Below are 115,343 nucleotides of genomic sequence, written 5' to 3' on the forward strand. Positions count from 1 at the left end.
CACGTCGTTACCTGGGTCCGCGCCTGCGAAAGTCGTTGCGGCAGTTGCTGTCACCACGGTACTGGCGATGGCGTTGGTGCCGACCGACGCGATCGGGATCGGCATCGCACTGACCGGCATCGTTGTGCTGGCAGCCGTCTTCGCCGCGTCGCCCGAGCGGCCCACCGTGCCCGAGCTGATCACCACCACCGGCATCGTTGCACTACTACTCGTCTCGGGATGGCGCAGCGCCGGATGGCTGGCCGCAGTCTGCACGGCCATCGCGATCCTGGCCACGGGGACGCTGGTTGTCGGCGCCCGGACCATTCGCGAGATGGCCGCCGCCGTCGTCGCGCCGATCGTCGCCTTCCTCCCGACCGCCGCATGGTTGGGGCGCGGGATCGCCGACGGCGCACGGGACCGTCCGGTGAAGAACCTGGGAGCCATCCTCCAGGTTGCAGTGGTGACAGTGGTGCTCCTGGTGGTGTTCGGCGCCCTGTTCGCCGGCGCCGACGCGACGTTCGAGTCGTTGCTGAGCACTGTGTTGCCGGACGTCGGCGACACCGAGGTGGGCCCCGGCGTTGTCCTCGGTCTTGTCATCGGAGGAGCCGCCGCGATCGGGATCTACCTGCGTCACGCCCGACCACGTCTGGCGGACCGGTCGCCGCGCACGTCGGCCGAACCGTGGATGTGGGCAGTTCCCACCGGCACCGTGCTCGTGTTGTACATCGCCTTCCTGATCACCCAGCACGGGCCATGTTCGGCGGTGACGACTACGTGCAGGAGACGGCGGGACTGACCTACGCGGACTACGCGCGCACCGGATTCTGGCAGCTCTTCGCCGTCACGGCCTTGACCATCCTGGTGGTGTCGATCGCCTGGCAACGCGCGGACCGCAGCACGCCTGCCGGGCGGGTACTGACGCGGACGATCCTCGGTGGACTCTGCGTCGCGGCGCTTGCCGTCGTGGCTTCGGCGTTGCACCGGATGGACCTCTACATGGACACCTTCGGAGCCACCCGGCTGCGCGTCGGTGTGATGGCGACAGAGCTGTGGCTCGGAGCCGTCCTCGTCGCCCTGATCATTGCCGGCGTCGGCCTCGGCACCCGCCAATTGCCAAGGGCTCTAGGGTTTCTCACCATGGTGGCCGCATTGTCGTTCGCGGCCTACAACCCGGACGAACGAATCGCCCAGGCGAACGTCGACCGCTTCGAACGAACCGGCAAGGTCGATCTGGTCTATCTGGCGAACCTGTCCCCCGATGCCACCGAAGCGCTGCTGGGGCTGCCCGTCGACCTTCAAGAGTGCGTCCTGCGTGGCATCGGGCGCGACCTTGCGGACGAACACGGACCCACGGCATTCAATGTGGGACGACACGAGGCGCGCGAAGCACTCGACGGCCGCGAGCCAGGTTCTGCCGCTGCCCCGGTCAGCTGCGCGCCGCGCTAACTTACTCGCCGGTAAGATGCCGTCATGACTTCTTCCGTCCAGCCCCCTCGAAGCAGCCCCACTCACCGTTTCCGTCAGAAGCTCCCCGCAGGCCGGCTGGGCTCGGTGCTGTTCTCGATCGGGATGTGTGTGCGGGTCCCCTACTTCGCGACCATCCTCCCGTTCGTGAAGACGATGGAACCCGGCAGATGCGAGGTCGTCGCGCCGAAGTGGTTCGGCGTTCACAACCACCTCGGCACGTTCCACGCCATCGCGGCGTGCAATCTCGCCGAGGTCGCGATGGGAATGCTGATGGAGGCCACCGTGCCCAGCACGCACCGCTGGATCCCGAAGGGGATGGAGAGTCGCTACCTCGCCAAGGCCACCACCGGTCTGCACGCGGTCGCGACGCTGTCCGAACCGGTCGACTTCGCGGCCTTGACCGAGGGATGCGAAGTGCCGGTGGACATCACGATCACCGACCGCGACGGCGTCGAAGTGGTCCACTGCACCATCACCACCTGGGTGACGCCGTCATGAACCTCGGGTGACCACTTCTGGCGTTCCGTCGCCGTGCCGACTGCCGAATTTGGTCTTAGGCTTCTCAAATGAACGGTCAGCCGAGAAATATCGGGGTGGAAGAGGAGTTCCACCTCGTTGATCTCCGCACCCGCCGGTTGACTCCACGGGCGCCTGAACTGCTCGAGGCCCTGCCGCATACGGGCGGCTACGTGGAGGAATTGCAACGCTGTGTCATCGAGGTGAACAGTGCTGTGTTCAGCAGGCTCTCGTCGTTGCGTGATGATCTCCGTGAGCATCGTGCGGTCTTGGCGGACACGGCCCGCGAACTCGGGATCGGGGTGGTTGCCGCGGGCGCCATGCCACTCGCGGTCCCCACCGAACTACAGGTGACCGAGACCCCGCGCTACCGCCAGATGCTGGCCGACTACCAACTCCTGGCCCGGGAACAGCTCATCTGCGGAACCCAGGTGCACGTCGATGTCGCTGATCGCGACCAGGCGGTTCAGGTTGCGTGGCGACTGTCGCCACACGTGCCGACCTTGCTGGCGCTGTCCGCGAGTTCACCGTTCTGGGCCGACGGCACCGACACCGGCTATGCCAGCTCTCGCACACTCGTATGGCAACGGTGGCCCACCACCGGCCCATTTCTCCGTCTCGATTCCGCCGCTCACTACGACGCAGAGATCCAACGCCTGATCGACACCGGGGTCATCACCGACCCGGGAATGGTCTATTACGACGTGCGGCCCTCGGCGAGGCAGCCGACACTGGAACTCCGGGTCTGCGACAGCTGTCCCTCCGTCGACACCGTCGCGCTCGTCGCCGGCCTGTTCCGGGCATTGGTGCAGCACGAGATCACGGCCATGGCCCACGGCGAACCCGGCGTCGAGGTGTCACCCACGATCTATCGGGCGGCGTTGTGGCAGGCTGCGCGGTCGGGCTTGGAGGCAGACCTCGTCGACATGGTCGCCGCCAAACCGCGCCCGGCGGAGGACATGGTGCGCGAACTGGCGTCGATGCTGCGGCCGGAACTGGAGTCCTGCGGCGACTGGGAGACCGTCACCGAGCTCATCGACCAGGCGATCGGTGTCGGCAGTTCGTCGGCCAGGCAACGACGTGCGCTGCGGCGGCGTGGACATCTGTCGGACGTGGTGGACAGTCTGCTCACCGAGACCGCCGGCGCTGCCCCACCCCCGCCTACCGTCGCCGACCCCGCCAACCCGATGCTCCACAGCTACAACACACGCCACGACAACCCACAACCCGACCTCTACGACGAGGTGTTCGACGCCGACGGCCGGGTACGGGGCGCCTACCGCGGTGTCATCGAGACGCTGACAACCCTGGGCCCGGTGACCCTGCGCAATCGGCAACATCACATGGAGAGCGAGCAGAGCGCGGGCGGGATGACCTTCCGGGTCAGCGGCCAAGACCGGGCACAGATCTTCTCACTCGACGCGGTGCCCCGGATCATCGAGGCCGACACCTGGAAGCGGGTGTCGAAGGGTCTGCGCCAGCGCGCCCTCGCCCTCAACGCGTTCCTCCTGGACGTCTACGGCGACCAGGAGATCATCTCCGAGGGCGTCATCCCGCCTGAGATCCTGGACCGGGCCCCTGGGTACCGAAGCGCAGGCAATGCCCCACGGTGGCAACGGGTTCGGACGCACATCTGCGGGACCGATCTGGTGTCGACCGGACCGGGCGAGTTCTGTGTCCTGGAGGACAACCTGCGGGTGCCCTCGGGCGTCGCCTACGCGATCTCCAACCGCGCTTTGATGATGCGGTTCCTCGGCGAGATCAGGTGTCACGACGAGATCCTGCCGGTCGACACCATGCCGCAGATGATCGCCGAGACGCTGGGCGCCGCGCGTCCACCACGCGGCGATCCCAACGGCGCGATCGTGGTCCTGAGCGCCGGGTGGGAGGACTCGGCGTGGTTCGAGCACACGATGATCGCCGAACGCGCCGGGCTGGCCGTGGTGGACACCGGCGACCTTCGTGGTGACGGTAACCGGATCGTGGCGCGGATCCACGGCAAGGACGTGCCCCTCAGCGTCATCTACGCCCGCATGGACGAGGACATGCTGCTCTCGTCGACAGGATCCGATGGTGCCCCCCTGCGGCACCCGTTCCTCCGGGCGCTCGGAGCCGGAACGCTCGCGATCGCCAACGCGCTCGGCAACGGGATCGCCGACGACAAGGCCGTGTACGCATTCGTCCCGGCGATGATCCGGTACTACCTGGGTGAGGAGCCGGCCATCGACCAGATCCCCACCTGGCTGTGTGCCGAGCGCGATCAGCGCGACCACGTGCTCTCCCGCCTGGACGAGATGGTCGTGAAACCGATCGACGGCCTCGGCGGCTCAGGGGTGATGATCGGGCCCGAGGCCACCGAACAGGAGCTGGCCGAGCGGCGCAAAGACCTGATCGGACACCCGGAAAGGTTTGTCGCACAAGACGTTGTCCGGTTGTCCACCCACCCGACATTCGACGGTCAGGGGCTCTACCCGCACCACGTGGACCTACGTGCGTTCGTTCATCTACGGGCCGACGGGGACGGCAACGTCTCGGCCCACATGGCGCCCGCGGCCCTCACCAGGGTCGCCCCCTCGGGCAGCATGATCGTCAACTCTTCCCGTGGCGGAGGCGGCAAAGACACGTGGATCCTCAGCGGATCGTCGCGGGACCATGCCTGCCCGCAGACCCCAACCGAAAGGCGGTAGCGCATGTGCGGCATCAGCGGGGAGATCACCTGGGGCGGCGAACGGCCCGATCTCGCGGCCGTCGCAGCCATGACCGAGACGATGACCGCCCGCGGACCCGACGGCGAGGGCGCCTACCTCCACCGCAACGTGGCCCTCGGACACCGGCGACTGGAGATCATCGACCTGTCCGGCCGAGGTGCACAACCCATGGTCGACACCGCTCTGGGTTTGTCGCTGGTGTTCAACGGCTGCATCTACAACTATCGCGAGCTGCGCGATGAACTCGCGGGCCACGGCTATTCCTTCTTCTCGACCGCCGACAGTGAGGTGATCCTCAAGGCGTTCCACCGCTGGGGCGCCGACTGCGTCCAGCATTTCAAGGGCATGTTCGCGTTCGCGATCGTCAACACCGACACAGGTGAGCTGACGCTGGCCCGCGACCGCCTCGGCATAAAACCCCTGTACATCAGCGAGACGACGTCGCGGCTGCGCTTCGCATCGTCCATCCCGGCACTGCTGCGCGCCGGTGGCGTCGACACCTCGATCGACCGCGTCGCGTTGCACCACTACTTCACGTTCCATTCGGTGGTGCCCGCGCCGCACACCATGTATGCCGGTGTCCGCAAGTTGCCGCCCGCCACGGTCCGCACCATCAGGGCCGACGGCACCTCCACCGAGAAGCGTTACTGGGAGCCGGTTTTCGAGCCTCATCCCGATCGCCTGAATTGGGATGAGGCGCAATGGGGCGAAGCCCTGCTCGACTCCCTGCGGGTCGCGGTACGCCGACGGATGGTCGCCGACGTCCCGGTCGGCGTGCTGCTCTCGGGCGGTATCGACTCGTCCCTGGTCGTCGCGCTGCTCGCCGAGCAGGGTCAGCGCGACCTCGCGACGTTCAGCATCGGATTCGACTCGGCCGGTGGAGAATCCGGTGACGAATACGAGTACTCCGACCTCATCGCGAGCACGTTCAAAACCGACCATCACAAGATCCACATCGGCACCGACCGTCTGCTCCCCGCCATTGCGGGCACCGTCGCGGCGATGAGCGAGCCGATGGTCAGCCACGACTGCGTGGCGTTCTACCTGTTGTCCCAGGAGGTCAGCAAGTCGATCAAGGTGGTGCAGTCGGGACAGGGCGCCGACGAGATACTCGGCGGCTACGACTGGTATCCACCCCTGGAGAACACTCCGCGCGAAGATGTCACTAAGGCATACGCCTCGGTGTTCTTCGACCGTTCGCACCACGAGCTGAACACGTTGTTGCGCAGCGACTATCGTCTGGACCACGACCCCAGCTGGCAGTTCGCCGCCGAGCACCAGAACGCGCCGGGTGCCGCCACTGCCGTCGACGCGGCCCTGCGTCTCGACACCACCGTGATGTTGGTGGACGACCCTGTCAAACGCGTCGACTCGATGACCATGGCGTGGGGTCTGGAAGGTCGCGTCCCCTTCCTCGATCACGAGTTCGTCGAACTCGCGGCCACGTGCCCACCGGGGCTCAAACTCGCGCACGGCGGCAAAGGGGTACTCAAGGAGGCCAGCCGCGCCCTGCTGCCTGCTGAGGTCATCGACCGCACGAAGGGGTATTTCCCCGTCCCCGGCATCCGCCACCTGGACGGCGGAGTCCTCGACCTGGTCAACGACACCTTGCACGCCGAGTCGGCGCGTCGCCGCGCGTTGTACGAAGACGATGCCATCGCCGCACTGCTGGCCGCCCCGAATCGGACTCGCACCACCCTGGGCTCGAACGCGCTGTGGCAGGTCGCCATGCTGGAGATGTGGCTACAAAGCATGGAGTCGATGACAGGCGCGCCGGGGTCGAGGTGACGCCGGCGGTCACAGGCAGCTCTGCGCAGCGCACGTCGGCCGCGACGACCTCGGACAGCACCCGTCAGCGCCACAGCTATGGTGCGTCGGTGTCGCCGGGAGGAAAGGCGCTCGCCTACATCCTGGACGACGGCACCGGGTACCCGCGGGCTGTGCAGCGATCTCTCAGCAGGGCGGGCGCCGGACCGCTGCGGATGGTCGATCTGCCGTGCACCGGGCCGGTACGCAAACTGATCCACTCCGCGGACGGGCACTGGCTGGCGTGCGAGGTCGCGCCCGGAGGCGGCGAACACCATCAGGTGTGGGTGGTGACCACCGATCCCCACGACACCGCCGCCCACCGGGTGGCTGCCGCCGACGACTACGCGACGGTCGAGCTGATCGGTTGGGACGTGAACCGGGTGCAGCTCACCGCAACCGAGGCCGACGGAACCGCCCACGCTCTCATCGCCGATCCCCTGTCGCAGTACGTCATCGACCTCGACGCCCGGGTGGGTGGGCACTTGGTCGATTCGTGGAAGGACGCCGCCCTGCTGCGGGTCGGACCACGCGGTTATCGCGACATGTTGCTGCTGCGCCGAGACAACCGGCGTTCGGCGCAGTCCGATCCGCACGCCACGACCATCACCCCTCTGCTCCCCAACGACACCGGGGCGACGTCCGACCAGGGGGTGATCCTCGACCAGGGCTACCAGCACTCGTCCCTGCTCTTCCCCGGCCTCGGCCTGCCGAAGCTTCACAAGGACCTCGACAGCGTGCAGGCCCTGGTGCGCAGCGACTTCGACGCCAAGTTCCCCCGACTACTCGGTATCGAGTCCGCGCGGGAGGGTATCCGGTTCGCGGTCATCGCCGAGCGGCCGGACTGCGGCTTGGACGAGTTCGCACTCAGCTACGACCAGAGCACCCTGGCAATCCTGTGGAACAACAAGGGGCGCAGCGAGTTACAGGTGATGACACTGCCCGACCGCACGCTGCACCCACCGATCGAGTTGCCCGGTGCGGTTGTCAGTGAATTGTCGATCAGTACAACGGGTTCCCTGATCGCGATGACCGTGCAGGGACCCGACCTCCCTCCCGAGGTGGGTCTGGTGAACTGGCGTGAGGCGCATTGGACTCCCCTTGACCACCCCGATGCCACCAACCACAGCACCACAGATCGCCGCGGCACAAACCAGCCCGAACACGTCGAGTTCTTCGCCCGCGACGGGATGCCGTTGTCGGGTTGGCTCTATCACCCGGACGAATCGGCGTCCAGGGCCGCTCGTGCGCGGCGGGCGGGCCAGGGCGGGGGCTCCGGCGCCCAACCGGCACTCATCTACTTCCACGGCGGACCCGAAGCCCAGGCCCGGCCCGACTACAGCTTCCTGTTCCCAGCCCTGCTCGAGGCAGGCATCACCGTCCTCGCGGCGAACGTGCGCGGCTCGGGAGGATCCGGCCGGCTGTTCGCCCACGCCGACGACCGGTACGGCAGATATGCCGGGATCAACGATGCCGCGGACTGCGCGGCGTTCCTCGTCCGCGAAGGATATGCCGATCCCGGCCGGATCGCCTGTGCGGGAAGGTCGTACGGCGGATACCTGACGTTGGCATGCCTGACCTTCCACGCCGAGACGTTCGCGGCTGGCGTGGCGATCTGCGGGATGAGCGACCTTCAGTCGTTCTACGAGAACACCGAACCGTGGATCGCGGTGGCCGCCTACACGAAATACGGACATCCTGACGCCGACCGGGAACTGTTGCGCGACCTGTCGCCCATCCATCGCATCTCCGAGCTACGTGCGCCGCTGCTGGTGATCCACGGCCGACACGACACCAACGTCCCGGTCAGTGAATCCGAGCAGGTCGTCGAGTCCGCTCGCGCACACGGGCAGAAGGCCGATCTGATCCTCTTCCCCGACGAGGGGCACGAGATCGTGAAACGGGACAATCAGCGTGTGCTCACCGAGGCCCTGAGAGACTGGGTGCTCGACGCATTCGCCACACCCGGCTCATCCGGCATCGGTAGCCGCTAGCCACCCGTCACAGAGGAAACCGTGTCCACACACCAGTCGCAGCCACCGTTGGTCTCGTACCTGAGCGGCGAGCGCTCGGGGTCCGCGCAGGCGAGTGTGCTGGGCGATCTGCGGCGGGTGATCCTCGACGGCAGCGCGGCGCCCGGTACCGCCATCCCGGTCGGTGAGGTGGCAGATCTCTTCGGTATCAGCGCGATCCCGGTGCGTGAGGCCCTCAAGACCTTGATCGGCGAAGGCCTGGTGGGCCATCAGACCGGCGGGGGTTACTTCGTCGCGCAGCTCACCCTCACCGAGTTGAAAGAGATCTACTTCGTCCGGGGTGTCCTCGAGCAGGCCGCCTTGAGCCGAGCATGCGAGCTGGCCACCGACGACGACCTGGACCGCGCGCGCAGACAACACGAGGCACTGCAGGAAGCGACCATCGCCGGCGACAGGCGCGCGTACCACGTGCATTCGCGTCTGTTCCATCGCGCACTAGCGGCGCCGTGCGGCATGCTTCGCCTGCTCAACATGTTCGACTCCACATGGGACATCACCGAACCGTTCCAGGTCATGCAGCGGGCGACCGGGCCCACCCAGCTGCAACTGCACAGCGACCACGAGAAGATGATCGACGCCATGGCCAGGCGTGACGCCGGCGACTTGATCTCGATCGCACAGGCCCACCATCGCCGGCTCGAATCGGTGATCATCGAGACCGCCGCCGAGCTGAACGTGGCTCGCGAGGATCAGCCACCGGTTCGCTGATTCGCCCGCAATTCGCGCTCTACCAGAGCGTTTCTGGCCGGTGCTCGCAGAATATATCGCATTCCCTGGCGTTGTCCCGGCCGATTTGTCACGTACGTAATCAGGGTGCAACACAACGAACTTAGGTTTTTCTCAGCCGCACAGGAACTCCGAAACGGTTCGAAACGACTCGAGGATGCCGCCCATGACAAACGTCAAGACTCCAGGTTCTGAACCCGAGATACCGACCAATCACAACAATGCAGCGGGCGAGAGCGTCATCAAGCTCGGTTACGACCAGCGCCTCACCAATGAGGACCTCGCGCCACTGCGCCACCAGACGTGGACCTGGTACAACATCTTCGCGTTCTGGATGTCCGATGTGCACAGCGTCGGCGGATATGTCTTCGCGGGCAGCCTCTTTGCGCTGGGCATCGCCGCCTGGCAGGTCTTGGTCGCCTTGGTGATCGGCATCGTGATCGTCAACCTGCTCTGCAACCTCGTTGCCAAACCATCCCAGCAGGCGGGTGTGCCCTACCCGGTGACGACCCGCGTCGCCTTCGGTGTCCGCGGCGCCAACATCCCGGCCATCATCCGCGGTCTGATCGCAGTGGCCTGGTACGGGATCCAGACCTATCTCGCCTCGGTGGCGTTCGGCCTCCTCGCTCTCAAGTTCTGGCCGTCACTCGAGAAGTACAGCGAGAGCGGCGACATGGCCTTCCTCGGTCTGTCACCGCTCGGCTGGGCCGGCTTCATGCTCATGTGGGTCCTGCAGGCGATCGTCTTCTGGAACGGCATGGAGACCATCCGTAAGTTCATCGACTTCTGCGGACCCGCGGTCTACGTGGTCATGGTCATCCTCGCCGGTTACCTCATCTGGAAGGCAGGCTGGGACAACGTCAGTTTCGATCTGTCGGTCGGCCCCAGCAAAACCGGGTGGGCATCCATCACCGCTCTGATCAGTGCCATCGCCCTTGTGGTGTCGTACTTCTCGGGACCGATGCTCAACTTCGGCGACTTCTCCCGCTACGGCAAGTCCTACAGCGAGGTCAAGAAGGGCAACTTCTGGGGACTGCCGGTCAACTTCTTGTTCTTCTCGATCCTGGTGGTGTGCACGGTGTCCGCGGGCGCCACGGTGATCGGTACGGACGAGGCGGGCAATATCATCACCGATCCGGTGCACATCGTCGACAAGATCGACAACACCACTGCTGCCGTCCTGGGTGTCCTGACATTCGCCATCGCGACCATCGGGATCAACATCGTTGCCAACTTCGTCTCCCCCGCATTCGACTTCTCGAATGTGGCACCTACCAAGATCACGTGGCGCGCCGGCGGAATGATCGCGGCGGTCGGTTCCATCCTCATCACCCCGTGGAACCTGTACAACAATCCCGACGCCATCCACTACACACTCGACACGCTGGGTGCGGTCATCGGGCCACTGTTCGGAATCCTGATCGCCGATTTCTACCTCATCAAGAAACAGAAGATCGAGGTCGACGACCTGTTCACGATGAACGAGAACTCGATGTACTACTTCCGCGGCGGCGTGAACCCGGTTGCGGTGGTGGCGACCATCGTCGCGGCGCTGGTTCCCATCGGCGTGGTCATCTGGGGCACCAGCTACCAGGCCAGCTTCACCTGGTTCATCGGTGCGGCAATCGGATTCGTCATCTACATGCTGGGTATGAAGTTGCTTCCCACCGAGCTGATCTATGGCACCCGGACCCGGACCGCCGAGCCGTCCGAGGCGCCGGTCATCTGACCGGATCAACCCGATCCATATCTTCGATCGCGGGTGGCCGGCTGCGTCTGCGGCCGGTCACCCGGGCGGTGCTCGTGCCGGGACAGGAATACTGGTTGTCGTGCGTATCAGCGTCATAAATCCCAATACGACCGTGTCGATGACCGAGCAGATCGCGGCCGCGGCGCGGTCGGTGGCGGCGCCGGGAACCGAGATCGTCGGCGTCACCTCCTCGATGGGGCCCGCCTCGATCGAGTCTCACTACGACGAGGCCTTGTCCGTTCCCGGCGTGATCGAAGCAATTGTCCGCAGCGAGCGCAGCGAGCATCCCGCCGACGCCTACGTGCTGGCCTGCTTCGGAGACCCCGGGCTCGATGCAGCCCGCGAAGTGGCCTCGGTTCCTGTGGTCGGTATCGCCGAAGCCGCGATGCACGCCGCGTCCTTGCTCGGTCGCACCTTCTCGGTGGTCACCACGCTGGGCAGAACGATGGGTCGCGCCGAAGAGCTCGCCGAACGGTATGGACTGGCGGGCCGCTGCCGCGGCATCCACGCGTGCGAGATCCCGGTGCTCGAACTAGAGACCAATCCCGACACCGCAGGCATCCTGGTGGACGCGTGCCGTTCAGCCGCCGAAGCGGACGGCAGCGACGCGATCGTCCTGGGTTGTGCCGGCATGGCCGATCTCGCACAGGTCATCAGCGCCAAGATCGGCATTCCTGTGGTCGACGGAGTCGCCGCGGGCACCTTGCTGGTCCAGTCGTTGGTCACCATGGGTCTGCGACCCCGGAACACGGGCGAACTCGCACCGCCGATCCCGAAGGTCTACAACGGCCTGCTCGAGCCTTTCGGGCGAGGTGCGATCAGTTGACCGACCGCGTGAGGTCCGAGTCGACGATGCGCGAGAGCAATGCGGTGACCACACCCGCCATCTCATAGGGATCGCCGATCACGCCGAGGTCGGGAAGCGTGTGCATCACGGCCGCGTACACCGCTGCGTTGTCGTCGAGACCGAGCTCAGCGGTCAGTACGCGATATTCCTCTATGACCATCTGGAGGCGCCCGTAGGTGACACGGCTTCCACCGTATTGCGCGGCCACTCGATCCGGCACACTTGCCGCGGTCTTCGTGATGACGGAGAGTGCGGGAGCACCCGCTTCCGCCGGACGTTCGGACGCCGAAATCGTATCGCTCACGAGGATCTCCGCTTTCGCTCTTCTCTCGCCGGTGGCGAGGTGGATTAAGGGTGCCATACGTACAGAAATGTAGGTCGGGCCCTTGATGGGGAAGGCACCCTGTCTATTTATGACGTTGATCACTGCAGGTGACAGAGCTGCCACAGAAACTCACGACGATCGAAATAAGTGAGCGTCACGGTCAATTTCGTGCTTTGCTTTTTGTTTGCATTCGCGAATGAACAGGCGCCGCTGCCGGTTTGACATGTAATACTCCTGATTCATGACCTCCCCCACCTTGTCGCTGGTCATTCCTGCGTACAACGAAGCCGATTCGATCGGTTGGTTACTCGAGTCCCTGATGACCGAGTTGGATCAGCTCGACGAGATCATCGTCGTCGACAACAACTCCACAGATGAGACGCCGCAGATCGTCGCCGGGTTCACCGACCGCATCACCCAATTGCGTGTCATCACCGAGAAGCGGCCAGGCGTCATCGCCGCGCGCAACGCAGGTTTCGACACCGCGACCGGCGACATCATCGGAAGGATCGACGCCGACGCCAGAGCGAAGCCCGGTTGGGCCCGTGCGGTCCGCGAGTTCTTCGCAACTGCCGACCAGACAATCGGTGCGGGCACCGGCTTCTTCGACCAATACGACATGCCTCTGCAATGGGTGCACAGGAAGTTGCTGACGGTCGCGCTGAAATCGGCCGACAAGAAGGGCGGCGACCTTCCGTCGCTGTTCGGCGCGAACATGGCGATCCGCCGGACGACCTGGGAGCAGATCCGCCCGATCCTGCTCGACCAGAACGGTATCTTCGACGACCTCGACATCACGTTGTGTGTGACCGAGGTCGGCCAGCGAAGCGTGTTCATCCCAGGCATGGACATCAGCGCCTCGGGACGCCGCATGCTCTCGAGCGTGGAGGTGTACCGCAAGTTCACCGACTACATGCCCGCAACCTACGAGGCACGCGGCATGCACGAGCAAGCCCGCAGGTCTGTGGCCAACGTCCGGACGATGCGGGTGCTGCATCGCATCTTCTGGCTGCCGTCACGTGCGTGGGACCCGGTCAAGGGCCGGTACTCGCTGAAACAGCTGTTCTCCAAACACAAGACGAGGGTGCTTCCGTACGCGTCGTCCTGACCACATCCCGGCGATTGGTGACGCCCCGGCATCATCCCGTAAACTCTCAACGAGAGGTTTACAGTTTGTGATCGGATGAGGGGCAAGGTTTGCTGCGAACGCTGGATCGACGATGGCTCACGGGACGGATCGCCCTGGTATGCACGGCGGTGATGTGCCTGGGGTTGACCGCACTCGTGGCGCCTGCGACGGCGGCACCTGCACCGACAACATCCGACGAATCACCAGAGGGTGCCAACGACTGGTCCTGCATCCCCAGCCCGGCACATCCCCGCCCGGTTGTCCTGGTCCACGGGACGTGGGCCGATATGGCCACGACGTGGAAGACGCTTTCTCCGGCGCTCAAGGCCGAGGGGTATTGCGTCTTCGCTCTCAACTACGGAACGAGGGCGCCCGGGACACGCCAGAACCTCCTCGATCTCGTCGGCGGCGACACCATCGAGCGGTCGGCCCGCAGTCTCGGCGACTTCGTGTCGCGCGTCCGCACCGCGACCGGGGCACCGCAGGTCGATGTGGTCGGGCACTCCCAAGGAGCGCTTGTCGCGCGGTCGTACCTGAAGTCGGGCGGGGGCACGGATGCCGTTCGTCCTGAGCGCAACATCGTCCGCACCCTGGTCAGCCTTGCCGGCACCAACCAAGGGACAAGCTTCAACATCAACCAGCAGCTCGGCGCGATCGCCGAGATGCTCGGAATCCCGGTGGTCACGCTTGCCGCCGCAACGGTGGGACCCTCGTACATCGAGCAGATGGCGGGCTCGCCATTCCTTCGCGAACTGGCCGCCGGCGGGGACACCCGTCCCGGGGTCGACTACGTGGCGGTCGGTACCAAACAGGACACGATGGTGACGCCACCGGAGCACTCGTTCCTCAAGCCGATGCCGGGCGCGACCGTGAAGAACGTGTGGGTGCAGGACGGTTGCGAGAGCGCTGAGGCCAACCACATGGAGGTCACCAGCAGCCCCCGTTCGGTGTGGATCACCCTCGCTGCCCTCGACCCGGGATATGCGCGGACACATCCGGCACCGTGCCCCTGACGCAGACTCGTGGCTCGGGCTGGCAGAGACGTCAAAGCAGGGTTGTGACGATCCGCGCAGCCTCGTCGAAGTCCCCGGCGAGATGGGTGCCAGGAGCAGATCCGAGATAGTCCCGGTAGATGGCCGAGATCTTCTTGTTGGCGTTGTCCACCATCACCACCGGCTTGTCGAGCAGAACCGAGAAGACAGCTGCGTGGAGCCGGTCGGTGACCACGACCTTGCCCTCGGACAGGATGTCCACTGCGTTGCGGATGATCAGATCGCACTGGTAATCGAACGCCCACCGGGCGTACGGGTAGGCCCGCGCCCGGACCCGCGGCACCTTGTGGATCGCCGAGTTCGCCAGGCTGACCGGCCACCACTTGAAGTTGTCCGCCACCGACGCATGCCATTCGGTCCTCGGGACGCCCGGGAACGCCCGGGCGACAACGTCTTTCTCGTGCATCGATTCTTGATCCCGGCGTTTGAGCATCACCACGTCGCGGCTCGGTTCCCTTACCGGCGGCAATGGCCGGGCTCCGAATGCCAGGTCCGGACAGTAGACCACCCGATTGTCGGGAAACAATTCGCGGGTCATTTCGCAGCCCGCCCTGTCGCGGATCATCAGTGTCAGATCCGGGTGCCGGGAGTAAACGGCCTGCGCACGCTCGAGCGCAGTCTTGTCGAGAAAGTCGATCGTCTGCGGCATCTGGATGATTTTTCGGTCCGGATTCTCCTCGATCACCCGTTCACGAAATAGCTGGAATCGGTCATATCGATCGCCGAAATTCCCACCACCCTGCAGCAACAGCGGGCCCGTCGGCAGTCGACGCGAAAGGGCGGCGCGGTCATATGTATGGGTCGCGCAGACATATGCGGGCTCGATCCCCAGCCGATCGAGGTACGCCAGCTGTCCGCGATAAATGAGGAGGTCGCCGGAATTGAAGTGGTTGGGGTAGTCCAGAACGGCCACCCGATCACCCGGGATCTCCGCCCGCAAGATGTCTGCGGTCTCCTGTTCGATCTGGTCTACAGCTGTCGTCACGCGTACATCCTTCTGTCAGGGGCCTGCCCCATCCCCATCGGGCGGCGCCCGAGTGGACGGTTCGGTATCAGGCGATCGGCCGGTCTTCTCGATCGGCGAACAGTCGCTTGATGCTGTGCTTTCGCGTCATCGGATCGTACGTACGGGTGGGTACCCAGAACGCGAGATACATCGTCCGCGCGATCCACACATTGATCCACGCGCCCGGGCTCGTGACCGGTCCCCGTGCAGCTCCCATGTGCGGGGAACGCCCCGGGTGAACTGCCAGTACAACTTTCGGCTCGTCAGCATCCGCCGACCGGACACCTGCACCCGCATGCCCTCGATTACGGCGATCTTCCGACCGACAGCGCGCAACGCGATCGAGATGTCCAGATCCTCCCAGATTCCCGGCTCGTCATGGGTCAGCGACTCGATCTGCTCCCACACTTCGCGCCGAATCGCCATGTTGGCCCCGTAGACGCCAGGAGATTGCTTGACCTCGTCACTCTCCCCTTTTCGCGATGTGGTCGCGATCCGCATCAGAGCACGGTGCACCCCTTGAAGAGGCATGTCGTACTGGGTGAACGGGCCCACGGCCGCGCCGAACTCGGGGCCCGCGGACGAGAAGAATGTGTCGATCGCGGCGGCCCACCCCGGCGCGACGATGGTGTCCGCGTCGATCCGTGCGATGACGTCGCTCGTGGCCGACGCCAGGCCGCAATTGCGAGCGGGCACGATTCCCTGACGACTCTCGTCGAGCAGTCGTATCTTCTGGACGGTCGCTTGGTGAGCGGCCACTATGTCGGCTGTTTTATCGGTCGAATTGTTATTGACCACAACTATCTCCGCGATGTCGTCGATTTGTTCGACGAGATTGTCGAGACACCGACCGATCGAAACTTCTTCGTTGAATGCTGGTATGACCACTGAAATGGACACAGCTCCCCCTCGCCTCGACGACCTCAATAGACAATTGGCTGCTCAATGCTCCACATGCCATGTATCTCATGAAATGCGGCGCGCCAAACGAATGCGCGTTGGGACTCACTTTACGAGATTAGTGGACGCAGGTGTAATTGCCCCGCATTTCGCCTGACGCTCGTATGAACGGGCGAATATAACTCGGTCGACGCAGATCGAGCGCGCGAGTTTCGCGAGCGGGGCACCGGGAGGGCTCGCGGTACTGGCACACGCGCGGCCTGCAGACCGAGCGCGCACAAGTCTCGCGAGCGGGCCTCCAGCTTCGCTCGGGATACCGGCACCCGCTCAGCCTGCAGATAGAGCGAGAGCGAGGTTCACGAGCGGGCCACCGGGAGCGCTCGCAGTACCGGCACAAGCTCGGCCTGCAGACCGAGCGCGCACGAGTTTCACGAGCGGGCCCCCGAAGCCCCGCTCGCGGTACCGGCACAAGCGCGGCCGGCAGACCGAGCGCACACGAGTTTCGCGAGCGGGGCTCGAGGCCCCGCCGCCTGGCTCAGCGCCCGGCCAGGCTCCGCAGAGCCAGCAGCCAATGCTGCATCAACTCGTCGAGGTCCTCGGGGTCGACGGCATCTGCGATATAGGTGACGAAGGCGCGCACGACCGGCCCATCCGGTGTGTCGGTGGCCATCGACTGGATGTCGATCTCGGCCTGGGCCGGCATCCGGTTCCCTCGGGCCATCACATCGCTGTCCGTGCTGCCCAACTGCGGCCCACGCACGTCCGGGAACCACGGCGCTGCCGCGATCTCGTCGGCGATGTCGCCGCCCGGGACGGTCCCGATGTAGTTGAACACGATCTGCGGCTCGGGCAGCGCGGCCAGAGTTGCAGCCGATTCCGGGTCGAGATAGCGCAGCATGCCGTAACCGATACCCCGGTCCGGGTTCTCCGCCATCGCCTCACTGGTGCGGTTCAACACCTCGCGGGCGACGTCGGGCCGTTCGAACAGCGCTGCCATGTCGATGCCGGACAGGTCGATCCTCGCGGGGAACATCGACGTGAACCAGCCGACCGTCCGGGACAGGTCAGCACCGGGCACCACGTCTTCCTGACGTCCGTGGCCCTCGAGGGTCAGCAGTGCGCTGGGCACCTCGATGCCGCGATCCCGCCGCCAACCGACCACCGCCGCAGACAAACCGGCAACCAGCTGGTCGGCCATTGTCGTCCCGTCGCCGGTGGCGCTCATCAGTGGCTCGACGATCTCGGCCGGGATCTCGACGGAAGTCCTCGTGAGCAGGTCGGTCCGGTCGCGATCGAGGTCGAGTCGGCGACTGCCCAGATCCGGGTCGTCGCCGTCGAGGATCGACGTCCAGTACTCGAGCTCGCCTCGCCGGTCCGCGACCCGCTCATGCTGACCGGCAGTCCAGTCCCGCCATGTCGTTCCCGCGTCGGGAAGCTCGACGGGAACGCCTGCGGAGATCTGCGAGCCCGCGGTGGCGATGTCCGCCACCAGGATTCGCCACGACACCGCATCCACCACGAGGTGGTGCGCGACAATCAGCAGCCTGCCTGCGGCATCCGGTCCCGCATCCAGCCAGGCGAGCCGCAGCATGACGCCGTCCTCAGGAGCGAGCCGGTCCATCTCTTCGAACAGCACCTCGCGCAGGGCGTTCTGGTATCCAGGCGCACCCGGGCAGCTGTCGTCCGCCAGATTCACGCGGCGCAGCAACGAGTGCACGTCGACAGATCCGGGTGCACCGATGAGCAATGCCCCGGCGTCGCGATCGAGACGGGACCGCAGGATGTCGTGGGTGTCGATGACCGCGCCCATGGTGGCCGCGATCTGGTCTGCCGTCACCTCGGCAGGGAGGTTGACCACCATCGGCATCACGAACCTGCGGGTGTCTCCGCCGCGTTCGATCATGCGCGCGGCGGCGGGACTGAGCGGGGCCAGAGTCGGGTCACCGGGCGCAGTAACGGGTTCGGCACTCGCGGCAGCCGTCTCATCCGTGTCGGACGCGGCGGCTGCGCGATCCACCGCAGCAGCGAGCGCGACGATCGTGCGGTGCTCCAGCACATCCCGGGCGGTGAAGTGCACTCCGGCCGACCGGGCGCGGCTGACGAGCTGCATCGCAAGGATGCTGTCACCGCCGAGTTCGAAGAACGAATCGTCGGCACCCACAGACTCGGCACCCACCAGCTCGCCGACGATCCGACAGAGCACTTCCTCGGTCGGGGTCGACGGTGCCCGGCCCGCAGCCAGAGTGGCCTCGGGTAGTGGCAGTTCACGTCGTGCGATCTTGCCCGACCGGCTGCGCGGAAACTCCTCCAGGGAAACGATCACCTCGGGCACCATGTACGGCGCGAGTGTGCGTGCGGCGTGTGCACGGACCGCCTGTGGATCCGCGTCGTGTCCGGTGACGTACCCGACCAGACGCTGCCGTCCGCCGTCCTCGTGCATCACCACGGCGGCCTGGGCCACCGAGTCATGCTGTGCCAGAGCAGATTCGATCTCTTCGAGCTCGATACGCAGACCGCGGACCTTCACCTGGAAGTCGACCCGGCCGAGGTACTGGAGTGTGCCGTCCGCGAGGCGCCGTACCCGGTCTCCGGTGCGGTACATCAGCGACCCTGCAGGTCCGAACACACTCGGGACAAAACGTTCGGCAGTCAGGTCGGGACGCCCGAGGTACCCGCGTGCCAGCTGGTCACCGGCCAGGTACAGCTCACCCACCGCACCCACCGCGCAGGGCCGAAGCCACCGGTCGAGGACAAAGCTGCGGGTGTTCCAGACAGGCCGGCCGATCGGCGCCGCATCGGCACGGGTTGCGTGCCCGTTCAGTTCCGTCCCCGGTACGGCGACGACCTGCGAGGTGGCATCGACGGTGACCTCGGTGGGCCCGTAGAGGTTCACCACCTGCGCGTCGGCGATGTCGGCCACACGTTGGGCAAGCGACACCGGGAGGGCCTCGCCACCACTGAACACCGTGCGCAGCGACTTCAGCGATCCGGGTTCTGCCGACTCCGCGAACACGGCCAGCACCGACGGCACGAACTGCACCACGGTGACGTCGTGCTGCTGTACCAGCGACACCAATTCATCGGCTTCGCGATGTGCCTGCGGACCCGCGATCACGGTGGTGGCACCGACGATGGTGGGCGCGAACATCTCCCAGACCGAGGCGTCGAAGGTGAACGGCGTCTTGAGCAGGACCACGTCCTGCGTCCCGAATCCGTGTTCGGAAGCCATCCACTGGAGCTGGTTGACCAATGCGCGCTGAGAGATCTGGACACCCTTGGGCCGGCCGGTGGATCCGGAGGTGAACAAGACGTACGCCAGTGAACGTGGACGCACCTTGCCCCTGCGTTCGCCGGGACGTATCGGGCTGTCGTCGATGGACTGCAGATCCGGCACGGTCGGGTCCAGGCAGTTGACGCCGGGCAGCGCCGAACGCAGACGTCCGAGCTGTGCCGAATCGGCCACCACGCAGGTGACGTCGGCGTCCGAGACGATCGTGCGCAACCGGTCGTCGGGCGCTTCCACATCGAGCGGCAGGTACGCGCCGCCCGCCTTGAGGATCCCGTAGACGGTTGCGACCTGCTCGAGACTGCGCGACATGGCCACGGCCACCACGGCATCGGGTCCGACACCGCGGGCGATCAGAGCCCGTGCCCGTTTGTTGCCGAGAGCGTCGAACTGCGCGTACGTCAGCGTCCGCTCGCCGTCGATGAACGCGACGGCGTCGGGAGTTGCCGCCACCTGCTCGGCGAACAGTTCCATGGCGGTGCGGTCGGTGATCTCTTTGCCGGTGGCGTTCCAGGTGTCCAGTTGCGCGTGCAGTTCGTCGGCGTCGAGCAGGTCGAGTTCGCGAACCGGCGTCAGACTTGCCTGCGCGAACGTGTCCAGGACCCTGACCAGTCGATCGGCCAGCACCTGTGCGCGGTCGTCCGGCACCAGGGACGGCAGGTACTTCAATTTGAGCGACAGATCTGGATCCGCTTGTGCCAGAAGTGTTGCCGGGTAGTGCGACGCGTCGTTGATCTGTGCGCCCGCGATCGACATGCCGTCGATGTCCGACTGCGCGTCGAGCTTGCCGCGGTCCACCGGGTACGACTCGAAGACGGTGAGCGTGTCGAACAGGATCGGTAGTCCCGAAGAACGCTGGATCGTGGGCAACCCGACATGGTGGGCGTCGAGGAGGCCTGCCTGTTCGGACTGGATCCGTTCGAGGAGTCCGAGGACGGTTTCCCGCTCGTCGAGCCTGATCCGCACCGGGATGGTGTTGATGAACAGTCCGAGTATCGACTCCACTCCTGGGATCTCGGGCGGTCGGCCCGAGACCGTGGCACCGAACACCACGTCGTCACTGCCCAGGGTGCGTGCCAGCACCAGACCCCATGCGGCCTGCACCAAGGTGTTCATCGTGATGCCGCGGTCCCGCGAGAGATCCGCGAGCCCTTCGGCGGTCCGACGACCGAGGTCGAGCCCCAACTCGATGGGGATCTGATCTCCGACGCTTTCCACAGCCGGCTCATCGACCAGCAGAGTGGCCGAGTCGAGGCCGTCGAGGGCGTGTTGCCACGATCCGACGGCCGTGGCCATGTCGCGCCGGTCCAGCCAGGCCAGGAAGTCGCGGTACGAGCGGGTGCGGGGCAGGTAGGAGTCGTCGCCGCCGGTGGCGTACAGCGTGAACAGCTGTTCCATCAGAAGCGGTCCGGACCACCCGTCCAGCAGGATGTGGTGGTTGGTGAGCGACATCCGGTAGCGAGGGGTTCCGTCGGCATCCGGGGCGATGCGCAGGAGCAGCGCGCGCATCAGCGGCGGAGCGGCCATGTCGAACCGGTCGCTGCGGTGAGCCCTGAGCAGCCGGTCGACCTCGTGGTCGGCGGCAGCGCTGTCGGTCCGGTAATTGTCGGTGAGATCGACGACGTCCCAAGCGATGTCGACACCACCGGCGATCACCTGGACAACCGATCCGTCGCCGATGTGCCGGAATCCTGCGCGCAGGTTGGGATTTCGTCGCACGAGAGTAGCCATCGCTGCACGCAGGCGCTGTTCGTCGACGGTCCCGCGAAGTTCGAGGACAACCTGGGCGGTGTAGACGTCCGTGACGTACTGACCGGCCACCTCGGCGTGGAAGAGCATACCGATCTGCAGCGGCGAGAGCGGCCAGATGTCGTGCACAACAGGGTAATCGCGCTCGAGTTCCTCGATCTCGCGCTGGCTGATCTGAACCAGCGGAACATCGGACGGGGTCAGTCCGCCGGCCCGGCCACTGCGCTCGAGGGTGGCGAGCGCGGTCGCCGCAGACACCCAGAGATCGGCGAGTTCCTGCACATCGTCGTGGCCGAGGATCTCTCCCGCGTAGCCGAAGGAGGCCGACAGCCGGGCACCGTCGGCGTGGTCGGTGGTGACCGCATTGATGCTCAGGACCGCGGGCACCACCATGCCGGGATCCTGTGCGCCCGCAACCGATCCCCCACCGTCGGTGGCTCGCTGCCACCCGTTGGCGTCTGCGACCGGGTCCGTGTCGTCGTGCCCGGCGCTGACGCGGCCGAGGTAGTTGAAACCGATCTGGGCGCCCTCGTAGCCCGCGAGCGCGGGAACCGACCGCGCGCCGCCGTGAGCGAGTACGCCGAATCCGATGCCGTTGCCGGGCACCGCGAGCAGTTGTTCCTTGACGGCCTTGAAGGCCGAGCCCGCAGCAGGGCCACCGGCGAACGCGTCGCCTTGGTCGATGCCGGTGAGGTCGATGGCCAGCGGGTACATACTGGTGAACCAGCCGACCGTGCGAGACAGGTCGGCTCCACCGACGGCTTCTTCTTCGCGCCCATGGCCTTCCAGATCGATGAGCAGCGTGTCCGAGTGGACCCCCCGACGCGCGCGCCATTGCCGCACGGCCAGAGCGAGTGCCGTCAGCAGCGCATCGTTGACACCGCCCCGGTAGGCGGAGGTGACGCCGGTCAGCATCGACTCGGTCACGTCGTTCGGGAACTCGACGTCCAGGCGTTCGACCGTGGACGCCGTGTCGCGGTCGGGATCGATCCGGCGATCACCCAGCGCTGGATCGTCGGTGGCGACAACGGCAGCCCAGTGGTCGAGCTCGTCATCGCGGTGTGTGGCGGTCTCGGTGAGCGCAGTTGCCCACGCACGCAACGAGGTTCCGACAGCAGGCAGGTCGGGGGTGCCGCCGTTCTCGCTCTGCCCCCAGGCGATGGCGAGGTCGGGCAGCAGGATCCGCCACGACACGCCGTCCACCACCAGGTGGTGGACGAGCACGTACAGCCGTCCGGTGGCGGTGCCGTCGACGGGATCGAACCAGACCACCTGCATCATGACGCCTGCGGCCGGGTCGAGGCGGTCGACCGCCGCCGCGGTGGTGGCTGCGACCATCGCTTTGAACTCCGGCGTCCCAGGGGTCTCGGAGAACTCCACGCGAGTCAGGACCGTGGCCGGATCGATGGTGCCTGCCGGCGGAACGACCAGGCTGGACGATTCCGGGTTCGTGTCGTCGATGTCCAGTCGTGCGCGCAGGGCATCGTGGCGGTCCAAGACGGCACCGACAGCCGAGAGAAGTCGCTCATGCCCTGGATCGGCAGGCAGGGTCAGGAAGCTCGCCTGAGAGAACTGCTTGTAGTGGCGGCGGGTGTCGACGAGCCAACGCATGATCGGGGTCAGCGGTACGGGACCGACTGCGCCACCGGGCAGTTCGGCCAGCATGCGGACCTCGGCGTCGGCGGCGAGCTTGGCCACCTCGGCCAGCTCCGCCACGGTGCGCCGATCGAACACGTCGCGCGGTGTCAGCACGATGCCGGCGGCGCGGGCCCTGGACACGAGCTGGATGGAGACGATGCTGTCACCGCCCAGGGCGAAGAAGGAGTCGTCGACACCGATCCGCTCCACACCGAGTACCTCGGTGAAGAGCTCGGCCAGCCGCTGCTCCATCGGAGTGCTCGGGGCCCGGTAGGCGCCGGAGTTGCCGTCGAACACCGGCTCTGGCAGTGCGCGTCGATCGAGCTTGCCCGCGGGGGTCAGCGGCACCGAGTCGAGCACGGTGATCGATGACGGGACCATGTGCGAGGGCAACCGCTCACCCAGCCGGGCACTGATCTCGGTCGCCTGGACACTCCGGCCGGGCCGTGGGTACACGTACGCGACCAGCACGGTCTGGCCGGTGTGGGGATGCGTGTGCCCGATCGTGATGGCGAAGTCGATGTCGGGATGCTCGCCGAGGGCGGAGTCGATCTCGCCCAATTCGATGCGGAAGCCGCGGACCTTCACCTGGTAGTCGGTTCGGCCGAGGAACTCCAGCTCCAGGCGCCCGTCAGCGGTCCGCTTCCACCGGACGACATCGCCGGTGCGGTACATCCGCGAACCGGGTTCGCCGAACGGGTCGGCCACAAAACGTTGAGCTGTCAGATCGAACCTGCCGAGGTAACCCCGCGCGACGGCGGACCCGGACACGTAGAGCTCACCGGCGACACCCGGCGGTACGGGCTGCAGGCGTGAATCCGCCACCAGCGCACGGACACCGGTGATCGGGCCACCGATCGTGACCGGCCGGGACGGGTCCATGGCGTCCGTGGACGTCGACCAGATGGTCGCCTCGGACGGGCCGTAGAGGTTGAACATCGCACGGTCCGGAGCCCAGCGCCGCACCAGTTCAGGCGGGCACACATCGCCGGCGACAGCGATCATCTCGACGCCGCCGAGACCGTCCGGGGGCACGGTGGCCAGCGCGGCGGGGGTCACGAAGGCGTGGGAGACCCGCTGCTCGGCGAGCAGCCTTGCCAGGTCCTCGCCACCGAAGATCGATGCCGGCGCGATCACCTGTGTGGATGCGGCGTTGATCGCCATCATGATCTCGAAGATGGATGCGTCGAAGCTCGGGGACGCGAAGTGCAGGACCCGTGACGACGAGGTCAGCGAGAACCGGGGACCCATCTCGCCAACAGGTTGGCCAGACCCCGATGGGTGACACCGACGCCCTTGGGCCGGCCTGTCGACCCGGAGGTGAAGATCACGTACGCGAGGTCGTCGAGGACGGGCGCGTGCGCCGGGAACGAGGCAGGTGCCTCGCCGCCGGTCTCGACTGTGCGACGGCCGTATCGGTCCATCGTCTCGTCGGACACCGGTAGCCATTTGGCCAACTGAGGCAGGCGGTCGACGATCTCGTCGATGGTCAGACCGATGGTCACGTCGGCGTCGGCGACCATGTGCTCGATGCGGTCTGCCGGGTAGTTCGGATCGATCGGCAACACCGCGCCGCCCGACTTGACGATGGCCCAGAACGCGACCATCGAGTTCACCGATCGGCTGATCGCCAGCGCAACCGGCATCCCGGGACGCACACCTCGGTCGACGAGCAGCTCGGCGTACACACCCGACCGGAAGTCGAGTTCACGGTAGGTCAGCGATTCGGAGCCGCACACCAGCGCCACACCGTCGGGGTTGCTCTGCACCGCGCCGTCGAAGATCTCGATCATGGTGCGCGACGGGGCATCCGGCGGGCCGGCAACCGGCGACAACTCGGATCGCTCGGCGGGCGTCAGCAGATCGATGTCACCGATCCGCACGTCCGCATCGGCCACGATGGCGGTCGCGATCGCGGTGAAGCGCTCGGCCAGCGCGGCGATGGTCGACTGGTCGAACAGCGCGGTCGCGTAGGTGAACAGCGCCGTCAGGCCCGTGTCGCCGTTGTCGTCGACCTCGTCGGCAAGGGTCAGCTGGAGATCGAACTTGGTTGTCGTGATCGGTGATTCGAGTCCGGACACGTGCATGCCCGGCAGCTCGAGCTCGGCCCGCTCGTTGTTCTGGAACGCCAGAGCCACCTGGAACAGCGGCGCGTAGGAGGTCTCACGCTCGGGCGCAAGGTGCTCGACCAGACGCTCGAACGGCACTTCCGTGTGTGTGAAGGCGGCGATGTCGGTGGCGCGGGTCCGGGCGAGCAATTCGCTGAACGGCTCACCGGGCCTGACCTCGGTGCGCAGCACGAGTGTGTTGACGAACATGCCCACGAGGTCGTCGAGTTCGGCCTCGCCGCGCCCGGCGATCGCGGTTCCGACGGCGATGTCGTCCGTGGTGCCCGAACGTGCGAGCAGCACGGCCAGCGCCGCGTGACAGACCATGAACATCGTGGCGTGATGGCCGGATGCCACGCGCGCGAGCCCCTTGCGCAATTCGGGATCGAGCGAGAACTCGTACGACGCACCAGCGGTCGACTGCACCGGCGGCCGCGGACGGTCGATCGGCAGGTCGATGACATCCGGGATGCCGTCGAGTTGACGGGTCCAGAAGTCGATCTGACGCGCGGCCAGACTCTCGGGGTCGTTCTCGTCGCCGAGTACCTCGTGCTGCCAAAGGGAGTAGTCGGCGTACTGCACCGCCAGCGGCGACCAGCCGGGCTCACTACCCCCGGTACGCGCGGTGTAGGCCACCATGACGTCACGCGCCAACGGTGCGATCGATGCGCCGTCGCCGCTGATGTGGTGGATCACCACCACCAGGACGTGTTCGGACGGCGACCGTCGTAGCAGTGCGATGCGGACCGGCACGGCGGCGGTCACGTCGAACCCCTCGCCGATCAAGGCACCGAGTTGCGCATGCAACTCGTCGTCGCCCGACACCTCACGCACATCCAACGAGAGCCCCGCAGACGGCAATTCGTCCACGTCGAGGATCAGCTGGCGCGGTCCGTCGCCGTCATCCGGGTAGCGGGTACGCAGCACCTCGTGCCGGCTGATCACATCGGTCACGGCCTCGCGAAGTGCGTCGACGTCGAGGTCGCCGGACATCGCGATCACGGCCGGGATGTTGTAAGCCGGTGAGGTGGTGTCGAACTGGTTGATGAACCACATGCGACTCTGTGCGGGCGACAGGGGCAGGAAGGCCGGACGCGCGGTCGCCAGCAGCGCGGGCCGCGCCCGGTCCCCGTCGGCACGTTCGGCCAGCAGTGCCAGTCCGGCGACGGTCGGCTCGGTGAACAGGTCGCGCACGGCCAGGTTCGAGCCCACTGCAGCGTTGATCTGCGCGACAACACGGGTTGCCGACAGCGAGTTGCCGCCGAGTGAGAAGAAGCTGTCACCGGCGCCGACCATCGTGGCCCCGACCACGTCGGCGAAGATGCCGGCGACGATCTCCTCCACCGGACTGCTCGGCGGCTGATAGTTGTCCGACGATCCGAACTCGGGCTGCGGCAACGCTTTACGGTCGAGCTTGCCGTTCACACTGAGCGGGAGCCGCTCGATCGGCACCACGAGCGCGGGCACCATGTACGCCGGTAGTTCCTCGGCAGCGGTCGCCAGCACCGAACGGGTGTCGAGGGCCGCGCCCGCGGACGGCACCAGATACGCGACCAGCTGCTCGCCGACGTGGGGGTCGCTGTGGACGGTGACCACCGCGGCATCCACCTGTGGCGACATGGTGAGGACGCGTTCGATCTCGCCGAGTTCGATACGGAAGCCGCGCACCTTCACCTGGAAGTCGCTGCGTCCCATGTACGTCAGGGTCGGCCGGGTGTCACCGGCGACAGTGGTCCAGCGCGCGAGGTCGCCGGTGCGGTACATCCGGCTGCCCGGCGTGCCGAACGGGTTCGCGACGAACCGCTCGGCCGAGAGGTCGCTGCGCTGGTGGTAGCCCCGCGCCAATTGCGCACCGGCGAGGTACAGCTCACCGGTCACCCCGTCGGGCACCGGATGCAGCCGGTTGTCGAGCACGAAGACCTGGCTGTTCCATTCCGGCCGGCCGATCGGTACCGCCGAGCCCAGTTCGGACGGCACCTCCTGATGGGTGATGCTGACCGCGGCCTCGGTGGGCCCGTACAGGTTGTTGATCTCCACGCCCGAAGACGCCTGTGCGGTCAAGTCCCGGAATCGCGAGACGACGTCCGGGGTCAGTGCCTCGCCGATACACAGGACGTAACGCAGTGTGCTGAGCTGATCGGCGCGCGCCTCCTGCAGGAAGACGTTCAGCAGCGACGGCACGAAGGTCACCGTGGTGATCGCGGTTCGCCGGATCAGTTCGGCCAGGTACGCCGGGTCGCGATGTCCCTGCGGCGAGGCGATCACCAGACGGGCGCCTGCGGTCACAGCCCACCAGAACTCCCACACCGAGAGGTCGAAAGTGGCCTGCGTGCGCAGCAGCACGGCGTCATCGGCGTCCAGTCGATACTGCGCGGCGATCCAGTCGAGTTGGTTGACGATCGCGGCGTGAGGCACCGCAACGCCTTTGGGTCGGCCCGTGGACCCGGACGTGTAGATGATGTACGCCGTGTTGTGCGGCCGCAGCGGAGCCAGGCGGTCGCCCTCCTCCACCGGCGCCGAGGAGACTCCCGCCAGATCGAGGCCACAGACATCGAGCGTCTGGGTCGTCTCCGGCAGTCCCGACGGTCGCTCGCCTGCCACCAAGGTGAGCACGGGCCGGGCGTTGTCGACTATGTAGGAGATGCGGTCCAGCGGATGGTCCGGGTCGATGGGCAGGTAGGCGCCGCCGGCAACGGTGACCGCGTACATCGCCACCACCAGGTCGATCGACCGCGGCATCGCAAGTCCGACAGTGGTTTCCGGGCCGACCCCACGGTCGATCAGGATCCGGGCCAACGCGTTCACCCGGACAGCCAGGTCGCCGTACGTCAGCGCGGTGCCGTCATCGGCCTCGAGCGCGACGTCTTCTGCGTTGTCGCGCATCGATTCCGACAGCCGGGTCGCAAGCGTGCCGGGCGACAGCACCACAGCGGTGTTGTTGCGACCACGGACCAGTTCGCGCTGCTGTCGACCGGTGAGCATCGGCAGGTCACCGACGGCGACGAGCGGCTCGTCGATGATCTCGTCGATCAATGTGACGAAGCGGTCGGCGATCGCGCTCACCGTCTCCGGGTCGAACAGGTCGTCGGCGTAGGTGAACACCGCGTCGAGTCCGGCCGGCTGTCCGTCGTCGTCGTAGTTGTCCGACAGGATCAGATGCAGGTCGAATTGTGCGACGCCCTCGGGCATCTCGACGGGTTCGATGCGCAGGCCGGCGAGGTCGAGGCTGGCGCGCTCGATGTTCTGGAACGACAGACCGACCTGGAAGATCGGATGGTGGGCGGTCGAACGCACCGGATTGAGTACTTCGACGAGGCGTTCGAACGGCACATCGGCGTGGGAGAACGCTTCGGCGTCACGATCGCGGACGGTGTCCAGGAGCGCACCGAAACCACGGCCGAGATCGATCTCGGTCCGCATGGCGAGGGTGTTGACGAACATGCCGATGACACCTTCGACCTCGCTCTCGACCCTGCCGCTCACCGGCGTGCCGACGGTGATGTCGGGGTTGCCGCTCAGACGCGCGAGCAACAGCGCGAAGGCGCCGTGGAAGGCCATGAACGCACTGGCGCCCCTTGCACGTGCCAGGTCGGCCAGGCCGCGATGGGCCTCGGCAGAGATCGAGAACGTCAACTGACGTCCGCGCAGCGACTGCACCGGAGGCCGGGGCCGGTCGGTGGGCAGTTCCAGCTGGTCGGGGATGTCCGCGAGGTTCTTCTTCCAGAACTCGACCTGGGTGGCCAGCACGCTGGTCGGATCCGACTCGTCACCGAGCAACTCACGCTGCCAGATCGAGTAGTCGGCGTACTGCACCGGCAGCGGCGTCCACTCCGGAGCCCGCCCGGCCGAACGCGCGTCGTAGGCGACCGCGAGATCACCGACGAACGGCACCATCGACTGGCCGTCGGCCGCCACGTGGTGCACCACCATCGACAGCACGTGACGCTGTTCGTCCAGTCGCATCAACGCAATTCGCACGGGCACGGTGGTGGTGACGTCGAAGCCCCGTGCCACGAACCGGGTCAGCTCGTCGAACAGCGTGTCCTCGGTGGCGTCGACCATCTCCATCTCCGGGGCGGCCTGCTCCGCCGTCAGGATCACCTGATGCGGTCCGGTCGGCGAGTCCGGGTAGATGGTCCGGAGCGATTCGTGTCGCGCGACCACGTCGTTGATCGCGCGCCGCAGTGCTGCGACGTCGAGATCGCCGACCAGCGTCACCGCGGCAGGGATGTTGTAGGCAACCGATTCCGGGTCGAAGCGGTTGAGGAACCACATGCGGGTCTGGGCCAGCGACAACGGGATCCGGACCGGGCGTGGTCGTGCCACCAGCGGCGGGCGGTGGGCACGTACACCGGTCCCGGAGGCCAGGCGCTCGGCGAGTTCGGCGACGGTCGGCGCGGCGAACAGCTCACGCACCCCGATTTTCCCGCCGAGGGCGGCCCCTGCCCGGCCGACGACCTTGGTGGCACTCAGTGAGTTGCCACCGAGGTCGAAGAAGCTCTCGTCGATGCTCACCTCGGGGAGATCTAGCACCTCTGCGAACACCTCGGCGAGGGTGGTCTCCACCGGATTGCGCGGAGCGCGGAACACGCGGTCGCCCACGGTGAAGACGGGTTCGGGCAGCGCACGCCGGTCGAGTTTGCCGATCGGGGTGAGCGGGATGGCGTCGAGGACGGTCACCGCCGACGGCACCATGTGCTGTGGAAGGTGTTCGCCGACATTACGTTTGAGCGCTTCCGGATCCACCTCGTGTCCGGGCTTTGGCAGGACGTACGACGCCAGCACGGTGTCGCCACCGGGTCCGGCGGTACCGACCGTGACCGCGAAATCGACGTCGGGGTGGGAATCGAGCAACTTGTCGATCTCGCCCAGCTCCACGCGGAACCCGCGCACCTTCACCTGGAAGTCACTACGCCCCACGTATTCGAGCGAGTGCCCGTTCCTGCCGGGGTCCATGCTGTAGCGCACGAGGTCGCCGGTGCGGTAGAGCCTCGAGCCCGGCTCACCGTAGGGATCCGGCACAAAGCGTTGTGCGGTGATCTGCGGACGATCGTGGTAGCCGCGGGCGACCCCTGGGCCGGCGAGGTACAGCTCACCGACGACACCACGGGGAACCACACGCAACCGCGAATCGAGGATGCGGGTGGTGACGCCACGCAGCGGCGACCCGATGGTGACCTTGGAGCCCGCGGACAACGGCGCAGTGATCGTGACGATGACCGTGGCCTCGGTGGGGCCGTATGCATTTCGCAGTGCACCGGACCAGCGTTCGGTGAGCTCTGGCGGACAGATGTCTCCGCCGACCACCACCGAATGCACCGTGTCGAGCCCGGCCGGGTCGACGGTCATCAGAGCGGTCGGGGTCATCACCACATTGGTGATGCGTTCGGTATGGATCAGCTCTGCCAGCTCGCTACCGCCGAACACGTCCTGCGGCGACACGATCAGTGTTGCGCCGGCGGTGAATGCTGCCAGCAATTCGCCGACCGATGTGTCGAAGCTCGGCGAGGCCACGTGCAGGAAACGCGACGAGGTGGTGACGTCGTAGTGCTCGCGCACGTCGGTGGCGAGATTGGCGAGCCCGTGGTGGGTCACCACCACAGCCTTCGGCTTCCCTGTCGAACCCGACGTGTAGATGAGGTACGCGGGGTGGTCGATGCGAAGCGGCGACAGCCGATCGGAGTCGGTGACAACAGCTTTGGAGCGGTCGCCGGTCTGCGCGTCGAGTTCGTCGAGGTCATACCAGTCGACGGAGGCGGGCAACGCCTCGTCGTCGCCCAGCACGGTCAGACCGAACGCCGTACCCGAGTCCTGGATCATCTCCACGATCCGCTCGAGCGGGTAGTCCAGGTTGATCGGCAGATACGCCGAGCCGGTCTTCGCGATCGCCCACGTGCCGACGATCGAGCTCATCGATCGGCGGACACCGAGTGCCACCACGGTCTCCGGACCGGCACCGAGTTCGATGAGCCGCCGGGCGAGGCGGTTGGTGAGCTGGTCGAGCGCCTGGTAGGTGAGCGTCTGCCCACGATAGGACACGGCGACGCCCGCCGGGTTGGCCTCGACCCCTCGGGCGAGGAGGTCGGGCAGGGTCTGGGGTTCAACACCTTCGGGGCCACGAACGGAGGTCAGATCGGCGAGTTCGGTGTCGCTCAACACGTCGACGTCACTGACGACCACGTCGGGGTCGACGGCGACGGCTTCGAGGATGCGCACGAACCGCTCGGCGAACGTGTTGATCGACGACTCGTCGAAAAGGTCCGTCGCATAGGTGAAGACGGCGTTGATCGGCGCACCGGGCTCGTCGTTGTCACCGATCGACAACTGCAGGTCGAACTTGGCGACGTCGAAGTCGGCGCGGACCGGCGACACCTTCAGACCCGGCAGGGTGAGTTCTGGTGCCTCGTTGTTGTCGAACGACAGCGCGATCTGGAACAACGGATGGTGCGCGGTGGAGCGGTGGACGTCGAGCACCTCGACGAGACGCTCGAACGGGATATCCCCGTGGGCCATCGCGTCGATGTCGGCGGCTCGGACCTGCGCCAGCAGATCGACGAAACGGACCTCTGGATCAACCTCGGCCCGTAGCACGACGGTGTTGACGAACATGCCGACCAGTGGATCGAGGGCTTCTTCGCCTCGACCGGCGATCGGGGTACCGATGGCGATGTCGGCCTCACCGGTCAATCGCTCGATGAGCACCGCCAGCGCTGCGTGCATCAGCATGAACATGCTGACGTCGTGAGACCGCGCGACGCGCTGCAGAGACTCCCTGACCGACGGCGCGACGGTGAACGGCAGTGCGGCGCCGCGGAGCGACTGCATCGCCGGGCGCTGCCTGTCGGTGGGGAGTTCCACCGATTCCGGCAAGCCGGAGAGCGTCTTTCGCCAGTAGCCGATCTGTTCCGCGGCGACCGAGCCGGCGTCCTTTTCGTCTCCGAGGACTTCGCGTTGCCAGATCGAGAAGTCCGCATACTGGACGGCCAACGGGGTGTAGTCCGGGGCCTCCCCCGCCCGGCGCGCCTCGTAGGCGAGCACCAGATCGCCGAAGAGCGGGGCCATCGACGCACCGTCTGCGGCGATGTGATGGGCGACGAGCATCAGGATATGTTCGGTTTCGCTGATGTGCAGCAACACGATTCGCATCGGGAGTTCGGTTGTCACATCGAACCCGGCGATCGCGTGGCGCCTCAGTTCATCGGCGATCGCCTCGGGATCCGACCGTACCTCCACCTCGTGGAAGATCCCGTTGACCGCCTCGTCCACAGGATGGATGAGCTGGTACGGACCGTCGGCAGTGTCGGGGAACGTGGTGCGCAGCGACTCGTGACGTTCGGCGACATCGACGATCGCGGCGCGCAGCGCGTCGACATCGAGTTCGCCGGACAACCGCAGCGGGAGCGGCAGATTGTATGCGGGCGAGCTGGTGTCGAACTGGTTGATGAACCACATCCGCGACTGCGCGAGCGACAGCGGGATCCGTTCGGGCCGCGGCCTCGGGGCCAGTTCGGGCCGTGCCTGTGCTCCACCGGAACGCGAGGTGGTCAGCTCGGCCAGCTCGGCGACAGTCGGGTGGTCGAAGATGTCTCGCACGCTGATCTCGATGCCGAGTGCCGCCTGCACCCGGGCGGCCACGCGGGTGGCGCCCAGCGAGGTTCCGCCGATGTCGAAGAACGAGTCGGTGGCACTGACCTGTGACCGCTTGGCGATGTCGCCGAAGACCTTGGCAACGGCTTCCTCGGCCGCCGTGCGCGGAGCGATGTATTCCGCTGCACTGTCCATGAATTCGGGCTCGGGCAGAGCCTTGCGGTCGAGCTTGCCGTTCGCGGTGAGCGGGAACGCGTCCAATTCCATGATGGCGCTGGGCACCATGTAGGCGGGCAGCCGGTCACGCAGCAGCCGCAGCAGGTCGGTGTTGTCGACGGATTTTCCGGGTTCGGCCACCACGTAGGCGACGAGGTGTTTGTCGTCGGCCACGTCCACCACCACCACAACGGCGTCGGCGATCGACTCGTGGTCGGTCAGTGCGGCTTCGATCTCCGGCAGCTCGATTCGCAGGCCACGCAGCTTCACCTGGAAGTCGGTACGGCCGATGTACTCGAGTTCACCGTCGGTACGCCTGCGGACGAGGTCGCCCGTCCGGTACATCCGCTCGCCGCGGGCCATCGGGTCCGCCACGAAACGGTCTGCGCTCAGATCCGGCCGCCCCACATAACCCCGGGCCAGCTGGACACCGGTGAGGTACAGCTCGCCGGAGACGTTCGGTGGCACCGGCCGCAGACGTGCGTCGAGAACGTATACGCCCGTGTTCGCCACCGGACGCCCGATGGGGACCACGTTCACGTCGTCGGCGGTGTACTGGTGATAGGTGACGTCGACTGCTGCCTCGGTCGGTCCGTAGAGGTTGTGCAGCCCGGCGTCGGTGAGCTTGGCGAACCGCGCCGCGGTGGCCGGCGGCAGAGCTTCACCGCTGGCGAAGACCCTCGTGAGGCCCGCCAGCGAGGCGCTGTCGGCCTCGGCGAGGAACACCGAGAGCATCGACGGCACGAAATGCAGGGTGCTGACGCCACATTCGGCGATCAACCGCCGCAGGTAGTCGGGGTCGCGGTGACCATCGGGGATGGCGATGACAAGTGTGGCGCCGACCTGCAAGGGCCAGAAGAACTCCCACACCGACACGTCGAACGTCGCAGGCGTCTTCTGCATCACCACGTCGTCGCCCGTCAGGGAGTACTCGGCCTGCATCCACAGCAGCCGGTTGACGATCGAGCGATGGCTGACCGCCACGCCCTTGGGACGTCCGGTGGATCCGGAGGTGTAGATGACGTAGGCGGTGTTGTCGCCTCGAAGCGGTGCGGTCCGTTCCTCGTCGGTGAGGGGTCCGGTGGCGTAGCCATCGAGTTCGAGGGCATCGATCACCAGGATGTCGGGATCGGCCGCTGTTCCCTCCGGGATCTCGAACCCGGTACCGGAGGTGGTGAGCACCGTCTTCGGGTTGCTGCTGTCGAGCACGTAGGCGATCCGGTCGACGGGGTTCGCCAGGTCGATCGGCACGTACGACGCGCCCGCCTCGATGACGGCGTACATCCCGATCAAGAGCTCGAACGAACGCGGCATCGCCAGGGCGACATGCACTTCCGGTCCCACTCCGGCCGCAATCAGATGGCGCGCAAGGGCACTGACCCGTCCGGAGAATTCCGCGTAGCTCAGCGTCGCGTCCTCGAACACCAGCGCCCGAGCGTCGGGGGTGCGCTCCACCTGCGCTTCGAACAACCGCGCCAGCGTGGACTCGCCCTGATCGGCGGCAGAGCCCGACTCGGCGATCACCGAGGCGAGCATCCCCGCGAACTGCTCGGCGAAACCTTCTGCTGCCGCGCCTTCGAGCAGCCCCGGAAGCAGTGTGGACAAAGCGACTGTGACGGCGGCTTCGGGCCCCACGCCCACGGCCGCCAGCGTTGCGACCAGTTCGGTCGACTTCGCATGCAAGGCGCCGTAGGTCACATCGGTTCCGTTGTGCGACAACGCGATGCCATCGGGGTTGATCCGCGCGGCGGTGGCGAGCAGCTCGGCGAGTGACTTGCCCTTCAGGTCGGACAGTGCCGAACCGAACCCTGCCGCCTCGTCTGCCGACGCCGATCCACCCATCGCCGAACGCTCGGCTTCGGTCAGGATCTCGATGTCGCCGACGGGAACCTCGGGGTCGTCGGTGATGGCGGTCAGCACGGCGAGGAAGCGCTCGGCCATCGTCTGCACGGTCGACTCGTCGAAGATGTCGACGGCGTAGTCGAGGATCGCGTCGATCCCGCGGCCTCTGCCGTCGGCGCCGAAGTTCTCCGACACCGTCAGGCCCAGATCGGATTTGACGTACCGGATCGGTGAGTCGAGCCCACTCACCTCGAGACCCGGCAGGGTCACCGTCGGCACCTCGATGTTCTGCATGGTGAGCATCGCCTGGACCAGCGGCGCGTACTTCCGCGAACGGGTGGGGGCCACGGCCTCGACAACCTGCTCGAACGGCAGGTCGGCGTTGTTGAACGCGGCGAGGTCGGCCGACTTCGCCGCGGCGAGGGTGGACACGAAAGACGAAGACATGTCGACGGTGCTGCGCAACACCAGCGTGTTGACGAACATGCCGACCAGTCCGTCGACCGCCGAGGCATTCCGGCCGGCCGTCGGCGTGCCGACGGCGACGTCGTCCGAGCCGCTCAACCGGGCGAGCAGGATCGAGTACGCGGCGTGCACCACCATGAACATGGTGGTGTCGTTCTCGCGAGCCAGGGCTTGCAGCTGCGCCTGGAGCTCGGCGGGGATGGTGAACTTGACCTCGCCACCGGCAACCGACCGCTTGTCGGTGCGCGGCCGGTCGGTCGGCAGGTCGAGCAGCTCGGGCATTCCCGCGAGGTGCTCACGCCAGAACGAGATCTGGCGTGACGCAAGCGAATCCGGGTCGTCCTCAGACCCCATCACACCGCGTTGCCAGATCGCGTAGTCGGCGTACTGCACACTCAGCGGCCGGAAGGCAGGAGCCGCACCGGCAACCCGCGCCGTGTACGCGGTCATCAGGTCGGTGGCCAGCGGCACCAGGGACGACCCGTCTGCTGCGATGTGGTGGATGACCAGCAGCACCACATGGTCGTCGGGGGCGATCTCGAGCAACATCGCCCGCAGCGGCGGCGCCGCGGTGACGTCGAATCCCTCGGTGGCGAGTTGGACGCACATCTCGAGCAGTTCGTCCTCGGACCCCACCGTGCGGGTGATCAGCTGCGGCACAGCCTCCGAGACGGGAAGGATCTTCTGATACGGGCCCTGCACCGAGTCGGGGTAGACCGTACGCAGGATCTCCTGGCGCTCGATCACGTCCATCAGGGCGGCGGTCAGAGAGCTCTCGTCGAGGGAGCCCCGCAGCCGCAGACCGAGCGGGATGTTGTAGTCGGCCGCATCGGGGTTGAGCCGGTTGACGAACCACATCCGTTGCTGCGCAAGCGACAGCGGGATCCGGTCCGGTCGTTTCTGCGGGGTGAGCGGTCGGATCGGCATGCCGTCGAGATCGGGCGAGGCACCGATCGCCTCGGCGAGATCCGCCACCACCGGCGAATCGAACAGGATTCGTACGCCCAGACGCACACCCAGGATCTCGTTGATCCTGGCGATGGCACGGGTGGCGGCCAGCGAATTGCCGCCGAGTTCGAAGAAGGAGTCGTCGGCGCCGACGGTGTCGACTCCGAGGACGTCTGCGAACGCAGCCGCCACAGCGTGCTCCATCGGAGTCGAGGGTTCACGGTGTTCGCCCGTGGCACCGCGGAACTCGGGCGCGGGAAGTGCACGTTTGTCCAGTTTCCCGACCGGCGTCAACGGGACCTCGTCGAGGATCACGATCGACGACGGCACCATGAACTTCGGCAGGAATCCCCCGGCGTAGTCGGCCAGGTCGCGGGCATCGATGGTGCTGCCCGAGGTGGGTTTGACGTATGCCGCCAGAGCCGTGTCGCCACTCGGTCCGTCCACACCGATCGTCACCGCGAAGTCCACGGCCGGATGCCCGGCCAGTACCGCGTCGATCTCGCCCAGTTCGATCCGGAAGCCCCGGACCTTGACCTGCTGATCGGATCGACCCATGTAGGCGATCTCGAAGACGGTCCGGCCGTCGGGCTTGGCCACCTCCACCCACCGCACCACGTCGCCGGTGCGGTACATGCGGACGCCTTCGCCGGCATAGGGATTGGCCACGAACCGATGCGAGGTGAGATCGGGTCGACCACGGTACGCACGCGAGACACCCGGTCCACTGATGTACAGCTCCCCCGGCACGCCGGCGGGGACAGGACGTAGGCGGCCGTCGAGGACAAGCGCTTCGACACCGGCGACGGGGCCGCCGATGGTGACCGGTTCACCCGGCACCATGGGATCGCTGATGTTCGTCATGATCGTGGTCTCGGTCGGACCGTAACCGTTGTAGAGGCGACGGCCGGGAGCCCAACGGTCCACCAGGTCACTCGGGACGGCTTCGCCGCCCGCGACCACGTCGGAGAAATGCGGCAACTCGGTCGGATCCACCGACGCCAGCGCGGACGGAGTGATGAAGGCGTGTGTCACGCGGTTGTCGGCGAGCAGCTCTCGCAGTTCCTCGCCACCGTAGACACCGGCAGGCACGATCACCATCGTGGCGCCCGCACCGGCCGCGAGCAGCAGCTCGAGGATCGATGCATCGAAGCTCGGCGAGGCGAAATGCAGTGTGCGCGAGTTGCTGTCGGTGTTGTAACGACGATGCTGCTCAGCGTTGAACGCAGCCAGCCCGCCGTGGGTCACCTCGACGCCCTTGGGCTTTCCGGTGGTACCCGAGGTGTAGATGATGTACGCGCAATTGGCCGTGAGGACCGGCGCGCGGCGCTCGTCGGCGCCGATGCGGCCGGCCGGATGGCGGTGCAGGACCGGGTCGTCGATGTCGAGCCAGGCAATGGTCTGCGGCAACCTGACGGCATCGACCCGCCTGGTGAGGCCGATCGTCGCGCCCGAATCGGTCAGCATGTGCTCGACGCGGTCGGCCGGGTAATTCGGGTCGACGGGAACGAAGGTGGCACCCGACCGAGCCACCGCCCAGACCGCGAGCACCGATTCGATGCTGCGGGTGATGCCGAGCGCAACGACGTCTTCGGGGCCGAGACCACGCGAGATCAACTCGCGGGCAAGCCGATTGGAGCGATCGTCGAGGTCGCGGTACGTCATGCTCTGCCCGCCGCACACGAGAGCGACACCGTCGGGGTTCATGTCCACCGCGGCATCGAGCAGCTCACCGAGCGTGGCCGGCGGCACCGGATCGACACCTCGGACCGGTACCAGATCGGCCATCGCCTTGTCGTCGAGCAAACCGATCTCGCCCAGTACCGCACCGGGATCGGCGACCAATCCCTCCAGTACCCGGACGAGACGCTCGGTCAGCGACGCGGCCGTGGAGCCGTCGAAGATGTCGGTGGCGTAGCCGAGGAAGCCCGCCATGCCTGCCGGTTTCCCGTCGTCGTCCCACTGCTCGGTGAACTCGAAGGCGAGGTCGAACTTGCTGAACTCGGTGTCCACCGCACCGGGGGTCACCGTGAGGCCTTCCACGTCGAGGATCGGCCGCGCATTGTTGTTCAGCCCGAAGATGACCTGGATGAGCGGGGTGTGGGCCGTCGACCGGTGCGGTGTGAGCGCGTCGACGATCTGCTCGAAGGGCACATCGCTGTGGACGAAGGCGTCGAGATCCCGCGTGCGCACCTCGGTCAGGAAGTCGGCGACGGTCCGGTCCAGCGGTACCTGCGTCCGCAAGACGAGTGTGTTGACGAACATGCCGACCAGCGCGTCGAGCTCGGGGGCTCCGCGTCCGCCGATCGGAGTACCCAGGGCGACATCGTTGTCCGCTCCGGAACGGGCGAGCATCACCGCCAGGGCGGCGTGGATGACCATGAAGTTCGAGAGGCCGTGGGCACCGGCGAGCGCCACGACGCGCTTGTGTAAGCCCGGCGGCACGAAGAACAGGTGGCTGGCCCCGACACCGCTGCGCGTGTTGGCACGCGGGCGGTCGGTGGGCAGCCCGATGACCTCGGGCAGTCCGGCGAGGTTCTCCCGCCAGAAGTCGAGCTGGGTCGTCGCCAGGCTGCCCGGCGCGGCACCGCTGCCGAAGTTCTGTTGCTGCCAGATCGCGAAGTCGGCGTACTGCACCTCCAACGGAGCCCAACCGGGCGCGCGACCTTCACGGCGAGCCTGGTAGGCGGTCAGCAGGTCGGTGGCCAGAGGACGCATCGACAGACCGTCCGAGGCGATGTGGTGCACCACGATCACCAGCAGGTGCTCTTCGGCTGCGCCCGGCTTCGGCGACTCCGGTTCGATCCGCCAGAGAGCTGCCCGGAATGGCACGGTCTTGGTGACGTCGAAACCGATACGGGCGAACGCCTGTAGCCGCTCCCACACCTCGCCCTGCGGAATCGAATCGAGACGCAACGGCGGAAGCGCGTCCATGATCGGGATGATGCGCTGTTCCGGTCCCTCGGGGCTCTCGGGGTAGATCGTCCGGATGACCTGCTGCCGTTCGACGAGGTCGACGAGGGCAGCGCCCATCGCCTCCACATCGAGATCTCCGGTGAGCAGCAAGGTCATCGGGATGTTGTAGGCGCCCGACTCCTGGTCGTAGCGGTTGATGAACCAGAGCCGCTGCTGCGCCAGGGACAACGGAATGCGTTCGGGCGTGGGGCCTTCGGGCTTCACGAATCGGGCAGGGGCTCGGCCGGTCGCGACCACACCGTCGGTGCGGCGCTGTTCGATCAACTCTGCGAGCTCGGCGGGACTCTGCTTCTCGAAGACGTCGCGCAGACCGACGGCCGTTCCGAGGGCATCGGAGAGTCGGGTGGCGAGCCGCGCTGCGCTCAGCGAGTTGCCGCCCTGCTCGAAGAAGGACGCCGTTGCGCTGATCCGCTCGGCACCGACCGCGTCGGCGAACACACCGGCGATGATCTCCTCGAGCGGCGTGCGCGGCGCGACGAACGACTCTTCTGGGGTCTGCCCGAACTCGGGTTCGGGCAGAGCCTTTCGGTCCACCTTGCCGTTCGGATTCAGCGGCAGGGCATCGAGGATCACGATGGCCTCGGGGACCATGTAGTCGGGCAGCACCTTGCCGAGCGTGGCCCTGATCTCGCCGGCATCGAGGTCGGCGGAGCCTGCGACGTGGGCCGCGAGCCGGCGGTCGGATGACTCGCCGTGCGCGGAGACCACGGCCTGCCGGATTCCGGGGATCGCTGTCAGTGCGGACTCGATCTCCCCCAGTTCGATACGCAGTCCGCGCACCTTCACCTGGAAGTCGCTGCGGCCGATGAACTGTGCGTCACCGTTCGGTAGCCGGCGGACCAGGTCACCGGTGCGGTACATCCGTGCGCCGGGTTTGCCGTAGGGGTCGGCGACGAAACGCGCTGCGGTGGTGTCGAACATGCCGCCGTACCCGCGGGCGGGAGCGATCCCGCCGATGTACAACTCGCCGACCACTCCGACCGGGACCGGCCGCAGCCGTCCGTCGAGAACCTTGTGGGTCACGTTCGGGATGGACCGTCCCAGTGTGATCGGGCCGATGTCGCGGACCTCGTCGCCGACATTCGGTGCGTGGTCGGCCATTTCGACGGCCGTCGCCGAGCTGGTGGCTGCCGTCTCGGTCGGCCCGTACGTGGACAGCAGGTGCGTGTCGGTGCCCAGCAAGGTCCGGTAGGCCCGCGGCGGCAGGACCTCACCGCCGGCGGTGACGTTGGCAATGCTGGTGACGACCCGGTGCTCGTCGAGCTCCACCAGGAGCTCGAGCGCGCTGGGGGCGACGTTGAACAGGTCGATCTTCTCGGACGCGATGATGCCGAGGATCTCCTCGGGATCGAACCCCTCCGTGGCCAGGCGGATGACACCACCGACCCGCAGTGCGAGCCAGATGTTCTTCTGCGTCATGTCGAATCGAGGCGATGACGCGATCAGAACGGTGTCACCGTCCTCGAACGTGACCTGGCCGCGATACCAGTTCCACATGTTGAGCAGCCCGGCCGCGGGTACGAGAGTCGGCTTGGGCCTGCCGGTCGATCCAGACGTGGTGATGACGTAACCCAGTCGACTGCCGGCACCGGGTTCGGTCCAGCGGTCCGGTAGTGCTGTGCCATCCAGCCGCCGCAGCCGCTCCTCGGTCGTGCTGTCGCCCAATTCGATCAGGAGCGCACCGGTAGCCGCGATCCGGGTGCGGAGTTCGTCCGTGATGGCGTTCTGACTGGCGACCACCACCGTGGCGCCGGTGTCCTCGATGACCGAGCCGGCACGTTCGGCAGGCGCACCCGGGTCCAGAGGCAGGTATGCCGCGCCCGCCTTCCAGGCGGCGAGCATTCCCAACACCCAGTTCGCCGACCGTGGGGTGAGCAGGCCGACCACGTCGTCTGGACCGATGCCTTGTGACATCAGTTCGCGGGCAAGACGATTGGCACTCTCGTCGAGTTCGAGACGGGTGTATGACACCTCGGGGCTGCGCACGGCAAGTGCACCCGGATGTTCGCGAACACGCTCGTCCCACTCGGTCAGCGGCGTGGCGACCAGACCCTGCTCCGGCCCGGCTGGGCCGTCTGCCGCGGGCGCCGTTGTCGTACGGTAACGCTCGAGCGAGCGGCCGCCCACCAACCGCGCGGCGTCGGCGATGACGGTGTCCAAGACGGTGGCAAAGCCCTCGGGCGCCAGCATGATCGTCGGCACCAGTCCACTGAGCACCACCGAGGCGATGGCATCGGAATCCATACCGCGCTCGGTCAGCGGACCCGACAGCTGCGAGAAGCGTTCGTTGAAGTCGCGGTACGTGATCCGAGTGCCGTCGTGATCCACGGCGACCGCATCGGGGTCGATGTCGACAGCCGCGGCGAGGAGCGCTGCGAGGTCGCGCGCCGTGTACTTCGCCGGCTCGGGTTCCGGCTCGAAAGCGGGTTCGGAGTCCAGCCGCTCGGCGTCGGTGAGAATATCCACATCGCCGATCACGGCCTCGGAGTCCTCTGCGACGGCGCGAGCGAGGATCACCAGGCGCTCGGCGATGGTCGCAACGGTGTCGCGATCGAAAACGTCGCTCGCATAGGTGATCCGGCCCGTCAGGGTGCGTTCACCGGTTTCGCCCACGGTCTTGTCGTCGAGCGTGAAGGTGAGGTCGAACTTCGCACCGGTGGCCATGTCCGAGACAACACCGACGCTCAATCCGGGCAGATCCACCCGCGCTGTCTCGTTGTTCTCGAACGAGAGCAGCACCTGGAACAACGGCGAGTGCGAGCTCTGCCGCTTGGGCACGAGAGCACCGACAACGTTCTCGAACGGGATGTCGTCGTTGGCGAACGCATCCAGATCGGCGGCGCGAACGCGCGACAAGAGGTCGTCGAAGCGGTCCCCGGCGTCAACCCGGGTGCGCAGGACAACGGTGTTGACGAACATCCCCACAAGCGGTTCGAGGTCGGCGTGGTCGCGGCCCCCGACAGGGGTACCGACCGTGATGTCGTCTGAATTGGACAGCCGGGCAAGCAGTGTGGCGACGAGCGAGTGCACCACCATGAACAGCGACGCCTGGTTGCGTTGGGCCAGTTCGTTGAGGGATCCCACGATGTCCGCCGGGATCTCCAGTGGCACAGCGCCACCCTGCATCTCCCGGCGCATCGGGCGCGGACGGTCCAGCGGCAGTTCCATGACCTCTGGAACACCGGCCAGCGTCGACCGCCAGAACTCGAGCTGCTTGCCTGCCGTTGTCGCCGGATCGTCAGGCGAACCGAGGACACCGCGTTGCCACGCGGCGAAGTCGGTGTACTGCAACGGCAGTGCCTCGAAGTGAGGTTCGGATCCCGAGCTGCGAGCTGCGTAGGCGATGACCAGGTCACGGGCCAGTGGTGCCATCGACGCGCCGTCGGCGACGATGTGGTGGACGATCACGATGAGCAGGTGGTCGTCGCCGGACCGGAGCAACCGGGCGCGCACAGGCGGCTCGGCGGTGACGTCGAAGCCGTTACCCGCGAACTCGGTTGCGGCAGCGAACATCGCATCGGTGTCGGCCACGTCGACGGGCTCGAGATCGACTGTTGCCTCTGACAGTGGCAGCACTTGCTGGTACGGACCGTCCGGCGTATCCGGGAAGATCGTCCGCAGCGACTGCTGGCGTTCGAGTACATCGCCCATCGCGGCACGCAGCGCGCCGATGTCCAGCGCACCCTTCAGCGTGAGGGGCAGCACGATGTTGTACGCGGGCGAGCCTGCATCCATGCGGTTGAGCAACCACATCGCCTGCTGCGACAGCGACAGTGGCGGCCGTTCGCCGGCGATCCCCGGCACCAGCGCCGGCGTGGCGTCCTGGCCCGCAGTGCCCGGGTCGGTCTGGTCGAGTCGTGCGGCCAGCGACTCGACGGTCGGGTTCTCGAAGATCTCGCGCACCGCAACACGCCGACCGACGAGGCTGCTGATTCGGGCGACCGCCTTGGTGGCGACGAGTGAGTTGCCACCGAGATCGAAGAAGGAGTCACCGACACCGATCGAGGGCAAACCCAGGACCTCGGCGAAGATGTCAACGAGAGCGCGCTCGGTGTCCGTGGACGGCTCGGCCCCGCCACCGATCAACGCCTCGAGGTCGGCTTCGGGCAGGGCGGCACGATCGAGCTTTCCCGAACGAGTCAACGGGATCTCGTCGAGGAACACGATTGCGCTCGGCACCATGTGCGACGGCAACCGCTGCCCGACGAACTCGCGAACCTCCCTGGCGTCCAGCGGTTGTGAGGCAAGCACATGTGAGACCAGCGCCGTCACACCGGATGGCAGTTCGGCGCCCGAGGTCGCCGCGAAGTCGATCCCCGGATGCGCAGCGAGCGCCGCATCTATCTCACCCAGCTCGATGCGGAAGCCACGAACCTTCACCTGGAAATCGCTGCGGCCGATGTACTCGACCTCGAGTCGGTCATCACGCCGGACCCACCGGACGACGTCGCCGGTGCGGTACATCCGCGCACCCGGCTCGCCGTGGGGGTTGGCGATGAACCGGTCAGCGGTCAGCGACGGCCTGCGGTGATACCCACGCGCCATCGCCGGCCCACTGAGGTAGAGCTCGCCGTCGACGCCGACGGGAACCGGTTGCAAGCGATTGTCGAGGATCAGCGACGTCAGGCCGCGGACCGGCGAACCGATGGTGATGCGCTCACCCGGCCGCATGGGTCCGGCTATGTCGGCGAAACATGTTGTCTCGGTGGGGCCGTAGCCGTTGAACATGCGGCGGCCTGGCGCCCAGCGATCTACCAGCTCAGGCGGGCAAGCCTCGCCGCCGACGACAACCGATTCGAATGCGTCGAGTCCGGCCGGATCCACCGACGCCAGTGCTGCCGGGGTGATGAAGCCGTGGGTGACCCCATACTGGGCCAAGAAGTCGTGCAGTTCGTCGCCGCCGTATACCTCGGTCGGCGCGATCACCATGGTCGAGCCGTTGGCGAGCGCGAGCAGCACCTCCAGCACGGAGGCGTCGAAGCTCGGCGACGCGAAGTGCAGTGTGCGCGAGTGCTCGGTCAGGACAAAACGATCCGCTTGTTCGTGCAGCAGGTTCGAGAGACCACCGTGGGTGACGGTCACACCCTTGGGCACTCCCGTGGTTCCCGAGGTGTAGATCATGTACGCCGTGTTGGCCACGCGGATCGGTGCGATGCGTTCGCCGTCGCTCAACACGGCAGTCGACTGTTCTGCGACCACCGCGATGGCCTCGTCCGAATCGAGCTCCAGCCACTCGACGGTGTCGGGACGTTCGGCACGCCACGCCGAGGTGGACAGGCCGTACACCGCCGCGGAGTCACGCAGCATGTGCTCGATGCGTTCGGCCGGGTAGCGCATGTCCACCGGCAGGTAGCCCGCCCCGGTCTTGGCGACCGCCCACAGCCCCACCATGAAGTCGATGGACCGGCCCATGCCCAGAGCGACGATCTGTTCCGGCCCGATCCCCCGCGAGATCAGAAGACGCGCAAGGGCATTCGAACGCTCGTCCAGCTCGCGGTAGGTGATCGACCCGGACGGCGAGACCGCGGCATCGCGTTCACCCGCCGCTGCCACCGCTGCGTCGAGGAGTTCCGGCAACGTCGCGAGGCCGGTGGTTCCGACACCGCTCTGACCCAGTAGTTCGGCACGCTGGTCGGCATCGAGGATGTCGACATCGCCGACACGCACACCGGTGTCGGCAGCAACCTGTCCGAGCACCCGGACCATCATGTCCAGGATCGCTTCGGCCTGCTCGCGCTCCACGATGCCCGGAAGGTACTTCGCCGACAGTCGCAGGCCCGGATCGGACATGGCGATCAGGGTCAGCGGGTAGTGCGTGGCGTCGAGGACATCTGCGTGGTCGACCCGCAGCCCGTCGATGTCCGCAGCCGCGGTCAGCGCAGACCGGTCGAGTGGGTAGGACTCGTAGACCATCATGGTGTCGAACAACGAATCGACGTCTGTCTCGCCCAGGATCTCGGCGAGGCCGACCGTGTGATGGTCGAGCAACTCAGCCTGTTCCTGCGCAACACGTTTGATCAGCCTGCCGAGGTCGGCGGCCGCTTCGAGCTGGATCCGCACGGGCAAGGTGTTGATGAACAGGCCGAGCATCGATTCGATGCCGGCCACCTGCGGAGGCCGTCCCGACACCGTGGTCCCGAAGACGATGTCGTCGCGGCCGGTCAGGCGGGCGAGCACCAGCGCCCACGCGGACTGGAGGACGTTGTTGACGGTCACCCCTGATTCACGGACGAACTCGGTCAACCTCGTCGACAACGCCTCGTCGAGCACGACATCCACCTGACGCGGCACCTGACCTGCGCCGTGGGTGTCGGCGCCGGGGAAGAGCAGGGTCGGTTCGTCGATACCGTCGAGAGCGCGCGACCAGGCGGCCAGCGACTCCTGAGGCGACTGGGAGTGCAGCCACGCCAGGTAATTTCGGTACGGGCGCGGCGAGATCAGGGTCTGCGCACTGCCGCCGGCCTGATAGATGGCCAACAGATCGGTCATGAAGATCGGCATCGACCAGCCGTCGAGCAGAATGTGATGAAGCGTCACCACGAACCGGTGGACCGAATCGCTCTGCCGGATGAGCGTGAAGCGGATCAGCGGCGGCCGGTCCATCGCGAAAGGCATGACGCGCTCGGCGTGCGTGAGCTCGGTCAGCCGGGCCTCGCGATCAGCCGGGTCCAGTCCGGTCAGATCATGGTCGGTCCAGGGCGTCGGCGCTTCCGACGGGATGACCGCCACGGCGGCACCCTCGGAGTCCGTCATGAAGGCACTGCGCAGGTTCGGGTGTCGTGCGATCAGCGACTCGGCACTGCGCCGCATGCGTTCGGGATCCACTCCCGTCAGATCCAGCACCATCTGTGCCGCATAGACATCCACATCACCTGCGGCCAATTCGGCGTGGAACAGCAGCCCGTTCTGCAACGGGGTGAGCGGCCAGATGTCGGCGATGTCGTCGAATCGCCGCTCTATCTCGTCGATCTGCCCCTGCCGCACGTCCACCAACTCGAGGTCCGACGGCGTCAGACCACCCGCTCCCGGCGAGACCGAGTGCAGCGCAATGGATTCCAGAGCACGGTGCCACAACTCGATGAGGCGGTCCACCGACTCGTCGTCGAGAACCGAAGCGGGATAGTCGATGGTCGCCGACAGCTGCGGTCCGGACGCCGACTCGGTCACCATGGCGTTGACGTCGAGAGCCGTGCGTACCGGCACGGCCGCACCACGGGTGCCGCGAATGGCCTTCTCGCCGTCGGGAACCCACGGACCAGATCCGTCGGTTCCTGCCAGGCGTCCGAGATAGTTGAAGGTGATCGCAGGGTCGGGAGCGTTCGAGAGAGCTTCTGCGCCTTGGTCATTGAGGTAGCGCAGCAGACCGTAGCCGACGCCGCGCCGCGGGACGGTGGCGAGCTGCTCCTTCACCGCCTTGACCAGACTTCCAGCGGATTGCCCACCCGCAAGCGCGTCGTCGACGTCGATTCCGTCGGTGGTCAGGAGCACCGGGTACAGGGTGGTGAACCAGCCGACCGTGCGCGACAAGTCGGCGCCGGGCAGCAACTCTTCCTCGCGGCCGTGGCCCTCCAATGCGACGACGAGAGAGGTCGCCGACTCGCCGCGTCCCCGCAGCCAGTGGGTCGCGGCCAACGCGAATGCGGCCAACAGTCCGTCGTTCACGCCACCGTGGAATGCCTGGGGCACCCGGGTCAGCAACGTGTCGGTCAACTTGGGCGAGAGCACGAGCTCCCGGTGCTTGAGGGTTCGGACCAGATCCCGATCGGGCTGAACCGTCAGACTGGGGTTGTCGATTGCCGACGCCACGGACCGCCAGTGATCGAGTTCGTCGAGAAGTGCCGGATCGCCTGCCAGTTCCTTCAGACCATGAGCCCATCGGCGCATCGATGTGCCCACCGGATCGAGCCGAACCGGCTCCCCCGAGGAGACCTGAGCCCATGCCATCGCGAGATCGGGCAGCAGGATGCGCCACGAGACGCGTCGACGGCAAGGTGATGCAGAACGATCAGCAGTCGCCGCTCGGAGTCCGCGCCAGAGGGTGCCTCGACAACCGTGACGGACATCACGCGGCCGGATTCGGGATCGAGAGCATCGGTCGCTGCGGTTGCCGCCGTCTCCATCGCATCGTCGAACGCCGACGAACCCCGCGGCGCGGCAACGGTGATCGCGTCGACGGGCACCTCGGACGAGTCTTCCGCCGGTGCGATCACATGGCGTAGTCCGTTGTCGCCGAAAGTCAGTCGCGACCTCAGCACATCATGGTGCCGCCGGACGCCGGCAAGCGCCCGACGGAGGACATCGACGTCGAAAGGCTCGGGAGCGGAGACCACAACGGACTGCGAGTACGGACCGACGGCCGCCGGTTCCTGCGCCATCCAGCTCATGATCGGAGTCAGGGCGACCTCGCCCACCCCGCCGCCGGCGAGTTCCTCGGCGACCACGGTCGAGCTCTCTTCCCGGGCGACCTCGGCCAGTTCACCGATCGTCTTGTGCTCGAACACCTCTCGTGATGAGAAGTGCAGACCGATCGCCCGCGCACGCGACACCAACTGGATCGACATGATGCTGTCGCCGCCGAGACCGAAGAACGAGTCGTCGAGTCCGACACGGGGCTGACCGAGCAGGTCGGCGACCAGGTCGGTGATCGCGCGTTCCTTGTCGGTGGTCGGCGGACGGAACGTCACGGTCTGAGCGCTGAAATCAGGTTCCGGCAGTGCTTTTCGATCGATCTTTCCGCTGGCACCGAGCGGCATCTGCGGGAGTTCGACGATCGCGTCGGGAACCATGTACTCGGGCACCCGGGCCCGAACGGTGTTCATCAACTGCGCGGTGTCGACACCGTTGCCCACCACGTACGCAACCAGACGCTGACCATGGGTGCTGTGGTGCACCACGACCACGGTCTCGCGAACCGAATCATCAGCCAGCACAGCGGATTCGATCTCACCGAGCTCGATCCTGAGGCCACGGACCTTGACCTGGAAGTCGCTGCGGCCCACGTACTCCAGCGACCCGTCGGCCGACCAGCGGACGAGATCCCCGGTCCGGTACATGACCGAACCGTCCGGGCCGAACACGCAGGGAACAAAACGTTCGGCGGTCAGGTCCGGACGACCGAGGTACCCGCGGGCGACCTGCGCGCCGGACAGGTACAGCTCACCGACCGCACCGATCACACAGGGCCGCAACCTGCGGTCGAGCACCCACGCCCGGCAGTTCCACACCGCGCGTCCGATCGGCACGGTGTGCACCGACTCGGCGTCGACCGCCGAATACGTCGCGTGCACGGTGAATTCGGTTGGACCGTACAGATTTTCGATCTGCACACCGGGCAGCGCCTGGTGTGACTGAGCCGCAAGCTTGGCCGGGAACGCTTCGCCTGCGACCAAGAGCAAACGCAGTGAGCCAGGCTCGATCCGGCCGATCTCACCGAGGAAGAGCTGAAGCATCGAGGGAACGAAGGAGGTGGCCGTGACCCCCTCGGACGCGATCACACCGGCCAGGTACTCGGGATCGAGATGGCCGTCCGGCTCGGCGATGACAAGCCTGGCGCCGACCGTGGGAGCGAACAGCTCCCACACCGACACGTCGAAGGTGGTCGGCGTCTTCTGCAAGATGACGTCGTTCGACCCGATCTCGTAATGCCCTGCAAGCCAATCCAACTGGTTGGCAACGCTGTGATGGGGTACGGCCACACCCTTGGGCTTGCCCGTGGACCCCGAGGTGAACAGCACGTAGGCCAGCGAGGAAGGGCGCAGCGGCGCGATGCGCTCGGCGTCGTCGACGCGGCCCTCGGGCAGCGAATCAAGATCCAAGTCATGCAGATTCAGCGTGGCGGTCGCGCCGAGGTCGACGACGGCACGATCGGAGTCCGCGATGAAGACGCAGAGTGGTTCGGCGGTCTGCAGGACATCGGAGATACGCGAGCTGGGATGGTCGGGGTCGATCGGCACGTAGGCACCGCCGGCCTTGAGGACGGCGTAGAGCGCGGCCAACATCTCGGCGGAGCGCCGGAGCGCAACACCCACCCGGACCTCCGGGCCGACGCCGACGCCGATCAGATGACGAGCGAGCTTGTTCGTCCACGCATCGAACTCGGCGAACGTGAAGCGGCGGTCGCCGTCGACCACCGCGATCGCGTCAGGCCGTGCAGCGAGCTGCCGATTCCACATCTCGATGATGTCGTGCGACGCCACCGGATGTTCCGTGGAGTTCCACTGCACCATCGTGGCGGCGATCTCGGCCGGTGAACCGAGATTGAGCGCACCGACGGGTGTCTTAGGAGCGGCCCGCAACATCTGGGCGAGGAAGTCGGTGAATCGGCGGTGGTGCCGCTGCAGGTCCTCGTCGGCGTACGTCTGCGGGTTGGCTTCGAAGTCGACACGCAGATTCGATCCCTGAACCCCGGGATAGAGGTTCATGGACAGGTCTTCGACGGGCCCGGTGGTCAGGACGTGCAGATGACCGACGACGTCGCCGAGCTGCAACACCGGGTGGAACATCATGAGATTCACCGACGGCCCGAACAGGCCGCGTTGCCCGGTGCCCTGGCCGATGTCGCGACGCATGTCTTCGTGCCGGTACAACTGCCGACGGAGAGCACCGGTCAGCTCGGTCTGGACGGTGCGGACCAGATCGGCGATGGTGGTCGACGGGGTGACGGTCAGACGCATCGGAACGATGTTGGACACCATTCCCCCGGCCCGGCGGAGCTTGGCCGTGTTGCGAGCGGAGACCGGCAGACTCAGGACCACGTCTTCGCTGTCGGTCATCCGCGCGAGGTACGCCGCAAACGCCGCGATGACCGCGGGAGCCGAACTGCCCGACGCGTCGCGGGCCGCCTCGTCGAGAAGCGCAGCGGTGTCGTCGGGAAGCGTGGACGAGGCGAGTCGCGAGAACTCACCCGGGACCGCGCGTTGCTGCGACAACGAGAGCGCGGCAGGCAGATCCGCCGTTCGCTCCGCCCAGTATTCGCGGTCCTTGACGAATCGGTCCGATTCCCGGTAACGCCGTTCATCGGCGATGATCTCGGGCAAAGCCGCGCCCTTGGCGGGCGGGATGTCGGCACCTGATGCGAGGGCGGTGTATGCCTCGGCGATGCGCGTCACCATCGCCATCGCGCCGAAACCGTCGAGCGCGATGTGATGGGTGCGGATGTACCAGTAGTAGTGGTCGGTGCTGATGCGCAGCAGGGCGCTGACGGTCAGCCGGTCCCGGAGAAGATCAATCGGGCGGCGGTACTCGTCGCGCATCCACGTCTGCGCCGCAGTCTCGGCGTCGGGGGAATCGACCAGGTCGACGAACTCGATGGTGTCATCGATGCTGCCGTCCACACGCTGCAAGGGCAGCCCGTCGGTTTCGACGAGACCGAGGTATCCCGATCCCATCTCGCGGCCGACGAACTGCGATGCCCGGGTCAGGGTGTCGAGATCTACCGGGCCGACCAACTCCACGTACTGGGCAATGTTGATCGCGACCTCGCCCAGACTCTGCTGGGCGAACCAGATCCCACGCTGCGCCGCCGACAGCTCAAAAGGGTCGCCGGGCGCATCTGCTGGTACGTCTGAACGGCCAGCACTCAAAATTTGCCGCTCCAATCTCGAACGCTTGCTCGCCTCGGCCTCAGTGACGATGAATTCTTGTATCTGCGAATGTAATGGCGGTGTCTTCGTTGTTCACATTCAACCCGCAAGTGGTCGTTTAGACAGTAACCACGCAGGCGAGTCGCAGATATCTGCCACTCGAATGGCACGCCTTTCTGTGACCTATCGACCAGATTGTCATAGCCGTTACACCGTTGCTTCAGCGGCCCGGATCAGCTCGACATCGCGGTTCTGGCGAGTCCATCGGGCGTCTCCGGCAGCGCAGTCAAGTATAGACCAGGCCTCGCGCACCATCGCTGACGTTCGATCGGGGGCTGTCACCAGGACCGACGAGTCCGGCCCCCTCGTACGCGGTGTGCGTCCGAGGGGGCCGGTGTCTATATCTGGGGGCCGCTGGGGCCGGTGGTGGTGGTGAACTACCCGCCTGCAAGCCTGCTGGCAATCACACGGAGGTCGATCTCACTCGTTCGCCCGGCGGTGACACGCTGCTGGGGCGGTGCCGTCGCGGTGTGCAGTTCGTCGAAGTCGCCGCGGATCTGAGCAAGTGCATCGTCGACGATCGCAGCGACAACCGACCCGTCGGTTTCTGCACCGAGAGCCGGGATGCCCGCGAAGATGGCGGCCACGACAGCGGATCGGTCGTCCATGTACTGGTTCCGGGTCACCGGCATCATCAGATTGATCGCACCGGTGAGGTCGCGGTACGTCAGCGCACGCGATCTGTACCGGACGACCACCCGGTCAGGGGTCACTCGAGTGATCTCGCCCACCGCGGCAGGCAGGTCCACCCTCTGAGATGAAGGCGCCATAGCCCGCTGTTGCGGCCGAATCGTTGAAATAGCCATCTGCTCACCAACCCTGTGCATCTGCCTCGACCCTCAATGGGTCGGCGTAGCTAATATTCACAGTACCCGGGCAGTAAGGGAAGGGAAGTATTCCAGCTGTTACAAGATCCGGGTGTGATCTACGACACACCTGGGGTGTACGTCCCCTGACCAGGGCAGATGGGCGCGCAGCACGCATCGAAAATGAAACATTCGATGCGAATTCGTGTCATTGTCACCGCGTGTTTCGGACAGACACCATCACCTTTACGGTGCTGTGGCCCGCAGACCCGCGGTCGCGCAGCTACTGCTGAGAATCGGCTTCCATGGCCTCGATCAGGCTCTTCGGGCGCAGGTCAGTCCAGTGCTCGTTCACGTAGTCGAGGCACTCGGCGCGCGATGCCTCACCGAAGACCTTGTTCCAACCGGCCGGGATGTCGGCGAATGTCGGCCACAGCGAATGCTGGTTCTCGTCGTTGACCAGCACAAAGAATCGGCCGTCTTCGTCGTCGAATGGATTGCTCATGAGCGGACCCTTCTCCTGTTTCGGTTACGCGTGCACCACGGTCGACACACACCACCGCCGGCGGCCCGTACCCCGCATCGGGTGCACAGACTGCCGGCGGACAGCAGATCAGACCAGTTCGGCTTCCGCGAGAACCATCATTGCCTGTATGCGTATCCCGGCAAGCGTATCGGCGAGGCCGCGCGGGCCCGACACCGCCAGCCCGGGCACGGAAGTCATGAGCGCGACGGTGAGGGCGGAATCATCCACCGCGTCGCTCGCCATCGCGATTGCGGCACCCTGTGCCCGTCCCTTGAGTTCGCCGAAGTTCACCGCGTAGCCCTGACCCACCACTGCGGGCCGATCACGGCCGATATCAGCAGCAGCCATCACGAGCTGCGTGAGTGTGCGATCCTCTCGGTTACGAGAGCCGCGTGCGTCGGATCGGGCCGACGACCCCTTGCCATAGCGGCGGAGCTGCAGTAACACAACGCCCTCCCTCTCAAAACGTGCGCCGAATGCGTTCTTCTCGTGCAATTCGTCGGATGCCTGCAAATAGCCCCGTCCAGGTCACCGAAGCATATCCATTGTCAGGCCATTGAATACCAATTGCCCAACATTCCATTCATACGGACGATATCGCTGCGTCGAGCCGTAGCGTTACGGCCCGTTGGGTGCGATAGGTTCGTAACGAATCATCAGGTGTGATCGCGTCGCCATGGCGACCATGACGATGACGGGACGGACATGCAGGCGAGGCGGGGCCGAGTTACGCAGAACAGCGACGACCAGGACGGCGTACGAGCCTCCTCGGGCGCCCCGTCCGCCTACCAGCAGCCGGTCGGCGGCGGCCGGATTCAGCACAGTGTGGTGGCAAACAACCTGGTCAAGACATTCGGTAATTTCACCGCCGTCGACGGCATCAGTTTCGAGGTGCCGACCGGGACGGTGCTCGGGCTCCTGGGGCCGAACGGCGCCGGGAAGACCACAACCGTCAACATGCTGGCGACCCTGCTGACCCCCGACGGCGGCAGCGCCTCGATTGCCGGTTTCGACGTGGTCAGAGATCGCGCGTCGGTCCGCAAGTCCATCATGCTGACCGGGCAGTTCGCTGCCCTTGACGAATCTCTCACCGGACGCGAGAACCTCATCTTGTTCGGCAGGTTGATGGGTTTGCGCAAACGCGAGGCGAACGGCCGCGCGGATGAACTCCTCGAGGCGTTCAATCTTGTGGAGGCTGCGTCGAGGCGAGTGGGGAAGTTCTCCGGCGGAATGCGGCGGCGTATCGACATCGCCTGCGGTCTGGTGGTCCGGCCGGAGGTGGTCTTCCTCGACGAACCGACCACTGGCCTGGACCCGCGAAGCCGCCAGGATGTCTGGAACATCGTGACGTCGCTGCGCGATCAGGGCATCACCACACTGCTGACCACCCAGTACCTGGAAGAGGCCGACCTCCTCAGCGACCGGATCGTTGTCATCGACAAGGGCCGCGTGATCGCCGAGGGCACGGCTTCTGCGCTGAAGGAAGAGGTCGGTGGCACCTTCTGCGAGGTGATCCCCAGCTATCCCGACGACCTCAAGAAGCTCAAGCAACTCTTGGCCGACATGGTTCCACCGGACCAGATCCGCATCGACATGTCGCGAACCTCGTTGACGATGCCCGCGATCAACGCGACGCAGACGCTAGTGGAGATCGTTCGCCGCACCGACGCCGCCCGCATCGAACTCACCGACGTCGGCCTCCGTCGTCCGTCGCTGGACGACGTGTTCCTGAAGCTGACCGAGTCGCCGACCGGCGGCTCCCCCACGGCGACGTCTCCGGCCACCAGTTCTACGGCAGCCCGGGACCGCCGATGACGACGCTGACCCCGGATCGGGTCGTGTCCTCCGGGAGCGACCGTTCGGTGCATGCCGGCCAGCAGTGGCTGGCCCTCACCAACCGGTCGCTCCGAGGGATGGCCCGCGAAGGACAGTTCCTTCTGTGCATCGTCTCCCCGGTGCTGCTGACCGTCTGCTTCTATGTCCCGCTGCGGACGATCATGGATCTGTACCCCGGGATGGATTATGCCCAGTTCCTGATGCCGGTGATCTGCTTGCAGTCCGTAGGGTTCGTGGCCACCTCCGCTGCCATGCGGGCCGCCACCGACGGCAGCCTGGGATTGAGCAACCGGCTGCGGAGCATGCCGGTGAACATCCTGGTACCGCTCATGGCCAGGCTGGCCGCGAACGTCGTACTGCTCATCATCTCGTTGTGCTGGGCCATCATCTCCGGGCTGGTGATCGGGTGGAGACCGGAGTCGGGTCTGCTCAATTTCGCAGGCTTCCTCGGCGTCGCCCTTGTTGTCGGCATAATCCTGGCGTTCGGCGCCGACACGATCGGCGCCCTGTCGCGAAACCCTCAGGCCACCAGCCAGGCCCTCGCCCTACCGCAGTTAATCCTCGGAATGCTCTCCACCGGATTTGTCCCGGAAGAACGATTCCCCGAGTGGATCAGACCATTCGCACGCAATCAGCCGATCTCCCAATTCACCGAGTTGATGCGGGGATTCGACGGCGGTGAGGTGACCCTGCGGCTCGCGTTGCCCTCGATCTTGTGGGCCACAGGGGTTGTTGTCGCCGCCATCATCGGCGGGGCATGGGTGATGATTCGGAGCAGCCGACGTTGAGCGAAGACAAACGTCCGCCGCAGGAGCCGCAGGTACCGGTCGTGCCCCGTCGCCCCCGACACCGGGGCGACGGCGATGCCGCCGGACTCCAGCACTGGTGGCGCACCGAACAGCCGCCGTCCGGACGACGCCGAAGCCGTCCCGACGACCTCCCGACCACACGATTCGAGCGACTCGACCGCAGCGACGCGGACCAGAGCGATTACGAAGCCCCGGTCACTGTCACCAATCGGACTTTTGTCGGCCCGTGGACACTTCTGTCCCCTGGTGCCGCAGCCGCGGACTGGACTGCCGAACAAGCAGTCCTCCGCCCGTCGGGCCGTGCGGGAGCTACCGCATACCGAGGTGAGCAGCTCACCCAGTTCACCGATCCGGGCGCTCTGGACACCAGCCACGTATCGGCCGAACTCCAGCAGGCCCAGACCGTTCGTCTGGACGTTCGGAAGATCGCCGCTGCTGCTGCGGCCGTCGACGCGGCCGAGCAGGAGTCGGCGGGCGATCACCGCAAGGACCTCGCGACAGCATTTGCCGATCACCCCGACGCCAGTGAGCGCGGAGTCAAGGCATTCCTGCGGCACGCCCGCATCCTCACCGGTCGGCAGTTGCTCGTCGTCACGCGGGACCGACTCACCCTCATGCAGAGCATGCTGTTCCCGCTGCTGAGCATGGTCATGTTCAAGGTTGTCCTCGGAGACGCCGTCGGACAGGCCACGGGGCAGAACAGTGCGTATGGCACTGTGCCCCTGGTTGTCCTGGTCGGGGCGATGTTCGGCTCGCTCGCCGTGGGCACCCGGCTGATCAGCGAGCGGCGAACAGGACTGCTGACCCGCCTCTACGTGCTACCGGTACACCGGGCTGCGGATCTGACGTCGCGTGTCAATGTCGAGCTGATCCGGATCCTGGTCAGTACAGCTATCCTGACAACCGCGGGCCTGGCCATCGGATGGCGCTTCAACCAAGGGGTCCTGCCGGCAATCGGCATCTTCGGGGTCGCCCTCCTTTACGGTGCGGCCTACTCGACGATCGTTCTGACACTGGCGGTTTCGGCATCGAACCTCCCCCTGGTGCCCATCATGTCTCTCATCACGAGCCTTTTGATGTTCTTCAATTCGGGGTTCTCGCCGATCGAGGCCTATCCGGAGATCTTGCAGCCTCTGGTTCGCAACCAGCCCATGACGTGTGCCATCGAGACCATGCGTGCGCTGGCCATCGGCGGACCGGTGGCCGACAGTCTGATCAAGACAATCGCCTGGGCGGTGGGGGCGATCGTGATCTTCGCTTACCCGGCACTGCGCGGATACCGACGGGCTGCGGCCTCACGGACCTGAACCGCCCCTCGGCCGGTCTGACCGGTTCGAAAACCGCCGAGTTGGGGCATTGTTGCCTACGATCAACACCTATGCCACCGAAACCGACGCGATGAAGCAGATCGCGGGGCGTGATGCCGCCTACTTGTATCTCGGCGACGTGAACTCGTCGACCATCGTGTCGTCGTACCTGATGCCCAATCCCGACGGGCTACCGCTGACGATCGACCACACCGCCGCCGTGGATTGGTTACGCGGACGCCTCGATGTGTCGGATCTGTTCACCAGCAAACTGATGCGGCTCCCCGGCGACGTCGGCTTGCCCTACTGGGTGCCGGATCCGGCTTTCGACCCCGCCGCGCATGTCCGGTTCCATGTGGTGCCGGATTGGTCCGCGGCCCGAGACCTGGTGGCGGACATCGCGGCCACACCACTCGACCCGTCCCGTCCGCTGTGGCTGATGCATGTCATCACCGACATCCCCGACGCACCGGATCAAACCGGGTTGTCGACACTCGTGGCGCTCCACTACCACCACGCCGCGTTCGATGGGATGTTGTTCAGCACCCTGACGGCCACCATGTTCAGCGACCTGGAGATCACCGACGAAGTCCGTGCCGCAGGCCGGATCGTCGGGGATGCCGAGAAAACGCGGGCGGCGGCGGCGCGGAGAGAGCTGGTCGGCCTGCCCGGTCATTTCTGGCGGTTCGCCCGTGTCTGCGGAACGACAATCCGCCGGACCCGGGAAAAGGCGAAGACATCCGAGCCCGGGATACGTCGCAGCTGGCCGGTCATCCGGTTCAACACGCCGTTCCGGGGGCCACGAATCGCCGACGGTGTGATGCTCGATCTACAAGAAGTACTCGAGTTGCGGTCACGGGTTCCCGGCGCAACCCTCAACGACCTGATGCTGTCGGTCATCGGAGAGGCGACCAACCGTTACCTGACCCAGGCGGGAGAGCGCCCCGAGTCCTCGATGTCCGCGCTGGTGCCGATGTCGACGCGGGCAATGCGTGAATCCGCCTCGGCGAACCAGTTCGTACCGATGGTGGTCGACCTGCAGACAGCCGAATCCGATCTCACCACCCGAGTCCGATTGATCTCGGCGGAGACGACCCGGGAGAAGAAGCGCATCGCCGACGAGGCGACCCGGGCAGACATCGCGGTGGTGGACGCAATGCCCGCACCACTGCTGCGTCTCCTCGGAGTTCTCTCGCGTCGGCAGTCGAAGTCGACCTCCACTTCCCCAGCGTTCAACCTCGTGGTGACCAACGTCAACGGTGTCCAGATGCGACGAAAGATCTTCGGACTGGAAGTGGTGGGCGGCTTCGGGGTCCAGACCGTGGCCAGTGGATCGACCTTGGCTCACGTGATCACAAACCGCGCCGACAAGCTCGCGGTGTCCATCACGGCCGATCGTGCGTCGCTTCCCGACATCACCGAGTACTGCCGGATCATCGAGCAATCGTTCAAGACCCACCAGGCCGAGGTCGGTTGAGACTGCCGGCCGACGCCCCACCATTCGTCCCCGCCCGTCCAGATCGCGGTCCCGCAGCACCATGCGGGATCGTGTGGGGCGGCTCTGCACATCACCGGAGATCGCCCAATGAAACAGGTCACCGCGCGTGACGCCGCATACCTCTACCTCGGGGACGGAGTCGCGACGGCCACAGTGGTCAGTTGCCAGGTCGTCGTGAATCCCGCCGACCGACCGCTCGAGCTCACCGAGGATCGCCTCCTGGAGTGGATCAGCGAACGGATCTGGATCTCAGACCTGTTCGACAGCAAGATGATCCGACTACCCGCGGACATCGGTTACCCCTATTGGGTACCTGATCCGGATTTCTCCGCGTCTGCCCACCTGAAGGTGCACCGCAACGTCGGCACGTGGGCTTCGGCGATCGATCTCGTGGAGCAATTCGGGGACACGCCGATGGATCTCTCCCACGCACCCTGGCTCATGCACGTCATCCCCGACGTCACCGGCGTGCCCGGCCACCCCGGCCTGTGCAGTCTCGTGGTGTTCCGGTTCCATCACATCGCCTTCGACGGCGTCACCTCGGCGACTTTGGGCGAGAGGGTATTCGGCGATGGTGTCGTGAGCGACGCAACACGCGCGGAGGGCCGCGTCGTCGGGACGGGCACAGCATCTCGCGCAGCGCTGACCCGTCGAGAACTCCGGCGCGGACCTGCGGTCTGGACCCGGTTCGTCAAAGAGGGCATCGGGATCGTACGGGCGTCGAGACAGCGGAGCCGAGCACGACCGGCCGGCGGGCGTCCCCACCAACGGGCGTGGCCGGTCACCCGCTTCAATCAGGAGTTTCGCGGGCCACGCACGGCAGGCCACATACTCTTCGACCGCGCCGATGTGCTCAAGATGAAGTCCTCGGTGGGCGGCGCCACGGTCAACGACCTCATGTTATCCGTTGTCGGACAAGCCGTTCACGACTACCTCGGTCGCAGGAACGAGACCCCGCCATCGTCGCTGTCTGCCCTGGTACCGGTGTCCACACGAGGAATGCGTGAAGCGGATGCGGCAAACCAGTTCGTTCCGGTGGTCGTGGATCTGGTCACCACCGAATCGGATCCCCGGGTGCGGATATCGCTGATCGCCGCGGAGACCGCACGTAAGAAGAACAGGGTCAAACAGAAGTTGGCGGAACAGACGACGGGGTTCATCGACATCGTGCCCGCCCCGGTCCTCCGGCTGCTCGGTTCCGGGCGGCCGCGCCGCAAGAAGTCAGTCGCGCCGCCCCGTTTCAACGTGGTGATCACCAATCTGCCCGGGATCGCGAGACACGGTAGCGTCTGCGGGCTGGACATCGTGGACAGCTTCACCATGCAACCGGTCGGCTCGGGCGCGACTCTGGCGCACGCGATCTCCGATCGGGGTGACCACATCGCCATGTCGATCACGGTCGACTCGGCTGTGATGCCCGACATCGGCGAATACTGTCAAGTCGTCCGCGAATCGTTTGAGGCGCATCGCGCCACGCTCATCTGAGGTCATCGACGAATGCCCCCTCCACGATCACAGCGCCGGGAACCATTTCGTGTCTCGGTGATCATCCCGGTCAGAAACGGCATGCCCTACCTGATCGAGCAGATGAAAGCTCTTGCCGTCCAGGACTATCAAGGCGACTGGGAGGTGGTGATCAGCGACAACGGGTCGACCGACGGACTACGCGAGTTCATCCACGGCCCAGCGATCCCCGATGGTCTCGACGTCGTCTACGTCGACAGTTCTGCGGTGCCGGGGGCGTCTCATGCGCGTAATGCGGGCGCTGAGGCCGCCCGAGGTGATTTTCTCGCGTTCGTCGACAGCGATGACCGGGTACGACCACACTGGCTCAGCAGCATGGCGGCCACCGCAGAAGCCGCCGACCTCGTGTCGGGATCCCTCGACACAGAGGCTCTCAACACCGCTGAAGTGCGCATGTGGCGGCCGATCCCCTTGCCCGAAGACGGTTGGCCGGTACCGGGCTGGTATCCGACCGCCATCGGCGCGAACATGGGTGTGTGGCGCGATGTCCACGACAATATCGGTGGCTTCGACGAGACCTTTGTCCACACGGCCGAGGACAACGACTACGTATGGCGCGCACAACTGGCGGGGTACGTGCTCGTACACAGCTCTGAAGCCCTGCTCGACTACCGACTGCGCGACACCTACCGGTCGCTGTGGAGACAGATCTACGTCTATGGCCGGGGGGCGGCGCAGATACATGCCCGCTACCGGGAGATGGGGTTCACCCAATACAATCGGCCGCTGCTGTTCCCGCTGGTGGTGACGTCGCTCGCTCTTCGCAATCCTCTTCTGCCGCAAGCAGTCACCCGTATGAACACCGGTCGCTGGATCTATCACGTCGCTCACGAGGCGGGCAAGATCCGCGGCGGGATCACCCACCGCGTGCTGTGCTTGTGAAGCCTTCGGGCATCGACAGTTCGACGGCGGTCAGCGGTGGGCGCGGGGCGTGAGCCGAGTCTGAGGCGGCCGGATCAGGTTCCGAATGGTGAATCGCTGCGAGACGGGATCGTACGCCCGAAAGGGCACCCAGTTGATCAGATAGAAGGGCATGGCGACAACAAGCATCTGCACCACCGCCTTCACTCGCTCCTTGGGTAGCCCATGCACTTTGAAGGTTCGCTGATCTCGCAGGCAATACCTGAAGTATGCGGGGGGCGGGGTGAGGTATCGCCGGCCGGAGATTGTTGCGTCGGCGCCGGGGATCAGGCCTATCCGGACACCGTTCCGCTTGAGGCACAGGGTCAGATCAAGATCCTCGAACACGTCCGAGCGCATGCAGCTGCACGAGCGCGCCTGCTGCCACGCCGTTTTTGTCATTGCCATGTTCGACCCGAACAACCGCTGAAGGTCTGGCCCCTCGGACCCGGGACTCTCCGACATCGCGGCCAGCTTCGCCCGCGCATCGTCGGTGATGCCTACGTGCGATCGGCGAAAGCGTTCCTGGAACGGCAGATCATAGGAAGTGCACAACCCGGTGCCCGCTTGGTAGACGTCACCGTACCGCTGGAAGAACTCTTTGATCGACTGCGCCCATTCGGGACCGACTCGCGAATCGGCATCGATGCGAGCGATCACATCACCCCGGGCATTGTCGAAACCTACTGTGCGGGCGTGGATCACGCCCTGTTCGGTGGCCACCACCGACCGGCACTTGCCGTACTTCGAAGCGAATTCCTCAACAAGCGAAGCCGTTTCATCAGTCGAGTTGTTGTCCACCACCACGATCTCGTACAGGTGGGTCAGTTGCGGTACCAAGCTGTCGAGGCAACCCCTGAGAGTCTCGGCCTCGTTGTAGGCCGGGATCACGACGGTCAACCGAGATTCGTCCATGGCCCCACCGTAGCCACCGGCGTTGACGGAGGACAACCGGACATTCAGTTGGGTAAATCAATAGATCAGATCCACGATGCGAGTCGCGACCATCATCACCGTCGCGTGCGGCCCGGACGAGCCGGCAGTCGGCAGGATGGAGGCATCGATCACCCTCAGACCATCGACCCCGTTCACCGCTCCGGCCCAGTCCGTGGCCACCCCCATCGGCAGCGTGCCCCAGGCGTGCTGTGAGGTCCTGAGCACCGGATCGATCTGAGCGCTCCCCTTCTGCGCGCACGCAGCAAAGTGATCACTTTCGAACATCGCCCGCAGTCGCTCGGCCCACACGCCCAGGGTGCGCGTGTCAGTGCCGTCGAGTTCACCGAGGTCGACCTGCAGGCCGTGCGTCGCATCCCAGGAAAGGGATCCGTCGCGGTGCGGACGCATCAGAGCGGCCCCGAAAGCCGGTCCCGTCACCGGCAGACCATCGATGAAGTCGGCGAAGTCGCCTCCGTAACAACGTAACTCGACACCGTCGGACGTGTGCACCACAGACTGCAGCAACGCCGGGGGCTTCGCGACGGGCCGCGACGCGGGGCCGAACCGCACGAGCACTTCGCGATGCTCCCACACATCCAGGCTCTGAATCTGCACGCCTGGTGACCGGATCAGCAGCTCTGCAGTCCCCAGGGTTCCGGCGCAGACAATCACTTCGTCAGCAGCGAACACATCGTCACCGACGGCCACTCCCGTGACGCGCCCTCCCCGCACCACGAGCTCGGTGGCCGCAGCACCGGTGAGCAGACGCAGGCCGGGCCGGCCGCCATCGTCAGCCATCCAGTGCGCGGCCGACCGACGTAGGGGGCCGTCTCGATTCGAACGCACCCGGTTGATCCCCAGATCGGTCCACGGCGCCTCGACACGCGCAAGACCCTCTGATTCCCAATGACTCTCGAACGCCTCGGCATACGCACCGATCTCATCGTCGGCAAATGCCGAGACATGCATCGAGCCGCCGCCCTGCGCGCCACCATCAAGACTGTCGTAGGTGTCGGCGATGACCGGCATCGGCCAGATCTCCTCGCACCAGCCGGTGAAATCCGAACGGTGCCAACGCAGGAAGTATCCCCCGTTCACCACCGACGAGCCGCCCACACCGCGCCCTCGGGGTAGGTCGAACCCCTGCCTGCTGCGATACCGCGCCACCCGGTCCGAACCCGGCCCAATCGGAAGTCGGTCCAGGCGCAGCGCGGATGGCCCCGGCGAACCGGGGCCGGCCTCGAGCCACAGGATCCGCCGATCCGGATCTCGGGAAAGGCGCTCGGCGACAACACTTCCGCTGCTGCCCGCACCGACAACGATGACGTCCGCGCCGACATCGGCAGCTCCGCTCATCGGGTCATCGAGGGGCGACGCGGGGGCGCGCTTCGGTCGACACCGTATTACTGATCCGCGGATAGAGTGCGTCGATGCTGCGGCCGGCGAGCGCCCCCTGCCACAGACCTGCGCCATAGGCCAGATCGTCGAGCCGTTTGAGCACCATGAACCGCCACCAGCCGACGCGAGCACCGGGCTCGGGGTTCACCAGCTCCAACCGGACCCACTCGTATGCTGCCTCCCCGACCGCAACGGTGAGCAGCAGCAGCCGAAAACGCTTGGACACCAAGGCGAGGAGAATTGACAGCGGCCAATAGTGGCGACACATCGCAGACGCCGACTGCAACACCCCGAATCCCACCGACTGCGCTGTGAGTTTGGCGGCCGTGCGGGCGGCATCGGGCATGGACGACACCCGGCGGTGCAGCCGCCCGCCGATCACCCCGAAGACAACGAGGGCGGCCATGACCCCCCAGACCGTCCCCGTGACCAGAGCCGCCATCGCCGCCGCCATGGGAACGGTGAGGGCCAAGGGAGCACCCATGCCCGGATGACGGCCCGACAGCAGCGCCGCGCCGGTACCGTAATACCGTTTGCGGTCGAGGCTCTTGGAGAGACGATGCCGGTGGTCGTGGGCAACGGTGGCGATGGGGTCGTATCGCAGCGACCACCCGTCTGCATGAAGCCGCCAGCACAGGTCCACGTCCTCGGCGACCTCCATCGACTCGTCGAAACCGCTGAAGCAGTTGCGGCGCACGATCATTGCGGCGCTGGGGACGTAAGGAATGCGCGACCGGGGCGCCACCGGACCTTCTCGGCGCCCCATGTCGAGGGAAGAACACAGGGCTTCGTACCGGGAGGTGGCGCCGCCGCCCGGCTCGAGCGCGACGATTCGTGGCGCCGCCAGGGCGACCTTCGGGTCCGAGAAGTGGCCGAGCAACTTGGTGAGCCAATCATGCTCTGGCACGACGTCGGAGTCGAGGAATGCGAGCAACTCGGTGTCCACGTGGGCAGCTCCCCTGTTACGCGCCGCTGCGGGTCCACGACTGCGCTCGAGGCGGATCACCTGGGCGCCTGGCGCCTCGATCGGTACGGTCGACCCGTCGTCGACGACGATGACCTTGTGTCCGCCCAGACCCGGTAGCAGCCGGTCGATTCCGGACTGGTTGTCGCGCACCGGGACCACCACGGTGACGTCGGTGTCGGTCGGGCCGAACATCGGCCGTGGGTGACCGACGCCGGCATCGAGCAACTTCCTGGCCAGTTGCGAGGTGGTGCGGTCGTGCACCGTGAGCCGGCCGTCGGCGTCGAGTAGGCCGCCGGCCAACTCGGACAGGTTCAGGAGCCGGGTCGGCGATCCCCCGATAATGTGGCGACGATCGTCGGAGACCATGCAGCGTGGATCGAGCTGCACCTGGAATCCGGGCGGCGGGACCGCGACGTCGGGATCGACCGGGACGTCGACCTGCGATCCGTCCGGATCCCCACCTTCGTCTTCGCGCTCGTCCTGCCGACTTCCGGCGATCACCTGAGCATCCCGTTCGAGTCCGGCTCCCACCGACCGACAGCGTCGGCCAGCCGCACGGCCATGTCGCCGAGCATTCGCCTTCCTTCGGCGGCCGAAGCCGCCATCGGATCGCCGAGTATCCCGTTGTCACTCACAGCTGCCACTCCCCCTGCACGCATCGATGCCATCAATTCGGACACCGGAGTCACGTTGCCGCTGACCATCTCCTCGACGCGCACCGTCATCGGCGAGATGTGCAGCAACAGCGACGTTTCCGTATAGCCGGCATGTGCGTCGGCGCCCGGAGAGGCGCATCCGAACCATGCCACTTCCCGACCCTCGGTGCGCAGTTGCGACACCGCCGACAGCAACGTTCTCCCGTTGCCACCGTGAGCGTTCACGAACACCAACCGGGCCGCCCATCGGCAGGCGCTGCGCCCGTACTCGACCAGCACCGAGTGCAGCACCTCGTGCCCGATGGAGATGGTCCCGGGGAATCCCTCGTGCTCCCCGGCCGCACCGTAATTGAGTGGTGGCGCAACCATCAGGTCGACCCCCTGAGCCCTTGGCTCCGGGCTCGATCCGGTTGCGGCATCGGCAACGGCAGTCGCTATCCGCACATCGGTGTCGAGTGGCAGGTGTGGCCCATGTTGTTCGATGGAACCCAACGGGACGAGGACCGTGGCCGACCGATCATCCAACTCGGTCCAGCTTCGGAAGCCGAGCCCGCCCGAAGGTGTCATTCGGACAATGGTAGACCGTTGCCGCTTCGCCCCGAAGGGCTTTGCCGCCCGAGCATTCGCTCGGCACCTGGTTTACTTGGCACCCGACAGTATTTGGATGTGACGCGCTGCGCCCGCCGGGTGGCGTGCGTGGTGGACCACTCGACGATGAGGTGCGATACATGGCAAAGAACGGACCGCTGAGCGGAATACGCGTGATCGAGTTCGCAGGCATCGGCCCCGGGCCGCACGCAGCGATGATGCTGGGAGATCTGGGCGCAGACGTCGTGCGGATCGAGCGTCCCGGCAAGCTTCCCAAAGAGGGACAGGTCGCCGACCAGCTCTTGCGCAACCGCACGGTGGTCGAGGCGAACTTGAAAGATCCTACGGACAAAGAGGCGATCATGAATCTGATCGCCAAGGCCGATGTCGTCATCGAAGGCTTCCGTCCCGGCGTCACCGAACGCCTCGGTTTCGGTCCCGATGATGTCGCGGCCGTCAATCCCCGTGTGGTCTACGGACGGATGACAGGGTGGGGCCAGGACGGCCCGCTGTCGCAGGTGGCCGGCCACGACATCAACTACATCTCGCTGACCGGCCTGCTGCATGCCGTCGGCCGGGCCGACGAGGTCCCCACCCCACCGCTCAATCTGTTCGGCGATTTCGGCGGCGGATCCATGTTCCTCGTGCAGGGAATCCTGGCGGCGCTCGTGGAGCGCGAGAAGTCGGGCAAGGGCCAAACCATCGACGCCGCAATGGTGGACGGTGCCTCGGTGCTCGGCCAGATGATGTGGGCCTTCCGCGGGACGGGCCTGTGGGGCAATGAGCGCGGCGCCAACCTGCTCGACACCGGCGCCCCGTTCTACGACGTCTACGAGACCTCCGATGGAAAGTACTTCGCCGTGGGCGCCATCGAGCCACAGTTCTATGCCCTTCTGCTCGACGGGATGGGACTCGCCGATGACGAGACACTCCCCGACCAGCTCGACATGCCTCAGTGGCCGGCCATGAAGATCCGATTCGCCGAGGTGTTCAAGTCCAAGACCCGCGACGAGTGGACCGCGATCTTCGACGGAACAGACGCGTGCGCCACGCCGGTACTCGACTGGGAAGAGGCGCCGCAGAACAAGCATCTGGCCAGTCGTCGATCCCTGGTGGAGATCGACGGCGTCATGCAAGCCTCTGTGGCACCGCGCTTTTCGCGGACAGTGCCCGACACACCCGCCGCACCGGCCCGCACCGCAGCCGACCCCGCCACGCTCTGGCAGGACTGACCGACCCAGACACGAACGACGGCCCATCCCGCGTGCGGGGTGGGCCGTTGTCGTATCCGCCGGCTGTGTGGCCGGTTAGACCTTGGTGGCGCCCATGTCCACCTCGATGGAGGAGGCGGTGATGAACTTGGCGCGTGTGGAGCAGAGGTACATCACCGCGTCGGTGATGTCGCCGGACTTGGCCATCCCGGGCAGGATCGGCTCGAAATGCGCCTTGTACTCGGGCATCTCGAACACCTTGAAAGCATCGGCGTCTTCGATGCACATCGGGGTCTCGACGCCGTAGGGGTGAACGGTGTTGACCCTGATCTTGCTGCGGCCCAGCTCTTTTGCGGTTGTGTGCGCCAGCCCGACCAAGGCATGTTTGGACGCCGAGTAGGACGCCTGCATCGGCATCGACTTGATCCCGGCGACGGAGCTGATGATCACGATCGAGCCCCCGTTGCCCGCTTCGAGCATCGCCGGGATGGTCGCCTTGAGCGTCTTCCAGGATCCGTTCACGTTGACATCGATGACGTCCATGAACTGGCTCTCGGTCATCTCGTGGACGCTGCCCCAGGTGAGCACACCGGCATTGACGATGACGTAGTCGAGTCGGCCGAATTGTGCGACGCCGTCGGCAACGAGCTGCTGCTGGCCCGCCAGGTCACGGGTATCGAGTTGGCGGGCAAGAATATTGCCCCCCGCGGCCTTTACCTGGCGCACGGTCTCTTCCATGTCTTCGGCGGTGGCCACCGGATAACCGATCTTGGTGACCTCACCACATACGTCGAGCCCGATGACCGATGCGCCTTCCTCGGCGAATCGGATCGCGTGACTGCGGCCCTGTCCGCGGGCGATGCCCGTGATGTAGACGACCTTGCCGTCGAAATCTCCCATATCGCCACTGCCTCCGTCGATCTGAACGTGGGTTGAGTACCACGCCACGTTACAACAAACTGTAACGTGTTCTAGTCGAGTCGACCTGCCGGAGGCGCCGGGCTCTACGAGGTGGTTACGCCGAATCGCTTCTCGAAGCCTTCGGGGATGATGATGTCGTCGCGGGTGAGGTCGTGAATGCTGCGGCGGCCCAGTCCCATCAGAGCCGAGTCGATTCCGCCGCGCATGATGTCGAGGACGTTCTCGACACCGGTCTGGCCGTTGGCGGCCAGGCCCCAGAGGTAGGCGCGTCCGATCATCACCGCATCGGCACCGAGGGCGAGGGCCTTGACGACGTCGCTGCCGCGCCGGATGCCGCCGTCGAGCAGTACCTCGATGTCTTTGCCGACGCGTCGGCGATCGGTCCGAGCATGCGGATGGTCGCCGGGGTGCCGTCGAGGTTGTTGCCACCGTGATTGGACACCGAGATGGCGGTGGCCCCGATGTCCACGGCGCGCTTGGCGTCGTCAATGCGGGTGATGCCCTTGACCATGAACGGCCCGCCCCACTCCTCCCGCAGCCACTGCAGGTCTTCCCACCGCGGCGGCGCGGTCTGCATCCACTGCCCGTATGCGCCGAAGAAGGTCGGTGCCTGCTGCGCCTTGTCCACCACGTTCGGCGCGGTGAGGTCGGGAATGATGGGCTTGCCCTTGTTGAACCAGTCCCAGGCATAACGCGGTCGCATCGCGATCTCGGGAGCCAGTTTCAGCAGGGCCTTGAGGTCGACCTTCTCCGGGATCTCGGGGCTGCCCCAGTCACGTCCCATCGAGAACGACCAGTCCGTGGTGACGATGAGGCCTTTGGCGCCGGCCTCGCGGGCCCGCTCGGCGCGCTTGAGGATGTCCTCGCGAGAGTTGAGCCAGTAGGCCTGGAAGAAGATCTTGTCGTTGACCGCGGTGACCTCCTCGATCGGCTTGGAGGCGAAACTCGACAGACCCATGGCGGTACCGCGGGCGGCGGCCGCCCGAGCGACGGCGACCTCGCCTTCTTTGTCGACGGCCTGGACACCGGTCGGCGAGATCATCACCGGAAATGAAATGTCTTGACCCATCACGGTTGTCGACAGTTCCCGCTCGGCGTGCGCGCCGACGACGTGGGGCGCGAACCCGAGTTCGGCAAACGCATCCACGTTGTCGTTGACCGTGATGCCCTTCTCGCTTCCGGCGATCAGCGACGAATACACCGACTTGGGAAGTCGCTTCTTCGCTCGCCGCTGGGCTTCGGCGACACTCTCGAACCAGGGATTGACCATGGGGTGTTGATTCCTTTGCTCACCGGCAACTTTGCCGGGTTGTGGTGTGGGAGTTCACCTTCGGTATCAAAGGCGACTCCGGGTGAGGCCGCGTCGTTCAGTGGCAGGCCGAGGCGGCCGCCGGCGTGAATCCGGCCAGCGGGTTCTCGTCGCAGTCACGCGAGGGCGGGCGGGTCATCAGGGTCAGCGGCACACCACGCGAGTGGTCCTTGTTGGCCGAGGGCACGCTGCGGTCGCCGGCCAGCAATTCTTCGCCATAACCCTGAACACATTCGGGGTCGGGTCCGGCCAGGGGAAGACCGGTGAAGAACTTGGCGGCCATGCATCCTCCGCGGCACGCGTCGAAGTGCTGGCACTTGGTGCAGGCGCCGGCGTTCTGGGGTTCGCGGAGTTCGAGGAACAGGTCTGACTGCTGCCAGATCGTCTTGAACCCGCCGTCGGACAAGATGTTTCCGGCGAGGAAGTTCTCATGGATGGCGAACGGGCACGCGTACACATCGCCGACGGGGTCGATCAGGCACACCACGCGGCCGGCGCCACAGAGGTTCAGGCCGGGCAGCGCGCCCTGGCCCGACTCGGCGAACGCGGACAGATGGAAGAACGAGTCGCCGGTCAGCACCCCTTCGCCGTGTGCGACGAGCCAGTTGTACAGATCGCGCTGCTGTTCGGGTAGCGGGTGCAGGTCATCCCAGACGTCAGCACCTCGACCGGACGGCCGCATCCTGGTGATACGCAGGGTTGCGCCGTAACGGTCCGCGAGCGCCTTGAACTGATCGAGCTGGGTGACGTTCTGCCGGGTCACCACCACGCTGATCTTGGCGTCGGCGAACCCCGCCTCGTGCAGGTTCTCGAGCGCCTTGATCGCCATCGCATACGACCCCGGGCCACGCACTGCGTCGTTCACCTCGGCGGTCGCGCCATCGAGGGAGATCTGCACGTCGACGTAGTCGCTGGCCGCGAGACGCTGGGCGACCTTCGTGTCGATCTTGAGGCCGTTGGTGGAGAATTTCACTCCCACTTGGTGATCGGTGGCGTAGTCGACCAATTCCCAAAAGTCGGGGCGCACCGTCGGCTCGCCGCCACCGATGTTGACGTAGAACACCTGCATGCGCTGCAGCTCGTCGATGATGGCCTTGCACTGCGCGGTGTCGAGCTCACGTGGGTCGCGCTTGCCCGAGGAGGACAGGCAGTGCACACACGACAGGTTGCACGCGTAGGTGAGCTCCCACGTCAGGCAGATCGGTGCATCGAGACCTTTTTCGAACTGGTCGACCAGGCGGCCGACGGGCTGACGCGACGCCGAGGGGCGATCGAGAACAGAAGTCATGGGGGTTCCTCACAGAACACGTACCGGCGGCAAGGTTTTGCCGGACCGCACGCGCCGGGCTGCGACGCGTGCGGCTGTGCCGGACTTAGGAGTTGGGGACGATCATTCCCGAAACAGCCAGTGCAGAGAGCGCACTGACATACAGGTGCCGGTCGGCATCGCCGATGCCGGCAGCTGCCAGCGCGTCGTCGGCACTAGCGTGGTCACCGAGCGACTGCACCACCTCGACCACCGTCAGGTTCTTGAGGAACGACAGCTTACGAGTGCCGAAGTGGTACAACAGCGCTCCGAAAGGCTCGGGACGCAGTGCGACCGACGAGTTCAGCACCCACGCGCGATCAGTGTCGAACGCGGTTGCTCGATCGGTGGTGACAGACACGTCAGTAGACGCCGCACATGCCGTCGATCGAGACCTCTTCGACCAGCGACTCGGTGACCAGTTCGGTCTCGGTGGTGGCGTCCGACTGCGAAGGATTCTGAGCGGTCATGGGGATTACCTCCTGTTGGTGGGTGTGACGACCACCATAATGGCACTGAGTGCATAAACGCTAGCGGTTGGGCCGAATCAATTCGAAATTCCGCGAAAACCGTCCGAAAGGACAGGTCCTACAGCCCCATGTCGCGGCCGATGATGTCTTTCATGATCTCGGTGGTGCCACCGAAGATCGTCTGGATCCGCGAGTCGACGTAGGCCTTGGCCACTGGATATTCGTTCATGTAGCCATATCCGCCGTGCAGTTGGACGCAGTGGTCGATCACTCGTTTGGCGAGTTCTGTGGTCCACCACTTGGCCTTCGCCGCGTCCACCGCCGTCAGCTCGTCCGCGACCACCGCAGCCAGGCACCGATCGATGTACTGCTCTGCGATGTCCAGCTCGGTGCTCATCTCCGCGAGGACGAATCGGTTGTGCTGGAACGTTCCGATCGGTTGCCCGAAGGCCTTGCGGTCCTTGGTGTATTGCAGCGTGTCGGTGAAGACCTGGCGCGCACCGGCGATGGCACCGATGGCTATCGACAGCCGCTCGGACGGCAGGTTGTGCATCAGGTGGTAGAAACCCTTGTTCACCTCACCCAGAACGTTCTCGACCGGCACCCGGACGCGGTGAAGTGCAGTTCGGCGGTGTCCTGCGCGTGCTGGCCCATCTTGTCCAACTTGCGGCCGCGTTCGAATCCCGGCATTCCGCGTTCGACGACCAGCAGGGTGAACCCCTTGTGCCCACCATTCGGGTCAGTCCTGGTGACAACGATGACCAGGTCGGAGTTGATGCCTGCCGAGATGAAGGTTTTGGAGCCGTTGAGCACCCAGTGGTCGCCGTCGAGCACTGCGGACGTCTTGATGCCGGCGAGGTCGCTACCTGCGCCGGGCTCGCTCATCGCGATGGCGCCGATCAGCTCGCCGGAAGCAAAGCCCGGAAGCCAGCGTTGCTTTTGTTCGTCGTTGGTCAGTTTGGCCATATAGGGCCCGACCACATCGTTCTGCAGACTCAACGCAGGCGTTGCGGATCCGAACTTCGCCAACTCTTCGACGATGACGGCGTTGAAGCGGAAATCCTCCATCCCGCCGCCACCGAACTCCTCCGGCAGATTGAACCCGATCAGCCCGTACTTGCCGGCGGCGAGATACGCCGACCGGTCGACCTGGCCTTCCCGTTCCCACTGCTCCGCATGAGGTGCGATCTCGCGTTCAATGAACTGGCGGGTGGTCTCCCTCAGCTGATCGTGTTCGGTCTCGAATACAGTTCTACGCATCGTGTTCCCTCTCAACGTCATTCACGTCTGATAACCGTCTGTTCGGAGCGGTGTCGATGTGCCCCGACCACGCCGTCGAGGTGAGGGAACGCTCGTTCACTTCATGCCCCGGCAAGTGGGGCAATCGTAGTTGATCGACACCGGGCGGCAGATCCTTTTGAGGCTTTAGGGCCAGCCTTTTGAGGCGACAGGAACAGGCCGCTGTTCGACATCTACCATGGGCGATGTCGCACGCCGGCGACCGCGAGACGCACCGGAGGTGAAGCCGTGCCCAGTGGACGGCGATCGGCGTGACCGCTCAGATCGGGCGGCGGCCGAGCACCACCAAGGCAAAGATCACCGATGCCGCGATCGACCTGTTCACCGAGGTCGGCTTCGACGAGACCAGTGTCGACGACGTCGCCGCCGCCGCCGGGATCGCCCGGCGAACCCTGTTTCGCTATTACCCCTCCAAGAACGCGATCGCGTGGGGTGACTTCGACGAGCACCTGCAGGACATGCGCAGGCTGCTTGCCGACCTCCCCGCCGACATGCCCGTGGCCGACGCGCTGCGAACCGCACTGCTCGCCTTCAACGAGGTCCCGGACGAGCACCTCGAACATCACCGTCGGCGGATGCACCTGCTGCTGAGCGTTCCGGCCCTGCAGGCGCATTCGATGCTGATGTACACCGGATGGCGCGATGTGGTCGCCGAGTTCGTCGCGATGCGCACCGGCACAGACGCCTCCGATCACGGCCCCCAGACAGTCGCCTGGATGCTTCTCGCCGTGGCGCTCGCCGCGTACCAGCAGTGGCTGGACCGGCCCGACTCCGATCTGGGCGACCTGCTCACGCGCGGTAGCCATATCCTGAGCGTGGGCCTCACAAGCGAGTTGGGGCCGCTCGGACGCACTGGTAATCTCGACTAGAACGTGTTCCAGTTTTGTTCGTGGCGTCCGCTATGCCGTCAGGCGAGGAGGTAGGCCGGTGACCGTGTCCCCGCACAGCACCCGCAGCATTGTGCTGACCGTGGCCGAGGTGATCGACGAGACCGGCGACGCCAAGTCCCTGGTCTTCGACGTACCGGAAGAGTCGGCCGAACGATTCCACTACAAGCCGGGTCAGTTCCTCACGTTGCGTATACCGAGTGATCAGACGGGATCGGTGGCTCGCTGCTACTCGCTCGCCTCGAGCCCGTTCGCCTCGGAGAAGCCCAAGGTGACCGTCAAGCGCACCGCAGATGGCTACGGGTCGAACTGGGTCTGCGACAACGTGTCCGCCGGAGATCAGATCGAGGTGCTGCCGCCCTCAGGTGTGTTCACCCCGGCCGATCTCGGCGCGCCGATCCTGCTCCTCGCCGCGGGCAGCGGGATCACGCCCGTGATGTCGATCCTCAAGTCCGCCCTACTCAAGGGCACCGGGCGCGTCTACCTCTGTTACGCCAACCGCAGTGAGAACGACGTCATCTTCGCCGCGGAACTTCGTGCGCTGCAGGAACAGTTCCCCGAACGGCTCACCGTGGTGCATTGGCTGGAGACGGTCCAGGGTCTCCCGACGATGCAGAAGCTTGCAACACTCTTGCGTCCACTGAAGGCCTACAACGCATACATGTGCGGCCCGGGTCCGTTCATGGACGTGGTGCACAAGGCCCTTGCCGAGGTCGGTATGTCGCACCACCAGGTGCATGCCGAGGTGTTCTCGTCACTCTCCGGTGACCCGTTCGAGGACTCCGAGCCCGAAGAACTCACCGAGGAACAGATCGCCGACGCCGCATCGGTGGAGGTCGAACTCGACGGCGAGGTGCACGAGTTGTCGTGGCCCCGTAGCCGGACCCTGGTGGACATCATGTTGTCGGCCGGGCTGGACGTTCCGTACTCCTGCCGCGAAGGCGAATGCGGGTCGTGCGCGTGCACGGTCACCGAGGGCACCGTGGCGATGGAGAACGTCGGGGCTCTCGACGAAGAGGACATCGAAGACGGGTACATCCTCGGATGTCAGGCCCGGCCCACGTCCGACACCCTCAAGATCGAGTTCTGACCACACGCCTTCGGAACTCCTCACCGAAGTGATCGGTAGTGTGCACGCTCCTGCGCGGTGAGGTGTTCGGTGGCGTAACTCAGTGCGGTGCGGCCCATCTCGGCGGCATGCTGGTCGAGGAAGTCGATCAGCAGACGGCGGTCGACGCGTTTTCCCGTCTCCCGCAACATCCAACCGACCGCTTTCTGGATCAGGTCGCGACGGTCATCGAGCAGCGTGGGGGCCAACGCGAGAAGCGTTGTGCCGTCACCGGCTCTGATGAATGCGAAGGTGGCCAGCACGGCCACCCGCCTACGCCAGAGGTCGGTGTCGGCGGCGAGCCCGAGGAGCAGCGTGTGGTCCCGCTCGCCCCTCTCCCGGTCGCAGCGCAAAAGCCACTGTCCCAGGATGTATTCCGCAGACGAGTCGACAAGATCCCAGTTGTTCACCCGGCCCCGGTCCACCGCGGACAGATAGAGGTCCACCCAGGCACGGCGATCCTGGTCGCTCCGCGCTTTCTCGAAACCGGAACGCAGGAGGAACAATCCGGTGAGCCGGTGTTCGTGGATGTCGCTGTCCAGCAGGACTTTCACCTGACTGCGGTCGAGGCCACGAAACCTCTTGGCGATCTTCCGTTGCTGCGGGACGGGAACGCCGGCAAAGCGGTCGCCCTCGCCGTAGTCACCCGGTCCCGTCCGGAAGAACTTCGCCGAACTCGCGGCCCGGTCCGGATTCCCCGCCTCATCGATGGCAGCCATCACCGCTGCGGCCGGGAGGGTTTCGGCGGCGCCGGCGGCATCCATCAGCTCAGAGTCCACTCACCCCAGGACGTCGGAGATCGGCGCGTGGGCGAGCAGCTTGTTACGCATCTTCATCACCGCTCCGGCCTTGCCTGCCCCGACCACGGCGGTGAGCAGCCCGTCCCGGCTGTAATAGACCACGAACTTGGTTCCGTCGTCGGAGATCACGTGCACGTCGTCGCCCGGCGAGGGATGGCCCAGTGCCTGGACCTTGATGTCGAACTGGTCGCTCCAGAAGTAGGGCACAAACGGCCGCGGGTTATCGGCCTCGGTGCCGAGGATCGTGTACGCCACCTTTGCCGCCTGCTCGATGACGTTGTTCCAGTGTTCGACCCGTGACGGTTTGCCCTGCGCGTCACGCCAATTGGCAACATCGCCGATGGCGTACACGTCCGGAGCACTGGTTCGCCCGGTCTCGTCACACGCGATACCACCGCCGTCGCCGCCGTCGGCGAACGCGATACCCGAATCTTCGAGGTAGTCGATCACCGGCGTCGAACCGATGCCGAGAACGACGATGTCAGCGGGTAGTTCGGTGCCGTCGGCGAGAGTGACGGCGCTGACCTTGTCATCGCCGACGATGTCGGAGACGCCGATCCCGGTCTTGATCTTCACACCGCGTTCGGCGTGGATCCTGCCGACCATCGCGCCCACCTGCTCACCCAGCGCAACCGCGAGGGGCGCGAGGGCCGGTTCCACCACGGTGACGTCGAGACCTCGGGTGTGCAGACTGGCGGCGACCTCGCAGCCGATGAAACCGGCACCGACCACCACCGCGGTGCGCGCGCCATCGATCTCCGAACGCAGTGCCAGCGCGTCGTCGACCGTGCGCAGCACGTGCACGCCCGCCTTCCCGCGGGCGAACGGCAGAGTGCGCGGGTTCAAACCCGTCGCCAGCACGAGCGTGCCGTACGAAAGGGTCTCCGGCGCGCCGCCGCCGACCGGTTCGGTGGTGACTGTGTGCGACGCGGGATCGACTGCGATGACCCGGGTTCCGGTGCGCAGATCCACCTTCTTGTCGTCGTAGAACTCGGCCGGCTTGAGGTCGACCCGGTCCTGATCGCCGATGAGCACCGACTTCGACAGCGGCGGACGATCGTAGGGCGGGTGCTCTTCCTGGCCGATCAGTACGAGGTCCCCGTCGTATCCCTCATTACGGAGATCTTCGACCAGTCGGGCTCCCCCGAGCCCGGCTCCGACAATCACGATCGCGGCGCTCATCGCCACCTCACATCCTGGATACGGCCTGCACATTGATTTGACATCTTCAGCCCGGTCCCACCGGTTGCAGCCCGGCGAGCAGCCAATTGCCGTCGACCTTACGCATGTCGGCCCACCGCGAGACAGCCACCACCTGCTGAGCGGGGTCGGCGGTCGGCACGGTGATGTCCTGGTTGACGAAAACCAGTACCCGGGCGCTGTCGGAGTCCATCCGGTTCACCGCCGTCGCCACCACCTGGGCGGACATCTGGGCACCGAGGTTCACGGCCGCCGGCAGTACCACCGCGGGCCCTCTACTACGGAAATCGAGGAGCAGCCTGCCGGTGAGCCGCGGTCCCACCATTTGTTGCTGATCGGCGAGCGTTTGCGGAGTGAACGTCATCAACGCACTGACCGCGTCCGACGTGGCGGCTTGAACCTCGCGTCGCTGTCCCTCGCGTTCATCACCTTGCGCTCGCGGGCCGATGAACCCCACCACGGCGAGGATGACGAGCACGATGAGGCGATGCCCAGAATTGCCGCGACCGTTTTTCGTCGCGGCCCCAGATGCTCGGGGCGCGACGCCGGCGGGGTGTGGCGGGGCCCGGTCATGTCGCGCTCAGTCGGGTCGTGCTCTGTCATTGCAGCTGTGTCCGATCGATCTTCCAGCGACCGTCGTCGGCCTTCATGGTGACCACCAGAGCCACCCGATTCTGTCCCGCACCGGCACCGAGCAGCGCCGGGTTCGTGCCCTCGGCAACCACATACACACGGGCGGTGTCGTCGTCGACGTCACCGGTGATGCCTGCGGCGAGCACCTGGCCGGTACTGGGTGCGTCGAGTTGACCGACGAGTTCGAGCACCTGGGGCCGTGCGTCCACGAGCCGCTGATGTTGTTCACCGGATGTGACGGCGAGCGCCTCATCGAGAAACCGCTGGGGCTCGGCGGGATCGATGGTCAGCAGGGTCGCGATCGCCGATCGGGTGTCGTCGATAACGGCGGAGTCGCGGGCACGGTCCTGCTCGGCGGCACGGTGCTGCACGGCGAGAACGATTGCTGCGATCAGCAATACGACAGCGACGACGGCCGCGCACCCGCCGGCGAGAGCGAGCCGGCCACGGCGTCGTCGGTCTCGCGCGGCGTATGCGGGCGCAGCTGCAGACCGAGCGCTGCGGGCGGTCGCCCGCGCGTCCGCGACACGCTCGCGCGCCAATCGCAGCCGAGTGGAGCTCCCGCCCGTCTCCTCCCCACTGCCGGCTGTGGTCCGCGCGCTCACAGCACCTCGTCCGCCCTGGCGAGTTTCCAGTCGCCGCCGACCTTCTCCAGCCGAACCTCGACTGCCTTGACGTACCTCGCCGGTTCCGTGCCCGTGCGTGTCTGGGCCACCTCGGCCGACACCACGAGCTCAGCATGATCGGTACCGACGTCGGAGATCCCGGTCTCGATCGGTGTCCAGCTCACCGAGTAGTCGGGCACCGCCGCCGGATCGAGTGACGTCGCATATTGCTCGGCGAACTCATCGGTCACCAGTGAGCGCGCCCGTTCACGGTCTTGCCCGTAAGTGTCGGTTGCGAACGAGAACACCTGAGCCACCAGCGGTCCGGCCTGTTGCTGCGCCTGGCTGCGATTGGCCTCGAGCAGGTCGTAGTAGCCGTCGACGTGCCACGCCCAGGTGACGGCACCGGCGCACAGGCCCATCACGAGCACCGCGACGGCCAGACCGCCCCAGACAACAGCGGGCGAACTGCGCTCCGCACCGACGCTCACGGGAAAAACTCCAGGTCCGAGATCTTCAGGGACCCGTCCTCGGGAACCACGTCCACCTGGATGCGGAACCGCCGATCATCCGGTCCGCCGGCCGGATCGGTGTTGGCGGGATCGTCGGTGACCTCGGTACGGGTGGCGATCGCAGCCGTGACCAGCAGAGTCGTCCGCTCGCCCGATCGCGACGAGATACCCACGCCGTCAACGGTTCCAGCCGCCTGGGCGCCGATCTGCTGCACAAACCTCGTATACGCATCGGCGGATTGGGCGAACTCGTCCCGGAACGTCCCCGTGGACCCGGCGAGAATCTTCCGGCTGCGTCCGGCGGCATCGTCGGCAGCCGGGGTCAGCAGCAGCTCGACGCGTTCACGCGCGGCCCGTTGGTAGTCGGCATCGCTGAACCCGCTGTCGGCGGTGACGTATCGGTACCCGCCGGCAACAGCTGCCACGGCCGCCAGCGCGACCGCAGCGACGAGAATCCGGAACCACACCGGCGATCGAATCGGGTCACGCTCGCCGAGTTCCACCTCCAGCGCGGCCAGGGCCGACTCCGCCGCGCGTAGATCTGCCCGTGCAGCACGGTCCTTCGCGATGAGGGCACGCTCTTCCGCCGGAGTGGCGGACAGCAGTGCGCGGGCGTTGAGCACCGGTTCATCCTAGAGACCCGGCCGCCGTGCGGGTCCTGCTTCTGGTGGCCGGTCGCGTGTCGGTCGACAAGAACGGCCCGCCCGACATTCCGACAGGGTGCGCCGGGGTCGGTTACATTCCTTGCGGGGGTGAACGTGGAGATCATCGGAAGAGGCGGACGTATGAACCCAGCACGGCCCCTGCAGTGACCGTTGTCGTCGGATATCAGCCCGGGCGCGGAGGCGATGAGGCGATCGAGCTCGGGTCCGGCCTGGCCGATGCGCTCGGCACCAGCCTGGTATTGGTGATCGCCACCCCCAAGCCGTGGAAGACGCCATCGATGGCCCGGGTCGACGCCGAGTTCGCCGAGTACGCACAGCGTTACGGCGACGACGCCGAGGCCGCCGCCCGTACTCACCTCCGGACCCGCGCACCGGGCACCGGCGTGAGCTTTCGCCGCGTCAGTGAAGGCTCGGTGTCGAAGTCACTACATGTGGCGCTCGACGAGCTGGACGCGGACGTCCTCGTGCTCGGAACCACCCACGGCGACGATGGCGGCCAAATGTCGCTCGGTGCCACCACCAGTCGCCTGATGCACTCCAGCTCCGTACCGCTTGCGCTCGCCCCGAGGGGCTACCGTTGCACCGCCATCACCGGTGTCACCTGCGCGTACTCCGGTGATTCGCGCGGCGAAGACGTGGTCGTCTCGGCACGTGATCTCGCCGGGCGACTGTCCGTCCCGCTACGCGTGGCGACGTTCGGGGTTCGGCCGGCGGACATGTTCCCGCCCGAGGTCGGATTCGATGCCGAACGCGGCGTCATGCAGGCATGGCGCGAGCAGATGGCGGCCTCGATGCAAGAGCTGGTGCACCGCAACGTGATCGGCGACAGCGTCCAGACGTTGGTGAGCACCGGCGACAACTGGGACGCGGCCTTCGACGGCATCGAATGGCCGCAAGGTGAGATCCTCACCATCGGCACGACCCCTCGTGATTCCGTCAAACGCGTATTCCTCGGGTCGACGGCGGCGAAAATCATCGCTGCCGCGACCGTTCCCACGATCATCTTCCCCGGCTGAGGTACCCACCATGGATGTCAACAAGAACCCGGCCTCCGCCGGCGAAGCACCACTGACCATCTCCACCCTTTTCCGCCGAAAACCCGTTCCCACCGGTTACCTCGTGGAAGCGGACACCGGCCTCAAACGCACCATCACCACCACACAGCTGGCGTGCTTCGGTATCGGATCCACCGTCGGTACCGGCATCTTCTTCGTGATGAGCGAGGCCGTGCCCGATGCCGGGCCGTCCGTGGTGATCTCATTCCTCATCGCCGGCATCGCCGCCGGTCTCGCGGTGATCTGCTACGCCGAGATGGCGTCGGCGGTGCCGGTGTCGGGGTCGACGTATTCCTACGCGTACGCCACGCTCGGCGAGGTTGTCGCGATGGCTGTCGCGGGTTGTCTGCTGCTCGAGTACGGGGTGGCGACCGCCGCGGTCGCCGTCGGTTGGAGTCAGTACCTCAACGCACTCCTCGGGTACATCCACCTACCAGCGATCCCACATGCGCTCAGCGCAGCACCGTGGGACGAGAACCCCGGCGTGGTCAATCTGCCCGCGATCATCCTGGTGGCCCTCTGCGCGGTTCTGCTCATCCGGGGAGCCAGCGAGTCGGCACGCGCCAACGCGATCATGGTGGCCATCAAGTTGTCGGTACTGGCCCTGTTCGCAGCAGTCGCTTTCTCCGCCTTCAACACCGACAACATGAGCCCGTTCTTCCTCAACGGCGCCAACGGCGTGACCGCCGCAGCAGGCGTCATCTTCTTCTCGTTCATCGGACTCGACGCCGTGTCCACGGCAGGCGAAGAGGTGAAGGACCCTCAGCGCACCATGCCCAGGGCACTGATGGCCGCGTTGATCACCGTCATCGTTGTGTATGTTCTGGTCGCACTGGCCGCGGTCGGTGCGCAACAGGCGGACAAGTTCAAGGGGCAGGAGGCCGGCCTGGCCCAGATCCTCGAGGACGTGACCGGGTCGACCTGGCCGTCCATCGTGTTGTCGGCGGGTGCCGTCATCTCCATCTTCTCGGTCACCCTGGTCACCTTGTACGGACAGACCCGCATCCTGTTCGCGATGGGCCGCGACGGCATGCTGCCGAAGTTCTTCACACGGGTGAACGCCACGACGTTGACGCCGGTGAACAACACGGTTGTGGTGGCCGTCGTGGTGGCCCTGATGGCCGGTTTCATCCCCTTGGACTACTTGATCGACATGGTGTCGATCGGCACCCTCACCGCATTCACCGTCGTCAGTCTCGGCGTGATCATCCTGCGCCGCCGCGAGCCGAATCTGGAAAGGCCGTTCAAGGTCCCGTTCTATCCCGTCACCCCTGTTCTGGCCATCGCGGCGTGCATGTACATCCTGTGGGGACTGCACTGGTACACCTTCGTCTTCTTCGGACTATGGGTGTCGGTGGTGATCTGCTACTACCTCATCTACGGCCGCAAGCACTCCAGGCTGAACGTCACCTCTGATCCGCTGGGTGGATGACGGGGTTCTGGTAGACGCTCCGTCTGCTGAGCGAGCAACGGCTAGGACACCGAGCGGGGCCGCGGGGCAGCTCACAAGGCCCGCCCACGCTCGCACTGCGGAGCGAGCAGCGACGAGCATCGCACGCGAGGCTGCGGGTCAGCTCGGGAAACTCGTGAACGCTCGCACTACAGACCGAGCAACGGCGAGGACGCCGCGCTAGGTCGTGCGACAGCTCGGGAAACTCGCGCAAGCTTGGGCTGCCGAGCGAGCGATGACGAGATTCGCACTCGGAGCCGCGGCGTCGATCGGGAAACTCGTGAACGCTTGCACTACAGACCGAGCAACAACCAGAACACCGAGCGGGGCCCTACCGACCTACGCCGTGTTGTGCTCCTCCGCGAGCGCGTCAAGTGTGGTTTTTGTGACCTTGCCTTGTGCGCCACGCGGCAGGTCGGGAACCACGATGACGTCACGAGGCACTCGCGACCGCGACAGCTCGGTACCGATGTAGGTCTTCACGTCGGCGGCCGCCACGTCGGCACCGTCTCGGGGCACCACAAATGCCCGGAGTCGTTGACCGAAGTCCTGATCGGGGACGGCAACAACTGCGGCGTCGACGATGTCGGGATGCTTGCCGAGCGCCAGTTCCACCTCTTCGGGGAAGACGTTCTCGCCGCCGGAGATGATCATCCCGTCACTGCGGCCCTCGACGAACAGCCTGCCCGCGGCATCAAGACGTCCGGTGTCCCCGGTGTTCAACATCCCGTGCAGTGTCTCTTTGCTCGTGCCGTTGGTGTACTTGCTGATCTGGCTGCCCGACCGCACGAAGATCTGTCCGGACTCCCCCGTCGGTACCCGAGCACCGTCTCTGATGATGGCCACCTCGACACCCAGCGGTGGGCGCCCGGCGGTGGTGGGTTCGGCCGCGAGATCGTCAGGGGTTGCAATGGTGACGTACGAAGCCTCGGTCGCGCCGTAGAGATTGTGCAGTACCGGCCCGAACCGCTCGGCGACGGCAAGCACCAGGGATGCGTCGAGTTTGGCGCCGCCGGAAGCGATCATCCGGAGCCGGCCGTGGTCGATGCGACGGAGCTGTTCCTCGTCGAGGTCCATGAACCGGCGCAGCATGGTTGGGACCACCATCATTGCGGTGCAACGGTGTTCGACCAGGAGACTCAGCGACTCCGGTGCCCGGAACCGCCGGTCCATCACCACGGTGGCGCCGGTCAGCAGGCACACCATCGTGGCAAGCAGGCCCCAGCCGTGAAAGGCCGGTGCCGACATCAGCACGGTGTCGGAGCCGCGGATCGGGATCTTGGAGACGAACCCGGCCGGCAACGACATCGACACGGCGCCGTCGCGCGGCGCGCCCTTCGGTGCTCCGGTGCTGCCGCTCGTGAGGATCACGAGCGACGACTGGTGCTGCGGCGCCCGCGGCAGTTCGGTCGAGCTCGACGAGATCAGGTGGTCGAGTGTTTCGGGTCCAGGCTCACCCTCAGCCTGGTCGGTCCAGGCGACGTACCGGCGGACACCTTGGTCGACCAATTCGAGGACGCCGGCGAACTCCGCGTCGTGCAGGATCACGTCGACCTTCTCGCGAGCGGTCACCTCCGCCATCTGTTTGGCGCCGAGATCGGTGTTCAGCAGCACCACACGTGCACCGAGTCCGATGCCGGAGAGCAAACCGATCACCGCGAAGCGGCTGTTGCGGCACATCACTCCCACGGTGGGACGGTCCTGACCGGGCAGGATCTCACCCAGGCCGTTCATCACCGCGTTGCACATCGCGGCCAATTCGCTGTACGTCACCGGTCCGTGCGGGTCGATCAGCGCAACCCGACTGCCGTGGATGGCCGCATAGATCGCGGGTCCCGCGGCTTCACCTGCCGCACGACGCAGCCTGGCGACCTGCGGCAGCTGACGAACACCCGGCATCGCGCCGGCGCGCCTCAGTTCCCGTACCGCCGCCAACTCGGTACGCACATGGTTGAGCTTCGACACGCGACGCCTCACCACACCATCGTCGCGAGATAGCGCTGCGCGTAGTCGCGGACCGCTTCGGGCTCCGATCTGCTCTCATCCATCGCCGGGGTATCGAGGTACGAGATCACCAGCCGGACAAGGATTTCGGTGACTGCGTGCAAATCCTCATCGGGCATCTTCGCGCCCGCCGCCCGCAACGTCTTCATGATCCGTCCGGTCACGATCTCGATGAACAGACCGGTCACCGAGTTGGTGATGCCCTTGAGTGCGTCGCGTTCATCGACCATCATGCGGCGGATCAACGGATCGTTGTTCACCAGCTGCGCACCGGCGAGGAACGCCTCGACGACCGCTTCCTGCGGTCCGTGGCCGACGGTGGCCTGCTCGAGCAACATCATTCCGTCGAGGTAGATTCGTTCGGCCACACCGAGCAGTAGCGCCTCCTTGTTCGGGAACCGTCGATAGAGGGTGCTGCGGCTGACCCCCGCGCGCTTGGCGACATCGTCGACGCCGGTACGGCGAATACCGTTGTCCTCGAACTCGCCTCGCGCCGCCTCGAGAATTGCGTCTTCTTGCTCGCGCGGCGATGCGGTGTTGCGCACCTTGCGCGACGATGATGCCCGTTCTTCGGTGGGACTCGACGACCGCGCCATCACACGCGCCGCATGGTGACGGGCAGCTTGTCCTTGGGCACCGGGAGCGAGCTGAAATCCATCGGCATCGTGTACTCCTGCGGCACCGACCACTCGAATCCGCGTAACAACTGGTGCATGATCGTCCGGACTTCCATCTGCCCAAAATACAACCCGATGCACTTGTGCACGCCACCGCCGAAGGGCATCCAGGCCATCCGGTGCTTCTTGTCCTCGGCGCGCTCCTTGGTGAACCGCTCGGGATCGAAGACAAACGGGTTGGACCAGTACTCCGCGTCGTAGTGGTTGGTCAGCCCTGGAACCGACACGATCGAACCCTTGGGCACGTAGTGCCCGAGTACCTCGGTGTCCTTGATCGCCATCCGCGGCTGCCCGGGAACCGGAGCGCACATACGCAGCGACTCCTTCATGATCAGGTCGAGATCGGTCAGCTTGGCCAGGTCGTCGTAGCCCAGTTCGGCGCCGAGTTCCATGGACTGGGCGCGAGCACGGTCCTGCCACTCGGGCGACTTGGCCATGCGGTAAGCCATCTGACTCATCGTCATGGTGGAGGTGTCGTGGGCGGCCATCATCACGAAGATCATGTGGTTGACCACGTCTTCGTCGGTGAACCGATGGCCCTCCTCGCTCTCGGCGTGGCACAGCACCGAGAACAGGTCGGGCGACTCCCCCGCCCGTTTGGCGGCGATGTGGCTCATGAAGAACTCTTCGAGGACTTTGCGTGACCGCAGCCCCTTCCACCAGCGACCACCGGGGACCGGCCGGCGAACCAGCGCGACTCCTGCGCGGACCGTGTCGATGAACGCCTTGTTGACGCGGTCGGCTTCCTCTTTGGGCAGTTCAAGACCCATGAAGACCTCGAGTGCCACGTCCAGGGTGAGTGCCTTGAACTCGCTGAACAGTTTGACCTCGCCGACGGGGAACTGCTTGATGCGCTCGACGATCATCGGCTGCATCTCTTGCATGTATCCCTTGAGCACGGGCTGGGTGAAAGCCTGCTGGAGGATCAGCCGATGGTGGCGGTGCTCTTCGAAGTCGAGCAGCATCACACCGCGATTGAAGAACGGGCCGATGAAAAAGCTCCAGGCCGGACCGTTTGCGAACGCCTTGTCCTTGTTCATCAGGATCTGATCGGCCGCTTCGGGTCCACGGCAGGTGACCAGCTTCTGCCCGAAGGCGTTCATGAAGGAGACACGACCGAACGCCGCCTGCTGGGCGTCGCTGAAGGCGAACGGGTCCCGGCGCATCTTCAGGATCTGGATCGCCCCGTTGGTGTCCGAACCCTCGATCGACTTCAGACCGCTGCCCGATGGGGCCTCTGCCAGGATGACCGACATTGCTGAACCTCCGCTGTTGGAACGATTTCGCAAAATTGTATCTTCTGGCGACGCCCAGGCACAGCCGGTTGCGGTTTTCAGTTGTCGGCGAGTACCGCCAGGCAGCGGCGCAGACGCTCCAGCCACCAGTCCCGCCTGTCCTCTCCGGCAAGGGGCAGCACAGTGGGATCGATGTCGACCAGACGGGGACTGAGAGAACCCATCTCCGGCACAAAGGGCTCGGCGACGTCGGTGACGAACAGTCCACCGGTGCCGAGGCCGCAGGCAGGGGGTTCGGCAGGCAACGCGACCGCGGTGGCCACGCCGGCGGAGATGCCGACCGCGGAATCGAGGGCGCTGGAGATGACCACCGGGATCGGAATCCGGCCGGCGAGATCGAGCACCCGCCGCATGCCGCCGAGCGGCGCCACCTTCAGGACGGCGATGTCGGCGGCCTCGGCGGCGATGACCTTGAGAGGGTCACTGGCGCGCCGGATGCTCTCATCGGCCGCGATCGGGGTGTCGACGGCGGCCCGGACGGCAGCGAGTTCGTCGATGGTGGCGCAGGGCTGCTCCGCGTACTGCAGCTCACCGAGCGCGCGGATCGCTGTGATCGCTTGCTGCACAGTCCATTTACCGTTCGCATCCACGCGGACATGGTCGATGCGGGACCGGACGGCCTCCACACGTGCAACGTCGTCGTCGAGCGTCTGACCCTCCTGCGCCACCTTGACCTTGGCCGTGTGCGCCCCTGGATAACGGGCCAACACTTCGTCCACCTGGTCGGCCGGGATCGCGGGAACGGTGGCGTTGACGGCAACCGAGTCCCTCACCGCGGGTGGCGGTCCGAGGTAGGCGGCTTCGATACCCGCAGCAAGCCAGGCGGCCGATTCGGCGTCGTCGTATTCGACGAAGGCACCGAACTCGCCCCATCCGGCCGGGCCCCGGAACAGCATCACCTCACGAGTGGTGATGTCGCGGAACCGCATGCGCATGGGCATGGCAACAACCACGGCCGACTCCGCGATCTCCTCGTAAGGCGGGACCGGGGACGCGGAGGGGATCGTCATGAACGATTCACCGATCTGCCGCACCGGCCAGCCAGCCGAGTACCAGTTCGAGCCTCTGCTGCTCCAATTCTGGCTGCGGATTGACCGCCGCAGCAACGGCTTCCCCGTCGAAGAGATGGACGATGGTCAGCGCCACGAGTTCGACCTGCCCGTCGGGCAATCCCTGCACGGCGGGGACCGTCCGCGCGAACTGAGCTATCTGATCGTGGTACTCGGCAAGCATGGGGGCGAGCCGATCCCGAAGTCCCGCGTCGGTCCGCGCGGCGATCAGCAGTTCGTACCAGGCACCGTTGATGGGCGCCCGGCACGCTTGCCGAACGAGCACGAGGCAGTCCGCCAAGGTACCGGTTCCCAGCAGCGCCAGACTCTGTGAAAAGGCCTCGAACTGTCTGGCACGCACGGAATCGGCGGCCGCGATCACCAGGTCCAGCCGGGTCGGGAAATGGCGGAACAGCCCACCCTGGGACACTCCGCTACGCGTACAGATCTCACTGATGGTGCTGCGTTGGTATCCCAGCTCGCACAGCGACTCCACACACGCATCCACCAGCCGCGCCATCGTGGCTGTCCGGCGCTGCTCCTGGGTGCGGCGTGCCTCTCCCATCTACGCGGTCGACCTCTCGCGTACCGTGCCGCGTGCGGCCCCTGCGCGCAGGAACTGGCCGGCCTGCACCGTTGTGCCGAAACCCGGTGCGAAGTTGCCGCGACCGTAGAGATACTGGCCGCCGACCACGGTCGCAGACACCGCGTCGTCGTTGCGATTGACCATGCGCTTGATCCCCCCGAATTCGGTCATGGTTGCTTCAGCGTATTCCTTGGTCTGGTCGGTCAGTCCCGCCGGGTCGACGACCACGAAATCGGCGCGGTCCCCCTCTCGCAGGAATCCGGCGTCGAGACCGTAGAATTCCCCGAGTTCACCGGTGAGTTTGTACACCGCTTCTTCGATGGTGAGAAATGGTGTGCGCGAGCCGTGTTCGGCTTCTTTCACACGTTGCAGCAAACGGATCCCGTAGTTGTAGAACGCCATGTTGCGCAGATGCGCACCGGCGTCAGAGAAGCCGATGGTCACGCCGTTCTGCTTGATCAACCAGTTGGCGATCTCCGGACGGTCATTGGTGATCACGGTGCGCCAGCGAAACTTCGTGCCGTACTCCACCACGAGGTCGAGGAACATGTCGGTGCTGTGGACCCCGCGTTCGCGGGCCACCTCTTCCACCGTCTTACCGATCATGGATTCGTCCGGGCACTCGGTGATCTCGGCATCGTCGAAATCGCGATGCCAGATCCGTGAGCTGAACTTCTTCTCGAAGTCCTTGCGGAACCATCGCCGATACTCGGGATCGGCCAGCAGTTCGTTACGGCCCATCTCCTCGCGCAGGTGCAGTGCCGCACGGCCCGAACCGAATTCCTCGAACACGACAAGATCGATGCCGTCGCTGTACACCTGGAAGGGCACCGGCAGATGCTGCCAGCGCAGGGCGCCCCGACCCCAGTTGTTGGCCACAGTCGCGATCGGTCCGAAGATGCGCCGCACCCACCGGTCCGACTTCGCGTCGGCGGCCGCGAGGACCGAGGTCTTGAGGGGCTTGCGGCCGAGCCCGGTGCTCCCGGCGAGGAAGAAGAGGATGTCGTATTTGGTGTTCAGGTTGGGGATGGTCTGCAAGACCCGATCACGTTGCCGCAGCACCTTGTTGATCTTGCGGCGCTCGCTCCAGTGGGCATAGGTCGAGGGTAGTGACCGCGACCGGTAGCGGTCGCCGTCCAGCTTGTCCCAGGGGTTGGTCATCCCCGACACCCCGAGGAATCCCGCGTCGAGCGCGTCGTTGACCGCCTCGAGCATGGCGTCCATCTCGGCGCGACTCGGTGTGTGGGACCGATCGGTGGAGCGACCGAGCCCCATCACGGCGGTCCGGATGTCGGAATGACCGAGGAAGGCCGCGATGTTCGGGCCCAGCGGCAAATCGTCGATCGCCTCGACGTAGGACGCAGGATCGGTCCACGTCTTCCCGCCTTCGAGCGCCTTGATGACGTGATCGCGCGGCAGAGCCTCGACCCGACTGAACAGGTCCGCGGCGTCGACCGGGGTCGTGTACACGGTGGACAGCGAACAGTTGCCGATGATCGCGGTGGTGATGCCGTGGCGTACCGACTCACCCAGACCCGGTGCCACCAGCACCTCGGCGTCGTAATGGGTGTGCACGTCGATGAATCCTGGCATCACCCACTGACCGGCAGCGTCGATCAGCTGCGTGTCGGGCCCGGCGGGCAGAGGTGTGGCGGAGACGGAGACGACCCTGCCGTTCCGGATTCCGAGGTCGCGGCGCAGACCTGGCCGACCGGTGCCGTCGAACCAGGTGCCCCCGCGGACAACCATGTCGTACGGGGCATCGCCGCCTCCCGTATGTCCGTTGCCGTCGACCGGTGCCGTGGTGTCCGCCTGCAGACTCATGTGTGACCTCCATCACTCTCTACCGCAAACGATAACATAGAGAGTGGCCACTCGCGAAACGAATTCGCGGTTCTCGCTTCCCGCACGACGCCTCGCCTGCAACCGGGCCGAGACCGACCGCTCCTTCTGCTCTGAGCAGATTTGCGGTGCACCGGCCCACCCGTCGATCTACGTTCGGTAGATGGGCCGCATTCTCACCATCACCGACACCACGTCCGCCGATCTCCGTGCCCGTTCACGGCCTCGCGAACAACCGCAGGAACCCGAGCCGCTCTGGCGCGACGTTCTCGGGACGTACCTGCGTGATGTCCGCGGGGAGCAGGGCCGGATCCTCACCGGGGTTGCCGCCGAAGCCGGTGTCTCACCCCAATATCTCTCCGAGATCGAGCGCGGACGCAAAGAGCCGTCGTCGGAGATCCTCTCCGCGGTCGCCGGCGCGCTCGGGCTCACACTGCTCGACATCACCAAAGGCGTCGCCGCGATCATCGAGAGGGCCACACACGATGCATCCGGCCAGGTCATCGCGGTAGGCGGACTCCCCCGGACCTCCTCCCCGGTGTCGCGGCCGGCCTCATCCTCGGGCCGCGCTCACCTGCGTCTGGCGTCCTGACCTGGCCGTCGGCCTTCCGTAGAGGTCACCGCATCGGCCGATACTCCAAGACCTGGTCGGCCAACCCGTATTCGACGGCGGCCACCGCGGGCAGGATGAGCTCACGGTCGGTGTCGTGACGGAGGGCGTCGAGGTTCTTACCCGTATGCCGCGCCAGCAGTTCCTCGAGTTCGGCACGTACGCGAACCACCTCGTCGGCGTGGATGATCAGGTCGGGAATCGACCCTTGACCCTGAATGGACGGCTGGTGCAACACCACTCGGCCGTGCCGAAGGATGGATCGTTGTCCGGCCGCACCTCCGGCGAGCAGGACCGCGGCGGGACCACCGGCCTGACCAACGCACGTCGTCGAGACGTCGGGCCGGATGAACTGCATCGTGTCGTACACGGCGAGCATCGCGGCCGGCGATCCGCCGGGTGAGTTGATGTAGAGGTTGATCGGCATCTCCGAGCTGTCGGACTCCAGATGCAGCAACTGCGCAATCAGTACGTTGGCCACCCCGTCGTCGATCTCGGTGCCCAGGTAGACGATCCGCTCGGAGAGAAGTCGGCTGTAGACGTCCATCGAACGCTCCCCCGCTGCGGTCTTCTCCACGACGTACGGCACCGTGTACGTGCTCATCGGACGCCTCCGAGTGCAACCGGGCGGGCCGACGCCGGATAGATGTCCGCGACACCGTCGGCGATGCGATCCACGAATCCGTACTCGACTGCCTGCTCCGCCGTGTACCACCGGTCCCGTAACGAGTCGTTCCAGATCTTTTCGGCGGGCTGCCCGGTGTGCTCGGCGATCAGCGCAAGCACCGTGTCGCGGGTGTGCCGCAAATCGTCGGCCTGCAACTCCACGTCGACCGCGGTTCCACCGATGCCGGACGAACCCTGGTGCATCAAGATCCGGGAATGCGTCAACGCATGACGTTTGCCCGGCGTCCCCGCCGACAACAGGAATTGGCCGGCGCTGGCGGCGATTCCGAGGGCAAGGGTGCTGACGTCGTTCGGAATGGCCCGCATGACGTCCATGATCGCGAGCATCGCCGGCACCGAGCCCCCAGGCGAGTTGATCCAGAAGCTGATGTCTTTGCGTGAATCCTCGGCCGACAGCAAGAGCAGCTGGCTGCACAGCCTGTTGCCGAGCTTCTGGTCGAGCTGATCGCCGAGCACGATCACCCGTTGGTGGAAGAGACGCGTCTGCAATTCGTCGTCGATGATGGCCGGAGGTGTGTGGTTGTCACTCATGACCCCACTGTGAACCCAGCCCGAGGATTGCGAAAGATGTTGCTGCCCAGGGCAGATCAGCCCAGAGCGGTTCTGCCGACGGCAGCAACGCAAACGTCAGAAGTCGTTGAGAATCCTGGTACGTACCGCGCGGTACTCCTCGAGGCTGATGGTGCCCGCCGCACGCATCGACTCGAGTTCGGCCAGCCGCTGGCCAGGTGTGCGTGGTGGACCGGGCGGCGCGGCAGGCGGGGGTGCGAACGAAGCCGTGCCCGGCTTGCTCATGTCCGGACGCCCCGATGTCGGCCGGTCCGGCGGCCCCTGCTGGGCGAACCCATCCGGACGTCCGTGACGTCGCGCGATGTCCATCACCTGCTCACGCACAACCGGATTCGACCGCAGGTCCACCCTGCCTCCGAACGGGATGTTGTTCTCGGCGAAGACCTCATGATCTCGATCAGGGCATCACTTTTGCCGGAGAGATCGAACTCCTCGCCGGTTTCGGTGTCGGTGAACCGCGCGGGCGACGTCCCGGCCAGCAGTGCTGTGCGCTGCCAGTCGATGTCGAACTCACCCGAGTAGGTGTCGACGAGCACCGCAACCCGGTGCGACCGCAACGCCGGCAAGAACATGAACGGCACCACCACGCGTTTGGTCGCCTCGAACGGAGCGATGCCGTCGCCGGAGATGGCCAGCGAGATCTTCATCATCGGCTGTCCGTTGATGCGCACGTTGGTCTGGTCCACCGAGCGCACCTCGCCGATGCCGAACCTGCCGTTCTGTTCCAGGTTGTACCGTTTGCGTCGGCGACGGTAGAGCGACTGTGCGACAAAGTATCCGATGACCACGTCTGCGACCGTGATCCCCAGACCTGCGTAGAACATCCAGCCGGTGAGCGGGTCGTCGATCAGGAAGTACGCAACCAGGAAGATCGGACCGACGATTCCGCAGAGCAACGTGAACAGCAGGATCGGCACGAACGTCCGTAGGAAATTCGGTTCGCGGTTGCTATCACCCTGTCCGAAAAAGCTCATGCTGTGGCACCCTCACCCCGCCGGCCCGGGCGCGGTTCTCGGCCCCGACTGTCACCGGCTGTCGAGGTGAATAGATATCACAACCGACGCAGCGTGACCGGGAAACTGTCCTTGGGGATCGGCAACGACGCATAGTTCATCGGGATCTCATAGCTGTCGGGCACCGACCACTCGAAGTTGCGCAACAGCTGATGCATGATCGTCTTGACCTCCATCTGGCCGAAATACAACCCGATGCACTTGTGCACGCCGCCGCCGAACGGGCTCCACGCCATGCGATGGACCTTGTCCTCGGCCCGCTCCTTGCTGAAACGCTCGGGGTCGAAGGTCCACGGGTCTTTCCAGTATTCGGGGTCGAGGTGGTTGATCATGCTGGGCACCGTCACCATGGTCCCCTTGGGAAGGTAGTAGCCCTGGATCTCGGTGTCCTGCACAGTCATCCGGGGATGCGCCGGGACCGGGGTGCACATCCGCAGCGACTCCTTCATGATCAGGTCGAGGTCGGTCAGCGCGGCGAGGTCGTCGTAGCTCAGTTCCGAACCCAGCTCGCGGGACTGCTCGCGGGCGCGCACCTGCCACTGCGGCGACTTGGCCATGCGGTAGCACATCTGGGTCATCGTGATGGTGGACGTGTCATGGGCGGCCATCAGCACGAAGATCATGTGGTTGACGACGTCCTCGTCGGTGAAGCTGTGTCCCTCATCGCTTTCGGCGTGACAGAGCACGGAGAAGAGGTCGGGCGTCTCGGTCGCCCGCTTGGCGGGGATGTGCTTGTAGAAGAACTCCTCGAGGATCTTGCGTGAGCGGAGACCTTTCCACCACCGGGTACCGGGGACCGGTTTACGGATCACCGCAACGCCTGCCTGCACGGTCTCCAGGAAAGCTTTGTTGAGCCGGTCCGCCTCGGCTTTCGGCAGTTCCATACCGAGGAACACCTCGAGGGCGACGTCGAGGGTCAGTGCCTTGAACTCGTGGAACAACAGCACCTTTCCCGTGGGGAACTGAGCGACCCGCTCACGGATGATCGGCTGCATCGCGTCCATGTATCCGCGCAACACCTTGGCGTTGAACGCCTGCTGCAGGATGAGCCGGTGGTGACGGTGCTCGTCGAAGTCCAGCAGCATCACGCCCCGGTTGAAGAACGGCCCGATGAGATAGGTCCACGCCGGCCCGTTCGCGAAGGCCTTCCTCTTGTTCATCAGGATCTCGTCGCAGGCGTCGGGGCCCGAAGCGATGACGATCTTCTGCCCGAATGCGTTGATACCCGAGACCCGCCCGTACTTGGCGTGGCGTTCATCCGACTGCTTGAACGGGTCGTGGCGCATGGCCAGGACCTCCATGACGCCGTTGCGCGTCGAGAAAGGGACCTCTTTGAGGCCACTCCCGGAAGGGATCTGCGAGAACTTGGTGGGCATACGTCGACCTCCGAAGAAACGAATTTCTATAACCGTATCTTTGGCGGAGTTACTTGTAAACCACGTCACACGTATTTTCGGCCCGGGCACGCAAAAACGCCCGACCCCTGATGGGGTCGGGCGCTTTTGGTGTTTGTTCTGTGACTGCTTACTTGTTGATCTTCGTGACGCGACCGGCACCGACGGTGCGGCCACCTTCACGGATCGCGAAGCGCAGGCCCTCGTCCATGGCGACCGGCTGGATCAGCTTGACGGACATCTCGGTGTTGTCACCGGGCATGACCATCTCGGTGCCCTCGGGCAGGGTCACAACGCCCGTCACGTCAGTTGTACGGAAGTAGAACTGGGGACGGTAGTTGTTGAAGAACGGGGTGTGCCGTCCGCCTTCGTCCTTGGACAGGATGTAGGCCTGTCCTTCGAACTCGGTGTGCGGGGTGGTGGTGCCCGGCTTGATGACAACCTGTCCACGCTCGACGTCTTCGCGCTTCAGACCACGCAGCAGCAGACCGGCGTTGTCGCCCGCCTGTGCCGAGTCGAGGAGCTTGTGGAACATCTCGATACCGGTGACGGTGGTCTTGGTGCTCTTCTCGCGGATGCCGACGATGTCGACTTCCTCGTTCACCTTGACCTCGCCACGCTCCACACGACCGGTGACGACGGTGCCACGACCGGTGATCGTGAACACGTCCTCCACAGGCATGAGGAAGGGCTTCTCGGTCTCACGAACCGGCTCCGGGATGCTCTCGTCGACAGCGTCCATGAGCTCTTCGACGGTCTTGACCCACTCGGGGTCGCCTTCGAGCGCCTTCAGGGCCGAGACCTTGATGACCGGAGCGTCCTCGTCGAAGTCCTGTGCAGCGAGGAGCTCGCGCACCTCCATCTCGACCAGCTCGATGATCTCGTCGTCATCAACCATGTCGGCCTTGTTCAGCGCGACCAGGATGTAAGGCACGCCGACCTGACGCGCGAGCAGCACGTGCTCGCGGGTCTGCGGCATCGGGCCGTCGGTGGCGGCGACCACGAGGATGGCGCCGTCCATCTGGGCTGCACCGGTGATCATGTTCTTGATGTAGTCCGCGTGACCAGGAGCATCGACGTGGGCGTAGTGACGCTTCTCCGTCTGGTACTCAACATGCGAGATGTTGATCGTGATACCACGAGCCTTCTCTTCCGGAGCCTTGTCGATCTGATCGAACGCAAAGCTCGCGTTGAGATCCGGGAACTTGTCGTGCAACACCTTGGTGATGGCCGCCGTCAGCGTGGTCTTGCCGTGGTCGACGTGACCGATGGTGCCGATGTTCACGTGCGGCTTGGTCCGCTCGAACTTCGCCTTCGCCACTTGATTGTCCTCCTGGACTTGTTGTCGTGAACCGGAATCTTCCGGGTTTCACTGGGTGTTTAGTTCTTGCGCGGCAAGGGACTCACGCCCCCCGCCGGCAAGCGATTCTTATCTGCTGTGCGCCGGTGGCGCTATCGCCGAGGCGACGGGAGAGTAATCACTCACCCGTTGCTTTGGCAATGATCTCCTTCGACACGTTCGCCGGTACTTCAGCGTACGAGTCGAACACCATGGAGTAGTTTGCCCGGCCCTGGGTCTTCGACCGGAGGTCTCCGATGTAGCCGAACATCTCCGACAGCGGAACCAGTGCCTTGACGACACGGGCGCCACTGCGCTCTTCCATGGCCTGGATTTGACCACGGCGTGAGTTGAGGTCGCCGATCACGTCACCCATGTAATCCTCGGGTGTCGTGACCTCTACGGCCATCAACGGTTCCAGGATCACCGGGCCCGCCATCCTGGCTGCTTCTTTCATCGCAGCCGATCCGGCGATCTTGAACGCCATCTCCGACGAGTCGACGTCATGGTAGGCGCCGTCGAGCAGAGTGAACTTCAAGTTGACCAGCGGGTAGCCCGCGAGCACGCCGTACTGCATCGCGTCCTGGGCGCCGGCATCCACAGAAGGGATGTACTCACGCGGGACGCGACCACCGGTCACGGCATTGACGAACTCGTAGGTGGCGCCGTCTTCGGCATCCACCAACGGCTCCAGCTTGACGATGACCTTTGCGAACTGGCCACTGCCACCGGTCTGCTTCTTATGGGTGTAGTCGTGCTTCTCGACCGTCTTGCGGATGGTCTCTCGGTAGGCCACCTGGGGCTTACCGACGTTGGCCTCGACCTTGAACTCGCGCTTCATGCGGTCGACCAGGATGTCGAGGTGGAGCTCGCCCATGCCGCCGATGACGGTCTGGCCGGTCTCGTCGTCCAGCTTGACCGAGAACGTGGGGTCCTCTTCGGCCAGTTTCTGGATGGCGACACCCAGCTTTTCCTGGTCGGACTTGGTCTTCGGCTCGATCGAGACGTTGATGACCGGGTCCGGGAAGCTCATCGATTCCAGGACGATCGGTGCATTCGAGTCGCACAAGGTGTCACCGGTGGTGGTGTCCTTGAGGCCGATCATCGCGTAGATGTGGCCTGCCGTGGCATCCTCGACCGGCATTTCCTTGTTGGCGTGCATCTGGAACAGCTTGCCGATGCGCTCTTTCTTGCCCTTGGTGGCATTGAGCACGCCGGTGCCTGCCGTGATGTGTCCGGAGTACACACGCACGAACGTCAGCTTGCCGAAGAACGGGTGCGAGGCGATCTTGAATGCCAGCGCCGCGAACGGCTCGTCGGACGACGGCTTGCGCGACAGGATCTCTTCTTCGTTGCCGACCGCGTGACCTTCCACAGAGGGAACGTCGAGCGGGCTGGGCAGGTAGTCGATGACCGCGTCGAGCATGGGCTGCACGCCCTTGTTCTTGAACGCCGAGCCACACAGCACCGGGTACAGCTCACGGGTGACGGTGAGCTTGCGGATGGCCGCCTTGACCTCGGCGATGCTGAGCTCTTCGCCGCCGAAGTACTTCTCGAGCAGCGCTTCGTCGGTCTCGGCGACCGTCTCCATCAGCTTCTCGCGGTACTCCTTGGCCTTCTCCAGCAGATCGGCCGGGATCTCCTCGATGGTCGGCTCGGCACCGGTCGGCACGACGCCGCGCCAGGTGATCGCCTTCATCTCGATGAGGTCCACGACGCCGTCGAAGTCGTCCTCGGCACCGATCGGCAGCTGGAGAACCAGCGGCTTGGCACCGAGACGCTCTTCGATGGTGCGCACCGTGAAGTAGAAGTCGGCGCCCAGCTTGTCCATCTTGTTGACGAAGCAGATACGGGGGACTTCGTACTTCTCGGCCTGCCGCCAGACCTGCTCGGACTGCGGCTCCACGCCTTCTTTACCGTCGAACACCGCTACCGCACCGTCGAGCACACGTAGGCTTCGCTCCACCTCGACGGTGAAGTCGACGTGCCCGGGGGTGTCGATGATGTTGATCTGGTTCTTGTTCCAGAAACAGGTCACCGCAGCGGAGGTGATGGTGATACCCCGCTCCTTCTCCTGCTCCATCCAGTCGGTCGTCGAGGCGCCGTCGTGCGTCTCGCCGATCTTGTAGTTGACGCCGGTGTAGAAGAGGATTCGCTCGGTGGTGGTGGTCTTGCCGGCATCGATGTGAGCCATGATGCCGATGTTGCGAACCTTGTTGAGGTCGCTGAGCACTTCCTGTGCCACTTAATTCCTCACTCTGTATTGCCTGAAAGTTGTTGTAGCCGCCGGCCTGGAGGGCCGGCGGCCCGTTGTCACCAGCGGTAGTGCGCGAACGCCCGGTTGGCCTCGGCCATCTTGTGGGTGTCCTCGCGACGCTTGACTGCCGCGCCGAGACCGTTGCTGGCGTCGAGCAGCTCGTTGGCGAGACGCTCGACCATCGTCTTCTCGCGACGCTGGCGACTGAAGGTCACCAACCAACGCAGCGCGAGGGTGTTGGCACGGCCCGGCTTGACCTCGATGGGCACCTGGTAGGTGGCGCCACCGACGCGACGGCTCTTGACCTCGAGGGCCGGACGAACGTTGTCCAGCGCGCGCTTGAGGGTGACGACCGGATCGGTGCCGGTCTTCTCACGAGCCTGTTCGAGGGCCTGGTAGACGATCCGCTCGGCGGTCGACTTCTTGCCGTCCAGCAGGATCTTGTTGACCAACTGGGTCACGACAGGGCTGCCGTAGACCGGGTCGTTGATCAGGGGGCGCTTGGGTGCGGGTCCTTTACGTGGCATCAGCCCTTCTCCTTCTTCGCGCCGTACTTGCTGCGACCCTGCTTGCGAGCCTTGACACCCTGGGTGTCGAGCGAGCCGCGGATGACCTTGTAACGCACACCCGGGAGGTCCTTCACACGACCACCGCGAACGAGCACCATCGAGTGCTCCTGCAGGTTGTGGCCTTCACCGGGGATGTATGCGGTCACCTCGACCGAGCTGGTGAGACGAACACGAGCCACCTTCCGGAGCGCCGAGTTCGGCTTCTTCGGGGTGGTTGTGTAGACGCGAGTGCACACGCCGCGTCGCTGCGGGCTGCCCTTCAGCGCTGCCGTCTTCTGCTTGGCAGGCTTGTCATGGCGGCCCTTACGGACCAGCTGGTTGATAGTTGGCACTGAGAGTTCTTCCTTTGTTTGGCGTTCTTCGTCTCTGCTGCGGTTTCTGCTCCGGGCAAGTCCGATGTGATCGGTTCTTCCGCAGTACGCCCCACCGAGGCAAACGCCCTGGTCAGGTGTGGCCTTCCCTACCCCTTGGTCGGGCGTGTCGAAATTGCCCGACGCGGCAGTTGAAGGCACGCAGATGGACCCGGCCGATCTAAAATATGGCGGAGGCCGGGCACCAGCGGTCAACTCTACCGACCGTGCGACCGCAGGTCAAAATCGTCCAGCACCGCCGCCGACCGGAGCGATCCCGCAGGTTGTCGCCTGTTCGTACGCAGACACTCATCGGCCCTCACGGCCCCTGAACGCGTCCACCGCCGACTCGATAGTGGGATGGAAACGGTCGGGGCCGAATCTGTCTCCCAGGCCGAATCGGATGAGCCTGTCTTTCATGGGCCCCTTCATCTCCGCGAAGACCAGACGGATGCCCTTGTTCGCCAGATAGGTGTCGAGATCGATGAGTTCGTCGACCGCGGTGGTGTCGATGCCGGTCACCGGTTCAGCCGCCACGATCACCCAGTCAACCCGCTCGTGGGCCGCCGCGACCACCGACCGGACGTAGTCGTCGAAGATGCCGCCGTTCGCAAAGAACAGCGGTGCATCAAAGCGGACCAGGACAAGACCCGGGATGCGGCGACCGGCCGGGTGGCGCGCGATGTCGTGGAAGCCAGGGCGGTCGGCGACCTGGACGAGCTCGGTGCGGTAGGGCTGCCAGGCCCGCGCGACCACGGCGACAAAGGACAGGCCAATCGCAACCAGGACCCCCTCGAGCACCCCGACCAGCGCGACGCCCACGAAGGCCGCGACCGCGAGAGCGAACTCGATCCTGCTCATCCGGAACATCCGGACCATGCCGCTCACGTCGACCAGAGCGGTGGCGGCCACGATCACCACGGCGGCGAGTGTGGCGTCGGGCAGATATGCGGTGACGCCCGGAGCCGCGAGCACGAAGACCAGGACGGCGAGGGCCCCGACGACTCCCGCGAGTTGGGTCTTGGCCCCGGACTGCTCGGCCACGGGGGTGCGTGATCCACTCGCCGAGATCGGGAAGCCGCTGAAGAGGCCGCCGGCGATGTTGGCCACGCCGATTGCCTTCATCTCCGTGCTCCCGTTCACCTCTTCGCCGTGGCGGGCCGCGAACGTGCGGGACAGGACACCGGTGTCAGCGAAAGCGATCAACGCGATGCCTGCCGCGGGCCCGACGAGTTCGACCACGTCCGACCAGTCGACTCCCCCGAACGACGGCAACGGCATGCCGTCGGGCAACGCGCCGACCATCCCGACGTCATCGGTGAGACCCAGGGCAGCGGAGACGATGATCGCTGCCACAACGGCCACGAGAACCCCTGGAACGCGGGGCAACCAGAGCCGGAAGGCGACGATGATCGCCAGTGAGCCGAAACCGATTGTGGCGGTGACGAGGTCGATGCCGCCGCTGAGTGCGGCGTGCGCGGTCTCCCAACCCTGCTCGATCAGGTTGTCGGCATCGACGGAGAAGCCCAGCAGTTTCGGCAACTGGCCGACGACCACGATGAGCGCGATCGCGTTCAGATATCCGAGCCGGATCGGTTTCGACAGCAGGTCGGTGACGAACCCCAGCCGAAGGAACCCGGCAACGAGCAAGATGAGACCGACGAGGACAGCGAGGATCCCGGCGAGGGCGAGCGCGGTCTCCGGGTCTCCGGTCACCGCAAGCGGCGCCACCGCAGCGGCGATCAGGGGCGCGAGCGACGAATCCGGTCCGAGGACAAGGATTTTCGACGGGCCCACCACCGCATACGCCAGGAGCGGGACGATGGTGGCGTACAGGCCGGCGTACGCGGGCAACCCTGCAGCCTCTGCGTAACCCATCCCGGCCGGGATCAGCAGCGCGGTCAACACCAGGCCCGCGGTGAAGTCGGGACGCAGCCACTCCCGGCGATACTGCCGCGCGGTCGCGACCCCGGGCAAGCGGGCGAATACATCCGTCACAGCGGTTCCCACGACTCCATCTCAGTCCGGTGCTGCAGACCAGTTCTCAGTTCCGGCGAGTCTATTCGCCTGTGCCGGCCCCCGATCGACGACGGCGATCACCTCCACCTCAGCGCCGCCGGCTACCCGAAGTTGGCCGACACCGTCGTAGTGGGTCAGCTGGCCGACAACTGTGGATCAGGATCGTCTGGTTCTTCTGATTCGGCCTGGGGTTCGGCGGCGTAGTCCTGCGCCACCGGCGGTCGATGTCCCAGGGACATCCACCCTCAGGGCGCCCGGTTCCGCAGTGCTCCCGCCTACCTCGGGGGTAGCGTCGCGGGTGCAGATGAACAGCCGATCGCACACCCAGCCGAATCGCCCCGACATCGCCCAGTCGTGGCAGCGATCGCTGCTGGGTGGGCTGAAGCCAGGTGATTCGCCGGACGTGCGGCCTGTGGACATCTCATCGACCGAGCATCCGTTGTTGCGGGCCGCCGGCCCGGTCATCGACGCCGTGGCACATCAATTGGCCGAGTCCAACACAGCCCTGCTGCTGGTGGATTCCGATGCCCGGCTCGTGTCCCGCACGTTCGGCGGGGTCCAGGTCGAGCAGGCACTGGAATCGGTGGGCGCGGTGTGCGGCGCCGAGTTCAGCGAGGACACGATGGGGACCACCGCGCTCGGTACCCCGCTCGAGATCCGGGACGGCATCGTCATCAATGCCGCCGAACACTTCCTCGAACAGTTCCGCACCATCAGTTGTTATGGGCGGCCCATCCTCCATCCCGTCTCTCGTCGGCTGGAGGGGATCGTCTGCATGAGCAACCTCGAACCGACCGTCAATCCGCTGTTCGCGCCGTTTGTCGACCGGATCGCAGACGATATCGAGCAGCGGCTCCTCGAGGGGTCGAGGGCGCGGCAGACGGCGGTGGTGGAGGCGTTTCAGCGTGTCGCGCCCCGTCGCGATGTCGCCGTCGTCGCGGTCGGTGACGATCTGTTGCTGACCAATGCCCTTGCCGCCGACATCCTCGCCTCCGCGGATTTCGGAACCCTCCGCGCACTGGCCGCCGATCTGGGTGCAGACGAGCGCCGAACGCAACTCGCACTGGTGTCGGGCAACATCGTGGAGGTCGTCGGTCGGCGGGTGTCAGGCAGTGCCGGAGGCGCGCTCTTCCGGGTACGACCTCTGGATCTGCCCCACGTGCCGATTGCCCGTAAACCGCGCTCGCACACCGGCGTGGGCATGCGGACAGACCGACTTCGCAGCGTGTGGGAGAACACCGCCATCACCGGCGAACCGGGTAGTGGACGGACCAGCACCGCGGCCGAACTGCTCGGCAATCGACCGGTACGCGCCGTGGACGCCGCGGCCCTGGTGACCGGATCGGGCGGTGGCGGATTGATCGGCCATCTCACCGGCACCGACGAGACCACCATGCTCATCGAGAACGTGCATCTGCTCGATCCGCTGAGCCTGTCCGCGCTCAGGACGGCGGTTCTCGAGGGAACCCCACCCGTTGTGCTGACCGCTCCCCCGCTGCCCGAGTCACCTGGTCCGGTCGCCGCCCTCATCGCTCTGTGTCCGCGCCGGATAGATCTGGCGCCGCTGCGCCATCGCACGATCGACCTACCGGCCCTGGCGGGGAACGTGTTGTCGCGCATCGCCCCTCGTGCCGTGCTCGGTGCGGCAGCCGGTGAGGCCCTGCTCTCGTCCGACTGGCCGGGCAACCTGACCGAACTCACGATGGTTCTGCGAACCGCGGCCGACAACGCCGCCCGCCGCGCGGACCGGGTGATCACGGTTGCCGACCTGCCCGCGCACCATCAGACCACCACGCGCGCGCACCGGTTGTCCGGACGCGACCGGGCCGAACGTCAGGCGATCGTCGAGGCCATGCAGGCCAGCGAGGGCAACAAGGTCCACGCGGCCAAGATGCTCGGCATCAGCCGCAGCACGCTGTACACCCGACTTCGCGCCCTCGACATCGATCACTGAGGCTCGTTCGATCGACAGGACGAGTAGACGCTCGAGTCCTTCGGCAGCGTCCGGCGGGGTGTACAGATTCCGGACAGTTGGGCACCACCTTTCGTTGGCACTATGACCGCAGTCACATAAACGACTGTGCATGCTGACGCTAGGAGAATGTATGACCGCCCTTGCCGAGCCCCAATTGGCCTCGCAGATAAGGACTTTCATTTCCACCGACCGTTCGATGCTGATCGGGGGCGAGTGGATCGGTGCCGCATCGGGCAAGACTTTCACCACCTTCGACCCGGCCACCACGGCTCCGATCACCGACGTCGCCCACGGCGACGCCACCGACGTCGACCGAGCGGTCCGGGCCGCCCGGCGAGCATTCGACGACGGGCCATGGGCCCGGATGAAGCCGAACGAGCGCGAACGTCTGCTCTGGCGGGTCGGGGATCTGCTCACCGAACGCGCGGAGGAGTTCGGCCAGCTCGAAGCCCTGGACAACGGCAAGTCAGCGGGTATCGCCGCGGCCGTCGACACGGCGTGGTCGGCCGACATCTTCCGATACAACGCGGGGCTGTGCACCAAGATCTTCGGATCCACGGTCAACGTGTCGATGCCCTTTGTCCCGGGCGGCGAGTTCCACGCCTACACTCTGCGCGACCCCGTCGGGGTATGCGGCCTCATCGTTCCCTGGAACTTCCCACTCCTGATGGCGTCGTTCAAGTTGGCCCCCGCACTGGCGGCCGGCAACACCGTGGTGCTCAAACCTGCTGAGCAAACCCCCTTGACTGCATTGCTTTTGGGCGAGATCTTCGAGGAGGCAGGATTTCCTCCCGGGGTCGTCAACATCGTCACCGGCTTCGGTGATGCCGGCGCCGCCCTGACGGCACATCCGGACGTGGACAAGATCGCGTTCACCGGGTCCACCGAGGTCGGCAAGAAAATCGTCGCGGCCGCCCAGGGCAATCTCAAGAAGGTCTCCCTCGAATTGGGTGGCAAGAGCCCGAACATCGTGTTCGCCGACGCCGACTTCGAGCAGGCCGTGGCCGGTTCGGTCGCCGCATGGATGTTCAACCACGGCCAATGCTGCGTCGCGGGCACGCGACTCTTCGTCGAGCGCCCGATCTTCGACGACTTCACCGCTGCCGTCGCAGAGGCTGCATCGAAGGCCAAGATCGGGCCTGGCCTCGATCCCACCACCGAACTCGGCCCACTCATCTCACAGGAGCAGTTCGACAAGGTCAGTGGCTATCTCGCTCAGGGCCTTGCCGACGGAGCACGGGCGCTGACCGGCGGAAAACGCTGGGGCACCGAAGGATACTTCATCGAACCCACCGTGTTCGTGGACGTCGAGCCGAGTTTCTCGATCGTCGAGGAAGAGATCTTCGGCCCCGTGGTGGCCGCGATGCCCTTCGACGGAGATGACGTGGTGGCTGCCGCGAACAACTCGATCTACGGACTCGCCGCCGGCATCTGGACCCGAGACCTGTCCAAGGCACACAAGACAGCCAGGCGCATCAAGGCCGGTTCGGTCTGGGTCAACCAGTACAACGGATTCGACACCGCGATGCCGTTCGGTGGCTACAAGCAGTCCGGCTGGGGCCGCGAACTCGGCAACTCGGCGATCGATCTCTACACCGAGACCAAATCAGTGAACATCGCTCTCTGACAACACTTCTCTGGTATCCCCCTTCCCACCATCGAAAGGACCATCATGAAAACCAAAGCCGCAGTGCTACTCGAGGCCGGCAAACCGTTCGAGATCATGGAACTCGAACTCGACGGGCCGGGCCCCGGCGAGGTGCTCATCAAGTACACCGCCGCCGGACTCTGTCATTCCGACCTGCACCTCACCGACGGCGACCTACCGCCCCGCTATCCGATCGTCGGCGGACACGAAGGGTCAGGCATCATCGAGGAGGTGGGACCCGGCGTCACCAAGGTGAAGCCCGGCGACCACGTGGTGTGCAGCTTCATCCCCAACTGCGGTACCTGTCGCTACTGCTCGACCGGTCGGCAGAACCTCTGCGACATGGGCGCCACCATCCTGGAGGGCTCTATGCCCGACGGTTCCTTCCGATTCCACGGGGACGGAGAAGATTTCGGCGCCATGTGCATGCTCGGTACGTTCGCCGAACGCGCCACCATCTCACAGCACTCGGTTGTGAAGGTCGACGATTGGCTTCCGCTGGAGACCGCCGTCCTGGTCGGATGCGGTGTACCGTCCGGCTGGGGAACGGCGGTCAATGCCGGCAACCTCCGCAACGGCGACACGGCGGTGATCTACGGCATCGGCGGGCTGGGCATCAACGCCGTCCAGGGTGCGGTGGGCGCCGGCTGCAAGTACGTGGTGGTGGTCGACCCCGTACCGCTCAAGCGCGAGACCGCGCTGAAGTTCGGCGCCACACACGCATTCGCCGATGCGGCCAGCGCCGCTGATAAGGTCAACGAACTCACCTGGGGCCAAGGCGCCGACGCGGCCCTGATCCTGGTCGGCACCGTCGACCAGGACGTGGTGTCGGCCGCGACTGCAGTGATCGGCAAGGGCGGCACAGTGGTGATCACCGGCCTCGCGGACCCGACGAAGTTGACGGTGCAGGTGTCGGGCACCGATCTGACCCTGAACCAGAAGACGATCAAGGGGTCGCTCTTCGGATCGATGAATCCGCAGTACGACATCGTCAAACTCCTGCGGCTGTACGACGCCGGCCAGTTGAAACTGGATGAGCTGATCACTCAGACCTACTCACTCGAACAGGTCAATCAGGGCTACCAGGATCTTCGCGACGGCAAGAACATTCGCGGGGTCATCCACCACGCGGCGTAACGAGTCCCGACGAAGGCCCGTACCCATCTCGCCAGGGGTGCGGGCCTTCGGCGTACATCGTGCGTCAGCGCCGGCGGCGTGCCATGTCCTCGGTGCGCCTGCGGACGACCTCGATCTGCTCGGATGAGCCGATCAGCTTCCGGATGGCGACCTGCTCGGCGTCGAATCCCGCGGCGAGGTCCACTCGCCCGGCCAGTTCGAGCAGAGCCTTGGCCTCGACCAGTGCGCCCCGGGAGTTGCCTGCGATCTCGGTGGCCAGCGCCGTGGCCGCCGAGAGCGGTTCGTCGTCGGTGCGGGTCACCAAACCCATTGTGGCTGCGTCGCTTCCACTGACTCTGCGACCGGTGAACACCAGCTCCTTGGCGACGTCGCGGCCGACGAGCTCGGGCAGTATCTGCGTGCCGGTCATGTCCGGGATCAGTCCCCAGACGATCTCCATCACCGACAGTGCGGTGTCGGGCGCGGCGATCCGGATGTCCGCGCCGAGCGCCACCTGCAATCCCCCACCGAACGCGACGCCGTGGAGGGCGGCGATGACGGGTACGGGCACCAGCGACCACACGTGCACGGCTTGTTGGCCCAGAGCTGTTGCCGCGCCCAGACGTTCGCGGTCGGCCACGACGTCGGCAGCCCCACCTTGCATCAGTTCGAACTGTCCCATGTCGAGACCGGCACAGAACGCCCGGCCTTCACCGGCGATCACCACGGCGGAGACGTCGGTGCGGTCGATGAGCGCTGACCCGACGTCGACGAGCGCCTCGAACATCGCCGGATCGAGGGCGTTCATCTTGTCCGGCCGATTGAGCCGCACCTGCGCGACCCCATCGGCGACCTCACAGGTCACCCGCTGCCGGCCTGCTGCGTCCCCGCTCGTGTCAGTCATCACCGATTCATATCAGGTGGCCTGCCGGCAGCGGAAGAAGTTGGACCTAGGTGTTCGGATCGGCCTCGGCACGCGTCTTGATGTCGGCAAGACGACGATCCCAGCCGGCCGCAATGCCATCGAGTTCGCGGCCGATCCGGCTGAGCCGGGCGCCCACCGGGGTGAACCTCACCTCGCGGCCGATCTTCGACGACGAGACCAGACCCGTCTCCTCCAAAATCGCCAGATGCTTGGCAATGGCCTGTCGCGAGACCGGGAACTCGGCCGCGAGCGCCGACGCGGATGCCGGGGACCTGCCCAGCCTGACGAGCAGCCCCCAGCGGGTGTCGTCGGCGAGCGCGGCGAAGACTGCCGGCAGTTCGGTGTCAGCTCCGGACATCGACCTGAGCAAGTTCGAGATGCCGCTTGGCGATTCCCAGTTCCTGGGTCCATCCCTCGGTGTTGTCGTCGAACTTCTTTCGCCGTTCGGTGGCGTCCCCGGGCAGAGACGCGAATCCGCTCTCGGCAACCCTGAGAACCACTGACCCCGAGGACATCTCATCGATCCAGAACTCGACCAACGTCGAGGCGCCTGCGGTGTCGTCCACATCGGCGATCCAGCGGAAGGCGGCGTACCTCGGCGGGTCCAGCGTGACGGTGCGAAGGGCAAAAGCACCGTGCACCGGATCATGCACGATGTCGACATCGCCCGACCGCTCGATCCGGTGGGGGGTGATCTCGGAATCGTTGATGTACCAACCGGGCTCACTGATCAGCGACCACACCCGATCCGCCGGTGCGTCGATGTCGATCTGCCGCTCGATGCGGTCGAAGTCTTCAATCATGGTGTCCTCCGTGTCCGATTGATGTGCAACCCAAGCATTGCACATCTCGGCAGGGATATGCAACCTCCTAGTTGCACATATCAGCGCAGAGACGCCTGCAGTTGCTCCGCCCACGCCCCGACGACCTGCCTGCGGCGCGCGGAGTCGTCGGACAACGTATCGGCCAGTCCGAGCCCACGCGCAAAGTCCAGGGTCGCCTGCACCAGCCGATGGACCTTGGGGTCCGAATCGTCGACCCCCAGCATGTGCACCGTCATCGAATGGGCCGCGGCTCCGAACCGGCCCTCGAGCGGCAGGATCAACCGGCGCAGCGATTCGTCGGATGCTGCTGCGCACCACACCTGTAACGCCGCCTTGAACTCTTGACCGGTGTAGAACTCGACGGCCGTGGCGACGGCGACCTCGATCCGTCCGGCTCCAGGTGGCAGTCGCTCGGCCTCGTCGGTGGCACGCATCGTCAAGTTCTCGAAGACATGCTCGAGAGCAGCGGTGATGAGGTCCTCGCGAGTCGGGAAGTGGTGTTGCGCCGCACCGCGGGACACGCCCGCACGGCCGGCAACCACACCCACGCTGCACGCCGCCCAGCCATCGACGGCAAGCACGTCGATGGTCGCGTCGAGCAGGCGTTGCCGCGTCGCCCGACTGCGGTCCTGCTGGGGAGTTCGTACCGGTCCGCGCGTCATGGGTGCTCGGCCACCCACGGAGGCGGTTGCTTGTTCAGGAATGCGAGCATTCCCGCCCTGGCCTCATCCGAACCGAACAGGGCTGCCGATTCGCTCGCCAATCGTGCTGCGTCGCGGTCGAATTCACGCAGAATCGCCGTTGTGGTCAGCCGCTTGCTCGCGGCGAGACCCTGCGGGGAACCCTTGCGCAGATCGGCGCACCAGTTCGCCACGATGCCGGCCAGCGCTTCGGAGTCCGCCGCCGCGGTGGTGATCAGCCCGATCTCCTCGGCCACGTGAGCGTCGAACTTCTCACCGGTGAGGAAGTATCGGCCGGCCGCCCGCGACGTGAGTCTGGGGAGCACCGTGAGCGAGATCATCGATGGCGCAACGCCGATTCTCGCCTCGGTCAGCGCGAAGGTGCTCGCCGGGCCCGCCGCCACCAGATCGCAGGCCCCGACGAACCCGAACCCGCCTGCTCGTACGTGGCCATCGATCCGACCGATCACCGGCTTGGGCAACTCGATGATCGACCGCATGAGATCGATCATCACCTCTGGCCCGGTTCTGCCCGCCTCACTGAGATCGGCTCCTGCACAGAATGTCCCGCCGGTGTGTGTCAACACCACCGCTCGCACCGCCTGGTCGTCGCGGGCAGCGCCCAGTCGTGCGGTCAGCTGCTCGACCAGCGCGCCCGAGATCGCGTTGCGGTTTCCTGGCGAATCCAGTGTGATGGTCGCGATTCCCGCCTCGGCGGCGTATCCGACGATGTTGTCCATATCGGTTCTCGGGTTCCGCTCTCAGTACGACTTGGGTAGGCCGAGACTGTTCTGCGCCACGAAGTTCAGGATCATCTCGCGACTGACGGGCGCCACGCGGGCGATCCGGCACAGGTTGAGCAGCGGCGCGAGCCCGTACTCGGTGGACAGACCGTTGCCGCCGAGCGACTGCACGGCGGAGTCGACGATCTTGACACATGCCTCGGCCGCCGCGTACTTGGCCATGTTCGCCGGTTCGGCCGCACCCCAGTCGTCACCGGCGTCGTACAGCGTTGCGGCCTTCTGCATCATCAGTTTGGCCAGCTCCATCTCGATCTTGCCGACCGCCAGTGGATGTGCGATGGCCTGGTGTGCGCCGATGGGCGTCTTCCACACGGTCCGCTCGTTGACGTATTCCACCGCTCGGCCGAGAGCGAAGCGTCCCATCCCGACAGCTGACGCCGCTGCCATGATGCGCTCGGGGTTGAGACCGGCGAACAGTTGGCTCAGCGCCGCATCCTCGGAACCGACCAGCGCGGTCGACGGCAGGCGCACGTCGTCGAGGAACAGCAGGAACTGCTTCTCGGGATTGATCAGGTCCATCTCGATCTGGTTGAACTCGAAACCCGGTGCGTCGGTGGGCAGGATGAACAGCGCGGGCTTGAGCCGGCCGGTCTTTGCGTCCTCGGTGCGGGCCACGATCAGCACGGCCTGGGCCTGGTCCACGCCGGACACGTAGATCTTGCGTCCCGAGAGCAGCCAGTCGCCACCGTCGCGCCGCGCAGTGGTGGTGATGTTGTGCGAGTTGGACCCCGCATCGGGCTCGGTGATACCGAAAGCCATGGTGATCGACCCGTCGGCGAGTCCGGGTAGCCACTGCTTCTTCTGGTCTTCGGTGCCGAAGCGCGCGATGACGTTTCCGCAGATCGCCGGGGAGACCACCATCATCAGCAGGCCGCTACCGATGGCCGCCAGTTCTTCCATCACGATCGACAGCTCGTACATTCCCGCGCCACCGCCGCCGTACTCCTCGGGCAGGTTGACACCAATGAAGCCCAGCTTTCCTGCCTCAGACCATAATTCGTCCGTCTTGCGGCCACTGCGGGCGCAATCGAGGAAGTACTCGTGGCCGAAACGGCCGCCGAGACCAGCCACCGAACTGCGTAACGCCTTCTGCTCATCTGTTTCCACGAAGCTCATGCTGACTCTCCCTCGATCTCGTTCGGCCGATGTTCTGAGATGACGGCGAGCACTTCGCCCACGGCCACCTGTTGTCCTGCCCCGATGGGCAGCTTCTCCACGATTCCGTCTGCGGAGGCCGAGATGGTGTGCTCCATCTTCATCGCCTCGAGCCACAGCAGCGGCTCGCCCTTCGTGACGGTCTGACCTTCCACGACGGCGATCCTGATGATCGACCCCGGCATCGGGGCGAGCAGCGATCCGGGGGCACTCATCTCGGCGGGATCGACGAATCGCGGTGCCCTGCGGAGCGTCACCGACCCACCTGAGAAATCGACCCAGCGCGCGTCGTCGCGTCGACGTACCCGGAAGGTGCGGTCCACGCCGGCGACGGTGAAGGTCACTGCGTTGCTGTGCATCGTCTTCACAGTCACCGCTGGGTCATCCGGCAGCACCACACCGTCACGTGTCACCCGGTATCGCACCGTCGTCTCGTCGGTGTTCTCACCGAACGTGTAGTTCTTCGTCTGGGTGGCCGACGGCAGGTTGCGCCAGCCCGACGGCAGTCCCCCATCCACGCCCGCACGGCTACGGTTGTCGGCGGCGTCGGCGAGTGCGGCGGCGATGATGGCCTCGCGTCGTCGCTCCTCACCGGCCAAAGGGGCCGACAGGACGTCCAGACCGATCTCGTCGATGAACTTGGTGGTGGTGTCGCCATCACGGAACTCGTTGCGGCGCAGCATCGTCACCAGCATGTCGCGGTTGGTGCGTGGGCCGTGGAGTTCCGCTGACTCGAGCGCCCCTGCCAGGATGTTGATCGCGGTGCGTCGGTCCGGTGCCCAGCTGATCACCTTCGCGAGCATCGGGTCGTAGAAGACCGAGATCTCGCTTCCGTCCTCGATGCCCGAGTCCACTCGCACACCGGGTGCACCCAGCCGGCGGAAGGCCGCATCGCCCGCGATGTGGACGTGATCGACCCTGCCGGACTGGGGTTGCCAGTCGGCGCCGGGATCCTCGGCATACAGGCGAACCTCGATCGAGTGACCCTGCGGCTTCGGAGCTTCGGGTGGCAGATGTGCACCCTCGGCGATGTGCAGTTGCCACGCGACCAGGTCGAGCCCACTGGTCTCTTCTGTGACGGGGTGTTCGACCTGCAGCCGGGTGTTCATCTCCAAGAAGAAGAACCGTCCGTTGTCGTCGGCGAGGAACTCGACGGTCCCGGCTCCGGTGTAACCGATGGCCGAGGCAGCGGCCACCGCGGCATCGAAGAGTTCGCGGCGCAAGGCGGCGCCGATTCGCTCCACGAGCGGTGAGGGCGCCTCCTCGATGATCTTCTGATGGCGCCGCTGTATCGAGCACTCCCGCTCGCCCACCGCCCACACGTTTCCTGCTGCGTCGCCCAGCACCTGCACCTCGATGTGGTGGCCGCGCTCGATGTACGGCTCGCAGAACACCGTCGCGTCACCGAACGCCGATTGCGCTTCACGAGCTGCAGCTGCCACCTCTGCGGCCAGGTCGGCGAGGTCGCGAACGATGCGCATACCCCGGCCACCACCGCCGGCCGATGCCTTGATCAGGACCGGAAGATCCTCGGCGGCTATGGCATCCGGATCCAGGTTGCTCAACACCGGTACACCCGCGTCGGCCATGATCGCCTTGGCGTTCACCTTCGAACCCATGGCATCGATCGCCGATGGATCGGGACCTATCCAGGTGAGCCCGGCCTCGATCACCGCTCGGGCGAAGGCGGCGTTCTCGGACAGGAAGCCGTAGCCGGGATGCACCGCATCGGCACCAGCGGCACGTGCGGCAGCGATCACCGCATCGATCTTGAGATAGGTATCGGCAGAGGTGTTGCCCGGCAACCGAACTGCCACATCCGCCTCACGGACGTGAGGAGCAGTGGCGTCGGGGTCCGAGTACACCGCGACGGTGCCGAATCCGAGACGGCGGCATGTGACGAAGACCCGGCGCGCGATCTCGCCGCGGTTGGCCACCAGTACTGTTTGCATGTTTCCCATCACATCCGGAAGACGCCGAAGTTGCTGGTGCCTTGCACCGGCCCGTTGTCGATCGCCGAGAGGCACAGCCCGAGAACCGTACGGCTGTCCCGGGGGTCGATGATGCCGTCGTCGTACAGCATTCCCGAGAGGAACGCCGGCATCGACTCCTTCTCGATCTGGGCTTCGATCATCGCCCGCATCCCGGCGTCGGCCTCTTCGTCGACCGTTCCGCCCCTGGCCTCGGTCGCGGCGCGCGACACCATCGAGATCACTCCGGCCAGTTGGGCCGCCCCCATCACCGCCGACTTCGCACTGGGCCAACTGAACAGGAAGCGGGGGTTGTACGCCCGTCCGCACATGCCGTAGTGGCCTGCTCCGTAGCTCGCGCCGATCAGCAGCGAGATGTGCGGGACGGTGGAGTTCGATACCGCATTGATCATCATCGAGCCGTGTTTGATGATGCCGCCCCGCTCGTATTCTTGACCCACCATGTATCCGGTGGTGTTGTGCAAGAACAGCAAAGGGGTGTCCGAGCGGTTCGCGAGTTGGATGAACTGGGTTGCCTTCTGCGCCTCGGCGCTGAACAGCACCCCCTGGGCGTTCGCCAGGATCCCGATCGGATAGCCGTGGATGCGCGCCCATCCCGTGCACAGCGACGATCCGTACTCGGGTTTGAACTCGTCGAACACGCTGTCGTCGACGATGCGGGTGATGACGTCGCGAGGATCGAACGGGATCCTCAGGTCTCCCGGCACGATCTCGAGCAGATCCGACTCGGGATGGCGCGGTTCGATACTCGCGGCCACCGGGCCGGGCCCGCGCTTACGCCAGTTGAGCCGGGCCACGATCCGGCGACCGATCCGGATGGCGTCGCGTTCGTCGGTGGCGTAGTAGTCGGCGAGCCCGGACGTACGCGCGTGCATCTGGGCACCACCGAGGGACTCGTCGTCGCTGACCTCACCGGTGGCCATCTTCACCAGCGGCGGCCCGCCGAGGAACACCTTGGACTGGCCTTCGATCATCACGGTGTGGTCGGACATGCCCGGCAAATAGGCGCCACCGGCGGTGGAGTTGCCGAAAACCAGTGACAGCGTCGGTATCCCGGCCGCAGACAGCCTGGTGAGGTCCCGGAACATCGCGCCTCCGGGGATGAACACCTCCTTCTGCGTGGGCAGGTCCGCTCCCCCGGATTCCACGAGATTGATCAGTGGAAGACGGTTCTCCAGAGCGATCTGATTGGCGCGCAGACCCTTACGGAGGGTCCAGGGATTGGAGGTACCGCCACGCACGGTCGGGTCGTTGGCCACGAGTACACATTCGACCCCTTCGATCACACCGATACCGGTGACGATCGAGGCCCCCACAGGGAAGTCGGATCCGTACGCGGCGATGGGCGACAGTTCCAGGAGCGGACTGTCCTCATCCACCAGCAACTCGATGCGTTCGCGGGCAAGCAGCTTGCCGCGTTCGCGGTGGCGGGCCACCTTCTTCTCACCGCCACCGGCCGCAGCCTTAGCGAACAGTTCCTCGATCTCGGCGATCTTGCCGAGCATCGAAGTGGTGGCGTCGTCGATCTCGGGCGCGCTCACGGGTGATACCCCAATCGTTTTCCGGCCAGGCCGGTGAGGATTTCGGTGGTTCCGCCGCCGATGCCGATGATTCGCATGTCGCGATACTGGCGTTCGACCTCGGTGCCGGTCATGTACCCCGCCCCACCGAACAGCTGCACTGCCTTGTCGGCCACCCACTCCCCGGCCTCGACCGCGCTGTTCTTCGCGAAACAGACCTCGGCGATCAGATCGGTCTCGCCGGCGGCCGCGGCGTCCACGATCGCGTGGGTGTAGGTGCGGACCACGTCGATCTTGCGGGCCATCTCGGTGACCGTTTCCTGCACCGACTGCCGGGCGATCAGCGGTTTGCCGAACGTGTGCCGCTCACGGATCCACTCCAGGGTGAGGTCGAGACACCGTTGGGCGCTGGCGTAGGCCTGCACGGCCAGGCCGACCCGTTCGGTGACAAAGGCTTGCGCGATCTGCACGAACCCGGAGTTCTCCGCACCGACGAGGTTGGTGACGGGTACGCGGACGTCCACGTACGACAGCTCAGCGGTATCCGATGCGCGCCAACCCATCTTGTCGAGCTTGCGGGTGACCGTGAAGCCCGGGGTGCCGCGCTCGACCACCAGCAGGGAGACGCCACCTGCACCCGGCCCGCCGGTGCGTACCGCGGTGACGACGAAGTCCGCACGTACACCTGAGGTGATGTAGGTCTTGGCGCCGCTGACGATGTAGTGATCGCCGTCGCGAACCGCAGCGGTGGTCAGGTGGCCGACATCGCTGCCACCGCCGGGTTCGGTGATCGCGAGACTGCCGATCTTCTCTCCGGCCAACGTGGGCCGGACCCACTTCTCGATCTGCTCGGCATCTCGTGCGGCGATCAGATGCGGTAGCGCGATCCCGCAGGTGAGCAGCGACGAGAACACTCCACCGGACACACCCGCATAGTGCAGTTCCTCGCCCAAGATCGTGGCGTCGATCAGGTCTCCACCCGAGCCGCCGACTTCTTCGGGAAAGCCCAATCCGAGGAGTCCCACCTCCGCGGCCTGCTTGTGCAGGTCCAGCGGCAGCTCGCCGAGGCGCTCCCACTCGTCCTGGTGCGGCAAGATGTGTCGCTGCGCGAAAGCCCTGACGGTACTGCGCAATTGCGCCCGCTCGTCAGTTCTCCACGCTGGGGTCTCGAGTGTTCTCACGTCAGCTCTCCGAATTCGATGGGGATGTCGATGTGTCGTGATCTCAGCCATTCCCCCAGGCCTTTGGCCTGAGGGTCGAACCGGACGTTGTCCGCGACACCGCGACCGAGGATGCCCTCGATCACGAAGTTCATCGCCAGCAGGTTCGGGAAGACGTGGCGATGGACCGTCAGTTCGGCGGCTTCGGGGATCAAGGCTGTGAACCGATCGGTCGTCAGGGTTGTCACCAGCCACTCGAAGTGGTCCGGGTTGCGCACCCACACACCGACATTGGCGCTTCCGCCCTTGTCCCCACTGCGCGCGCCGGCGATGTCGCCCAGCGGAGCCCGTCGGGTGAGACCCCAGCGGGCGGGATCAGCGGGCTCGTCCGGCGAGAATGTGTCGGCAGCCGGAGCCGACGTCGCCACCGGGCTGGCATCGATGTCGAGCGTCGTTCCGTCCGCGAGATGCACACGGTGAGGAACGCGGTGTGCCGGTACATATCCGGGCTCGAACACCGCAAAGGGTGAGCCTGTCCCCGGCGGGGCGGTCATCGTGAAGCCCGGGTAACTGGCCAGCGCCAATTCGACCGCAGCCGAGGAGAACTGGCGCCCGACGACCTTCGGGTCAGCGTCCTTGGCGACGCACTGGAGCACTGCACTCGCCTGTTGTTGCGTCGGTGCGTCGGTTTGATCGAGGCGGGTGAGGGTCCAGGTGAGGTCGGCCGGTGCGCGATGCAACTCGGACTCGAACTGCGCCCGCACCAGTTCGGCCTTCGCCTCGATGTCCAGACCCGTGAGGATCATGGTGACCTCGTTACGGAATCCGGCCAGGTGGTTCAGCGACACCTTCAGGGTGTCCGGTGGTGCCTCACCTCGCACACCGGTCACCCGCACGCGGTCGTCGCCGAGATCCTCGAGCTCGATCGTGTCGAGACGAGTGGTTGCATCAGGCCCGAGGTAGCGCGGCCCGCCTACCTCGTACAGCAACTGAGCTGTGACGGTTCCGACCGTGACCGCCCCGCCCGTTCCGGCATGTTTGGTGATCACCGACGACCCGTCGGCCTCGACCTCGGCGATCGGGAATCCCGGGTGACGCAGGTCTGCGATCTCGGTGAAGAACGCATAGTTGCCGCCGGTTGCCTGGGTGCCGCATTCGATGATGTGGCCGGCGACCATGGCACCGGCGATCTGATCGAGATGGTCGGGCTCCCAACCGAAGTGGGCGATGGCGGGACCCACGGCGAGTGACGCGTCGGTGACGCGACCGGTCACCACGATGTCGGCGCCGGCCTGCAGGGCGGCGGCGATGCCGAAGCCACCGAGGTACGCGTTTGCTGTCAGTGGCGTTCCCAGCCCGAGATCGGCAGCACTCGCGGTGAGGTCGTCGCCGTCGATGTAGGCGATTGACGGCGAGAGGCCGAGTTCGCCGGCCAGCCGGGTCAACGCCTCGGCCAGGCCCGCCGGGTTCACCCCGCCCGCGTTGCTGACGATCTTGACACCGCGATCCATCGCCGTGCCGAGATTCGTCTCCATCTGTCGCAGAAAGGTTTTCGCGTATCCGAGCGTGGAGTCCTTGAGTCGGTCACGTCCGAGGATGAGCATGGTCAGCTCGGCAAGGTAGTCGCCGGTCAGGTAGTCGAGTTCACCGCCGGTCAGCATCTCCTGCATCGCGGCGAAGCGGTCACCGTAGAAACCTGACGCGTTGCCGATGCGTACCGCGCTCATCGGCCGCCTCCAGGAGGGCCCGCGAAGCACTGCGCGATGGTCGCCCACCGGGCCGCATCGTCACCCTCGGTGCGGATGTCGACATCTGCCGGGTTTCGGCGTTGGGTCACCAAGAGGCAGAAGTCGAGAGCCGAACCGGACACCTTTTGCGCAGCCCCCTCTGGCCCCCACGTCCACACCGAACCGTCGGGAGCCGTCAGCTCATACCGGAATTCCTCGGCGGGAGGAATGATCTGGTTCACCTGATACGCAAAATCACGGGTTCTGACCCCCAAGTGTGCAATCGACTTCAGTCGAGCGGTCGGTTCGTTGGAGATTCCCAGCGCATCGGCGATGTCGAGGCCGTGAGCCCACACCTCCATGAGCCGGGCCGTGGCCATCGATGCCGCCGACATGGGCGGCCCGAACCACGGCAGCTTCTCGCCGGGCGGGTGGGACAAGAGCGCGTCCATCAGAGCACGTCGGCGCGTACGCCATTCGGCAAGGAGTTGCGCGGGCGGTTTCGCCGCCTCTTCACGAGCCCCGTCATCGACGAACGTGGCGGGTTTCTCCCATGCCGTCTTGAGGATGTCGTCGAACGCTGCGGGGTCGGTGGCCGCGACGCGCGCCTGCTCGTCGGTCCACGACAGGTGCGCCACCTGGTCGATGACCCGCCACCCAGCAGCGGGAGTGCTTGCGAACCAGTCGGATTCGGGTAGATCTGCAACCATGCTGTCTACGACGTCGATCTCGGCGGACAGGTCTGCCACCAACTCGGCCACGATGCTCACCGGGCCAGCATCACACGACCCGGGAGCTAAAGCAAGCACTGCTGCTTGTTTTGGCCCCGAGCGGACTCTCGTACCCGTCGACCGGGCCGAAACTCCCGTCGAGCGGGCCCTCGTGACCATCGAGCGGGCCGAAATCCCAATCGAGCGGGCCGTAAGGCTCTCGACCGGGCTGAAGCCCGCGCCGGGTAAGCGAGCAAGTGCGCCGATCGGCCCGGTCGACGGAAGTTTCGGCCCGCTCGACGGAAGTTTCGGCCCGGTCGACGGGAGTTTCGGCCCGCTCGACGGAGGTTTCGGCCCGCTCGACGGGAGTTCGGCTCGCTCAGGCGGCCGCGTCGGCCGTGGCCTCCGCGAGGACTGTTCCGTCGGCGCCCATCATGGTGGCCAGCAACGAGGCGATCCGTCGTCCGGCCTTGATCAGCTGAACAGAGATGATCAGCTCACCGGCATCTATCGCGGGCGACCGGAAGTAGCTGAGCGTCATGTCGACGATCCGGAAACGAACTCCCGCGGCGGCGGGCAATTCCGCGCCGAGCGAGCACGCCTCCGTCATCGCGGCCATCACCACTCCGCCGTGCATCGTTCCCATCTGATTGGCCATACCGGCCGTGGGTGTGACCGCGACGGAGATGTTGTTCTCCCCGACTGCTGCCACCCGAACGCCGAAGAGGCGTTGGACCGGCCCGTGTTCGATGGCGCCGTCGACGAGTCCACGAAGTATGTCGAGACCGGTGAGCGTGGGGTCGAGAGGTGCCGGCGCCGGCTCCTGCTGAGCAAGGTGAGCATCACCCCCGGCGCTGCCGGCCTGACCCTCTGGCATCTCTCCGGTCGGCCTGCTGACGACGATTGCCCGCCCGGTAGCCAGACACACGACGCGGCCGTCGTCGTCGTCGTCGACGAGTTCT

Annotated in this window: 77 protein-coding genes and 2 pseudogenes (2 of these 79 cut by a window edge); 26 read left to right on the forward strand and 53 right to left on the reverse strand. The window is 65.7% G+C overall.

Annotation, left to right across the window (positions count from 1 at the left end; genetic code table 11):
- From W823_RS58055 to W823_RS37585, 9 genes are all read left to right on the forward strand, one after another.
- Nucleotides 1-778: the 3' portion of a DUF4153 domain-containing protein gene (locus tag W823_RS58055; protein WP_051406402.1), read on the forward strand. The gene continues 92 nt to the left of window position 1, outside the view; only the last 778 of its 870 coding nucleotides appear in the window; its start codon lies off the left edge, out of view; the stop codon is at nucleotides 776-778.
- Entirely contained in the window at nucleotides 736-1,428 is a 693-nt protein-coding gene (locus W823_RS58060; RefSeq protein ID WP_051406403.1) for a DUF4173 domain-containing protein, read from the forward strand. Before W823_RS58055 ends, W823_RS58060 begins: the two co-directional genes overlap by 43 nt.
- Before the next feature lie 24 nt (nucleotides 1,429-1,452).
- Complete coding sequence (locus W823_RS37555; protein WP_023956046.1) at nucleotides 1,453-1,947, forward strand: hotdog fold domain-containing protein; 495 nt, start codon at nucleotides 1,453-1,455, stop codon at nucleotides 1,945-1,947.
- A 68-nt stretch (nucleotides 1,948-2,015) separates the two neighbouring features.
- Nucleotides 2,016-4,652 (forward strand): carboxylate--amine ligase/circularly permuted type 2 ATP-grasp protein, encoded by a 2,637-nt coding sequence (locus W823_RS37560; RefSeq protein WP_023956048.1) that lies wholly within the window; start codon nucleotides 2,016-2,018, stop codon nucleotides 4,650-4,652.
- Between the two features lie 3 nt (nucleotides 4,653-4,655).
- Nucleotides 4,656-6,461, forward strand: coding sequence for an N-acetylglutaminylglutamine amidotransferase (locus W823_RS37565; protein ID WP_023956050.1), 1,806 nt, complete (start codon nucleotides 4,656-4,658; stop codon nucleotides 6,459-6,461).
- 89 nt (nucleotides 6,462-6,550) lie between these two features.
- Nucleotides 6,551-8,473: a S9 family peptidase gene (locus W823_RS37570; protein ID WP_051406416.1), complete on the forward strand. Its 1,923-nt coding sequence runs from the start codon at nucleotides 6,551-6,553 to the stop codon at nucleotides 8,471-8,473.
- A gap of 21 nt (nucleotides 8,474-8,494) precedes the next feature.
- Nucleotides 8,495-9,220, forward strand: coding sequence for a GntR family transcriptional regulator (locus W823_RS37575; RefSeq protein WP_023956054.1), 726 nt, complete (start codon nucleotides 8,495-8,497; stop codon nucleotides 9,218-9,220).
- A gap of 184 nt (nucleotides 9,221-9,404) precedes the next feature.
- Nucleotides 9,405-10,967 carry an NCS1 family nucleobase:cation symporter-1 gene (locus tag W823_RS37580; RefSeq protein ID WP_023956056.1) on the forward strand — a complete coding sequence of 521 codons (1,563 nt, stop codon included), beginning with the start codon at nucleotides 9,405-9,407 and terminating at the stop codon, nucleotides 10,965-10,967.
- Between the two features lie 100 nt (nucleotides 10,968-11,067).
- A complete protein-coding gene (locus W823_RS37585) occupies nucleotides 11,068-11,814 on the forward strand; it encodes an aspartate/glutamate racemase family protein (protein ID WP_031331710.1) in 747 nt (248 codons plus the stop codon).
- Here W823_RS37585 and W823_RS37590 read toward each other — a convergent pair.
- Nucleotides 11,807-12,139, reverse strand: coding sequence for a hypothetical protein (locus tag W823_RS37590; RefSeq protein WP_152538005.1), 333 nt, complete (start codon nucleotides 12,137-12,139; stop codon nucleotides 11,807-11,809). The genes W823_RS37585 and W823_RS37590 overlap by 8 nt on opposite strands.
- Before the next feature lie 262 nt (nucleotides 12,140-12,401).
- Here W823_RS37590 and W823_RS37595 point away from each other — a divergent pair, with 262 nt between their 5' ends.
- Nucleotides 12,402-13,268, forward strand: a complete 867-nt coding sequence (locus W823_RS37595) for a glycosyltransferase family 2 protein (RefSeq protein WP_023956062.1) — start codon at nucleotides 12,402-12,404, stop codon at nucleotides 13,266-13,268.
- Between the two features lie 89 nt (nucleotides 13,269-13,357).
- Nucleotides 13,358-14,302, forward strand: a complete 945-nt coding sequence (locus W823_RS37600) for a triacylglycerol lipase (protein WP_023956064.1) — start codon at nucleotides 13,358-13,360, stop codon at nucleotides 14,300-14,302.
- 31 nt (nucleotides 14,303-14,333) lie between these two features.
- Here the strand turns inward: W823_RS37600 and W823_RS37605 are convergent, their stop codons facing one another.
- From W823_RS37605 to W823_RS37625, 8 genes are all read right to left on the reverse strand, one after another.
- Complete coding sequence (locus tag W823_RS37605; protein WP_023956066.1) at nucleotides 14,334-15,326, reverse strand: polysaccharide pyruvyl transferase family protein; 993 nt, start codon at nucleotides 15,324-15,326, stop codon at nucleotides 14,334-14,336.
- 126 nt (nucleotides 15,327-15,452) lie between these two features.
- A complete protein-coding gene (locus W823_RS0128380) occupies nucleotides 15,453-16,247 on the reverse strand; it encodes a glycosyltransferase family 2 protein (protein ID WP_235189446.1) in 795 nt (264 codons plus the stop codon).
- Nucleotides 16,248-16,782: 535 nt separating this feature from the next.
- On the reverse strand, nucleotides 16,783-24,171 hold the full coding sequence (locus W823_RS58690) for a non-ribosomal peptide synthetase (protein WP_255326140.1): 7,389 nt from the start codon (nucleotides 24,169-24,171) through the stop codon (nucleotides 16,783-16,785).
- Nucleotides 24,150-47,006 carry a non-ribosomal peptide synthetase gene (locus W823_RS37610; RefSeq protein WP_255326141.1) on the reverse strand — a complete coding sequence of 7,619 codons (22,857 nt, stop codon included), beginning with the start codon at nucleotides 47,004-47,006 and terminating at the stop codon, nucleotides 24,150-24,152. The genes W823_RS58690 and W823_RS37610 overlap by 22 nt, the downstream gene beginning before the upstream one ends.
- Nucleotides 46,922-50,644, reverse strand: a complete 3,723-nt coding sequence (locus W823_RS58695) for a non-ribosomal peptide synthetase (RefSeq protein WP_235189448.1) — start codon at nucleotides 50,642-50,644, stop codon at nucleotides 46,922-46,924. The genes W823_RS37610 and W823_RS58695 overlap by 85 nt, the downstream gene beginning before the upstream one ends.
- Before the next feature lie 437 nt (nucleotides 50,645-51,081).
- Nucleotides 51,082-51,453: a hypothetical protein gene (locus tag W823_RS37615; RefSeq protein ID WP_023956068.1), complete on the reverse strand. Its 372-nt coding sequence runs from the start codon at nucleotides 51,451-51,453 to the stop codon at nucleotides 51,082-51,084.
- 340 nt (nucleotides 51,454-51,793) lie between these two features.
- Nucleotides 51,794-52,015 (reverse strand): MbtH family protein, encoded by a 222-nt coding sequence (locus tag W823_RS37620; protein WP_023956070.1) that lies wholly within the window; start codon nucleotides 52,013-52,015, stop codon nucleotides 51,794-51,796.
- Nucleotides 52,016-52,123: 108 nt separating this feature from the next.
- On the reverse strand, nucleotides 52,124-52,384 hold the full coding sequence (locus W823_RS37625; protein WP_133248690.1) for a hypothetical protein: 261 nt from the start codon (nucleotides 52,382-52,384) through the stop codon (nucleotides 52,124-52,126).
- 357 nt (nucleotides 52,385-52,741) lie between these two features.
- On the opposite strand from W823_RS37625, the gene W823_RS37630 reads away from it, so the two are divergent.
- The 6 genes from W823_RS37630 (at nucleotide 52,742) to W823_RS37650 (ending at nucleotide 59,892) form a co-directional block, all read left to right on the forward strand.
- Nucleotides 52,742-53,851, forward strand: a complete 1,110-nt coding sequence (locus W823_RS37630) for an ATP-binding cassette domain-containing protein (RefSeq protein ID WP_081729673.1) — start codon at nucleotides 52,742-52,744, stop codon at nucleotides 53,849-53,851.
- Nucleotides 53,848-54,660: an ABC transporter permease gene (locus tag W823_RS37635; protein WP_023956078.1), complete on the forward strand. Its 813-nt coding sequence runs from the start codon at nucleotides 53,848-53,850 to the stop codon at nucleotides 54,658-54,660. The genes W823_RS37630 and W823_RS37635 overlap by 4 nt, the downstream gene beginning before the upstream one ends.
- Nucleotides 54,661-55,106: 446 nt before the next feature.
- Nucleotides 55,107-55,988 carry an ABC transporter permease gene (locus W823_RS58700; RefSeq protein ID WP_031331715.1) on the forward strand — a complete coding sequence of 294 codons (882 nt, stop codon included), beginning with the start codon at nucleotides 55,107-55,109 and terminating at the stop codon, nucleotides 55,986-55,988.
- A gap of 52 nt (nucleotides 55,989-56,040) precedes the next feature.
- Complete coding sequence (locus W823_RS37640; protein ID WP_152538007.1) at nucleotides 56,041-57,465, forward strand: wax ester/triacylglycerol synthase domain-containing protein; 1,425 nt, start codon at nucleotides 56,041-56,043, stop codon at nucleotides 57,463-57,465.
- 108 nt (nucleotides 57,466-57,573) lie between these two features.
- Nucleotides 57,574-58,971 (forward strand): WS/DGAT domain-containing protein, encoded by a 1,398-nt coding sequence (locus tag W823_RS37645; RefSeq protein ID WP_023956084.1) that lies wholly within the window; start codon nucleotides 57,574-57,576, stop codon nucleotides 58,969-58,971.
- A gap of 12 nt (nucleotides 58,972-58,983) precedes the next feature.
- Nucleotides 58,984-59,892, forward strand: a complete 909-nt coding sequence (locus tag W823_RS37650) for a glycosyltransferase family 2 protein (protein ID WP_023956086.1) — start codon at nucleotides 58,984-58,986, stop codon at nucleotides 59,890-59,892.
- A gap of 30 nt (nucleotides 59,893-59,922) precedes the next feature.
- On the opposite strand, the gene W823_RS0128395 is transcribed toward W823_RS37650, so the two are convergent.
- The 4 genes from W823_RS0128395 to mftE are packed head-to-tail and all read right to left on the reverse strand — an operon-like array spanning nucleotide 59,923 to nucleotide 64,434.
- Nucleotides 59,923-60,825 carry a glycosyltransferase family 2 protein gene (locus W823_RS0128395; protein WP_023956088.1) on the reverse strand — a complete coding sequence of 301 codons (903 nt, stop codon included), beginning with the start codon at nucleotides 60,823-60,825 and terminating at the stop codon, nucleotides 59,923-59,925.
- Between the two features lie 57 nt (nucleotides 60,826-60,882).
- Nucleotides 60,883-62,202, reverse strand: coding sequence for a mycofactocin system GMC family oxidoreductase MftG (mftG, locus tag W823_RS37655; protein WP_023956090.1), 1,320 nt, complete (start codon nucleotides 62,200-62,202; stop codon nucleotides 60,883-60,885).
- Between the two features lie 4 nt (nucleotides 62,203-62,206).
- On the reverse strand, nucleotides 62,207-63,742 hold the full coding sequence (mftF, locus tag W823_RS37660) for a mycofactocin biosynthesis glycosyltransferase MftF (protein ID WP_023956092.1): 1,536 nt from the start codon (nucleotides 63,740-63,742) through the stop codon (nucleotides 62,207-62,209).
- Nucleotides 63,709-64,434, reverse strand: a complete 726-nt coding sequence (gene mftE, locus W823_RS37665) for a mycofactocin biosynthesis peptidyl-dipeptidase MftE (RefSeq protein WP_023956094.1) — start codon at nucleotides 64,432-64,434, stop codon at nucleotides 63,709-63,711. The genes mftF and mftE overlap by 34 nt, the downstream gene beginning before the upstream one ends.
- 161 nt (nucleotides 64,435-64,595) lie before the next feature.
- Between mftE and W823_RS37670 the strand changes: the two genes are divergently transcribed.
- On the forward strand, nucleotides 64,596-65,687 hold the full coding sequence (locus W823_RS37670) for a CaiB/BaiF CoA-transferase family protein (protein ID WP_023956096.1): 1,092 nt from the start codon (nucleotides 64,596-64,598) through the stop codon (nucleotides 65,685-65,687).
- Between the two features lie 75 nt (nucleotides 65,688-65,762).
- Here the strand turns inward: W823_RS37670 and W823_RS37675 are convergent, their stop codons facing one another.
- The 6 genes and pseudogenes from W823_RS37675 to W823_RS37695 form a co-directional block, all read right to left on the reverse strand.
- Entirely contained in the window at nucleotides 65,763-66,566 is an 804-nt protein-coding gene (locus W823_RS37675; protein WP_023956246.1) for a mycofactocin-coupled SDR family oxidoreductase, read from the reverse strand.
- Nucleotides 66,567-66,670: 104 nt separating this feature from the next.
- Nucleotides 66,671-67,857 (reverse strand): annotated as a pseudogene (gene mftD, locus W823_RS37680) (pre-mycofactocin synthase MftD).
- A gap of 97 nt (nucleotides 67,858-67,954) precedes the next feature.
- A complete protein-coding gene (gene mftC / locus W823_RS37685; RefSeq protein ID WP_023956098.1) occupies nucleotides 67,955-69,184 on the reverse strand; it encodes a mycofactocin radical SAM maturase in 1,230 nt (409 codons plus the stop codon).
- 85 nt (nucleotides 69,185-69,269) lie between these two features.
- On the reverse strand, nucleotides 69,270-69,563 hold the full coding sequence (mftB, locus tag W823_RS37690) for a mycofactocin biosynthesis chaperone MftB (protein ID WP_023956100.1): 294 nt from the start codon (nucleotides 69,561-69,563) through the stop codon (nucleotides 69,270-69,272).
- A 1-nt stretch (nucleotide 69,564) separates the two neighbouring features.
- Nucleotides 69,565-69,672, reverse strand: coding sequence for a mycofactocin precursor MftA (gene mftA / locus W823_RS57145; RefSeq protein WP_023956102.1), 108 nt, complete (start codon nucleotides 69,670-69,672; stop codon nucleotides 69,565-69,567).
- A gap of 118 nt (nucleotides 69,673-69,790) precedes the next feature.
- Nucleotides 69,791-70,932: pseudogene (locus tag W823_RS37695) on the reverse strand (acyl-CoA dehydrogenase family protein).
- A gap of 290 nt (nucleotides 70,933-71,222) precedes the next feature.
- Here W823_RS37695 and mftR point away from each other — a divergent pair.
- Together mftR and W823_RS37700 are read left to right on the forward strand one after the other, a co-directional pair.
- Entirely contained in the window at nucleotides 71,223-71,840 is a 618-nt protein-coding gene (gene mftR, locus W823_RS0128410) for a mycofactocin system transcriptional regulator (RefSeq protein ID WP_030164881.1), read from the forward strand.
- Nucleotides 71,841-71,898: 58 nt separating this feature from the next.
- Nucleotides 71,899-72,948 carry a ferredoxin--NADP reductase gene (locus W823_RS37700; protein ID WP_023956104.1) on the forward strand — a complete coding sequence of 350 codons (1,050 nt, stop codon included), beginning with the start codon at nucleotides 71,899-71,901 and terminating at the stop codon, nucleotides 72,946-72,948.
- Between the two features lie 20 nt (nucleotides 72,949-72,968).
- Here W823_RS37700 and W823_RS37705 read toward each other — a convergent pair whose 3' ends face one another.
- The 6 genes from W823_RS37705 to W823_RS37725 all read right to left on the reverse strand — a co-directional run bounded on the left by W823_RS37705 (nucleotide 72,969) and on the right by W823_RS37725 (nucleotide 77,339).
- Nucleotides 72,969-73,685 carry a DNA alkylation repair protein gene (locus W823_RS37705; RefSeq protein WP_031331721.1) on the reverse strand — a complete coding sequence of 239 codons (717 nt, stop codon included), beginning with the start codon at nucleotides 73,683-73,685 and terminating at the stop codon, nucleotides 72,969-72,971.
- A 60-nt stretch (nucleotides 73,686-73,745) separates the two neighbouring features.
- Nucleotides 73,746-74,948: an NAD(P)/FAD-dependent oxidoreductase gene (locus W823_RS37710; protein WP_023956108.1), complete on the reverse strand. Its 1,203-nt coding sequence runs from the start codon at nucleotides 74,946-74,948 to the stop codon at nucleotides 73,746-73,748.
- Between the two features lie 46 nt (nucleotides 74,949-74,994).
- On the reverse strand, nucleotides 74,995-75,444 hold the full coding sequence (locus W823_RS37715; RefSeq protein ID WP_023956110.1) for a hypothetical protein: 450 nt from the start codon (nucleotides 75,442-75,444) through the stop codon (nucleotides 74,995-74,997).
- 121 nt (nucleotides 75,445-75,565) lie between these two features.
- Nucleotides 75,566-76,204, reverse strand: coding sequence for a hypothetical protein (locus W823_RS0128415; RefSeq protein ID WP_023956112.1), 639 nt, complete (start codon nucleotides 76,202-76,204; stop codon nucleotides 75,566-75,568).
- Complete coding sequence (locus W823_RS56410; protein WP_023956114.1) at nucleotides 76,201-76,695, reverse strand: hypothetical protein; 495 nt, start codon at nucleotides 76,693-76,695, stop codon at nucleotides 76,201-76,203. Before W823_RS56410 ends, W823_RS0128415 begins: the two co-directional genes overlap by 4 nt.
- Nucleotides 76,692-77,339 carry a hypothetical protein gene (locus W823_RS37725; protein WP_023956116.1) on the reverse strand — a complete coding sequence of 216 codons (648 nt, stop codon included), beginning with the start codon at nucleotides 77,337-77,339 and terminating at the stop codon, nucleotides 76,692-76,694. Before W823_RS37725 ends, W823_RS56410 begins: the two co-directional genes overlap by 4 nt.
- A 185-nt stretch (nucleotides 77,340-77,524) precedes the next feature.
- On the opposite strand from W823_RS37725, the gene W823_RS37730 reads away from it, so the two are divergent.
- Together W823_RS37730 and W823_RS37735 are read left to right on the forward strand one after the other, a co-directional pair.
- The gene (locus tag W823_RS37730; protein WP_031331729.1) at nucleotides 77,525-78,397 is read left to right on the forward strand and encodes a universal stress protein; all 873 of its coding nucleotides are present in this window, start codon (nucleotides 77,525-77,527) and stop codon (nucleotides 78,395-78,397) included.
- A gap of 10 nt (nucleotides 78,398-78,407) precedes the next feature.
- Nucleotides 78,408-79,868 carry an amino acid permease gene (locus W823_RS37735; protein WP_023956120.1) on the forward strand — a complete coding sequence of 487 codons (1,461 nt, stop codon included), beginning with the start codon at nucleotides 78,408-78,410 and terminating at the stop codon, nucleotides 79,866-79,868.
- Between the two features lie 357 nt (nucleotides 79,869-80,225).
- Here the strand turns inward: W823_RS37735 and W823_RS37740 are convergent, their stop codons facing one another.
- From W823_RS37740 to W823_RS0128420, 6 genes are all read right to left on the reverse strand, one after another.
- Nucleotides 80,226-81,863 carry an AMP-binding protein gene (locus W823_RS37740; protein WP_235189449.1) on the reverse strand — a complete coding sequence of 546 codons (1,638 nt, stop codon included), beginning with the start codon at nucleotides 81,861-81,863 and terminating at the stop codon, nucleotides 80,226-80,228.
- A complete protein-coding gene (locus W823_RS37745) occupies nucleotides 81,860-82,486 on the reverse strand; it encodes a TetR/AcrR family transcriptional regulator (RefSeq protein WP_023956124.1) in 627 nt (208 codons plus the stop codon). Before W823_RS37745 ends, W823_RS37740 begins: the two co-directional genes overlap by 4 nt.
- Nucleotides 82,486-83,823 carry a cytochrome P450 gene (locus W823_RS37750; protein WP_023956126.1) on the reverse strand — a complete coding sequence of 446 codons (1,338 nt, stop codon included), beginning with the start codon at nucleotides 83,821-83,823 and terminating at the stop codon, nucleotides 82,486-82,488. The genes W823_RS37745 and W823_RS37750 overlap by 1 nt, the downstream gene beginning before the upstream one ends.
- Nucleotides 83,824-83,900: 77 nt before the next feature.
- A complete protein-coding gene (locus W823_RS37755) occupies nucleotides 83,901-84,872 on the reverse strand; it encodes an o-succinylbenzoate synthase (protein WP_031331733.1) in 972 nt (323 codons plus the stop codon).
- Between the two features lie 7 nt (nucleotides 84,873-84,879).
- Nucleotides 84,880-85,476: a TetR/AcrR family transcriptional regulator gene (locus W823_RS37760; protein WP_023956130.1), complete on the reverse strand. Its 597-nt coding sequence runs from the start codon at nucleotides 85,474-85,476 to the stop codon at nucleotides 84,880-84,882.
- On the reverse strand, nucleotides 85,477-87,246 hold the full coding sequence (locus W823_RS0128420) for an amidohydrolase family protein (RefSeq protein WP_031331735.1): 1,770 nt from the start codon (nucleotides 87,244-87,246) through the stop codon (nucleotides 85,477-85,479).
- A 256-nt stretch (nucleotides 87,247-87,502) separates the two neighbouring features.
- Between W823_RS0128420 and W823_RS37765 the strand changes: the two genes are divergently transcribed.
- Complete coding sequence (locus tag W823_RS37765; RefSeq protein ID WP_023956134.1) at nucleotides 87,503-87,931, forward strand: helix-turn-helix domain-containing protein; 429 nt, start codon at nucleotides 87,503-87,505, stop codon at nucleotides 87,929-87,931.
- Between the two features lie 25 nt (nucleotides 87,932-87,956).
- Here W823_RS37765 and W823_RS37770 read toward each other — a convergent pair whose 3' ends face one another.
- The 10 genes from W823_RS37770 to W823_RS37810 form a co-directional block, all read right to left on the reverse strand.
- Nucleotides 87,957-88,553 carry a ClpP family protease gene (locus W823_RS37770; protein WP_023956136.1) on the reverse strand — a complete coding sequence of 199 codons (597 nt, stop codon included), beginning with the start codon at nucleotides 88,551-88,553 and terminating at the stop codon, nucleotides 87,957-87,959.
- On the reverse strand, nucleotides 88,550-89,167 hold the full coding sequence (locus W823_RS37775) for a ClpP family protease (protein WP_023956138.1): 618 nt from the start codon (nucleotides 89,165-89,167) through the stop codon (nucleotides 88,550-88,552). The genes W823_RS37770 and W823_RS37775 overlap by 4 nt, the downstream gene beginning before the upstream one ends.
- Before the next feature lie 96 nt (nucleotides 89,168-89,263).
- Complete coding sequence (locus W823_RS56415; RefSeq protein ID WP_051406405.1) at nucleotides 89,264-89,530, reverse strand: SHOCT domain-containing protein; 267 nt, start codon at nucleotides 89,528-89,530, stop codon at nucleotides 89,264-89,266.
- Entirely contained in the window at nucleotides 89,515-90,180 is a 666-nt protein-coding gene (locus tag W823_RS37780; protein ID WP_152538008.1) for a hypothetical protein, read from the reverse strand. The genes W823_RS56415 and W823_RS37780 overlap by 16 nt, the downstream gene beginning before the upstream one ends.
- 77 nt (nucleotides 90,181-90,257) lie before the next feature.
- A complete protein-coding gene (locus W823_RS37785) occupies nucleotides 90,258-91,595 on the reverse strand; it encodes a cytochrome P450 (RefSeq protein WP_023956140.1) in 1,338 nt (445 codons plus the stop codon).
- Nucleotides 91,596-91,743: 148 nt separating this feature from the next.
- Nucleotides 91,744-92,934, reverse strand: coding sequence for an elongation factor Tu (gene tuf, locus W823_RS37790; protein WP_023956142.1), 1,191 nt, complete (start codon nucleotides 92,932-92,934; stop codon nucleotides 91,744-91,746).
- 157 nt (nucleotides 92,935-93,091) lie between these two features.
- On the reverse strand, nucleotides 93,092-95,197 hold the full coding sequence (gene fusA / locus W823_RS37795) for an elongation factor G (protein ID WP_023956144.1): 2,106 nt from the start codon (nucleotides 95,195-95,197) through the stop codon (nucleotides 93,092-93,094).
- Nucleotides 95,198-95,265: 68 nt separating this feature from the next.
- Nucleotides 95,266-95,736: a 30S ribosomal protein S7 gene (rpsG, locus tag W823_RS37800; RefSeq protein WP_023956146.1), complete on the reverse strand. Its 471-nt coding sequence runs from the start codon at nucleotides 95,734-95,736 to the stop codon at nucleotides 95,266-95,268.
- On the reverse strand, nucleotides 95,736-96,110 hold the full coding sequence (gene rpsL / locus W823_RS37805) for a 30S ribosomal protein S12 (RefSeq protein WP_023956148.1): 375 nt from the start codon (nucleotides 96,108-96,110) through the stop codon (nucleotides 95,736-95,738). The genes rpsG and rpsL overlap by 1 nt, the downstream gene beginning before the upstream one ends.
- A gap of 327 nt (nucleotides 96,111-96,437) precedes the next feature.
- Nucleotides 96,438-98,126, reverse strand: coding sequence for a SulP family inorganic anion transporter (locus W823_RS37810; protein ID WP_031331739.1), 1,689 nt, complete (start codon nucleotides 98,124-98,126; stop codon nucleotides 96,438-96,440).
- Between the two features lie 325 nt (nucleotides 98,127-98,451).
- Here W823_RS37810 and W823_RS37815 point away from each other — a divergent pair, with 325 nt between their 5' ends.
- From W823_RS37815 to W823_RS37825, 3 genes are all read left to right on the forward strand, one after another.
- Nucleotides 98,452-100,101, forward strand: a complete 1,650-nt coding sequence (locus W823_RS37815; protein ID WP_023956152.1) for a sigma-54-dependent Fis family transcriptional regulator — start codon at nucleotides 98,452-98,454, stop codon at nucleotides 100,099-100,101.
- A 151-nt stretch (nucleotides 100,102-100,252) separates the two neighbouring features.
- Nucleotides 100,253-101,749: an aldehyde dehydrogenase family protein gene (locus W823_RS37820; protein WP_023956153.1), complete on the forward strand. Its 1,497-nt coding sequence runs from the start codon at nucleotides 100,253-100,255 to the stop codon at nucleotides 101,747-101,749.
- Nucleotides 101,750-101,794: 45 nt separating this feature from the next.
- On the forward strand, nucleotides 101,795-102,907 hold the full coding sequence (locus tag W823_RS37825; protein WP_023956155.1) for an NDMA-dependent alcohol dehydrogenase: 1,113 nt from the start codon (nucleotides 101,795-101,797) through the stop codon (nucleotides 102,905-102,907).
- A gap of 64 nt (nucleotides 102,908-102,971) precedes the next feature.
- Here the strand turns inward: W823_RS37825 and W823_RS37830 are convergent, their stop codons facing one another.
- From W823_RS37830 to W823_RS37885, 12 genes are all read right to left on the reverse strand, one after another.
- Nucleotides 102,972-103,790 (reverse strand): crotonase/enoyl-CoA hydratase family protein, encoded by an 819-nt coding sequence (locus W823_RS37830; RefSeq protein WP_023956156.1) that lies wholly within the window; start codon nucleotides 103,788-103,790, stop codon nucleotides 102,972-102,974.
- A 46-nt stretch (nucleotides 103,791-103,836) separates the two neighbouring features.
- Nucleotides 103,837-104,169, reverse strand: a complete 333-nt coding sequence (locus tag W823_RS37835; protein WP_023956157.1) for a helix-turn-helix domain-containing protein — start codon at nucleotides 104,167-104,169, stop codon at nucleotides 103,837-103,839.
- Nucleotides 104,156-104,614 carry an ATPase gene (locus tag W823_RS37840; protein ID WP_031331740.1) on the reverse strand — a complete coding sequence of 153 codons (459 nt, stop codon included), beginning with the start codon at nucleotides 104,612-104,614 and terminating at the stop codon, nucleotides 104,156-104,158. Before W823_RS37840 ends, W823_RS37835 begins: the two co-directional genes overlap by 14 nt.
- An 80-nt stretch (nucleotides 104,615-104,694) precedes the next feature.
- Entirely contained in the window at nucleotides 104,695-105,297 is a 603-nt protein-coding gene (locus tag W823_RS37845) for a TetR/AcrR family transcriptional regulator (RefSeq protein ID WP_023956161.1), read from the reverse strand.
- A complete protein-coding gene (locus W823_RS37850) occupies nucleotides 105,294-106,055 on the reverse strand; it encodes an enoyl-CoA hydratase family protein (protein WP_023956163.1) in 762 nt (253 codons plus the stop codon). The genes W823_RS37845 and W823_RS37850 overlap by 4 nt, the downstream gene beginning before the upstream one ends.
- Before the next feature lie 21 nt (nucleotides 106,056-106,076).
- On the reverse strand, nucleotides 106,077-107,234 hold the full coding sequence (locus tag W823_RS37855; protein ID WP_023956165.1) for an acyl-CoA dehydrogenase family protein: 1,158 nt from the start codon (nucleotides 107,232-107,234) through the stop codon (nucleotides 106,077-106,079).
- Entirely contained in the window at nucleotides 107,231-109,225 is a 1,995-nt protein-coding gene (locus W823_RS37860; RefSeq protein WP_023956166.1) for a biotin carboxylase N-terminal domain-containing protein, read from the reverse strand. The genes W823_RS37855 and W823_RS37860 overlap by 4 nt, the downstream gene beginning before the upstream one ends.
- Before the next feature lie 8 nt (nucleotides 109,226-109,233).
- The gene (locus W823_RS37865) at nucleotides 109,234-110,769 is read right to left on the reverse strand and encodes an acyl-CoA carboxylase subunit beta (protein WP_235189459.1); all 1,536 of its coding nucleotides are present in this window, start codon (nucleotides 110,767-110,769) and stop codon (nucleotides 109,234-109,236) included.
- A 32-nt stretch (nucleotides 110,770-110,801) separates the two neighbouring features.
- Nucleotides 110,802-111,965 carry an acyl-CoA dehydrogenase family protein gene (locus W823_RS37870; RefSeq protein ID WP_023956170.1) on the reverse strand — a complete coding sequence of 388 codons (1,164 nt, stop codon included), beginning with the start codon at nucleotides 111,963-111,965 and terminating at the stop codon, nucleotides 110,802-110,804.
- On the reverse strand, nucleotides 111,962-113,671 hold the full coding sequence (locus W823_RS37875) for an acyclic terpene utilization AtuA family protein (RefSeq protein ID WP_023956172.1): 1,710 nt from the start codon (nucleotides 113,669-113,671) through the stop codon (nucleotides 111,962-111,964). The genes W823_RS37870 and W823_RS37875 overlap by 4 nt, the downstream gene beginning before the upstream one ends.
- A complete protein-coding gene (locus W823_RS37880; RefSeq protein ID WP_023956174.1) occupies nucleotides 113,668-114,432 on the reverse strand; it encodes a TIGR03084 family metal-binding protein in 765 nt (254 codons plus the stop codon). The genes W823_RS37875 and W823_RS37880 overlap by 4 nt, the downstream gene beginning before the upstream one ends.
- A gap of 328 nt (nucleotides 114,433-114,760) precedes the next feature.
- Nucleotides 114,761-115,343: the 3' portion of a PaaI family thioesterase gene (locus W823_RS37885; protein ID WP_152538009.1), read on the reverse strand. 311 nt of this gene lie beyond the right edge of the window; the window shows 583 of its 894 coding nt (coding positions 312-894); its start codon lies beyond the right edge, outside the window; its stop codon occupies nucleotides 114,761-114,763.

The sequence above is a fragment of the Williamsia sp. D3 genome, from assembly GCF_000506245.1.
In the GTDB taxonomy this organism is placed as follows: domain Bacteria; phylum Actinomycetota; class Actinomycetes; order Mycobacteriales; family Mycobacteriaceae; genus Williamsia; species Williamsia muralis.

What these genes read in the sequence shown, in the direction of transcription:
- W823_RS58060 (WP_051406403.1), top strand. Translation starts at nt 736, where the DNA reads ATGTTCGGCGGTGACGACTACGTGCAGGAGACGGCGGGACTGACCTAC.
- W823_RS37555 (WP_023956046.1), top strand. Translation starts at nt 1,453, where the DNA reads ATGACTTCTTCCGTCCAGCCCCCTCGAAGCAGCCCCACTCACCGTTTC.
- W823_RS37560 (WP_023956048.1), top strand. Translation starts at nt 2,016, where the DNA reads ATGAACGGTCAGCCGAGAAATATCGGGGTGGAAGAGGAGTTCCACCTC.
- W823_RS37565 (WP_023956050.1), top strand. Translation starts at nt 4,656, where the DNA reads ATGTGCGGCATCAGCGGGGAGATCACCTGGGGCGGCGAACGGCCCGAT.
- W823_RS37580 (WP_023956056.1), top strand. Translation starts at nt 9,405, where the DNA reads ATGACAAACGTCAAGACTCCAGGTTCTGAACCCGAGATACCGACCAAT.
- W823_RS37595 (WP_023956062.1), top strand. Translation starts at nt 12,402, where the DNA reads ATGACCTCCCCCACCTTGTCGCTGGTCATTCCTGCGTACAACGAAGCC.
- W823_RS58690 (WP_255326140.1), bottom strand. Translation starts at nt 24,171, where the DNA reads ATGGGTCCCCGGTTCTCGCTGACCTCGTCGTCACGGGTCCTGCACTTC.
- W823_RS37610 (WP_255326141.1), bottom strand. Translation starts at nt 47,006, where the DNA reads ATGGCATGGGCTCAGGTCTCCTCGGGGGAGCCGGTTCGGCTCGATCCG.
- W823_RS37620 (WP_023956070.1), bottom strand. Translation starts at nt 52,015, where the DNA reads ATGAGCAATCCATTCGACGACGAAGACGGCCGATTCTTTGTGCTGGTC.
- W823_RS37625 (WP_133248690.1), bottom strand. Translation starts at nt 52,384, where the DNA reads ATGGCTGCTGCTGATATCGGCCGTGATCGGCCCGCAGTGGTGGGTCAG.
- W823_RS37630 (WP_081729673.1), top strand. Translation starts at nt 52,742, where the DNA reads ATGCAGGCGAGGCGGGGCCGAGTTACGCAGAACAGCGACGACCAGGAC.
- W823_RS37635 (WP_023956078.1), top strand. Translation starts at nt 53,848, where the DNA reads ATGACGACGCTGACCCCGGATCGGGTCGTGTCCTCCGGGAGCGACCGT.
- W823_RS37645 (WP_023956084.1), top strand. Translation starts at nt 57,574, where the DNA reads ATGAAACAGGTCACCGCGCGTGACGCCGCATACCTCTACCTCGGGGAC.
- W823_RS37650 (WP_023956086.1), top strand. Translation starts at nt 58,984, where the DNA reads ATGCCCCCTCCACGATCACAGCGCCGGGAACCATTTCGTGTCTCGGTG.
- W823_RS0128395 (WP_023956088.1), bottom strand. Translation starts at nt 60,825, where the DNA reads ATGGACGAATCTCGGTTGACCGTCGTGATCCCGGCCTACAACGAGGCC.
- mftG (WP_023956090.1), bottom strand. Translation starts at nt 62,202, where the DNA reads ATGAGCGGAGCTGCCGATGTCGGCGCGGACGTCATCGTTGTCGGTGCG.
- mftE (WP_023956094.1), bottom strand. Translation starts at nt 64,434, where the DNA reads ATGACACCTTCGGGCGGGCTCGGCTTCCGAAGCTGGACCGAGTTGGAT.
- W823_RS37670 (WP_023956096.1), top strand. Translation starts at nt 64,596, where the DNA reads ATGGCAAAGAACGGACCGCTGAGCGGAATACGCGTGATCGAGTTCGCA.
- W823_RS37675 (WP_023956246.1), bottom strand. Translation starts at nt 66,566, where the DNA reads ATGGGAGATTTCGACGGCAAGGTCGTCTACATCACGGGCATCGCCCGC.
- mftC (WP_023956098.1), bottom strand. Translation starts at nt 69,184, where the DNA reads ATGACTTCTGTTCTCGATCGCCCCTCGGCGTCGCGTCAGCCCGTCGGC.
- mftA (WP_023956102.1), bottom strand. Translation starts at nt 69,672, where the DNA reads ATGACCGCTCAGAATCCTTCGCAGTCGGACGCCACCACCGAGACCGAA.
- W823_RS37705 (WP_031331721.1), bottom strand. Translation starts at nt 73,685, where the DNA reads ATGGCTGCCATCGATGAGGCGGGGAATCCGGACCGGGCCGCGAGTTCG.
- W823_RS37710 (WP_023956108.1), bottom strand. Translation starts at nt 74,948, where the DNA reads ATGAGCGCCGCGATCGTGATTGTCGGAGCCGGGCTCGGGGGAGCCCGA.
- W823_RS37735 (WP_023956120.1), top strand. Translation starts at nt 78,408, where the DNA reads ATGGATGTCAACAAGAACCCGGCCTCCGCCGGCGAAGCACCACTGACC.
- W823_RS37745 (WP_023956124.1), bottom strand. Translation starts at nt 82,486, where the DNA reads ATGGCGCGGTCGTCGAGTCCCACCGAAGAACGGGCATCATCGTCGCGC.
- W823_RS37750 (WP_023956126.1), bottom strand. Translation starts at nt 83,823, where the DNA reads ATGTCGGTCATCCTGGCAGAGGCCCCATCGGGCAGCGGTCTGAAGTCG.
- W823_RS37755 (WP_031331733.1), bottom strand. Translation starts at nt 84,872, where the DNA reads ATGACGATCCCCTCCGCGTCCCCGGTCCCGCCTTACGAGGAGATCGCG.
- W823_RS37760 (WP_023956130.1), bottom strand. Translation starts at nt 85,476, where the DNA reads ATGGGAGAGGCACGCCGCACCCAGGAGCAGCGCCGGACAGCCACGATG.
- W823_RS0128420 (WP_031331735.1), bottom strand. Translation starts at nt 87,246, where the DNA reads ATGGTTGTCCGCGGGGGCACCTGGTTCGACGGCACCGGTCGGCCAGGT.
- W823_RS37765 (WP_023956134.1), top strand. Translation starts at nt 87,503, where the DNA reads ATGGGCCGCATTCTCACCATCACCGACACCACGTCCGCCGATCTCCGT.
- W823_RS37770 (WP_023956136.1), bottom strand. Translation starts at nt 88,553, where the DNA reads ATGAGCACGTACACGGTGCCGTACGTCGTGGAGAAGACCGCAGCGGGG.
- W823_RS37775 (WP_023956138.1), bottom strand. Translation starts at nt 89,167, where the DNA reads ATGAGTGACAACCACACACCTCCGGCCATCATCGACGACGAATTGCAG.
- W823_RS37780 (WP_152538008.1), bottom strand. Translation starts at nt 90,180, where the DNA reads ATGAGCTTTTTCGGACAGGGTGATAGCAACCGCGAACCGAATTTCCTA.
- W823_RS37785 (WP_023956140.1), bottom strand. Translation starts at nt 91,595, where the DNA reads ATGCCCACCAAGTTCTCGCAGATCCCTTCCGGGAGTGGCCTCAAAGAG.
- rpsG (WP_023956146.1), bottom strand. Translation starts at nt 95,736, where the DNA reads ATGCCACGTAAAGGACCCGCACCCAAGCGCCCCCTGATCAACGACCCG.
- W823_RS37815 (WP_023956152.1), top strand. Translation starts at nt 98,452, where the DNA reads ATGAACAGCCGATCGCACACCCAGCCGAATCGCCCCGACATCGCCCAG.
- W823_RS37820 (WP_023956153.1), top strand. Translation starts at nt 100,253, where the DNA reads ATGACCGCCCTTGCCGAGCCCCAATTGGCCTCGCAGATAAGGACTTTC.
- W823_RS37825 (WP_023956155.1), top strand. Translation starts at nt 101,795, where the DNA reads ATGAAAACCAAAGCCGCAGTGCTACTCGAGGCCGGCAAACCGTTCGAG.
- W823_RS37830 (WP_023956156.1), bottom strand. Translation starts at nt 103,790, where the DNA reads ATGACTGACACGAGCGGGGACGCAGCAGGCCGGCAGCGGGTGACCTGT.
- W823_RS37835 (WP_023956157.1), bottom strand. Translation starts at nt 104,169, where the DNA reads ATGTCCGGAGCTGACACCGAACTGCCGGCAGTCTTCGCCGCGCTCGCC.
- W823_RS37840 (WP_031331740.1), bottom strand. Translation starts at nt 104,614, where the DNA reads ATGATTGAAGACTTCGACCGCATCGAGCGGCAGATCGACATCGACGCA.
- W823_RS37845 (WP_023956161.1), bottom strand. Translation starts at nt 105,297, where the DNA reads ATGACGCGCGGACCGGTACGAACTCCCCAGCAGGACCGCAGTCGGGCG.
- W823_RS37850 (WP_023956163.1), bottom strand. Translation starts at nt 106,055, where the DNA reads ATGGACAACATCGTCGGATACGCCGCCGAGGCGGGAATCGCGACCATC.
- W823_RS37855 (WP_023956165.1), bottom strand. Translation starts at nt 107,234, where the DNA reads ATGAGCTTCGTGGAAACAGATGAGCAGAAGGCGTTACGCAGTTCGGTG.
- W823_RS37860 (WP_023956166.1), bottom strand. Translation starts at nt 109,225, where the DNA reads ATGCAAACAGTACTGGTGGCCAACCGCGGCGAGATCGCGCGCCGGGTC.
- W823_RS37865 (WP_235189459.1), bottom strand. Translation starts at nt 110,769, where the DNA reads ATGCTCGGCAAGATCGCCGAGATCGAGGAACTGTTCGCTAAGGCTGCG.
- W823_RS37875 (WP_023956172.1), bottom strand. Translation starts at nt 113,671, where the DNA reads ATGAGCGCGGTACGCATCGGCAACGCGTCAGGTTTCTACGGTGACCGC.